The following is a 113147-nucleotide window of genomic DNA, read 5'->3' as shown; positions in this document are numbered from 1 at the left end:
CGGCGGCGCGGACGATGCTGCGCGAGCGGGCGTAGAGCGCCTCAAGCAGGTGGCTGCGCAGCTGCAGCACCTCGGCGTGCTCCTGCGGCGTCCACGGGTGCGAGCGGTCGCGGACGGTCTCCCGCCAGCGGTCGAAGCTCTTGCGCGGGCTGAGCCGGACGTCGTCGCCCTCCCGCTCGGCGATCGCCTTGTTGTGCGGGTCGCCGCCCCAGTCGACGTGCCGCACCGCCTCGCGGCGGTGCCACAGCACGTACTGGCCCTCGGGCAGCGGCAGCACGAGCACGCCGCAGGCGACCTCGACCGGGACGCCCAGCTGCGGTGCCTCGCGCTGCAGGGCGTCGGTGGCCACCACGTCCTCGCCGCGGGCGGCCGCCCAGGCCACGACCCGCTCGAGGACGTCGGCCGGCAGCTCCGCGCCCTTGGTGCCGCTGCTGCCCTGCAGGCAGACGGCCACGCCGTCGGCGGGCAGGACGTCGAGCAGGCTGGTGGTGCCGAGCAGCGTGTCGGCCAGCGCGCGGTCCTCGTCGAGGGTGGACGCGGTCAGCCAGGCCAGCGTGGAGCGGACCTGCAGCGCCCGGTGCACCTCGTCCTGGGCGGTGCGGTCGACCAGCCGCAGCGACAGCGTCGAGCCGAGGAACTCGGCCGCGGCGCGGGTGGCGTAGGGCGGCTGGTGCGGGCCGGAGTAGTGGTGGCAGGCGACGAGGCCCCAGAGCCGGTCGTCCTGCAGCAGCGAGATCGACATCGAGGCGCGCACGCCCATGTTCTGCAGGTACTCGACGTGGATCGGCGAGACGCTGCGCAGCGTCGAGTAGGTGAGGTCCAGCGGCCGGCCGGTGGCCGGGTGCGCGGCCGGCTGGATGCGGCTGGGGACGTAGCCGACGTCGCTGATCAGCCGGATCCAGTTCTTCTCGTACAGCGCCCGCGCCTGGGCCGGGATGTCCGAGGCCGGGTAGTGCAGGCCCAGGAAGGAGTTGAGGTCGGCGGCCTTCGCCTCGGCCACGACCTCGCCGTTGTAGTCGGCGTCGTAGCGGTAGACCATCACCCGGTCGAAGCCGGTGAGGGCGCGGATCGCCCGCGCGGTGATGTCGAACAGCTCCTGCAGGGTGGAGGCCCGGTTGAGCTCGGCGACGGTCCCGCGCACCGCCTGGTAGGTGTTCGGGAAGGAGAACGGCCGCGGCCCGCGCGCCGGCTCCAGCTCCACGACGAGGTTGGTCTGCGGCGGGTCGCCGTCCTCGGGCTGCCCGTGCCCGTCCCGGGCACCGCCCAGCACCGCCCGGTGCAGGATCGCGTCCACCGGCACGGGGTCGCCGTCGACGTCGAGGGTGACCTCCACCGGGTTGCGCTCGCGCAGGTCGCCGAACGCGCTGGCCGAGCGGACGACGGCCTCGGTCTGCGCCACCCCGAGGACGTCGGCGAGCGGGCGGCCGAGCGCGTCGGACCAGCCCACGCCGGTCAGCCCGGCCAGGTTCTCCGACGCCTGGACGACGACCAGGTCCGGCTCGCTGACCGCCAGCAGCACGCCGCGCGGCTGGATGCTGCCGGGGACGTGGATCGGCTCGCGGGCGCAGTTGTCCAGGTCGACCGGCTCATCCGGCGACAGCCACGCGACGTCCGTCCCCGCGGTGTCGGAGCCCGAGGTGGCCTCGACGTCGGTCACGCGTTCGCCCCCTGCGCCGCCGGGGCGCACCAGTCGGCGAGGACGGCGAAGGTCTGCCGGGCCGCGGCGACCACCCGCCCGGCGTCCCCGGTGCCTGCGACGTGCGCCCGGGTGACCCGGCGGAACGCGGCCCACATCGCGCCGGTGTCCTCGCCGTAGGGGCTGAAGCAGCGCAGCCGGGGCAGTCCCGGAAGGCCCGCCAGGTGGCGGTCGATGACGGTGCCGCCGAGGGTCGAGCCCTCCATGACGTACAGCCGGCCCAGCGCCTCGTCGGTGCCGGCGACGGCGGACAGGTCCGGCCGGCCGGCGTCGGCGGCGCCGCCCAGCCCGGCCAGGTCGGCGGCGTAGAGGCCGGTGCGGCGGCGGCGGTCCCAGTCGAGGGCGGCGGCGTCGCCGGGGTGCCGGGCGGCCCAGTCGTCCAGCCCCGCCTCGGCCGCGGCCCAGAAGGAGTGCAGCCGCGCCAGCACGGTGACCAGGCGGCCGCGGTCCAGTGCTTGGTCCATCAGGTCGAGGGTGGCCTCGACCTGTCCGTGCTCCACGGCGGTGGCCGTGCGGAGGTCCCGGAGGACGTCGCCGGCGCCGCCCGCGTCTCGAGGCAACGCCTCTCCTCCCGCAGCCATCAGCCCCTCGAGGGTAGGTCACGCCCCCGACACCGTCGCGGGGGAGAAGGTGCAGTGCGCAACAGTTCTGTCCCGGGGTCAGAGCATCCGCGGTGCGCGGTCCAGCAGGAGGTCGGCGGCGCGGGCGAGGACCTGCGCCCGGGTGCGCCCCCCGTGGCCGGTGGCGAGGAAGTGCTCGCCGATCGCCAGGCAGAAGGCGATCAGGGCGCGCGCCTCCACCTCCTCGGGGTCGGTGCAGAACGTGCCGATCAGCTCGCGCAGCAGCCCCATGCGCCGCTCGTCGACCCGGCGCAGGCGCGCGGCGACCGCCTCGTCCCGGCGGGCCCAGTCGCGGACGGCCAGGTCGATCGGGAGCAGGCGGTCGCTGGAGAAGGTGAGGACGCCGGCCCGCTCGATGCGGGTCCGCGGGTCCCCACCCTCGCGCTCGACGCGCTCGAGCACCTCGTCGGTGCTCTCCCGCTCCCAGGTGTCGAGCATCGCCTCGAGCAGGGCGACCCGGTCGGCGAAGTGGCCGTAGAAGCCGCCCTTGGTGACGCCGAGGTCCTTGGCCAGCGCCTCGACGCGGACGGCGTCCGGGCCACCCGCCGCCAGTGCCGCCAGCCCCTGCTCGACCCACCGCTCGCGCGGGGTGCGCACGACCGCCACGCCCACCTCCTGTACGCCACCGTACACATCCGTTACCGTCGTCTGTACGGCACCGTATATGAGAGGGAGGCCGCCGTGACCCTGCTCGACAGCACCGGGGTGGTCCGGGGGATCACCGGCTCCGCGCGGGAGGTCTGCTCGCTGCCCGGGATCGACTACGCCGACCGGTGCACGCTGGTCACCGACGTGACCGCGACGCCGGAGCGGTGGGCCCGGGCGGTGTTCGGCGACGTGCCGAGCTCGGCGGAGCGGTTCGTCTGGCAGGCGCTGCTCGCCTTCCGGCTGGACCCGCGGTGCTCCCCGGACACGGTCGGCGGCTGGCGGGTCGGCGGGCGCGGCGCGGACTGGATCCGGCTGGAGACCGCGTCCCGGTCGCTGCGCGCGAACATGGTCGTGCAGGCCACCGCGCGCCGGGTCACCTGGACGACGTGCCTGTCCTACGAGCGCCCGTGGGGCCGGCTGCTGTGGCCGCCGCTGTCGGCCGTGCACCGCCGGCTGGTGCCGCGGGTGCTCGCCGCCGCCGAGCAGCGGCTGCGCTGACGGGCGGTCAGGGCAGCCGGGCGCGGCGCAGCGAGGCGTGCACCAGCAGCCGGGTGCCGCCGTCGGCCAGGTCCAGGCCGGTCAGCGCGGTGATCCGGCCCAGCCGGTAGTACAGCGTCTGCCGGTGGATCGACAGCGCCGCCGAGGTCCGGGCGACGCTGCCGGCCGCGTCGAGGTAGGCCTCGGCCGTGGCGGCCAGCACCGGGTCGGCGAGCAGCGGCGCGACGGCCGGGTCGGGCGCGGGCAGTGCCGCGGCGACCCGCCAGCCGCCGAGCTCCGACCAGCGGGCCACCGGCGCGAGCCCCGGCACCGCGGCCGCGACCCGGGCCGCGGTGCGGGCCTGCGCCCAGCACGCGGGCAGTCCCGCGGGACCCGCGGCGGGGTCGGACACCCCCGCGGCCGCGCCGCCGGACAGCCGGGCGAGGGCCGCGGACGCGGTGGTCACCGCCGGGCGCAGGTCGCCGGGGCGGGCCAGCCGGACGAGGACGGCGGCCTCGCGGCGGTCCTCGCCGAGCACCGCCGCGGCCGGCGGGAGCCGCCGGCCCTCGGGGAGCGGGCCCCGCAGCGCGACCAGCGCCAGCGGTGCGTCCTCGCCGAGCCGGGCGGCCAGGGTGCGCGCCGCCCGCTCGCGCGCCGGCGCGGTGCCGGCGAGCACGGCGGCCAGGGCCTCGCCGAGGTCGCCGTCGTCGTCCCGGCCGGCCAGCAGCCGCCCCGCGCGGGCGGCGAGGTCGACCGCCGCGGCGAGGGCCGGGTCGGCGTCGTCGTCGGGGTCGGTGCGGCCGCCGTCGAGCAGCCAGAGGTAGCCGAGGGTGCGGCCGCCGTGCCGGACCGGCAGGAGCAGGCGGGTGAGGATGCCCGCGGTCGGGTCGGCGGGGGTGCGCACCGGCCGCTGCGCGGTGGCGATGCCGAGGTCCTCGAACCAGCGGCGGGTGTCCGGGGTGGAGCCGCGGCCGAGGATGGAGCGGGTGCGGACGGCGTCCATCGCGGTGTCGCCCCCGTCGAGGGGGTGGGCGGCGAAGGCGAGCAGCGTGAAGTCGACGTCCTCCAGCGTGGCCGGGGCGCGCAGCAGCCGGGCGACCTCGTCCACCACGTCCTGCAGGTCGTCGCGCACCGTACGACTGTATGAAACCGGACGTCCGGAGTCCGTACGTCCGTCCCTGGCGGACCCGATCGGGCGCTCCTAGCGTTCGAGGTCACACTCGACGACGGAGGTGGCCGGTGCTGTCCACGAAGACCCTGCTGCTGGGGGCCTCCCGCCGCCCGGCGCTGCGCCGCGCGCTCGTGGGCACCCCGGTGACCCGGCGCGTGGTCGAGCGGTTCGTGGCCGGCGAGACGCTGCCCGACGCGCTGGCCGTCGTCGGCCGGCTCACCGGCGAGGGCATCGAGGTGACCCTCGACCACCTCGGCGAGGACGTCACCGACCCGGCCGCGGCGCGCGCCTCCCGCGACGCCTACCTCGCCCTGCTCGAGGCGCTGGCGCCGCTGGAGCTGGGCCCGCGGGCCGAGGTGTCGGTGAAGCTGTCGGCCTTCGGGCAGGCGCTGCCGGGCGGGGAGGACCTCTCGCTGGAGCTGGTCCGGCCGGTGGTCGAGTGCGCGGCGCGGGCCGGCACCACGGTCACCCTCGACATGGAGGACTCCTCGACCGTCGACGCCACCCTCGCCGTCCTCGCCGAGCTCCGCCGCGACCACCCGCAGACCGGCGCGGTGCTGCAGGCCGCGCTGCACCGCACCGAGGACGACGTGCAGGCGCTGGCCACGCCGGGCTCCCGGGTGCGGCTGGTCAAGGGCGCCTACGACGAGCCGCCGTCGGTCGCCCACGAGGGCCGCCGGGACGTCGACGCCGCCTACGCCCGCTGCCTCGGCGTGCTCATGCGCGGGCCCGGCTACCCGATGGTCGGCAGCCACGACCCGGCGATGATCACGCTGGCCCAGCGGCTGGCGGCCGAGTACGGGCGCGCCGCCGACTCCTGGGAGGTGCAGATGCTGCACGGCATCCGGGTCGACGAGCAGCGCCGGCTGGCCGCGTCCGGCACCCGCGTGCGCGCCTACGTGCCCTACGGCCGCGACTGGTACGGCTACTTCGTCCGCCGGCTGGCCGAGCGCCCGGCGAACCTCCGCTTCTTCCTCCGCGCCCTCGTCTCCCGCTGACCCGCCCCGGCAGAGACGGCCGTCTCTGCCGCACTCGTCTGGAGGTCCCCGATGGACGGCACCACCCGCGTCCCCCCGCCGCGCAACGAGCCGGTGCTCAGCTACGCGCCCGGCTCGCCCGAGCGGGCCGCGCTCGAGACCCGCCTGGCCGAGCTGGCCGCCGAGCCGCTGGAGCTGACGGCGACCATCGGCGACAAGCAGCGCATGGCCGGCGGCGAGCGTTTCGACGTCGTCCAGCCGCACCGGCACGCCGCCGTGCTCGGCACCTCGGCGCATGCCACGCACGCCGACGCCACCGAGGCCGTGGCCGCCGCGAAGGCCGCCGCCCCCGCCTGGCGCGACCTGTCCCTCGACGACCGCGCCGCGGTGTTCCTCAAGGCCGCCGACCTGCTCGCCGGGCCCTGGCGGCAGACGCTGAACGCCGCGACCATGCTCGGCCAGTCCAAGACCGCCCACCAGGCCGAGATCGACAGCGCCTGCGAGCTGGTGGACTTCTGGCGCTGGAACGTGCACTTCGCCCGCGAGGTCGTGTCCGCCCAGCCGGTGTCCTCGCCGGGGGTGTGGAACCGGAGCGACCACCGGCCGCTGGAGGGCTTCGTCTACGCGGTCACGCCGTTCAACTTCACCGCGATCGCCGGCAACCTGCCCACCGCCCCGGCGCTCATGGGCAACACCGTCGTCTGGAAGCCCGCCCCCACCCAGCAGTTCGCCGCGCACTTCGTCATGCGGCTGCTCGAGGCCGCCGGCCTGCCCCCGGGCGTGATCACCATGCTGCCCGGCGACGGCATCCCGGTGTCGGAGGTGGTGCTCGCCGACCGCGACCTCGCCGGCATCCACTTCACCGGCTCGACCCCGGTGTTCCAGCACCTGTGGCGCACCGTGGGCGAGAACATCGCCAACTACCGCGGCTACCCGCGCATCGTCGGCGAGACCGGCGGCAAGGACTTCGTCGTCGCCCACCCCTCGGCCGACGTCGACGTGCTGCGCACCGCGCTGGTCCGGGGTGCGTTCGAGTACCAGGGGCAGAAGTGCTCGGCGGCCTCGCGCGCCTACGTCCCGCGATCGGTGTGGGCCCGGCTGCGCGACGACCTCGTCGACACCACCGAGTCGCTGTCGATGGGCGACGTCACAGACTTCTCGAACTTCATGGGCGCGGTCATCGACCGGAAGTCGTTCTCCAAGCTGTCCGGCGTCATCGACCGGGTCGACGACGACCCCGCGCTGTCGATCGTCGCCGGCGGCCAGAAGGACGACTCCGAGGGCTTCTTCGTCCGGCCGACGGTCATCGAGGGCACCGACCCCGGGCACGAGGTGTTCACCACTGAGTACTTCGGCCCGATCCTCGCGGTGCACGTCTACGACGACGCCGACTACGACACCGTGCTCACGCAGATGGAGTCGGCGGCGCCGTACGCACTGACCGGCGCGGTCATCGCCCAGGACCGGGCGGCCATCGCGCACGCCCAGCGGAAGCTGCGCTTCGCGGCGGGCAACTTCTACGTCAACGACAAGCCGACCGGCGCCGTCGTCGGCCAGCAGCCCTTCGGCGGCGGGCGGGCCTCGGGCACCAACGACAAGGCCGGCGCCGCGCAGAACCTGCAGCGCTGGACGTCGACCCGGTCGATCAAGGAGACGTTCGTCCCGCCGACCGACCACCGCTACCCGCACATGGATTGAGGACCCTCCCGCCCCCCACCGCTCGCACGCTCGCGGCGGGCCCCTGCGGGAGGGCCGTTCCGGCACGTCACCGGGCCGGCCAGCGCACGAGGCCGTCGTGGACGACGGCGCCCTCGGACGGGCGGTGCGGGGTGAGCCGGCCGTCGGGCATGACGTGCGTGACCGGCACGCCGCGGGCGAGGACGGCGACGTCGGCGACCAGTCGCCGGTGGCAGCGCCACCACACGCCCTCGCTGCACATCACGGCGACCGTCGCCGCGGCCGCCTCGGCCAGCACGCCGTCCAGCGCGGCCGCGAACGCCGGCGTCCGGGTGTGCGCGGCGTAGGCGGCGAACTGGGCGACGGTCCACCAGCCGTCGGCCGCCAGCTCGTCCGGCGGCAGCCGGCGCCGGCCGCCGAGCCGCTCCTCCCACCGGTAGCCGATCCCGGCGGCGGGCAGCCACTCCGCGAGGGCCTCCCGCCGGACGTCCGGGTTGCCCCGGCTGCCGGGGAAGCGGCGGACGTCGACCACCGCGTCCACCCCGGCCCCGGACAGCCGGGCGGCGAGGGCCGTCCGGTCGTCCGGTCCGTGGCCCACGGTGAGCAGCACGGACACCCCCTACCCGGGAGCCGCGGTCCCACGGTCATGCTGGACGGCCGGGCGACGACGCCCGCGGAGGGGAGACGCGTGACCAGGGGGACGACGGCGGACCGGGTGTCGCTGTGGCGGCTGCCGGCGATGCGGGCGCTGGTGGGGGCGACGACGCTCGGCTTCGCCAGCTACTGCCTGACCCTCGCCTCGCTGCCGGCGTACGCGGTGGCGGGCGGGGCGTCGGCCGACACCGCCGGCGTGGTGACCGCGGTCTTCCTGGTGGTGACGATCGCGGTCCAGTCGGTCGTCCCGGCGCTGACCGCGCGGTTCGGCCTGGGCCCGGTCCTCGCCGCCGGCCTGCTCGCCCTGGGCGCGCCGTCGCCGCTGTACGTCCTCGGCGACGGCGTCCCGTGGCTGTCGGCGGTCTCGGCGGTGCGCGGCGCGGGCTTCGCGGTGCTCACCGTGCTCGGCGCGACGCTGGCCGCGCAGGTCGCACCGCCCGAGCGCCGCGGCGAGTCGATCGGGCTGTACGGCCTGGCGATCGCGGTGCCCAACCTGGTGGCGGTGCCGGCCGGGGTGGCGCTGGTGCTCGACGGGCACCCCGGCTGGCTGGCGTGGCTGGCCGCCTCGCCGGTGCTCGCGCTGCCGCTGGTGCCCGGCCTGGCCCGCTCGGTGCACTGGGAGGGCGGCGCCGGCACGTCCTCGCGCGCCGCGGCCCGCGCCGCGCTGGCGCCGTCGGGGGTGCTGCTGCTGGTCACCCTCGCCGGCGGCGGGGTGGTCACCTTCCTGCCCATCGAGCGCCCCGACGGCGGCCTCGCGACCGCCGCGCTGCTCGTGTTCGGCATCACCGGCGCGCTCACCCGCTGGCGCGCCGGGCTGCTGGCCGACCGGCTCGGGACCCGCCGGCTCCTGCCCGCCGCCCTGGTCGCCGGCGCGCTCGGCCTGGCCGCCGTCGCGCTGGGCCTGGTCACCGGCGACGCCGTCGTCCTGGCCGGGGCGGCGGTCTTCGGCGCGGGCTACGGCGCAGTGCAGAACCTGACGCTGGTCACCGCCTTCGCCCGCGCGGGGGAGGGCGGCTCGACCGCGGCGAGCGCGCTGTGGAACGCCTCGTTCGACGCGGGGACGGCGGTCGGCGCGCTGGTCCTCGGGCTGGTCGCGGCCGGCGTCGGGCTGCCCTGGACCTACGTCCTCGTCGCCGGCGTCCTGCTCGTCGGGCTGCCGCTGGCCCGGGTGGCGACCCGGACGGCCTGAGCGCTCAGCGCAGCACCGAGGTCAGCAGCAGGCTCGTCTGGCTGTTGATCACCCCGGGCACCGACCGGATCCGGTTGAGCAGCCGGTCGAACTCCACGAGGTCGCTGGTGCGGTGCTCGGCGACGAGGTCCCACGCGCCGTTGGTCGAGTGCATCGACTCGATCTCCGGGAAGCCGCGCAGCCGCCGGATGACGTCGTCGGTGGAGCGGCCCTCCACCTCGACGAGCGACACCGCCCGGACCCCGCCCGCGGCGGCCTCGTCGCGCACCCGGACGGTGAACCCGACGATGACGTCCTCGGCGACGAGCCGGTCGAGGTGGCTGGTCACCGTCGCTCGGGTGACCCCGAGCCGGCGGGCCAGCTCGGCCACCGGCGCGCGGCCGTCCTCGCGCAGCGCGGAGAGCAGGCGGCGGTCGAGGTCGCTGAGGTCTGCCATGCGCAGAACGTACAGCTGATCATGGCCACCTGATCCGTTTCTGCACACAACGCGCGCTTGCTGCTCATTGTGTGTGCAGATCGCCCACTCCTAGCGTTCTCGGTGCCGAGAGGGGGCTGTCGCCATGACACTGTTCGTCGACGTGCGCAACATGGTCCGCTGGACCGCCGGGACGGGGCCGGAGGCGATCATCGCCGGGATGTCCCGCTACATCGAGGACGACTTCCGCCGGTGGGAGTCCTTCGACAAGATCGCCCGTGTCGGCAGCCACACGCCCTGGGGCGTGATCGAGCTGATGCCGACCAGCGACGGCGAGACCTACGCCTTCAAGTACGTCAACGGGCACCCGAGCAACCCGGCCCGCGGCTTCCAGACGGTGAGCGCCTTCGGGGCGCTGGCCGACGTCTCCAACGGCTACCCGGTCTTCCTCGCCGAGATGACGCTGCTGACCGCGCTGCGCACGGCCGCGACCTCGGCGATGGTCGCCCGCCTCCTGGCCCGGCCGGACTCCCGGCGGCTGGCGCTCATCGGCGCCGGCAGCCAGTCGGAGTTCCAGGCGCTGGGCATGCGCGGGGCGCTGGGCATCAACGACGTCACGGTCTGGGACACCGACCCCGCCGCGATGGCCAAGCTGGTCCGCAACCTCGAGCCGCTGGGCTTCGACGTGACGGTCGCGTCCTCCGGGCGGGAGGCGGTGCGCGGCGCGGACGTCGTCACCACCTGCACGGCCGACAAGGCCCGCGCCACCGTGCTGCAGGCCGACTGGATCGAGCCGGGCATGCACCTCAACGCCATCGGCGGCGACTGCCCCGGCAAGACCGAGCTGGACCCCACGATCCTGCTGCGCGAGGACGTCGAGGTCTTCGTCGAGTTCCCGCCGCAGACCCGCGTCGAGGGCGAGATCCAGGCCATGCCGGCCGACTTCCCGGTCACCGAGCTGTGGCAGGTGCTCACCGGCCGGGCGGCCGGGCGCACCTCGGCGGCCCAGGTGACCCTGTTCGACTCCGTCGGCTTCGCGATCGAGGACCTGTCGGCGCTGCGCTACGTCCGCGACGCCGTGGCCGGCACGCCGTGGGTCGACGACATCGACCTGGTGGCCGAGCCGGAGGACCCCAAGGACCTGTTCGGGATGGTCGCGGCGTTCACGCCGATCCCCTCGTGACGGCCGGGGCCGTCGCCCAGGCCCCCCCGGCCGTCGTCCTCATCCGCCCGCACGCCTTCTCGCCCAACCCGCTGACGCTCGGGGACAACGCCTTCCAGGTGCCCGTCGTCCGCGAGGACCCGGGCGTGCTGGCGCGCCGGGCGCACGACGAGGTCGGCGCGCTGGCCGGGGCGCTCACCGCCGCGGGCGTCATGGTGCACCTGTTCGACGACCCGGAGCCGGGCCGGCCCGACAGCGTCTTCCCGAACAACTGGCTGTCCACCCATGCCGACGGCCGGGTCGCGCTGTTCCCGATGTACGCGGCCAACCGGCGGGGGGAGCGGCGCGGCGACGTCGTCGAGTTCCTCAAGGCGGCCTACCGGGTGCACGAGGTGGTCGACCTGTCGGGCCTGGAGCACGACGGCCGCTACCTCGAGGGCACCGGCGCGATGGTGCTCGACCACGTGGCGCGCACGGCCTACGTCGCGCGGTCGCTGCGGGTCGACCCCTGGGCGCTGGACCGCTTCTGCCGCGGCTTCGGCTACGAGCCGGTGGTCTTCGACGCCGTCGACGCGGCCGGCCGGGCGGTCTACCACACCAACGTGATGATGACCGTGGCCGGAGAGTTCGCGCTGGTCGGCCTGGAGCTGCTGCCGTCGGCGGCCGAGCGGGAGGAGCTCGTCGCCCGGCTGGAGGCGACCGGGCGCACCGTCGTGCCGCTCACCGCGCGGCAGGTCGGGGAGTTCGCCGGCAACGCCATCGAGGTGCAGGGCGCCGACGGCCCGGTGCTCGCGCTGTCCGCGCGGGCCGCGGCGAGCCTGGACGCCGGTCAGCGCCGGGTGATCGAGGCGTCGGCCCGGCTGCTGCCGGTCGCCGTCCCGACGGTCGAGCTGGCCGGCGGCTCGGTGCGCTGCATGATCGCCGGTGTGCACCTGGAGCCGCGCACCGCGGCGGTCCCCGCCGCGGTCTGAGCCCGCGGCTCAGGAGACGCGGTCCGCCGCGGCCTGCAGCGAGCGGATGAGCAGCAGCTCCTCCCCGGAGCGGCGCAGCCACTGCCGCAGCGCGGCCGGGTCGGTGCGGGCGGCGTCCCGCACCGCCCCGAGCCGCAGCTGCCGGGTGTTGGCCTGCGCCCGCTGCGCCGGCGGCAGCGCGCGCCCCTCGGCCCGGGCCTGCGCGGTGAGCGCCGCGCCGACGTAGACCAGGTCGCGCACCTCGGCGACGTCCGCCAGCAGCGCGTCGGCGCCGGCGTCGTCGTCGGCCTCGAGGTGGGTCAGCAGCAGGTCGGCGCGCTCGCGGCCCAGGGCGGCGGGATCGGGGGAGGTCACCCCTCCACGGTGCCAGCCCGTCCCCTGCGTCCCGGACGGAGGGGGCGGGCTCGGTTCCCGGGTGGGCCTCAGGCGTCCCGGCGGGTGAAGGCGACCGCGGCGACGGCGAGGACGACGGCGACCTCGGCGGCGAAGACGGCGAACCCGGTCCACGGCTCGAGCAGCAGCGGGTTGAACGACTCCGGCATGGCGATCCGCGAGCCCGCGTTGCCCGGCATGAGCTTGGTCAGCCACTCGCCGAGGGCACCGGGCAGCAGCATCACCAGGTTGCCGACGAGGAACACCAGCGCGAGCACCACCGACACCGCCGCGGCGGTGGAGCGCACCAGCAGCCCGACGGCCATCGCGAACAGCCCGAGCCCGGCCATGTAGAGGCCGCTGCCGAGCAGCGAGCGCAGCACTCCGTCGTCGCCGAGGGACAGGCCGATGCCCTCCGCGGACAGGAACGCGTTGCCGCCGAGCCAGCCGAGGACGGCGGTGACCACGCCGGCGACGAACAGCACCCCGGTGAGCACCAGCGCCTTGGCGGCGAGCACGGTCCCGCGGCGCGGCGTGGCGGCCAGGGTCGCGCGGATCATGCCGGTGCCGTACTCGGCGGTGACGGTGAGCGCGCCGAGGACGACGGCGGTGACCTGGGCGAACAGCAGTCCCCAGGTGATGAACGCGCCGACCGGCTCACCGGTCTCCCCGGCGGCGAGGTCGGGGGCGACGAGCGCGCACACCAGCGTGGTGAGCCCGGCGCCGAGCGCGACCATCGCGGCCACCGACCAGCCGGTGGAGCGCACCGACCACAGCTTGATCCACTCGGCGTGCAGGGCGCGGGGCAGCCCGGCGGTCGCGGCCGGGGCGGGGGAGGACGCGCGGGGCGCGGCCAGGGTGGAGGCGGTCACCGGGTCACCTCGGCGGGGCGGGCGGCGGCGTACTCGACGCTGCCTGCGGTCAGGGTCATGAAGGCGTCCTCGAGGGAGGACCGGACGAGGCCCAGCTCGTGCAGCACCAGGCCGGCTCCGGCGGCGAGCTCGCCGGTGGTGGCGGTGTCGACGCCCTGGACGCGCAGCTCGTCGCCGTCGCGGGTGACGTCGGCGTCCGAGCGCCGCAGCAGCTCGGCCAGCTCGGCCGGGCGGGGGGTGCGGACGCGCACGTAGGAGGCGGCGTGCTCGGCGATGAAGTCCGCCGTCGGGCAGTCGGCGAGCACCCGGCCGCGGCCGATGACGACGAGGTGGTCGGCGGTCAGCGCCATCTCGGCCATGAGGTGGCTGGACACCAGCACCGTGCGGCCCTCGGCGGCGAGGTCGCGGGCCAGGGTGCGCACCCAGCGGATGCCCTCGGGGTCCAGCCCGTTGACCGGCTCGTCGAGGACGACGACCGGCGGGTCGCCGAGCAGCGCGGCCGCGATGCCCAGCCGCTGCCCCATGCCGAGGGAGAACCGGCCGACCCGCTGGCCGGCCACCGCCTCCAGCCCGACCAGGCCGAGCACCTCGTCGACGCGGGCGGCGGGGATGCCGTTGGACGCGGCCATCCAGCGCAGGTGCGCCCAGGCGGTGCGGCCCGGGTGCACTGCGCGGGCCTCCAGCAGCGCGCCGACCGCGCGCAGCGGCGCGGGGCAGTCGAGGTAGCGGATGCCGTCGACGGTCACCGTGCCCTCGGTGGGCCGGTCCAGGCCGATGACCATCCGCATCGTCGTCGACTTGCCGGCGCCGTTGGGCCCGAGGAAGCCGGTCACCCGGCCCGGCCGGACGGTGAAGGAGACGCGGTCGACGGCGACCCGGTCGCCGTAGCGCTTGGTGAGTCCGCTGGCGACGATCACGGGGTCACCGCCGGGGTGGGGGAGGGCTGCGAGGTCATGCCGGGAAGGCTCTCGGCCGCGGGGTGCCCGGCACATCGGGGAGGACCCCCGGCCCGACCCTGGACCGACCCCCATCCGGTGCTGGGGGACGCCCCCGGTCAGGCGGTGCGGGGCAGGTCCGCGGCGAGCAGCCGCCGCAGGGTCACGGCCGCCGTGCGGCCGGCCCGGTTGGCGCCGATCGTGCTCGCGCTCGGCCCGTAGCCGACCAGCTGCAGCCGCGGCTCGTCGACGGCGGAGGTGCCGTCGAGCCGGATGACGCCGTCGCGGGTGCGCAGCCGCAGGGGGGCCAGGTGGCCGACCGCGGCGCGGAAGCCGGTGGCCCACAGGATCACGTCCGCGGCGACGGACCGGCCGTCGTCCCAGGCGACGCCGTCGGGGGTGATCCGGTCGAACACCGGTAGCCGGGTGAGGACGCCGTCGTCCAGGGCGCGGCGCACCCACGGGGTGACCACCAGCCCGGTCGCGCCGACGACGCTGCCGGGCATCCGTCCGGCGCGGACCGCGGCCTCGACGCGGGCCACCGCCTCCCGGCCCTGCTCCTCGCCGAAGGGCCCCTCGCGCCAGACCGGCGGGCGGCGGGTCACCCAGGTCGTGCGGGCGACCGGCGCGATCTCGCCGAGCAGCTGGACCGCCGAGGCGCCGCCCCCGACGACCACGACCGACAGCCCGGCGAGCTGCCCGGCGCCGCGGTAGCCGACGGTGTGCAGCTGCCGGCCGCGGAAGGTCTCCTGGCCCGGGTAGTGCGGCACGAACGGCCGGGTCCAGGTGCCGGTGGCGTTGACCAGGCCCCGCGCCCGCCAGAGACCGCGGTCGGAATCCACGACGAAGCGGCCGTCGTCGCCGCGGCGGACGGCGGACACCCGCACCGGCCGCTGCACCGGCAGGGCGAAGCGCCGCTCGTAGCCGGCGAAGTAGGCCGGCACCGCCTCGGCGGCGGGCAGGTCCTCCGACGCCGGCGCGAACGGCAGGCCCGGCAGCTCGTGCACCCGGTGCGTCGTCGCCAGGGTCAGCGAGGGCCAGCGGTGCTGCCAGGCCCCGCCGGGCGCGGCGTCGGCGTCGAGGACGACGAAGCCGCTGCCGGGCGCGAAGCCCTGGCGGGCCAGGTGGTACGCGGCGGACAGGCCGGCCTGGCCCGCGCCGACGACCACGACGTCGACGTCCCGCGGGCTGCTCATGCCCGCGGAACGCTCCTCGGCCCGCGGCTATGCCGGGGTGAGCCGCGCGAGGTCCGCGCCGGTCAGCGGCACCGGTGCCGGGTCGTACCCGAACCGGACGACGACCGCCCCGGGCCGGGCCTCGACCAGCCACGCGGTGCGCGGCTCGCCGGTCTCCGGCGTCCAGGTCCAGCGGTCGGCGAGCAGCGCCAGGCCGCGCTCGCGCAGGAAGGCGACGGCCTGCTCGCGGGTGGGGAAGTCGCGCAGCGGCATGCCGGGGACGGCGTGCGCGGTCCACCCGTCCCGGCCGGCGGCAGCGGTCAGGTGGCCGACGAGCTCGCCGTCCTCCGGACGGTGCACCGGCTCGAGCACGGGGGGAGTCGCCATGCCCTCCATGCTGGGGACGGGCTCAACCGGTTTCCGGGCGCCAGGCGTCGGCGTGGTCCTCCACGAAGCGGCGCAGGGAGGTCGGCTCCCGGCCCAGCAGGCGGGCGAGGTCGTCGGTGGTGTGCGCCGCCAGACCGAGCCGGGTGGTCGTGAACAGCAGGGTCATGACCAGGACGAGCCCGGGAGGCGTGCCCTCGGCCAGCTGCTCCCGCACGAAGGCGACCGCGCCCGGCCGCGGGTAGACGACCGGACGGCCCAGCACCGCCGAGAGGGTCGCCGCGATCTCGGCGAAGGTCGGCGCCTCCCGGCCGGTCAGCTCGTAGGCCCGACCCTCGTGGCCCGGCTCCGTCAGGGCCGTGGCGGCCACCTCGGCGAGGTCGCGGACGTCGACGTGGGCGGTCCGCCCGTTCCCGGCCGGCACCGAGATCCGCGACCGGTCCCGGATCTCCTCGCGGTGCACGGTGAGCAGGTTCTGGAAGAAGTTGGCCGGCCGCAGGTGGGTCCAGGCCAGGCCGGTGGCCTCCACCCGCTTCTCCAGCGCCCGGTGGGGGAGCAGGGGGTTGCGCCCGGCAGCCTGCACCGACAGCACGACGACCCGCCGCACCCCGGCGGCCACGACCGCGTCGAGGAAGGGCTGCAGGCGCTCGACCCGGGCGACGTCCGGCGGGCGGAGCAGGAACAGCGCCCCGACGCCGTCGAGCGCGGCCGGCCAGGAGGCGGGGTCCTCCAGGTCGAGCCGGACGGCGGGCACGCCGGGCGGGAGCCCCGGAGCAGCCCGCCCCGGGTCGCGCGCGCCGGCCCGGACGTCGGCCCCGCGGCCGGCCAGCCGGCGGACGACCTCGCCGCCGACCGTGCCGGTGGCCCCGGCGACGAGCACGGTCACCGGTCGCCGGCCACGACGAACGGCGCCGCCGAGAGCCGGTCCCGCCCCTCGGCGAGGTCGACCAGTGCGAGGGCCACGTCCGCCTTCGCCACCGGAGCGGCGCGCAGCCCCGGCGCCTCGCTCGTCAGCCGGTACCGGCCGGTGCCCGGCCGGTCGGCCAGCCGTGGCGGGCGCACCTGGGTCCACTGCAGGTCGGAGGCGGCCAGCACCCGGTACTCGCCCTCCCTGTCCTCGACGACGTCGCGCGCCAGCCGGTGGGTCAGCCACGAGACGAAGCGGGCCCCGCGTCCCTTCCGGTCACCGGGCAGGTCCGCCCCCGCGCCCGAGACCCCGACGAAGCGCCGCACCCCGGCTCCTCCCATGGCCGCGACCACCCCCGGCAGCGCGGTCCGGCCGACGTCCCCGCCCGAGGTCCGGGTGACCCCCACGCACCACAGGACGGCGTCGGCCCCGCGCACCGCCGCGGCCACCAGGGCGGCGTCGCGGACGTCCCCGGGGCACTCGACGACGCCGGGCTGCCCCGTCGCCCGGCGGGCCACGGCGACCACCGCGTGCCCGCGCTCGGCCGCCAGTCGCACGGCGTGCCGGCCGACGCCGCCCGCCGCTCCGAACACCACGATGCGCACCCCGGCCTCCTCTGTCAGGTTCCCTGACGACAGGGTGTCAGGTAACCTGACGTCCGTGCAACGGCGGGGCGAGCTGCCGCTGGCCCACCTGCTGCTGCAGGCCGGCCGGTCCTTCGACGCCGTCCTCCGGGAGGAGCTCGCAGCCCGGGGGTGGCCGCGGCTGTCGGCGGCGCAGTCCCTCGTCTTCGCCTTCCTCGACCCGGACGGGACCGCCCCGGCGGAGCTCGCCCGGCGGCTGGGCACCACCCGCCAGGCCCAGCAGGACCTCGTCGCCGGCCTGGTCCGCCTGGGCCTGGTCGAGACGGTCGCCGACCCCGCCCGGTCCCGCGGTCGCCTGGTCCGCCTGACCGCCACCGGCCGGCGGCTCGCCCGCGACGCCGGCACCGTCCTCGCCGGCCTGGAGGAGGACCTCGGCGAGCACGCCGCGGACCTGCGCCGCCTGCTCGGCGACGTCACCCGTGCCACGGAGCGGAGGCGGGCCCGGGGCGCCGTCCGGACACCCGGCGCGACGACCGCCTGAGCGGTCCGCGGCCCCTCGGGGCACCCGGGGCCGTTTCCGGGTCCCGGGCGCCGGGCACGGCTGCGGGAGCGCCGGTGTGCAGGGCCCGGCACGAGGAGAGGGGCGCTGCGTGCGCGCGATGGTCTACCGCGGGCCGTACAAGGTCCGCGTCGAGGACAAGGACGTCCCGGCGATCGAGCACCCGAACGACGCGATCGTCCGGGTCACCCTGGCGGCGATCTGCGGCTCGGACCTGCACCTGTACCACGGGCTGATGCCGGACACCCGGATCGGCCACACGTTCGGCCACGAGTTCATCGGCGTCGTCGAGCAGGTCGGCCCCTCGGTGCGGAACCTGCAGGTCGGCGACCGGGTGATGGTGCCGTTCAACGTCTTCTGCGGGTCGTGCTGGTTCTGCGCGCGCGGCCTGTACTCCAACTGCCACAACGTGAACCCGAACGCGACGGCGGTCGGCGGCATCTACGGCTACTCGCACACCACCGGCGGCTACGACGGCGGCCAGTCGCAGTACGTGCGCGTGCCGTTCGCCGACGTCGGCCCGGTGCGGATCCCCGAGTGGCTGCACGACGAGGACGCCGTCGTCATGACCGACGCCGCCGCGACCGGCTACTTCGGCGCCCAGCTCGGCGAGATCGCCGAGGGGGACACCGTCATCGTCCTCGGTGCAGGGCCGGTCGGGCTGGTCGCCGCCCAGTCGGCCTGGCTGATGGGCGCCGGCCGGGTGATCGTCGTCGACCACCTGCGGGAGCGGCTGGAGAAGGCGCGGACCATGGCCCACGCCGAGACGCTGGACTACGACGAGCACGACGACGTCGTGGTCGAGATGAAGAAGCAGACGGACCACCTCGGCGCCGACGTCGTCATCGAGGCGGTCGGCGCGGAGGCCGACGGCAACCTCCTCCAGCACGTGACCGGGACGAAGCTGAAGCTGCAGGGCGGGTCGCCGGTCGCGCTCAACTGGGCGATCGACGGCGTGCGCAAGGGCGGCACGGTGTCGGTGATCGGCGCCTACGGGCCGATCCCCAACGCGGTCAAGTTCGGCGACGCGCTGAACAAGGGGCTGACGCTGCGGATGAACCAGACGCCGGTGAAGCGGCAGTGGCCGCGGATGTTCGAGCACGTCCGCAACGGCCACCTGACCCCGCGCGAGGTGGTCACCCACCGCTTCCCGCTGGAGCACATCGCGGAGGCCTACCACGTGTTCTCCAGCAAGCTCGACGGCTGCATCAAGCCGGTGATCCTGCCCGACGCGGCCTGAGGGGCGACCATGACCGAGTCCGACATCCCGAGCGCGTACGTCCGCGACAAGCGCACCCCGACGCCGAGCCGCGAGGAGCTGCGGGCCCGCATCCCCGGGTGGGGCGCCGACCTCGACCCGGCCGACCGGCCGTCGTACCCGAAGCTGCAGTACCCGGCCGACACCGGCGCCCACTGGGACTTCCCCGAGCGCCAGCCCGGCGCCGAGGGCCGCGAGCGGTCGGTCGAGCACGCCTTCGTGACGCCGGTGTTCGGCACCGCGCAGCCGCTGCACGGCCTGTCCGGGGCGATCCGCCGCTACGCCTACGCCCGCTTCAGCGAGGGCCGGCTCGCGCACTGGCTGCTGCTGGTGGCCGGCGACCGCGTGGACGCCTGGGAGCACCACCTGCGGTCGTTCGCCTCGGGCCGGCCCGACGTGCCCGCCACCGGCCTGCGGACGGAGTTCACCCGCGGCGGCCTGCGCTCGCGGCGCGGCCGCTCGGACGTCCGGCACCAGCTGCTCGACCCGGTGGTCGTCGCCGGGCCGTGGCTCGCCGGCGCCGGGGCCGCGGCGCTCGGCGTCCGCAGGGTCGTGCGCGCCGTCCGGGGCTGACCCCGGCGCTACGGTGCCGGGCGTGACGCCGCTCGACGAGCTGCCCCGGATCGGTGCCCCGGCCACCCGCGCCCTGCAGCAGGCCGGGTACACCGGGCTCGGTGAGCTGGCCGGGGTCTTTCGCCCCGCACTCGCCGCGCTGCACGGCGTCGGGCCGAGGGCACTGCGCGTCCTCGACGAGGCGCTGGCCGAGCACGGGCTGCGGCTGGGCTGAGCGGAGGGTCCGGGTCGGCGTGTTCGTGCGGATCTGGGAGTACGAGGTCCCGCCCGCGGCCGTCGAGCGGTTCGTCGCGGCCTACGGCGCGGACGGGGACTGGGCGCGGCTGTTCCGGCGGGCCGGTGGGCACGCCGGCACGGAGCTGTTCCGCGGCGCGGAGGACGGCGGCCGCTTCCTCACCGTCGACCGCTGGCGGGACCAGGGCGCCTGGACGGCGTTCCTCGAGCGGGAGCGCCGGGCGTACCGGGCCCTCGACGCGGAGCTCGCCGCGCTCTCGACGCGCCAGCGGCCGCTGCTCGAGGGGACGGTCCCCGACGACGGCCCGTGAGCCGCTCCCGGGCGCCGGCCGCCGTCAGGGACCCGGACCCCGGGCCCGCCAGGAACGAGCCCGGTCACGGCCGTCCTGCTCGCGGTCGGTGCGGGCGGCCGCACGGTCCTGCTCCGCCGCCAGGCGGTCCTGCTCCGCCGCCAGGCGGTCCTGCTCCGCCGCCGCGCGGTCGGCCACGTCGGCCGCCCGGTCGGCCGCGGCCCGCGCCCGGTCGTCCTCGGCCCATCCCCGGTAGCTCGACGCGACCTCGGCGTCGACGGCCCGCTGCTGCTCGGCCGCCCCGTCCGCGGGCCCACCGGCCGGGACGGCCCCGTCCGGACGCCGCGCCTGCTCGGTCCGGCGCTCGTCGGCGGACGTCTCCCGGCGGCGTGCGGCCTCGGCCCGCCGTTCGGCCTGCTGGTCCCGCTGGGTGGCCGCCTCGTCGCGCTGCTGAGCGGCCTCCTCGCGGAGCAGGGCCGCCCTGTCCCGCCGGCGGCCCGCCTGCTCCCGGCGCCGGGCCGCGTCCTCCTGCGCCCGGCCGGCCGCGAGCCGCCGCTGCTCTACCCGCGCCGCGTCCGAGGGACCGGGCGTGGCGCCCGCCGACCAGTGGTCCGCCCGCAGACGCTCGTGCTCGACGGCCTGCAGCGCCGCCGCGGCCTCGCTCAACAGCCCCTGCGCGTCGTCGAGACGGCCCTCCTGCAGCGCTCGTCCGGCCAGGGTGAGGTTCGTGGCGGCGACGCCGCTCTCGGTCGTGGCCACCGCCGCGGCGCTCCGGCTCAGTCGCTCCCGGAGCCGCCGGATGTCCTGCCGGAGGCGCTCAGAGGCCTGCCCGGCGCGACGGAACTGCCGCTCCCGGCGCTCCTGCCGGTCCGGCGCGCACTCGTCGGCGGCCCGCTCCTCGGACCCGTCCATGCCCCGAGGGTTCTCCCGACGGCGGCCGCCGACAAGGGGCGCTGGTGCACCCGTGTCGCGCCCGCGCAGCCCCGGGACGACGAAGCGGCCCCGTCCCGGAGGACGGAGCCGCTGGCCGGACCTGGTGCGCCATCAGGGACTCGAACCCCGAACCCGCTGATTAAGAGTCAGCTGCTCTGCCAATTGAGCTAATGGCGCGTGTCTCCCGGCTGACCGGGCCACGAGGGAGAACGATACCAGCGGTCGACGGCGTCCCGCTCGGGGGTCCCGGGTGGCGGACGCCACGGTTCCGTGGTCCACGTGGACACTGGAGCGGGTACATCCGTACCCGGGTGCGGGGGCGGCTCCGCGGGGACGAGGGGGCAACACGGTGCGACGGACAGCTGCGCTGGTCACGGCGGGGGCGCTGGTCCTGCTCAGCGGGTGCCAGGGTGACGACGGCGGGTCGTCTGCGGCGACGTCCGCGGCGACGTCCGCGGCCCCGACCTCGGCCGACGCGGCCCCCGCGCAGCTGCAGCTCGCCCCGGCCGACGGCGCGGTCGACGTCGCCCCGGCCGACCCCGTGGAGATCTCCGTCACCGACGGCGACCTCGCCGACGTCACCGTGACCGACGGCGCCGGCGCGGCCGTGCCCGGCCGGCTGGCCGACGGCGCCACCGAGGGCACCGAGGTCTGGACGCCGGACGAGGACCTCGCCTACGCCGGCACCTACACGCTCACCGCCACCGCCACGAACGCCGACGGCGAGCGGGCCGAGGCCACGAGCACCTTCACCACCGTGGACCCGCAGACGGTCACCACCCCCTCGGTCGGCCCGCTGGACGGCCAGACGGTCGGCGTCGGCATGCCGATCCGCGTGTACTTCGAGCAGCCGGTCGCCGACAAGGCCGCCGCCGAGAGCCACCTGCTGGTCACCAGCTCGACCCCCACCGACGGCGTCTGGAGCTGGATCAGCGACACCGAGGTGCACTTCCGCCCCTCGCAGTACTGGCCGACGCAGACCGACGTGACCCTCGAGGCCGACCTCTACGGCGTCGACCTCGGCGACGGTGTCTGGGGCGAGAAGGACCGCACGGTCTCCTTCCGCATCGGCGACCGGCACGTGTCGGTCGCCGACGCCGCGACCCACCGCATGCAGGTCTACGACGGTGACACGCTGGTGCAGGACTGGCCGATGAGCGCCGGCAGCCCGGACAACCCGAGCTACAACGGCCCGCACGTGGTCACCGAGCTCAACGCCGACCGGGTCATGGACTCGAGCACCTACGGCGTGCCCGTCGACAGCCCCGAGGGCTACCGCACGCCGGTGAAGTGGGCCGTGCGCATCTCCGACAGCGGCGAGTTCGTCCACGGCGCCCCGTGGTCGGTGGCGCAGCAGGGCCGGGAGAACGTCTCCCACGGCTGCATCAACCTCTCGGACGAGAACGCCCGCTGGTTCTACGAGTTCTCCCAGCCCGGCGACGTCGTCGAGATCGTCAACTCCGACGCCGGCCCGCTCACCTCCCCGATCGCGGACTGGACCATCCCGTGGGACCAGTGGCAGGCGGGTTCCGCGCTGAAGTGATCTCGGTTTCCCGGGCCGCTCACCAGGGCACTCCCGAGTCGATCTCAGGAGGGAGAGCGTCGTGGACACCTGGTTGATCGTGCTCATCGTCGTCGTGGCGGTCGTCGTGCTGGCGCTGATCGGGCTCGCGCTGGCCAAGCGCAGCCGGGTGGCCGGCGCACGGCGCCGCGAGCAGCAGCGCGCCCAGGCGCGCGAGCACCTCGAGGAGGCCCGGCTGCGCGGCGTGCAGGCGGAGAAGGAGCAGGCCCTGGCCGAGGAGCAGGCCGCCCGCGCCCGCCGCGAGCGCGCCGAGGTCGAGGAGCGCACCCGCCTGGCCGAGCAGGAGGCCCGACAGCGGGCCGAGGCGGCCCAGGAGCACGCCTCGGCCGCGGACAAGCTGCGGGCGGAGGCCGAGCGGCTGGCCCCGGGGCTGTCCGACCGGCACGCCGACGGCCACCCCGGCCGGACCGCCGAGGGCTCGGAGGGCTCGACCCGCCTCTGAGCGGGGCGCCTCTGAGCGGGCCCACCGCTCAGTTCCGGCGCCGGCCGCGGTCTGCAGTGCCGGGAGGGGCCCGCCGGGTCCCGCCGACGCCGCGGAGGCACCGTGACCGACCTGCTCGCCATCGGCACGCGCAAGGGACTGTGGCTGGCCCGCAGCGACGACGGCCGCCGTACCTGGACCGTGGACGGTCCGCACCTGCTCGCGCAGGAGGTGGCGGCGGTCGGGATCGACACCCGCGGGCCGGCGCCGCGGGTGCTGGCCGGGGTCCAGTACGGCCACTGGGGCCCGACCGTCACCTGGTCCGACGACCTGGGCCGCACGTGGACCGAGACCGAGCAGGGCGCGATCCGCTTCCCGGCCGACACCGGGGCCGCGCTGGCCCGCGTCTGGCAGCTCCGCCCCGACACCCCGGACCGGCCCGGCGTCGTGTGGGCCGGCTGCGAGCCGCACTCGCTGTGGCGCAGTGACGACGGCGGCCGCACCTTCGCGCTGGTCCGCGGCCTGTGGGACCACCCGCACCGGCCGACCTGGGCGCCGGGCGCCGGCGGCGGCGCGGTGCACACCGTCCTGCCGCACCCCGCGACCGACCGGGTGCTGGTGGCCATGAGCACCGGCGGCGTCTACGCCAGCGACGACGGCGGGGCGACCTGGGCGCCGCGCAACGCGGGCATCACCGCGCCGTTCCTGCCCGACCCGCCACCGGAGTACGGGCAGTGCGTGCACAAGGTCGCCGCCGACGCGGGGGACCCCGACCGCTTCTACGCGCAGAACCACTTCGGCGTCTTCCGCACCGACGACGGCGGCGCGTCCTGGACCTCGATCGCGGCCGGGCTGCCGGTCGACTTCGGCTTCCCGGTGGCCGCCTCGCCGCGCACCCCCGGCACCGCCTGGGTGGTGCCGCTGGTCGCCGACGCCGAGCGGGTGCCGCCGGGCGGGCGGCTGCGGGTGCACCGGACGCGCGACGCCGGGGCCACCTGGACCGAGCTGGGCACGGGGCTGCCGGACGGGTCCTGGACCTCCGTGCTGCGCGACGCCGTCTGCGTCGACGAGGGCGACCCGACCGGCGTCTACGTGGGCACCCGGGACGGCTGCGTCTACGCCAGCGCCGACGAGGGCGACACCTTCACCACGGTCGCCGAGCACCTGCCCGACGTCCTCTGCGTCCGCGCGGCGGTGCTGCCGTGACGGTCGAGGTGCTGCTGCCGGGGGTGCTCGCCGACCTGGCCGGCGGCACCCGGCGGCTGCGGGTGGACCCGGGCGACGCCACGCTGGCCGGCCTGCTCGACGCGCTGGCGGCCACCCACCCGGTGCTGGAGCGGCGGATCCGCGACGAGGCCGGGGAGGTGCGCCGCTTCGTCAACGTGTACGTCGACGGCGACGACGTCCGCTTCTCCGCGGGCCTGGCGACCCCGGTGCCCGCCGGGTCGGTGGTGCAGGTGCTGCCCTCGGTCGCCGGCGGCTGAGGACCCCTCAGAGGCGGGCCAGCTCCGCGCACTCCTGGCAGAGCTGGTGCTCCTCGTACTCCTCCGGCGGCCACTCCGTCTGCTCGTCCACCGCCACGTAGGCGCCGCACAGCGACTTGCGGCTGCGGCCGGTGACCCGGCCGATCGTCGCGTGCGCCGGACCGATCTGCCGGGGCTGCAGGCCCTCGGGGCTGCCGACCGAGCCGACCATCACGACCGCGTGCGCGGTCCCGTAGGAGAAGGCAGTGGTCATGCCGCCAGGGTCCGAGGCGGCGCGGCGGCGGGCCAGCACCGCCCGGTGCGTGTCCGGATCGGGGAGGCGCACCCGTCCCTGCCGTCACAGGCGGCACACCGGGGTCAGGCGCCGGGGGCCTCGTCCGGGTTCGCGGTGATCCGCGCGGCGGCCGCGTCGATCCACGGCTGGCCGGTGTCCAGCCCCTCCGCCGTCGCGACCGCCCGCACCGCCGCCGTCGTCACCTCCAGCGGCTGCCCGGGCACCCGGTCGGAGGCCAGCTCGTACACGAGCAGGGCCTTGAGCCGGCTCTCCAACGGCAAGCCGTCCAGCTGTTCCCGCCAGTCCCCCACGGGGACGTGGTGCCCGGCGGGAGGGCGGTCCATGCGCGGTTCCGGAACGGAGGGGATCGGGAGTCGCTCCGGTCCCCGGGGGACCATGGCCGGGTGACCGCCTCCCCGCGGGCGCTGGCGCCGCTGCGCTCGGCGGCCTACCGCCGGCTGGCGCTCTCGCTGGCGCTGTCGCTCGTGGCCAACGGCGCCTGGGCGGTGACCGCCGTCTGGCAGGTGGTGGCCCTCGGCGGCGGGCCGGCGGAGCTGTCGCTGGTGACCGGCGCCTCCGCGGTCGGGACGCTCGCGATGGCGCTGCCCGGCGGGGTGCTCGCCGACCGGGTGCCGCAGCGCCACCTGCTGCTCGCGGTCACCCTGCTCGCGGCGGTGCCGGTGGGCCTCGCCGGGGCCCTGTCGGTGGCCGGCGCGCTGCCGCTGCCGCTGCTCGCCGTCGCCGGGCTGCTCGGGGGCGCCGGGCTCGGGCTGCACTACCCGGCCTACTCCGCGCTGGTGCCGGCGCTGCTGCCGGAGGACCAGCTGCTGGCCGCCAACGGCCTCGAGGGCGCGATGCGGCCGCTGCTGTACCAGGTGACCGGGCCCGCGCTGGCCGGGCTGCTGGTCGCAGCCGCATCCCCCGGCGCGGCGCTGCTGGCGACGGCGGCCACCTCGCTGGCGGCCACCGTGTGCGTCCTCGGGCTGCCGCTGCTGCCCGTGCACCGCGCCGCGGGCGGTCCGGCGCACCCGGCGCGGGCGCTGCTGGCCGACCTGCGCGAGGGCCTGGCCTTCCTCGTGCGCACCCGCTGGCTGCTGGCCACGCTGCTGTTCGGGGCGCTGATGCTGCTGGCCACCACCGGGCCGCTGCAGGTCCTGACGCCGTTCGCCCTGCGCGAGCACGCCGGCGGCGGCCCCGTCGAGCACTCCCTGGTGCTCGCCGGCTCCGGCGTCGGCGGCGCGCTGAGCTCGCTCGTCGTCGCCTCGCGGCCCCTGCCGCGCCGCTACCTGACGACGACGATGGCGCTGTGGGCCGCCGGCTGCCTGCCGCTGGTCGTCCTCGGCACCGCGACGTCGGTGCCGGTCGTGGTCGCCGCCGCCGTCCTCGTCGGCGCCGGGGTGCACGGCGGGATGACCATCTGGGGCACCCTGCTGCAGCGCCGCGTCCCGCCCGCGCTGCTCGGCCGCGTGTCCAGCCTCGACTTCGTCGTCTCCGGCGCGCTGGTGCCGGTGTCGGTGGCCCTCGCCGGGCCGCTGGGCGAGGGCGCCGGCCTGCGCACGGCGTTCCTGGTGGCCGGCCTGGTGCCGCCGGTGCTGGCCGCCGTCACCCTCCTCGCCGCCCGGCTGCCCGCCGACGAGCGCGCCCACCCGCTCGACCGGCCGTCTCCAGCACCGGACGCCGGACGCTGAGGGAACGGCATCGGCTACGGTCCTCGGGCCACCTGGTGTCCAGCCCCGGCACCCGGTGTCCCGGCTCCTCCGCCCCGCCCGCGACGGGATCACCCGTGGTCGACCACCTCCCTGGGAAGCGACTGCCGACCGGCTCCGACGGCGGTGGGCGCCCCTCCCGCGGCGACACCTCCGCGGCCCTCGCAGCCGCCCGGCAGCGGACCGCCGACCAGGTGGCCCGCATGGAGAAGAACCTGCAGGTCGCCGACGAGCAGCTCACCCACCTGCGCATCGCCGTCGAGACCAACCGGCGCATCGGCATGGCGATCGGCATCCTCATGGCGCTGCGCAAGGTCGACGAGGAGGCCGCGTTCGGCCTGCTCCGGACCGCCAGCAGCCACCGCAACGTCAAGCTGCGCCTGGTGGCCGAGGAGGTCATCCGCACCGGGACGGTGGACTGAGCGCCGCCCCCGGGGCCTCAGTGGTCCTGGGCCCGGTCGATCGCGGACTGCTCCCGGTCAGCCCGGGCGGAGACCCGGTCGCGGGCCGCCGCGTCCCGGTCGGCGGCGGCCGCCTCGCGGTCACGGGCCGCGGCCTTGCGGTCGGACTCCTGGGCGTCGCGGTCGGCACGGGCGGCGTCCTGGTCGGCCGCCGTGTCCCGGTCGGCCGTCACGAGCCGGCGCCCGGCCGCCGCCCTGCGCTCGACGGCGCGGTCGTCGCGGTCCTCCGCGTCCCGGTCACGCTCGCGGGCGTCGGCGTCCCGCTCGGCGGCCGCCTCGTCGCGGTCCCAGCCGGCCGCGAGCGGGTCCCGGGGGCGGGGGCTCCGTCCTCCGGTCCCGGGAGGAGAGGGGTCCGGCACCTTGTCCCTCCTCGCGTCGACGGGGCGCTGGGGTCATCCTGGCCCGTCCGCCGCCCGCTGTGCACCCGCATCGCACGTCGGCGCGCCGGTGTCCTGCGCCGGCGCCGCGCGGCGCCCGGGGGCCGCCGGTCGACGGACCCGGCCGACGCGCGACCAACCCCCGGACCGCGCGGGCGAGGAAGCAGGCCGCGCCGGCGGAGGTCGTCCGGTTCGCGGCTGCCAGGTCGAGCACCGACCCCTGGTGGGGACGACGTGACCGGCCACCGCACCGCCCCGGGGTGCTAGGTCTCGCAGCGGACGGCGAGGACGGCGACGTCGTCGTCGGCTCGACCGGTCAGGATGCGGTCGAGCAGCCGGTCGCAGAGCTGCTCGAGGGGCAGGTCGTGCAACTCCTCGAGGGCGCGGGTGAGGCGGGTGAGGCCCTCGTCGATGCCGGTGTGCCCGTGCTCGACGAGGCCGTCGGTGACGAGCAGCACGGTGGCGCCGGGCTGCAGTGTCACGGTGTGGTCGGTGCGCGGGGCGGGTTCGCCGGTGCCGAGGAGGCGCTCGGGTGGGCAGTGCAGGACCTCCACCGCGCCGTCGGGGTGGGCCAGTAGCGGGGGTGGGTGGCCGGCGGAGGACCAGCGCAGCGTGCGCAGGCCGGCGCGGGCCTGCTCGGGCGGCTGCTCGACCCGGGCGAGCAGCGCGGTGGCCAGGGTGCCGAAGCCCAGGCCGCCGAGCACCCGGTCGACCCGGGTGAGGGTGTGCGCGGGGCTGTCGGGGTGGTCGTAGGCCAGCGTGCGGATCGCGCTGCGCAGCTGGGACATGGCCGCGGTGGCCTCGACGCTGTGCCCGACGACGTCGCCGATCACCAGCACGGTGGCGCCGTCAGGGGGGATGAAGGCGTCGTAGAAGTCGCCGCCGACCAGGGCGTGGCTGCTGGCCGGCCGGTAGCGGACGGCGATCTGCAGGCGGTCCGGCTGCGGCGGCGGGGTGAGCAGGCTGCGCTGCAGGGTCTCGGCGACCCGCTGCTGGCGGCCGTAGAGGCGGGCGTTGTCCAGCGCGAGCGCGCCGCGGCGGGCCACCTCGACGGCGGTGGCGATCTCCAGCTCGGTGTGGGGCGGGCGGTCCCCGGCGTTGAGCAGCGCCAGCGCGCCGAAGGTGTCGCCGCGGGCGCGCAGCGGCACGATCGTGCACGAGGTGACGTCCAGCCGCCGCCAGGCCGCGCGCACCGCCTCCGTCGGCAGTGAGGGGGCGACCTGCTGCTGGTCGATCGTGGTCACCTGCACCGGCTCGCCGGACAGCAGCGCCCGGACCATCGCCTCGTCGTCGCCGGTGCCGCGGATCCGGCCGCGCATGTAGGTGTCCAGGTCCGCGCGCCGGGCCGGGTCCCGGTGGGCCCAGGCCTCCTCGCCCCCGCCGCCGTCCTCGTCGAGCAGCGCGACGACCGTCCAGTCCCCGAGCCGCGGCAGCACCACCTCGGCGAGCTGGGTGGCCGCCTGCCCCATGTCCAGGCTGTTGATCAGCGTCTCGGACACCTCGGCGAGGAACCGCAGCCGCGCCCGGTCGGCGTCGGTGTCGGTGCTGCCGTCGGCGAGCCCCCGGGCGGAGGTCGGTGCCTGCAGGCCGGCGTCCTGCCGGATGGACAGCTGCAGCAGGTCCTCGACCGGCTCGGCGGTGACCGACAGCCACCGGCCCGTCGGCGCGTAGAAGCCGCGCCAGGTGGTGGCGGTGCCGGCGGCGCGGGCGTGCAGCAGGAAGGCGTGCAGCGCGGTGCCGGCGAGCTCGGGGAGGGCGATCCACAGGTTCCGGCCGGTCAGGTCCTCGGCGGGGCGGCCGAGCAGGCCCGCGGCGGCCGGGTTCGCGTAGCGCAGCGTCCAGTCGGCATCGAAGACGGCCGTCCCCCCGGGGAGCCGGTCCAGGACCGTGACCAGCCACGCCGGTGCCGTCGGGCCTGTGGCGGGCTGGCTCACCGTGACCCCCGGTCCATCGGTCGACGCCCCCGGGCACAGGACGGGTCTGAAGCCTAGTCGGCGCGAGCCGCACCGGTGGTCCTCGCGACGCGGGTGCCCACGGTGACCGCGCCGACACGGCCGACACCGTGCGGTCACGCCCCGCCGGGGGGACCCGTCACCGGGAGCCCCCCGGCCGCCGCGGACCTACGCTCGAGATCCGGAACAGCAACGGACACAGCAGGCGGTCGCACGCCGCGGCGGGCACGGGGACCTGCCCGAGCAGAGGGTGGCAGATGGAGCACGAACCCTGGAGCCGGCGACCGCTGCCGCGGATGCCCCGGGTCACCCTCCTGGCCTGGGGGTGGGAGCTGCGCTCGGCGCCCGACCTGACGGCGGGCCGCCGCGACCTGCAGGACGCGGTCCGGCGGGGACGGCGGGGGACCGGGACCCTGGTGGACGTCGACGAGCTGCTCCTGGTCTTCGAGGAGCTGACCTCCAACGGCCTGCGCCACGGGCGGCCGCCGGTGAGCGTGCGCGTCGAGGCCGCCGGTGACAGGTGGCTCGTCGACGTCGTGGACGCCGCGGTCGACCGTCCTCCGGTGCCCCCTCTCGGCCGGGATCCGGCCCTGGGGGGTCTGGGCCTGCATCTGGTGGCCCGGCTGGCCCGGGTGCACGGCTGGAGCGTCGACGACGGGCGCAAGCACGTGTGGGCCTGCATCGCCACGGGCTGAGCGGGGACCGGCCGGGCACCCGCCCCCGAACGAGGGGAGGCCCTGGTCGGCCAACCGACCAGGGCCTCCCCGCGTGGGGTGAGTGACGGGGCTCGAACCCGCGAGTGAGGCCGGTCCCGGGCCTGGTGGCCCGGCGGATGCGCAGGCTACGCGTGCGCTCGGACGTCGTGGAGCGGTCCTGAGCGGCCTGCAGCGGTCCTGAGCGGTCAGTTGCCCCCCGAGCTACCCCCCAGGTCATCGGCGGTCCCCGGTTGCTCCTGGGGCAGCCTGCAGGCGGACCTGGCCCGCTCGCTCCCAGGGCACCCGGGGCGGATCCGCGGCATGCCGACGGTCACGGCCGATCCGCGACGCGTCGAACGCTCTCCGGGTAGGCGCGGCGGCCTGCGGCGAGCACGACGAGCGCGACGAGGGAGACGGCCGGTGCCAGGAGCATCGCGGTGGGCAGGCCCAGGCGGTCGGCGAGCACTCCCACGACCAGCGGCCCGGTGGAGAGACCGAGCAGGTTGTAGGCCAGGGCGAGCACGCCGAGCGCGCTGGCCCGCACCTGCGCGGGGGCCAGGCCGGCCACCAGAGCCCCGGCCGGGCCGGTGGTGCCGGCGGCGAAGAAGGCGCCGGCCCCGATGAGAGCGAGCTGCGCCGGGCCAGGCGGCAGAGCGAAACCGACGCCGAGCAGCAGCAGTGATGCCGCCGCATAGGTCATCGCCGTGGTCCAGGTGCGGATGGGTGCGCCACGGGCGAGGCGGTCGGTGAGCAGCCCGCAGCCGATCATGCCGACGGCCATGCCCAGGAGCAGCAGCGAGGCGAGCCCCGCCGCGGCGCCGAGGGGCAGGTCGTAGGCCCGGTGCAGGTAGCTGGGCAGCCAGGCGAGCAGGGTGCCCGCGACGAACAGTTGCAGCCCGCCGCCGAGGTAGGCCCACAGCAGGGCGGGCGGGGACAGGAGGGGGGTCAGCCGTGGTCGAACGGTCGTGGCGGGGCGGGTGCCGGGCTCGGGGCAGGCGTGCCGGGCGAGCTCTGCGTCGGTGACCATCTGCCGGTAGAGCACGGTCAGGGCGAGCCCGATCACGGCCATCGCGGCGACCGACCAGCGCCAGCCGTAGCGGGCGGCCAGCGCGCCGCCGAGCGCGACGCCGAGCACGGAGCCGAACGAGCCGCCGGCGCTGAACGCCCCGGACAGTGCCGCCCGGCGATGCGCGGGGAAGACCGACAGCACCACGGCCAGGCCGACGCTGCCGTAGGCGGCCTCGCCGACCCCGATGAACACGCGCGCGGTGAGCAGCTGGGCGTAGCCGGCGGCCAGCGCCGAGGCGAGTGTCGCCAGGCTCCACACCACGGCCATGCCCACGATCGCCCGGCGGCGCCCGAAGCGGTCGGCGAGCATCGACAGAGGCACCGTCAGCACGCCCACGGTCAGGGCGACGACGCTCGAGAGCGTGCCGAGCTGGGTGTCCGAGAGCGCCCACTGGACCTTGAGGGACGGGAAGACCGCGACCAGCACCTGCCGGCACATGTAGTCCGACAGCAGCAGCGCGAACGACAGGCCCAGCACCAGCCACGGGAAGAGTCGACGGCCTCCGGCCGGCGGAGCCGGGACGGTGGGAGGCGCTGAGCCGGCCGGCTCTCGCTCACCCACCCCGGCCGACCTCGACCTCCGACCGGTCCTCGACCGCGGGCACGGTGCGGATGCGGGTGCGGGCGCGCCACTCCCTGGCGCTGGTGCCGAAGTGCTGGCGGAACCACGCGGAGAAGGCGCTGGGCGTGGCGAAGCCGAGCAGGCCGGAGATCTCGGTGACCGAGTACCGCTCGTTGGCCAGGTGGTGCGCGGCGAGCCGGACGCGAGTGGTCTGCACTATCGCTGAGAAGCTCCGCCCCTCGGCGATCAGACGCCGGTGCAGGGTGCGTGGCTGCACGCCGAGCTCACGGCTGACGTGGGCCATCGAGCAGCGGCCGAGCGGCAGCAGGAACTCCACGAGCGAGCCGACCTCGTCGGCCGTGGTCGCGGTGCGGGGAGCCGGCAGCGACCGCAACAACTGCCTCGCGTAGGGCCGGAACTCCGGGTCGGCGGTCACCGTCGCGGTGTCCAGGTCGCCGGTGGGGAAGACCACGCCGGTGAACTCGTGGTCGAACCGCAGTGCACCCCCGAACACCTGGTGGAACGCGGTGAGGTCGGCCGGGGCGGGATGGGAGAAGCAGACGACCCGGGGCTCCCAGTCGGCTCGCATGAGCGCGCGGATGGTGGACAGCAGCGTCCCGGTGGTGAGATCCAGGCACTGCCGGAGGGGGACCGGCCGGCCGATCTCCAGCCACACCTGCACCGTGGCGAGGTCATCGGCCTCCACCAGCCGCAGGTCGATGACGCCGTTGTAGGCGTACTGGTAGCGGATCAGGAGATCCAGTGCGCTGCGCAGGTCGGGCTCCTCCCGGAGCACCAGGCCGATCGGACCGAGACCGGAGAACCGGCGCCACCTGTTCAGCCGGACGGCGAAGTCCTCGCAGCCCGACTCGGCCGCCGCCCGCTCCAGCACCAGGGCGACCGGAGCGGCGGGGATCCACCTGTCCTGGTCGGCGAGTTCCCCGATGCGCAGGCCCACCTCCGCGAGCAGCCGTTCCGCGTCCAGGCCGAGGGACCGAGCCAGTTCCGGGAAGCCGATCAGCGCCGCACAGCGCACGAACCGGTCCATCGACGTCTCCCAGCGGTGTCCGCAGACCGCAAGTGAATCGTCCGAAACCGAAAAGCGGGGACTCCCTTCCGGACCTACTGTCGTGACACCCCGGCGCGCCACGACGAAGGGTCCCACCCGTCTGGCGGGGCGTGACCGATCCGCCGAATCGAGGCGGCGGCGCCGGATCCTCGACGGGCCCCGAGGAGGGGGCGACATGCCCAGACCGCCACCGCCGGCGACGACGACCGGTGCTCCCACCTCGGTGTCGCTGACCGGGCGCGACCTCGAGCTGCTGCACCACCTCGCCTCCGGTCGGTCCACCGCAACCATCGCCGCGGCCATGTCCATCTCGACCAACACGGTCCGCACCCGCATCCACCGCCTGCAGAACATGCTCGGCGCGCCTGCCCGGGCCGACGTGGTTCCTCGGGCCCGCTCGCTCGGGCTGCTTCACGGGCGGGAGGACCCCGCGGGATGCGGCGGCGCGATCCCTCGGCAGCGTGGAGGGGAGCACGCCTCCTGATCCCCCGCTCCACGTCTCAGCTCGGTTCCTCACTCGTCCCCCGACACCAGCACCACGAAGAGGTCACCCTCAGAGCCCGCGCCGCCGGCTGCGGGCGAGGAAGGAAGGGCCCCATGTCCGAGCTGCTCACCGCGCCCGGCGAGCAGGGCAGGGCCGCAGCGGCAGGTGCTCCCACCCGCTTCCACGCCGTCGTGCTGGAGACGAAGCTGGCCCCGCCGCCGCTGGGATTCCCCCCGGTGCCCCGGCCGCGGCTGCTGACCCTGCTCTCCCGTGGCGTGGCCACCACACCGGTGACGCTGCTCAGCGGGCCGGCCGGCGCGGGGAAGACGGTGCTCGCCGCGTCCTGGCTACGCGCGCAGGACGGTCGGCAACGCCAGGACGATCGGCAACGCGTCGCCTGGCTGTCCCTGGAGGAGGCCGACGACGTCCCGGCCGCCTTCTGGGCCCAGGTCACCGCGGCGCTGCGCCGGACCGGGGTCGAGCTGCCCGAGCCGGCCGGACCGGGGCAGGCGGCCCCCACCCGCCTGGCCGCGGCCCTGCTCGCGCTGCCCGCGCCGGTCGTGCTGGTCCTCGACAACGCCGACTGCCTGAGCCGCCGGGACCTCCTCGACGCGCTCGACCGGCTCATCCGCTACGCCGGGACGCGGCTGCGGCTGGTGCTGTGCGCCCGCTCCGACCCGCTGCTGCCGCTGCACCGGTACCGCCTCACCGACGCGCTGACCGAGATCCGCGCCGACCGGTTGGCGTTCACCGCCGAGGAGGCCGGCGCCCTGTTCGCCGCGCTCGGTGCCCCCGTCTCCGCGGACGTCGCCGCCGCACTGTGCGCCGCCACGGAGGGCTGGGCGGTCGCGCTGCGGCTGGCCGCGGCACCGCTCACCCAGGGCACCCCGCCGGAGGAGCTGCTCACCGCCCTCGCCGCCGACGACGGCAGCGTCGCCCAGTACCTGTCCGCGGAGGTGCTGGGGCGCCAGTCCGCGGCGGTGCGCCGGTTCCTGCTGCGGATCAGCGTCACCGACCAGCTGTGGCCCGACCTGCTGGAGCGGCTGACCGGCCGGCCCGACGGCCGCCGGGTGCTGGCGTCGCTGACCGCCGCGAACGCCTTCGTCGAGCGTGCCGCCGGCGCGGCCGGTGGCTACCGGATCCACGCCCTCTTCCGCGAGATCCTGCAGGCCCAGCTGGCCTACGACCACCCCGGCGACGTCGCCGCCCTGCACCGGACCTGCGCCGCCTGGTATGCCGCCGCCGGGGACCTGCCGCGGGCGATCGCGCACGCGGACACCGCGGGCGACCAGCAGCTCAACGCCCGCCTGCTGATCGACGACCTGGCCGTCGCCGGGTTGCTGGCGGACGGGACCGCCGCCGGTCCCGTGCCGGCCGGGGCGGACGGGGTGGACGGGGCGGTGCTGCGCGCCGCGGCGACGCTCGGCTCCGGAGCCGCGGCAAGCCCGGCCGACCTGACTCTGACCGCAGCCGCCGCCGCCGACGCCGGGAACCGCCCAGCACTGCGCGTCGCCGCCGCAGCCACCTGTGCCGCCGCCGCGGCCGCCGGCCCGACCGGCGAGGACGTGCGGGCCGCTGCTGCCGACGCGGAGCCCCTCCTGGCCGACCTGCGAGGGGCCCCGGAGCCGCGGCGGGCTGTGCTGGCTGCCGTCCTCGCCGCCGCCGGAGCGGCCGCGCTGCTGCACACCGACGCCTCTGACGACACGCTGCTCGACGCCGTCCGGGGCGCGCTGACCACCGCCACCGCCACGGACGCCGCCCCTCGGCTGCGCGCCCACTGCCTGGCCGACCTCGCACTGCTGGAAGCGCTGGCCGGACGGCTGCGGCACGCCGCGGACCTGGTGGAGGACCACGAGGAGCTCGCCGAGCAACTCCGGCTGCCTCAGAACCGGCGGGCGGCTGCCGCGGCGACCGCCGCCGCCTGGACGTGCCTCGAACGCCACGAGCCCGGCGAGGCCTGCCGCTGGCTCACCCGCGCCGAGGAACGGCAGCAGGACGCCGCCGTCACCGGCCCGCTCCAGGCCGTGCTGCACAGCCGGCTGCGGCGAGCACGCGGGAAACCCGACGCCGCCGACCAGGCGCTGCGACCCGTCCTCGACATCGTCGCCCTGCCGCGCTGGGTGCGGGAGCAGGTCGTCGCCGAGGCCGCGCGCATCCGTCTCGCCCGCCGCGACGGGCCCGGCTACCGGCGACTGCTCGACCGGCTGCCCGCCGCCTCACCCCGGTCCGCGCTGCTGCGTGCCACCGCCGGTGCCCTCGGCCTCGACGAGGACCCGCCCGAGTCGGTCGCCACCACGAGCGGCCCGCTGCTGCCGGTGCTCGCCATCGAGGACGCCGTCGTCCGGGCCTGCCTGCGCGCCCGGGTCGCGGACACCTCCGGCGCCGTCACCGTCCTCGAGCGGGCGCTGCGCCTGGCCGCCCCCGAGCGGCTGCGTCGCCCCTTCCTCGACGCGCCACCGCAGTTGCGTCCGCTGCTGCGCACCGACCCGGTACTGGCCGCCGCCGGTGCCTGGCTGAGCCCGACCGCGCCGCCGGTGCCTCCCGTGCCGGCACCACGGCGGTCCGTTGCGGCGCCCGATGCCCCATCGGCGGGCACTCCCGCCCCGGTGGTCATCGGCGCGCTCAGCCCTCGGGAGAGGGAGGTCCTGCGGCACCTCACGGAGATGCTCTCCACGACCGAGATCGCCGCGGCGATGTTCGTCTCCATCAACACCGTGAGGACTCACGTCCGGAGCATCCTCCGCAAGCTCGGGGCCACCCGACGCAACGAGGCGGTTCGCCGGGCCCGCGAGCTCGGGATCCTCTGATGGCCGCGGCGATGACGCCGGTTCTCGCGGCGCCCCGAGTGTCCCGCTGGCAGGACCTCGTCACCGGCAGCAGGCGGGCTCCGGCTCGCGGGCAGGCGCGGTGGTCCTCCGGTGCGGTGCGGACGGCGATCGCCTCGCCGGACCGGGAGTCTCGCGGGGGTCCGCTGCAGCCGTCGCCCGACGAGCCCACGCGCCGGCCGTTCCCGGGCGCAGGACCGGAGTGGGACCACCGGAAACCGGGCGACCCATGACGCAGGGCGCCTGGGCGCGCCGCTCCTGGCCGGTGCCCGGCTCTGATACACACCTGGTCGGCCGATGGGAACCGGCCACCCCTGCTGAGCTGACCGTGCACCGGCAGGAACTAGCCGCCGCTCTGCACGACGGTGGCCGCCCGTCTGACGCCGACGAGGGAACCGTCGAGCGGCTGGTGCTGGTCTTCGAGGAACTGGTGAGCAACGCACTGCGCCACGGCAGTCTGCCGGTCTGCGTGGAGATCACCGCCTTCGGCCACTTCTGGCTGCTCGACGTCAGTGACGCCGCCGTCGCCCGGCCACCGGCAGTCGCCGTCGGCCGCGACGCCGCACACGGTGGCCTGGGTCTCCACCTGGTCGCGAGCCTGTGCGGAGCTCATGGCTGGACAGTCGCCCACAACCGCAAGCACGTCTGGGCGCGGATCGACTACACCCACCCGGAAGCACGCGAGGCGGATCCCCGAGTCCGACACGGCTGAACGGTTCTCCCCCCGATGGAGGGGTGGTCACCACTCGGTGCATCCCTCATCAGCGCGGTGGCCACCCAGACGGCGCACTCCCACCCGGGGCGCTCGGTCGTCAGGTGGGAGGCCCTGGTCGTCGTGGTGCTACTGACGTGGTGGCCGTCGGGAGCTGTCTGGGGTGCGCAGTCGCCCCGCCACTGCCCCCCGGTCCTGCCCCGATCGAGGGGCAAGCGGATGCCGATTGCCGTCGCGAACGGCGCCCGAACGGATGGAGGCCCTGGTCAGTCGCCTGGCCAGGGCCTCCACCGCGTGGGGTGAGTGACGGGGCTCGAACCCGCGACACCCAGGATCACAACCTGGTGCTCTACCAGCTGAGCTACACCCACCGCGTGCGCCCCGGCGGCGTGCTCGCGCCGGAGGCAGGGACGAGGATACCGGAGCCGGTCAGCTCCCCGACGCAGCCGGGGGTGTGCCGTCCTCCACGGGCGCCACGGGCGGGGTGGCGTCGGCCGCGGAGAGCACGTCGGCGAAGCCGGCGACGACCTCCCCGGCGGCCCGCTGCGCCTGCGACGTCGACGGGCCGGGGGTGTCGACGAACAGGGTCCGGCGGTAGTAGGCCAGCTCGCGGATCGACTCGACGATGTCGGCCAGGGCGCGGTGGGCCAGGCCCTTGGGCGGCTGGGCGAAGTAGACCCGCGGGAACCAGCGGCGGGCCAGCTCCTTGATCGAGCTGACGTCGACCATCCGGTAGTGCAGGTGGTCGTCGAGCTCGGGCATGTCGCGGGCGAGGAAGCCGCGGTCGGTGCCGATCGAGTTGCCGCACAGCGGAGCGGTCCGCCGCTCGGGCACCCACCGCTTCACGTAGGCCAGCAGCTGCTGCTCGGCCTCGGCCACGGTGAGCGTCGAGGCGCGCACCGCGTCGGTCAGCCCCGACTTCGCGTGCATCTCGGTGACGACGTCGGCCATGTCCTCCAGGTCGGCGTCGTCGGCGGAGATCACGAGGTCCAGGCCGGGGTCGAGGACCCGCAGCTCCGAGTCGGTCACGACGACGGCGACCTCGATGAGCTTGTCCCGGGTGAGGTCCAGCCCGGTCATCTCGCAGTCGATCCAGACCAGGTGCCCGCCGTTGTCCGCCACGTCGGCCGACCCTACGTCCCGTCCGTCCCGCACGCCTCGCGTGTCGGCCCACTACTCCATGCGCCACACCGGCGCCACTCGAGGGGTCGGCTTCGGCGACCTGCGCCGTTACGGTGGGTCCATCCCGTCAGCGAGACCAGGGAGTCCTCCCGTGCCCCACCCCGCCCCCGCCGCTCCCGCCCGAGCGGTCCCCCCGGCACCGGGCTCGCTGGCGGCCGGGCTGCGGCACCCCGTCGCGCTGCTGCGCTGGCTGTGGCTGGCGTACACGACGCCGGGCCGGCCCGGGCGCCCGACGGGGGAGACCGAGCTGCGCTGGATCTACGGCGCCTGGCTCGGGGCCTTCCTGCTCAAGATGCTCGGCTCGTCCTGGGACGTCTCCTGGCACTTCAAGTGGCTGCGCGACGACCTGGCGCCCCCGCACCTGCTCAACTCGGCCGGCACCGCGGTGGTCATCGCGCTGGTGGTCTTCCACAGCTACAGCGGCTACGGCGTCGACCGCCGGGCGCTGCGCCTCATGCAGTGGGGGATCGGCACCTTCCTCGTCGCCGTCCCGGTCGACATCGTCAACCACCGGATCAACGGGCTGGACATCACCAGCTGGAGCCCGAGCCACGCGCTGCTCTACGTCGGGACGGCGGTCATGCTGGCCGGCGCGATCCGCGGCTGGTGGCTGTACGCCGCGCCCGGCCGGGTCCGCACGCTCGTCTCGCTGGGCCTGTGGCTGTTCTTCGTCGAGAACGTGGTCTTCCCCAACCAGCACCAGGAGTACGGCGTCCTGTCGCTGCGGGCCTACGAGGCCGGGCGGACGACGGCGGAGCCGCAGCTGCTGGACTTCGCCGCCTCGCAGGGGCAGACGCCCACGATGTTCATGCTGCCGGTGCCCTCCTGGGTGCACCCGGCGTGGCTGGTCTGCGCCGGCCTGCTCTCCCTGGTCGTGGCGCGCAAGGTCGTCGGATTCCGCTGGACCGCGACCGTCGTCGCCGGCACCTACCTCGCCTACCGCGCCGTGATGTGGGCGGGGCTGGTGGCGATCGGCTTCCCGCCGTCGGTGCTGCCGCTGGTGCTGCTGGCCGGCGCCGTCTGCGTCGACCTCGCGGTCACCCGCGGGCTGCCCGGCTGGAGCGCCGCGCCCGCCACCGCCGTCGTGGTCTACGCCGCCGGGTGGGTGCAGGACGCCGCGGGGGTCCTGCCGCCGTGGAACTGGTCCTGGTGGTCGATCGTGCTGGTCGTCGCGGCGTTCACCGGCCTGTGGTCGGCGGTCGACCTGGTCGGCCGCAGCGCCCGGTTCGCCGCCTGGCGCCGTCCCGTCGAGCCGGGCCGCCCGGCCGGCGCCGTCCCGGCCGGCGTGGCCGACGGCGGCGCGTCGACCCGCTGAGGAGCGGGACCGGCCCGTCACCTGACGTAACGTCGGACGGGCCGCCCGCCCGGATCGCGCTGCCGGGCCCCCGCGCCCTCGCGCGCGTCCGGCCCACCCCTGACCCCCACCCGCCCCCGGAGGACGACGTGCTGGCCCTGACGCCCGTGCCGCCGCAGACGGCGGGGGAGCGTGCGCTCTTCGCCGAGCTGACCCGCTGGGACCGCGGCGGAGCCGTCCGGGGCGCCGTCGTGGCCTCCCTCCCGGTCGTCGACGGCCCCATGGAGCGGCGCCTGTCCGACGCCGTGGTCTTCGTCCCCGAGGGCCTGGCCGTCGTCCGCGTGGTCGAGGTGGTCCGGCAGACCGGCGTCGTCACCGCGACCCCGGAGGGCTCCTGGACCATCGGCCCGGGCGCCGGTCCCGGCGAGGTGCTGCAGCTGGCCGGCGGCGGCTCGACGCCGCTGGACGGTCTCATGCGGGCCGGCATGGACGCCGCGGTCCGGCTGCGCCGGGCCGGCCTGGAGCCCGGCCGCATCGCCCGGCTCACCGTCCTGGCCGGCGACCTCACCGGCCTGGTCCCGGCCGACGGCGACCTCGGCGACGGCGACCAGGTCGCGCTGTTGGAACCCCGCTCGCTGCTGCTCGGCATCTCGCGGGCAGCCCGCTACGCCGGGGTGGACAACCCGCGGCTGTGGACCACCGCCGACGTCCGCGCCGCGCTGACCGCGCTCGGCCTCGAGGGCCGCGGGCCCGCGGTCGAGGAGCTCAACGGCGAGGGCTTCCCGTACTCGCCCTACGTGCTGCGGAGGCGGGAGCTGCTCGCGCCCGCGGCGATGGCCGCCTCGGCCGCCCCCGCGGCGCCGCCCGCCCCGCCGGTCCCGGCACCGCCCCCCGTGGCCGTCCCGCCGCCCGCCCCGGCCCCGGCCGGCCCGCTGGTCGACCCGGTCGCGGCCGCCGCCGTCGCCGCCGCCGCGATCCGGGCGGACGAGGAGGCCGCGGCGCGTGCCGCGGCCGCCGGCCCGGCCGTCCCCGTCGCGCCCGTCCCCGTCGTCGCGCCCGTCCCCGTCGAACCCGCGTTCGCGGCGCCCGCCCCGGCGCACAGGGCCACCGCGCGTTTCGAGGCGCCCGCCGTCCAGTCCGGGGGCGGTGCCCCGGACGCCCCGGCCGAGGAGACCGGCGGCATCGGCGGGCTGTTCGGCGACGCCGACACCGACGCCGGCACCGACGCCGGGCACGAGCCGCCGCCGGCCGCCCCGCCGGTCGTGCCGCCGGCCGCGGCCCCCGTCCCGCCGGTGCCGTCGATCCCCCTGGTGGGCCCGCGCCGCCGCTCGCCGGCCGCGCGGCGCCGGCTGGCACTGCTGACCGCCGCCGCGCTGGCCGTGGTCGTCGTCGCGGTGGTCGCGCTGGTGAGCCTCACCGGCGGCGGGGGCGACGCCTCCGCGGCCGCGCCGCCGAGCACCAGCGCCCCGGCCTCCGCCCCGGGGGCGCAGGAGGCCGGCCCGCAGCCGGGCGAGCGCACGGTCCTCGACGGCCGGGAGTTCGTCCTGCAGCGGGTGCAGGTCGAGGACACCTGCGTCGGCAACTCCTACGGGGACGTCGCGGACTCCTTCGAGCGGGCCGACTGCACGGGCCTGGCGCGGGCGCTGTGGTCGACCGACGTGGACGGCCGGGCGGTGGTGGTCTCGGTCTCCACCGTGGACATGGGCGACACCACCACGGCCCGCGGCCTGCGCGACCTGGCCGACCGCAACGGCAGCGGCAACGTCAGCGACCTGCTGCGCGAGGGCGTGACCTACCCGGGGGCGCCCGCGGAGCTGTCCGGCGCGGAGTACGCCAGCGCCGTCCGGGGCTCGGTGGTCACCATCGTGGAGACCGCCTGGACCGGTCCCGGCGACGGCGGCACCGCCGACCTCGACCTGGTCGCCGGCACCGGCCTGAGCCTGCCGATGCCGGACCCGTCCGCCGGCTGAGGGCGCCGCGTCAGGCGGTCGCGGCGGCCTCGGCCATCGCGGCCAGCAGCGCGGCCGTCCGCGCGCGCGGAAGCCGGCCGGCGCTGTGCGGCGTGGAGTTGACCAGCCCGAACACGGCGTGGGCGCGGGCCCGGCTGGCGTCGGTGCCCTCCTCGGGCCGCAGCCGGGCCAGCACGTCCACCCACACCTCGACGTAGCGGCGCTGCAGCCGGCGCACCGCGGCCGCGTCGTCCGGCGGCAGGGAGCCGAGGTCGCGGTCCTGCACGGTGATCAGCGCGGGGTTGTCCAGCGCGAAGTCCACCTGGAAGGCGATCAGCGCCCGCAGCTGCGCGGCGGGGTCGGGACCGGCGGCGGCCACCTGCTCGCGCGCGCCGGCCAGCAGCCGCTGGCTGATGCCCTCGAGCATCTCGGCCAGCATCGCGTCCTTGCTGGCGAAGTGCCGGTAGATGGCCGGGCCGGTCACCCCGACCGCGGCGCCGACGTCGTCGACGCCGACCGCCCGCGAGCCGCGCTCGGCGAACAGCTGCGCGGCCGCCCGCAGGATCTGCTCCCGCCGGGAGGGCCGGGCGGCGTCCGCCGTCAGCGCCGAGTCGGGCTGGCTGGCGGTCACGCCGCGGATGCTAGCCGCCGCCGTCTGGACCCTGATGTGAACCGTCGTTAACATCGGGCGGGAGCGGCCGGCCGACCGGTGCGGCCGCAGGCGGGCCCCGGGGAGGACCCCACCGGCGCCCCGGCACCAGGGAGCACACCGTGCTGGACTACCGGCTCGACGACGAGACCGAGGCCCTGCGGAGGACCGTCCGCGAGTTCGCGCTCGAGGTGGTGGCCCCCCAGATCGGCGGCTTCTACGAGCGCGACGAGTTCCCCACCGCGATCGTGCGGCAGATGGGCGACCTCGGGCTGTTCGGCCTGCCCTTCCCCGAGGAGTACGGCGGCTCGGGCGGGACCTACTTCGACCTGTGCGTGGCGATCGAGGAGCTGGCCCGGGTGGACAGCTCGGTGGCCATCACGCTGGAGGCCGGCGTCTCGCTGGGCGCCATGCCGCTCTACCGGTTCGGCAGCGAGGAGCAGAAGAAGCGCTGGCTGCCGCGGCTGTGCACGGGCGAGGCGCTGGCCGCCTTCGGCCTGACCGAGCCCGGCGGCGGCTCCGACGCCGGCGCCACCCGCACCACCGCGCGCCTGGAGGACGGCCACTGGGTGGTCAACGGCTCCAAGGCCTTCATCACCAACTCCGGCACCGACCTCACCGAGCTGGTCACCGTCACCGCCGTCACCGGCACCCGGCCCGACGGCGGCAAGGAGATCTCCGCGATCGCGATCCCGTCGGGGACGCCGGGGTTCGGCGTGGGCCCGCGGTACTCGAAGGTCGGCTGGAACGCCTCGGACACCCGCGAGCTGTCCTTCAGCGACTGCCGGGTGCCGGAGGACTCGCTGGTGGGGGAGCGCGGCCGCGGCTACGCGCAGTTCCTGTCGATCCTCGACGAGGGGCGGGTCGCCATCTCCGCGCTGGCCACCGGCCTCGCGCAGGGCTGCGTGGACGAGTCGGTGCGCTACGCCGGCACGCGCGAGGCGTTCGGCCGGCCGATCGGCCGCAACCAGGCGGTCCAGTTCATGATCGCCGACATGGAGGTGCGGGCCTCCACCGCGCGACTGGCCTACTACCGCGCCGCCGAGAAGATGCTGCGCGGCGAGCCGTTCCGCCGCGAGGCCTCGATCGCCAAGCTCTACAGCTCCGAGGTCGCGATGGACAACGCCCGCGCGGCCACCCAGGTGCACGGCGGGTACGGCTTCATGAACGAGACGCCGGTCGGGCGCTTCTACCGCGACGCGAAGATCCTCGAGATCGGCGAGGGCACCAGCGAGGTGCAGCGGATGCTCATCGCCAAGGACCTCGGCGTCGGCTAGGCCGTCACGTCGACCAGCACCTTGCCGACGGCGCCGTCCTGCACGGCCCGGTGCGCCTGCGCCGTCTCCGCCAGCGGGAAGACGTGCAGCGGCAGGCCGGCGTCCTCGCCCACGCACAGCGCGCCGTCGAGCAGGGCGGCGTCGACGTCCTCGACGCCGAGGACCTTGGCCCGCTCGGGCTGGGTGTAGACGAGCACGAAGTTCCAGCGGGCGTTGGGGCTCATCTGCGCGCGCACCGGGATGGTGACCTCGGCGCCGCCGTCGTCGGCGTACACCGCGACCGCGCCGTGCATGCCGACGACCTGCGCGTCGACGGCGGCGTTGCGGGCCGCGGACACCTCCACGACCGTGTCGACGCCCTCCGGCGCGATCTTCCGGACCTCGGCGACGACGTCCTGCTGCCGGTAGTCGACGACGTGCGAGGCGCCCGCCGCCGCGGCCAGCTGCGCCTTGCGCGGGCTGCTCACCGTGGCGATCACCGTGGCGTCGGCCCAGCGCGCCAGCTGGATCGCCGCGTTGCCCACGGCGCCGGCGCCGCCCTGCACGAGCACGGTGCGCCCGGTCAGCGAGCCGGGGCCCATCCGGTCGGGCACGGACTCGCCGAGGGTGAGGCAGCGGTGCGCGGTGAGGAACGGGATGCCCAGCGCCGCGCCGAGCTCGAACGAGGGCTTCGGGCCCATGGGCACCGCCTGGCGCGCGGGCACGACGGTGTACTCCGCCGCCGTCCCCCAGGGACGCTGCCAGGCCGCCTCCCACACCCACACCCGCTCGCCGCGGATCGCGGGGTCCACGCCCTGCCCGACCGCCTCCACCGTGCCGGCGCCGTCCTGGCCGGGCACCTGGCCACCGGGTCCGGGCTGCGCGTTGGTGCGGGACTTCCAGTCGGTCGGGTTGACGCCGGCCAGCGCGAGCCGGACGAGGACCTCGCCGGGGCCGGGGTCGGGGGTGGGCCGGTCGGTCAGCTGCAGGACCTCGGGGCCGCCGGGCCGGGTGTAGGTGATGGCACGCACGCCGCGGCCCTACCCCGTCCGGCGGGCCCGTTGCGCACGGAGCCGTTCCGGTCGGCGCAGGTTCGGCCTCACCCCCCGGGGTGACCGCCGCGGAACGGAACTGATCCGGAACGGATACGCGGCCGAAGAGGGCTCCATGGAGCTCCCCGTCATCGGCAGACTCCGCCGCGCGCTGCCCGAGGGGCGGCCCCTGCCGGACGAGGTGTGGCAGCGGCGGCACGCGCTGCTGCTGCGGCTGGCCGCGGTGCAGGCCGTGGTGATCGCCGTCCTCGCGGTGGCCCGGGGCTGGGCTCCGGCCGCGGCGGGCGGCGCCGCCCTCGCCGTCGTCTACCCGCTGTCGTTCAGCCTGCTGCCGAACGCCGGCCGCACGCTGCGGGCCGCGGGGGTGACCGGGAGCCTGCTGGCCGCCTCGGTGCTGCTCGTGCACGTCTGCGACGGGCTGACCGAGGCGCACTTCCACTTCTTCGTCGTCGTCGGCCTGGTGTCGCTCTACCAGGACTGGGTGCCCTTCGGGCTGGCCCTCGTGGTCGTCATCGGGCACCACGGCGCCGTCGGGACGCTCTTCCCGCACTCGGTGTTCGACCACGAGGCCGCCTACCGCGACCCCTGGCTGTGGGCGCTCGTGCACGGCGGGTTCGTGCTGGCCGCGAGCCTGGCGCACCTGTCCTCCTGGCGGCTCAACGAGCGGCAGGGGCTGCACGACCCGCTCACGGGGCTGGCCAACCGCACCCGCCTGCTGCAGACCACCGCCGCGCTGCTGGCCCGCCGCACCGGCCCGGTCAGCGTGCTGTTCCTGGACCTGGACGACTTCAAGGACGTCAACGACACCCGCGGGCACGCGGCCGGCGACGTCCTGCTCACCACGGTGGGCGACCGGCTGCGGGCCTGCGTCCGGGAGGGCGACGAGGTGGGCCGGCTGGGCGGCGACGAGTTCGCCGTCGTGGTCGACGGCGACGCCGACGAGGCGGCGGCCGTCGGCGAGCGGGTCCTGGCCGCGCTCGCCGAGCCGGTCGACGTCGGCGGGCGTCCGCTGGCCGTGCACGTCAGCATCGGCGTCGCGGACACCGCGACCGCCGGCGACCGGCGGCCCGGGACGCTGCTGCGCAACGCCGACCTGGCCATGTACCGCGCCAAGGCGCTGGGGAAGAACCGGCTGGTCCGCTACGCGCCGGGCATGGCCGAGGCGGCGGAGGACGAGGTCACCCTGCTGCAGGACCTGGCCGCCGCGGTCCGGGCCGGCCAGCTGGAGGTCCACTACCAGCCCACCGTCGACCTGGCCGACGGCCGCACCACCGGCTACGAGGCGCTGCTGCGCTGGCACCACCCGGAGCGCGGGCTGGTGCCGCCGGCGGAGTTCGTGCCCCTGGCGGAGCAGAGCGGCGCGATCCTCGAGATCGGCCGCTGGGTGCTCGAGCAGGCGGTCGGGCAGGCGGCGGCGTGGACGGCGGAGGCCGGCCGGCCGGTCGGCATCGCGGTCAACCTCTCCCCGCGCCAGCTGACCGACGACGACGTCGTCGCCATGGTGTCCGCCGTCCTCGCCGGGACCGGCCTGCCGGCGGCGCAGCTCACGCTGGAGGTCACCGAGGGGGTGCTGCTGCGCGACGTCGACCGGGTGGCCGGCCAGCTGCACGCGCTCCGGGGGCTCGGCGTGCGGATCGCGATCGACGACTTCGGCACCGGTTACGCGACCCTGTCCTACCTGCGCCGGCTGCCCGCGGACGTCCTCAAGATCGACCGCAGCTTCGTGCAGGAGCTCGGCAGCGACGGCCGCTCGACCGCGCTGGTGGCCTCGATGATCGAGCTGGCGCACAACCTGCGGCTGGAGGTCGTCGCGGAGGGCGTGGAGACCAGCGAGCAGCACGCCGTCCTCGACGGCCTGGCCTGCTCGCACGCCCAGGGCTTCCTCTTCGGCCGCCCGCTGCCCGCGCCCGCGCACGACCCCGCGCAGCCGGCGGCCGTGGCCGTCGTCCCCGCGCCGCGGGAGCCGGTCGCCACCGCCTGACCTGCGCGGGCGCCCGGGGTGGGTGCGAGTGGAACGGATCGGTCCCCTAACCTGTGAGCGCTCCGTGACAGCAGTCACACCGTGCGCATCCCCCTCGACGATGAGGACGTCCGTGCAGCCAGCCTCCCTCCCCGCCGCCCGCCGCCGTCTCGGCGCCGCGCTCGCCGTCGCGACCGCCCTGTCCGTCTCCCCCCTCGCGGTGGGCGCGGCCTCCGCCGCCCCGCCGCCCGCCACCGACCCGACCGCGCCGGACCTCGGCGTGAACGTCACCGTCTTCGACCCGTCCATGCCGGTCAGCGAGATCCAGGCCGAACTCGACGCGACCTTCGCCGCCCAGCGCGACGACGAGATGGGCAGCGAGCGGTACGCCTACCTCTTCAGGCCGGGCACCTACGGCACCGACGCGCAGCCGCTGCAGATCAAGGTCGGCTACTACACCGAGGTCACCGGCCTCGGCGACTCGCCGTCCGACGTGGTCATCAACGGCAAGGTCGAGAGCTACAACCGCTGCCTCGGCGACGGCGGCACGAGCAACTGCATCGCGCTGAACAACTTCTGGCGGACCGTCTCCAACCTGACGATCGACGTCAACGCCGCCGGCCAGGACGGCTGCCGGCAGAGCGCCAACTTCTGGGCCGTGTCCCAGGCGGTCTCGCTGCGCCGGGTGGACGTCACCGGCGGCAACCTGTCGCTGATGGACTACTGCACCGCCGGACCGCAGTACGCCAGCGGCGGGTTCATCGCCGACTCCCGGGCGGGCACGGTCGTCAACGGCTCGCAGCAGCAGTGGCTGATCCGCGACAGCACCATCGGCAGCTGGTCCAACGGCGTGTGGAACCAGGTGTTCTCCGGCGTCGAGGGCGCGCCGTCGGAGGGCGGGTTCCCGAACCCGCCCTACACCACGCTGGACACCACCCCGGTCAGCCGGGAGAAGCCGTTCCTGTACCTCGACGACGCCGGCCACTGGACCGTCCGGGTGCCCGCGGCGCAGCAGGACTCCCGCGGGGTCAGCTGGGACGGCGGGCTCACGCCGGGCCGCAGCATCCCGATCAGCGAGTTCCTCGTCGCGACGCCGTCGACGCCGGTGCAGCAGATCAACAACCACCTCGCCCGTGGCGGGCACCTGCTGCTCACGCCGGGGGTGTACGACGTCGCGCGCAGCATCGACGTCAAGCGCGCCGGCACCGTGGTGCTCGGCCTCGGGCACGCCACGCTCACCGCGGTCGGCGGGGCGGTCCCGGTGACCGTCGCCGACGTCCCCGGCGTCGTGGTCGCCGGCGTGACGATCGACGCGGGCACCGTCGAGTCGCCCGCGCTGCTGCAGGTGGGCAAGCCCCACGGCGACGGCGGCCGCTCGGACGCCGCGGACCCGACGACGCTGTCGGACGTCTACTTCCGCGTCGGCGGCCCGCACGTCGGCAAGGTGGACACCGCGCTCGAGGTCAACAGCGACGACGTGCTCGTCGACCACACCTGGGTGTGGCGGGCCGACCACGGCCTCGAGCCCTTCACCGAGGGGTACCTGGGCGACACCGACCGCTGGCGGACCAACACCGGCCGCGTGGGCGCGGAGGTCAACGGCGACCGGGTGACCGCGACCGGCCTGTTCGTCGAGCACTTCCAGACCCACAACACGATCTGGAACGGGGAGCAGGGGACGACGGTGCTCTACCAGAACGAGCTGCCCTACGACCCGCCGTCGCAGGCCGACTGGCAGCAGCCCGACGGCACCCTCGGCTGGGCCGGCTACAAGGTCGCCGACGACGTGCAGCAGCACCGCCTCCACGGCGGCGGCGTGTACGGCTACCAGCGCAACGCCGGCCCGATCGTCACCGAGAGCGGCTTCGAGGTGCCGACGACGCCGGGCGTGCGGCTGCACCACGTGCTGACCGTGCACCTGGACGAGGCCGCCCCGGGGGTCATCGAGCACGTGGTCAACGACGTGGGCGGCCGGTCCGACCCGACCACGGCCGGCACGGCGCAGTACGTCGTCGACTACCCGACGGCCTGACCCAGCGAGCCCGGTGGGCCGTCGCGGGACTCCCGCGGTGGCCCACCGGTACGTCCGGTCGCCGGCGGTGCTGGTTCACCCGAGGCGACAGGGAACGGCGCGACGGTCGACGGGGCGCCGTGGCATCACAGGCAGTAGGGACAGCCCGTGCCGCCGACGGCGACCGTGCGCACGCAGCGGAGCAGCGCGTGGAGACGGGTGCCCTTCGGCACCAGCGCGTGGGCACCGGCGGCCCGGGCCTCGAGTCGTGCCTCGCGGGCTTCCGCGGTCAGCACGACGACCCGGGCCTCGGGTTGAGCGGCACGCAGCGCTGCCGTGGCCGCCAACCCGTCCATCACCGGCATGGACAGGTCCATGCACACGACGTCAGGACGCAGGCGTGCAGCGGCCTCCACCACCTGTGACCCGTCCTCGCACTCGCCGACGACGACGAGGTCACCCTCCTCGGACAGTGCTTCCGACAGGGTCCTGCGCAGGTGCGGGTGGTCGTCGACGAGGAGCACGCGGATCTCGGCGGAGACGTCACCGCCGTGCTTCGCTCCGGTCATCCGTGTACCTCCTGACCGTGCGGCGAGGGCCCTGCGGTGACCTGGTCGCCGTGACACCCCGAACGGTGAGGCGATGATCCTGGGAGACGTCGGCGCTCACGGCAAGACCGACGGGCTCGCCTCCCCGGGCGGCGGCCGGTGCGTCCTCGACGGGCCCGTCCGCCGGCCGTGACCCGGTCAGTCGTCCCGGGCGGCCCGCCGCGCCACCCGGCGGCGGTGCCGGCGCAGCACGCCGAGCCCGAGCCACAGGATCGCTCCCAGGAACGCGTCCACCAGGGTGAACAGCCACAGCGGCCACGTGAAGCTCCAGAAGAGGAACTCCAGCGTGACGTCCTGCCGGTTCTGCAGCATGAACACGAGCAGCAGCCCCCCGCCGGCGAGGGCCGCGACGACCCCGCCGCTGAGACGGGCGCTGCCGGGTGCACCGCCGGTCCCGCCGGTGCTCGCGGGGCCGGGGCTCTGCTGCTGGACCATGACCGCCTCCTCCGCCGCGACCGGACCGTAGGTGCCGTCGGTGCGGACGCGGATCACCCCGCGGGGACGATCCGCCGGCGGGGGCTCAGACGGGGGTGATCGAGAGGGTCAGCGCGCGGCGGCCGGCCTCGGACCGGGCCGTGGCCAGCCGCTCCTCCGAGGGTGTGCCGTAGTCGGTGGTGCGCTGCCGGGCCGGCCGGCCGATCGCCGCGGCCACGGCCTCGAGCTCGGCGATCGTCTTCAGCGAGCCGTTCTCGCTGCCGGCCATCCGGCTGATGGTCTCCTCCATCAGCGTGCCGCCGAGGTCGTTGGCCCCGCCCTGCAGCACCGCCTGGGTGCCGGCGTCGCCGAGCTTCACCCACGAGGTCTGGACGTTCGGGATGCGGCCGTGCAGCAGCAGCCGGGCGACGGCGTGCACCGCCCGGTTCTCCCGCACCGTCGGGCCCGGCCGCGCGACGCCGGCCAGGTAGATCGGCGCGTTGTGGTGGACGAACGGCAGCAGCACGAACTCGGTGAACCCGCCGGTCTCGTCCTGCTGGCGGGTGATCGTGCGCAGGTGCGCCACCCAGTGCGCCGGGGTGTCGACGTGGCCGTACATCATCGTCGACGTCGTCGGGAGGCCCACCCGGTGCGCGGTGCCGATGATCTCCAGCCAGGTCGCCGCGGGCAGCTTGCCCTTGGTCAGCACCCAGCGGACGTCGTCGTCGAGGATCTCCGCCGCCGTGCCGGGGACCGAGTCGAGCCCGGCCTCCTTCGCGGCGGTCAGGAAGTCCGCGAACGACAGCCCGGTCCGCGCGGCGGCGTTGACGATCTCCATGGGGCTGAACGCGTGCAGGTGGATGCCGGGCTGCCGGCGCTTCACCTCACCGATCAGGTCGAGGTAGGCCGAGCCCGGCAGGTCGGGGTGGATGCCGCCCTGCATGCAGATCTCGGTGGCGCCGGCGGCCCACGCGCGGTCGACCCGGTCGCCGACCTCGGTCAGCGACAGCGTGTAGGCGTCGGCGTCGGTGCGCCGCTGGGCGAAGGCGCAGAACCGGCAGCCGGTGTAGCAGACGTTGGTGAAGTTGACGTTCCGGTTGACGACGTAGGTGACGTCGTCGCCGGTGACGTCGCGGCGGACGGCGTCGGCCAGGGCGCACAGCGCCTCGAGGTCGGGGCCGTCGGCGCCGAGCAGCGCCAGGTACTCCGCGTCGGACAGGCCGGCGGGGTCGCGCTCGGCGGCGCGCAGGGCGGCGTGCACCTCGGGGTCGCCCACGGCCAGGGCGGTGGAGGAGCCGTCGCGGGCGGACTCGGTGCGCGCCCGCAGGTCGGCCCAGTCGCCGTAGACGGCGTCGAAGTCGCCGCGCCGGTCGCCGGTGCGCCCGACGGTGTCCACCTCGACGTGCAGGTCGGTGCGGCCGGAGGACACCCACGCCTCGTCGGGCTCCTGCCACGGCAGCCCGGCGGGGACCCGCTCCTCGACGGCGAGGCCGTCGGGCCCGGCCAGCGCGGCCACGTGCGGGCGCACCCGCGGGTCGAGCCACGGCTCGGGCTCGAGCACGTAGCGGGGCTGGGCGGCCAGCCGCTCGCGCAGGGTGAACCCGCCCTCGGCGGTGAGGGCGGCGAGCTTGTCGGTGTTGGGCCAGGGGCGCTCGGGGTTGACGTGGTCGGGCGTCAGCGGGGAGACCCCGCCCCAGTCGTCGACGCCGGCGCGCAGCAGCAGCCCGAGCTCGGTGGAGTCGGACAGGTTCGGCGGCGCCTGCACCCGGGCCCGCGGGCCGAGCAGCAGCCGGGTGACGGCGACGGCGGCCACGTACTCCTGCAGCGCGAGGTCGTCGTGGGCGGCCATCGCGGTGCGCGGCTTGGCGCGGAAGTTCTGGACGATGACCTCCTGCACGTGCCCGTGCCGTTGGTGCGCGGCGCGGATCCGCAGGACGGCGTCGACCCGCTCGGCCGGCGTCTCGCCGATGCCGAGCAGCACGCCGGTGGTGAACGGGACCGCGGAGCGGCCGGCGTCCTCGAGCACCCGCAGCCGCACCGCCGGCTCCTTGTCGGGGGAGCCGTGGTGCGGGCCGCCGCGCTCGGACCACAGCCGGGTCGCCGTCGTCTCGAGCATCATCCCCATCGACGCCGCGACCGGCTTGAGCCGCTGGACCTCCTCCCAGGTCATCACCCCGGGGTTGAGGTGCGGCAGCAGCCCGGTCTCCTCCAGCACCCGGATCGCCATCGCGCGCAGGTAGGCCAGGGTCGAGTCGAAGCCGTGCGCCTCCAGCCACCCCGCGGCGACCGGCCAGCGGTCCTCGGGCCGGTCGCCGAGGGTGAACAGCGCCTCCTTGCAGCCCAGCGCCGCGCCGGCCCGGGCGATCTCGAGCACCTCGTCGGGGGAGAGGAACGGCGCCTTCCCCTGGGCGCGCAGCTGCCCGGGCGTCGTCACGAACGTGCAGTAGTGGCAGCGGTCGCGGCACAGGTGGGTGAGCGGGATGAACACCTTGCGGCTGTAGGTGACCACGCCGGGGCGGCCGGCCGAGGCCAGGCCGGCGTCGCGGACCCGCGCGGCGGCGGTGAGCAGGCGGTCCAGCGGCTCGCCGTCGCCCAGCCCGCGGGCCGACAGCAGGGTCTCGGCCTCGCCGGCGTCGAGGGTCACGCCCCGCTCGGCGCGGGCGAGGGCCCGGCGCAGCGCGGACGGCACGGGGGTCTGCGGCTCGGTCATCACCCCGAACGCTAGACCCGGACCCTGCGCGGGGTGCCGATCCGTCCGTCAGGGGGCGTCGACGTAGCGGCCGCGCAGCCGGAGCAGCGGCGTGGCGCCGTCGCGCAGCACCGGCACGTCCTCGACGGCGAGCAGCGCCAGCACGTGGTCGCCGGCCGGCACCAGCCGGTCGAGCCGGCAGTCCAGCGCGACGACGCCGCCGTCGAGGACGATCGCGCCGCTTCCGGCCGCCCGCGACCACGGCACCGACTCGAGCAGGTGCCGCGCCGAGGGCCGGCCCGCGGAGGAGAACCGGCTGGCGAGGATCGCCTGCCCGGCGGAGAGCACGCTGAGCCCGCAGGTGCCCACGGTCTCCAGCACCTCGGCCGGGTAACCGTCGGCGGTCAGCCCGACGGCGACCAGCGGCGGGTCGGCCGACACGCTCATGACCGAGGTGACCGTCGTCCCGACGTCGTCGATGTCGTCCCGGACGGTCAGCAGCGCCACCCCCGCGGCGTACTGCCGCAGGGCGGCGCTGAACTCGGAGGGTGACACCGGCATGGCGGCCAGTCGACCACACCGCCAGGATGGCCCGGTGAGCAGCGCAGACGAGAAGACCTACGACGTCGTCGTGGTGGGAGCCGGCTCGACCGGGGAGAACGTCGCCGACGTCGTCGTCCGGGGCGGGCTGTCGGCGGCGCTGGTCGAGGAGCACCTCGTCGGCGGGGAGTGCTCGTACTACGCGTGCATGCCGAGCAAGGCGCTGCTGCGCGGCACGGAGGCGATCGGGGAGGCGCGCGCGGTCAGGGGTGCCGCGGCCGCGGTCACCGGCGAGCAGGACGTCGCCGCCACCCTCGAGCGCCGCGACTCCTTCGCGAGCCACTGGGACGACGCGGGCCAGGTGCGCTGGGTCGAGGGCGCCGGCATCGACCTGGTCCGCGGCACCGCCCGGCTCGACGGGGAGCGCACCGTCGTCGTCACCCGGCCCGACGGCGGGGAGACGCGGCTGACCGCGCGGCACGCCGTCGCCGTCTGCACCGGGTCGGAGCCGGCGGTGCCGCCGGTCGAGGGCCTGCCCGACGTCGAGCCGTGGACCCCGCGCGAGGCCACGAGCGCGAAGGAGCCCCCGCGCCGGCTGCTGGTGGTCGGCGGCGGCTACGTCGGCTGCGAGATGTCCTTCGCCTGGAACGCCCTGGGCTCGCAGGTGACGCTCCTCCAGCAGGGCGACCGGCTGCTGCCCGGCGCCGAGCCGCAGGCCGGGGACGCCGTGCTCGCCTCGCTGCGCGACCGCGGCGTCGACGTCCGCCTCGGCGCCGAGGTCCGCACGGCCCGCCGCGAGCACGACGAGGTGGTCCTCACGACCGCCGAGGGCGAGGTCCGCGGCGACGAGGTCCTCGTCGCCGCCGGGCGGCAGGCGCGGACCACGGCCATCGGCGTGGACACCGTCGGCCTCGAGCCGGGGGAGTACCTCGACGTCGACGACACCCTGCAGGTGCGCGGGCTGCCGTGGCTCTACGGCGTCGGCGACGTCAACGGCCGCCGGCAGCTCACCCACATGGGCAAGTACCAGGCCCGCCAGGCCGGGGCGGCGATCGTCGCCCGCGCCCGCGGGGAGGAGGTGCGGGTCGAGGACTGGTCGCCGCACACGGCCACCGCCGACCGCGCCGCCACGCCGTCGGTCGTGTTCACCGACCCGCAGGTGGCCAGCGTCGGGCTGACCGGCGCCCAGGCGGAGGAGCGCGGCCTGCCGCACCGCGTCGTCGAGTACCCGATCGGCTCGGTCGCCGGCGCGAAGCTGTTCGCCGACGGCTACGAGGGGACGGCGGTCGCCGTCGTCGACACCGAGCGCGAGGTGCTGCTCGGGGTGACCTTCGTCGGCCCGGCGGTGGCCGAGCTGCTGCACGCGGCGACGGTCGCCGTCGTCGGGGAGGTGCCGATCGCGCGGCTGTGGCACGCGGTCCCGGCCTACCCGACGGTCAGCGAGGTCTGGCTGCGGCTGCTCGAGACCTGGCGCGGCTGACGCGGGCGGCCCGTGCTGAGGTGGGACCCGTGCCCGCCTCGTCCCGCACCTCCTGGCGCCGCTACGTCGCCCTCGGCGACTCCTTCACCGAGGGGCTCAGCGACCCCGACCCGGCCCGCCCCGGCGAGTACCGCGGCTGGGCCGACCGGCTGGCCGAGCACCTCGCCGCGGCCTCGCCGGGCGCCGACGTCGAGTACGCCAACCTCGCCGTCCGCGGCCGGCTGCTGCCGCAGGTGCTCGCCGAGCAGGTCCCGGTCGCCCGCGCGGCGCGGCCGGACCTGGTGAGCCTGGTGGCCGGCGGCAACGACCTGCTCCGCCCCGGCGCCGACCCCGACGTGCTGGCCGCCGCGCTGGAGGAGGCGGTGGCCGGCTTCCGCGCCGACGGCGCCGACGTGCTGCTCGCCACCGGCGTGGACCCGCGGCTGACGCCGATCATCCGGCGCACCCGCGGCCGGGTCGCGGTGTTCAACGCCTCGCTGTGGTCGATCGCCGCGCGGCACGGCGCCGTCGTCCTCGACCAGTGGGGCGCGGACTGGCTGCTGGACTGGCGGCTGTGGGACAGCGACCGCATCCACCTCACCGCCGAGGGGCACCGGCGGATGGCGCTGGCCGCGGCCGACGCGCTCGGCGTCCCGGTGCCCGGCGACGGCGAGTGGCGCACCCCGCTGCCGCCGGCGCCGCCGCGGGCGCTGCGCGCGGCGCTGGCCGAGGAGGCCGCGTGGGTGCGCGGGTTCGTCGCGCCGTGGATCGCCCGCCGCCTGCGCGGCCGGTCCTCCGGTGACGGCCGGGCCCCGAAGCGGCCGGTGCCGCTGGCGCTGCCCCGCGCCTGAGTCGCCCCTCAGTCCCGGGGGGTGTCCCCGTCGTCCGCCCGCGCGGCGTCGTCCCCGTCCTCGTCGTCGTCGGCGCGGTCCTCGACGACCACGAGGAACGGCCGCGGGGCCGGGGGCTCCTCGGCGTCCTCCAGCGGGAACAGGTCGACGCCGTCGCCGCCGGCCGGGTCCGGCACCGGGGGCAGCTCGCCGGTGACCGCCTCGAGTTCGCCGGTCACCGCCTCGAGGACGGCGGCGGCCTCCTCGGCGGCCTGCTCGACGAGCACCTCGGCCATCAGCGCCTCCGCGCGGCTGGGCAGCGGCGCAGGCCGGCCGAACGCGTACCCCTGCGCCATCGCGCAGCCGTGCCGGCGCAGCCACTCGGCCTGCTCGAGGTCCTCGATGCCCTCGGCGATCACCTGCAGGCCCATGCCCTGCCCGAGCTGCAGCAGGCCCTGGACCAGGGCGGCGGTGGAGGGCCGGGTGACGACGTCGGAGACGAACGACCGGTCGATCTTCACGGTGTGGATCGGCAGCCGGTGCAGCGCGGTGATGGCCGAGTAGCCGGTGCCGAAGTCGTCGAGCGCCAGCGTCACCCCGCGCGCGGTCACCTCCGACACCGCCTGGAGCGTGGCCTCGGCGGCGAACAGCGCCGTCGACTCGGTGATCTCCAGCTCCAGCCGCTCGGGCGGCAGGCCGGACTCCTCCAGCGCGGCGGCGACCAGGTCGCTGAACCCCTCCTCGGCCAGGTGGCGCGCGGAGACGTTGACGTGCACCCGCAGCCCGGCCGGCCACCCGGCGGCGTCGGTGCACGCCTGCCGCAGCACCCAGGCGCCCAGGCGGGACGTGAGCCGGTTGTTCTCCGCGGCGTCGAGGAAGGCGCCCGGCGGCAGCAGCCCGCGGGTGGGGTGCTGCCAGCGGATGAGCGCCTCGTAGCCGAGCAGCGTCTCGTCGGCCAGGGAGACGATCGGCTGGTAGAACAGCCGCAGCTCGTCGCCGTCCAGCGCGCGCCGCAGGTCGGTCTCCAGCTGCAGCAGGTCGACCTCGTCCTCGGTCAGGCCGCCGTCGTGCACCTCGATCCGCGCGCGGCTGCCGTCCCGCTTGGCGCGGGTGAGCGCGCTGTGCGCCTGGCGCAGCAGGTCGTCGGGGGCGACGTCGGAGCCCATGGTCAGCCCGACGCTCGCCGACAGCACGATCTCGCGGTTGCCGAGCTGGAACGGGTCGTCGAGCACCGACAGCAGCCGGTCGGCCAGCGCCCGCAGGCCGTCGAGGTCCTCGACGTCCTCGGCGAGGATGAGGAACTCGTCGGCGCCGAGCCGGACCGCGGTGTCCTCCACGCGGGTGCTCCAGCGCAGCCGGTCGGCGACCTGGCTGAGCAGCTGGTCGCCGGCCTCGGTGCCGAGGGTGTCGTTGACCGCCTGGAACCGGTCGAGGTCCAGGTGCACCAGGCCCACCTGCAGCCCGCGGCGGCGGGACAGCGCGAGGGCGTGCGCGAGCCGGTCGGTCAGCGCGCGGCGGTTGGGCAGCCCGGTGAGCTGGTCGGTGAAGGCCCGGCGGACCAGGTCCTCCTCGGCGCGGCGCCGGTCGGTGACGTCGACCAGCGACAGGACGACGAAGTGCGGCTCGCCGGTGGTCCGGTGGACGACGGTGTGCGACTGCTGCACCCACAGCTCGGTGCCGTCGGCGCGGCGCAGGCGGCGCTCGCCGTCCCGGCGCAGCCACGGGTCCAGGCCGGCCACGTCCTCGGGAGCGACGCCGCCGTCGCCGTCGGGGATCGGGGCCTCGTCGGGGTGGGCGAGCAGGTCGACGTGACGGCCGACCACGTCGTCGATGCCGCGGCCGGACAGCGCGCACAGCGCGTCGTTGACGACGAGCAGGTGGCCGTCGAGTCCGACGAGGGCCTTGGGCACCGGCGAGTTGAGGAACAGGGCGCGGAACACCTGGCCGCGGTCGGCCAGCAGCGTGTCGATGGCCCGCAGCCTCGTCCCCGCCGGTGCGCCGCTCGGCTCGCCGGGCTGGTCGGCCCGGGGCCGGGGCACGTGGGCGGCGCTGAGAGTCACCTGCACAGGGTGGCCGACCGGATGCCCGGAGCCGGGGAACCCGCACACGGAGAGTCGTGGTCGGTCGCTCACCGTGCGTCACGGTTCGAGGCTGCCGTGTCGTCCGGTGCGCGTGGGGCGGTGCCGTGAGCAGCACCTCCGCCCGACGCCACGGCGTCCGGACGTCCGGGCCTCCGCCACGGGCGCCCGGGAGGGGTGCCCGCGCACCCCTCCCGGGAGCAGGGTGGGCACCCCGAGCGGAGGAGCGCGTCATGGACTGGAAGCTCGAGCTGGTCGCCGTGCCGGTGAGCGACGTCGACCGGGCGATCGCCTTCTACACCGAGGGCGCCGGGTTCCACCTCGACCACGACCACCGGGTGAGCGACGAGGTCCGGTTCGTCCAGCTCACCCCGCCGGGCTCGGCGTGCTCGATCGCCATCGGCACCGGCCTGCTCGACGTGCCGCCCGGAGCCGCGCAGGGGCTGCAGCTCGTCGTCGACGACGTCGAGGTCGCGCACAAGGAGCTGACCGAGCGCGGCGTGGAGGTCAGTGAGGTCCAGCACCTGCCCTGGGGGTCGTTCGTGTTCTTCAGCGACCCCGACGGCAACGGCTGGGCGGTCCAGCAGCTGCCACCGCGCTGACCGCCGGGAATCCCGCGCCCCGCCCGTGCGCTGTGCCGGACATGGACGCCGGCAAGCGCATCGGGTTCCTGTCGTTCGGTCACTGGCAGCCTCTGCCCGGCTCGCAGGTGCGCACGGCGCGGGATGCGCTGGTGCAGACCGTCGAGCTCGCCGTCGCCGCCGAGGAGCTCGGCCTGGACGGCGCGTTCGTCCGGGTGCACCACTTCGCGCGGCAGCTCGCCTCGCCGTTCCCGCTGTTGGCCGCCATGGCCGCGCGGACCTCGCGGATCGAGCTCGGCACCGGCGTCATCGACATGCGCTACGAGAACCCGCTGTACATGGCCGAGGAGGCCGCGGCCACCGACCTGCTCGCCGGCGGCCGGCTGCAGCTCGGCGTGAGCCGGGGCTCACCGGAGACGGCGCTGCGCGGCTCGGAGGCGTTCGGGTACGTCCCGCCGGAGGGGTCCTCGGACGCCGACCTGGCGCGGGAGAAGACGGCGCTGTTCCTCGCCGCGGCCCGGGGCGCGACCGTCGTCGACGCCGACCCCGGGATGACCGGCGGCGCGCGCGGCCGGCTCGCCGTGCAGCCGCAGTCGCCGGGGCTGGCCGACCGGATCTGGTGGGGCGCCGGCACCCGGGCGACGGGGGAGTGGGCCGCCCGCCAGGGGCTGAACCTCATGAGCTCGACGCTGCTGTCCGAGGACACCGGGGTGCCGTTCGACGAGCTGCAGGCCGAGCAGATCGCCCGCTACCGCGCCGCCTGGGCCGAGGCCGGGTGGGACCGCGAGCCGCGGGTGTCGGTGAGCCGCAGCGTCATCCCGATCGTGTCCGACCTCGACCGCGCCTACTTCGGCGACGAGCGCCGCTCGTCCGACCAGGTCGCCCTGCTCGAGGGCGTGCGGGCCCGCTTCGGCCGCAGCTACGCCGGCGAGCCCGACCAGGTCGCCGAGGAGCTGGCCAAGGACGCCGCCGTCCGCGAGGCCGACACCCTGCTGCTCACGGTGCCGAACATGCTCGGCGTCGAGTACAACGCCCGGCTGCTGGAGAACGTCGCGCGCCACGTCGCGCCGGCGCTGGGCTGGACGCCCGCCGCCGCACGCTGACGCGCGCACGCGAGAGGCCCGGGACCCAGCGGTCCCGGGCCTCTCGCGTGTGGTGGGGTCAGTTCTCCAGGAAGGTGACGTTGCCCTCGGCGTCGATCTCGGCGACGACCTCGCCGTTCTGGCTCGGGTCGTCGACCAGCGCGACGGTGCAGACCAGCTGCAGGCCGTCCTCGGCGACGAGCACGGAGCGGTCGCCGCCGTCGCAGGTGGCGGTGATGTCGAAACCGCCGTCGAGGGCGAACTGGCTGACCAGCGCCGACTCGACGTCGGCCACGTGCACGTAGACCTGGTCGCTGTCGATGGTCACGTTGCCCTCGTCGTCGGTCTGCTCGACGGTGAAGGTGACCTCCTGGCCCTCCAGCTGCGCGGTGCAGGTGGTGACCGTGCCGGCGGCGAGCTCCACGTCGTCGGGACAGGTCACGTCGGTGACGGTGACGCCGGCCTGCTCCTCGGCGATGGCGGCGATCTGCCGCTCGGCCTCGGCGGTGTCGAGGACCTTGCTGCCGAGGAGGAAGAAGGCGCCGACGCCGAGCCCGGCGACCACGAGCACCGCGAGGATGCTGCCGACGATGGCGCCGGTGCGCTTCTTCGGGGGCTGCTGGCCGTAGGGGGCGCCCGGGGTGGAGCCGGGGCCGTCCCAGCCGGTGGGGGCGGGGAAGGGCGCCGGCGCGTAGGGGCCCTGCGGGGCGTACGGCTGGGCGTTGCGGGGGTCGTGGACCTGGGTCACGGGGCGCTCCTCGGTGCGGTCCCGGGGCCGTCCCCGGGTGCTCGGGAGCACCGTGCCGCCGCCCGCTTGCAGCGCCCTTCCATCGCACTTGCAGCGCGGTGCCAGCGCCGGTGACACGGGCATCGACCCGCGCCGTCGGCGTCTGGCGGGAGACGAGGGTCGGGGCGCAGGCCGTGCGGCGGTGTCACCCGGGACGGGCGCTCGTCGTCGCCGAGGTCATCCGGTCGACCCGGCGCCTCCTCTCCCCGGATGCCAGAATGGCCGTACCGACGTCGGACCAGCCGACAGCCGGACGCGGCCGAGACAGCAGCTGCCTTGCGCCAGCGATCGCACGCCGCACGCTGCACCCCCAGCCTGCCGGCGCGTTCCACGGCGCCTCCGTGATGGGCGACAGGGACTGCCATGACAACCCCACGACAAGAAGCGCCCGCTCTCGACCGTCGGTCGCTGCGCAAGCTCATGGCCGCAGGGCTCATCGGGAGCTCGATCGAGTGGTACGACTTCTTCATCTACGCCACTGCGGCGGCATTGGTGTTCGGTGAGCTGTTCTTCCCCAACGCCTCTCCGCTCGTCGGCACGTTGCTGGCCTTCAGCACCTTCTGGGCCGGCTTCATCGCCCGTCCCATCGGCGGCCTGGTCTTCGGCCACTTCGGGGACAAGGTCGGCCGCAAGCCCGCCCTGGTCACGTGCCTGATCCTGATGGGGTCGGCGACCTTCCTCATCGGCTTGCTGCCGACGGCCGACTCGATCGGCGTGCTCGCCCCGATCGCGCTCGTCGCGCTGCGCTTCCTGCAGGGCATCGCGGTCGGCGGACAGTGGGGCGGGGTCATCCTCCTGCTCACCGAGAACGCCGGGCGGGACCACCAGGGGCGCGCGGGCACCTTCGGGCAGATGGGCGTCCCCATCGGCGTCATCCTGGGCAACGTCGTCTTCCTGGCGGTGAGCGCCGCGGTGAGCCCCGAGGCCTTCGTCTCCTGGGGCTGGCGCATCCCGTTCCTGGCCAGCGCCGTGCTGCTCCCCGTGGTCATGTTCATCCAGTTGCGGGTCGAGGACACCCCGGTCTTCCGTCAGCTCCAGGACCGCCACGACCACGCTGCCGGGGCCCAGGTGGCGCAGGCACCGCTCAAGGAGGTCGTGCGCAAGCACCGCCGGCCGGTGCTGCTCGGCGCGGGGCTGCTGTTCGGCACCAACGCGATCTTCTACATCAGCATCGCCGGAGTCCTGGACTACGCCACCCGCGAGCTCGGCGTCGACCGCGACGACCTGCTCTCCATCACGCTCGCCGCCTCGGCGATCTCCGTGTTCGTCATCTACTTCAGCGGAGCGGCGTCGGACCGGATAGGCCGCCGGCCCCCCATCCTGCTGGGCGCCGCGGTCATCGCCCTGTGGGCGTTCCCGTTCTTCTGGCTCATCGACACCGGGTCGCTGCCACTGATCTTCCTGGCGCTCCTCGGCGGGCTGATCGGGTCCTCCCTCACCTACGGCCCCCTGGCCGCCTTCCTGGCCGAGCTGTTCGAGCCGCGGATCCGCTACTCGGGGGCCTCTCTGGCCTATCAGCTGGCCGCCATCCTGGTGAGCGGAGCCACGCCCTTCCTCATGACCGCGCTCCTGGCCGCCACGGGCACATCCGCCTCGGTGTCGGCCTACATCGCCCTGATGGGCTTGATCACGTTCCTCTCGGCGCTCGCCCTGCGCGAGACGCGCACCAGGAGTGAGATCCGGGGCAGGTCGGGCCCCGGCACCGGGAGGGCGGAGCCGACGACCGGGGTGGCCACGGGCGACCCGCGGCCCAGGACCTGACGGTCAGACGCGCACAGCGCGCCCGGCAGGGATCGAACCTGCGACCAAGTGCTTAGAAGGCACCTGCTCTATCCGCTGAGCTACGGGCGCTCGGCCGCAAGGATGACACCTCCGCGGCGTCGGGCGTGAGCCGGTGACGACCGGACCGGCCACCGTCCACAGGCGCCGGGTACTCCACAGGTCGCTCCCGGCGCCGCCACGGGCTCCTGGGCGGGGCGAGGGTCGGGTCCGCGACCGGCACCGTGCCGGCCTGCCAGACCCGAGGAGCACCGTGAGCGCCACCGAGATCACCGTCATCGGCAACGTCGTCACCTCACCCAGCCGCGTGCGCACCCAGAGCGGCACCGTCACCAACTTCCGCGTCGCCTCCACCGAGCGGCGCTGGGACGGCACCGCGCAGGGCTTCGTCGACGGCGCGTCGTTCTTCGTCGACGTCGAGTGCTGGAACGAGCTGAGCGGCAACGTGTCGCACAGCGTCAGCAAGGGCGACCCGGTCATCGTCCGGGGCACGCTGCGCACCGACGAGTGGGAGAACGACACGGGCCGCCACAGCCGGCCGCGGGTCCGGGCCCGGACCGTGGGCTTCGACCTGAGCAAGGGCACCGCGGAGTTCCGCAAGACCCGGCGGACGACGGCCGCGCCCCCGCCGGCCGAGCCGGTCGACGACGCCGCCGGCGAGCGGGACTATCCGGAGCCTGTCGAGCCGTTGTACGAGCTGGACCCCGACTCGTCCGCGGCCGGCGCGGCGCTCGACGCCCTGCCGGAACCGGCTCTCCGCTAGCCGCCGCGAACTGGGAGGATCGGGGCCGAGAACGCACGGGGGCCGGGCCGGAGCAGACACCGGCCCGCCCCTCCTCGCGCACCGACGGAAGGCTCGAACGCCCAGTGGCTCAGTACATCTACTCCATGGTCCGTGCCCGCAAGGCGCACGGCGACAAGGTGATCCTGGACGACGTCACCCTGTCCTTCCTGCCCGGCGCCAAGATCGGTGTCGTCGGGCCCAACGGCGCCGGGAAGTCCACCGTCCTCAAGATCATGGCCGGGCTCGACCAGCCCTCCAACGGCGACGCGACGCTGGCACCGGAGGCCACGGTCGGCATCCTGCTGCAGGAGCCGCCGCTCAACGAGGAGCTCGACGTGCGCGGCAACGTCGAGGAGGCCGTCAAGCCGATCCGCGACGCGCTGACCCGCTTCGAGGAGGTCAGCGCGGCGATGGGCGAGCCCGACGCCGACTTCGACGCGCTGCTGGCCGAGCAGGGCGAGCTCATGGAGGTCATCGAGAACGCCGACGGGTGGGAGCTCGACGCCCGCATCGAGCAGGCCATGGACGCGCTGCGCTGCCCGCCCGGCGACGCCGACGTCACCGTCCTGTCCGGTGGTGAGCGCCGCCGCGTCGCCCTGTGCCGCCTGCTGCTCGAGGCGCCCGACCTGCTGCTGCTCGACGAGCCCACCAACCACCTCGACGCCGAGAGCGTCGCGTGGCTGGAGCAGCACCTCGAGAAGTACGCCGGCACCGTCGTCGCCGTCACCCACGACCGGTACTTCCTCGACAACGTCGCCCAGTGGATCCTCGAACTCGACCGCGGCCGGGCCTACCCCTACGAGGGCAACTACTCCACCTACCTGGAGACCAAGGCCGCCCGTCTCAAGGTCGAGGGCGCCAAGGACGCCAAGCGGCAGAAGCGGCTGGCCGAGGAGCTGGAGTGGGTCCGCTCCAACACCAAGGCCCGGCAGGCCAAGAGCAAGGCGCGCCTGGCCCGCTACGAGGAGATGGCGGCCGAGGCCGACAAGTTCCGCAAGCTGGACTTCGAGGAGATCCAGATCCCGCCGGGGCCGCGGCTGGGCAACGTGGTCGTCGAGAGCCGCGACCTCACCAAGGGCTTCGGCGACCGCATCCTCATCGACGACCTGTCGTTCACGCTGCCGCGCAACGGCATCGTCGGCGTCGTCGGGCCGAACGGCGCCGGCAAGACCACGCTGTTCAAGATGCTGGTCGGCGAGGAGAAGCCGGACGACGGCGAGATCAAGGTCGGCGAGACCGTGAAGGTCTCCTACGTCGAGCAGACCCGCAGCGGCATCGACCCCAAGAAGACGCTGTGGGAGGTCGTCTCCGACGGGCTGGACCACATCAAGGTCGGCAACGTGGAGATGCCGTCGCGGGCCTACGTCGCGGCGTTCGGCTTCAAGGGCCCGGACCAGCAGAAGCCGGCCGGCGTGCTCTCCGGCGGTGAGCGCAACCGGCTGAACCTCGCGCTCACCCTCAAGCAGGGCGGCAACCTGCTCCTGCTCGACGAGCCGACCAACGACCTCGACGTCGAGACGCTGACCAGCCTGGAGTCGGCGCTGCTGGAGTTCCCCGGCTGCGCCGTGGTGGTCAGCCACGACCGGTGGTTCCTCGACCGCGTGGCCACCCACATCCTCGCCTACGAGGGCGAGTCCAAGTGGTTCTGGTTCGAGGGCAACTTCGCCGACTACGAGAAGAACAAGGTCGAGCGGCTGGGCCCCGAGGCCGCCCGCCCGCACCGCGCGACCTACCGCAAGCTGGCCCGCGACTAGTCCGCGGTCACACCCCGCCGACGGCCGGCCGGAGCACCTGCTCCGGCCGGCCGTCGGCGTCTCGGGTGCGGTGTGCACACGGCGTGGGTGGACGGCGGTCCAGGGCGCGGCACGTGCACACGGCGCGGGCAGCCGCGGTCGACGGGCTCGGCAGGCGTGCGGCAGGGTGTCGGACCGTGCGGTTCACGGTGCAGGTCCCCATGCGCTGGTCGGACATGGACGCCTACGGCCACGTCAACAACGTCGTCTACCTGCAGTACTTCGAGATGGCGCGGGTCGCGCTGTTCTTCGAGCGGGCGTCGCTGGAGGAGCGCACCGGACTGCGCCGCGGCACCGTCGTCGCGGCGCACGAGATCGCCTACAAGCGGCCGGTCGTCTACTCCGCCCGGCCGCTGGACGTGCAGATCTGGGTGTCGGGCGTCCGCGCGGCCGCCTTCACCTGCCACTACGAGGTCTTCGACCACGAGCGGCTCGCCGTCACCGGCAGCACGCTGCTGGTGCCCTTCGACTTCTCCATCGACCGGCCGCGCCGGCTCACGCCGGACGAGAAGGAGTTCCTCGCCCGCTGGGCCGACGAGCCGGAGGGCTGAGCCCCGGCGTCAGCGGCCGGCCGGCGCGGCCTGCACCACGCCGCTGCCGGCGTGCATCCAGTCGCGCGGGGGAGCGGTCTCGACCACCCGCTTGCCCAGCGGGAACAGCCCGACGCCGGCCAGCTTGAACGACGCGATCCCGAACGGGATCCCGATGACCGTCACGCAGAAGGCGATCCCGGCGAGCACGTGGATCAGTGCCAGCCACCACCCGGCGACGAGGAACCACAGCAGGTTCCCGATCGCCGACGCGGCGCCGGCGCCCGGCGCCCGCACCGTCGTGCGGCCGAACGGCCACAGCACGAAGCCGGCGAGCCGGAACGAGGCGATGCCGAACGGGATGGTCACCACCAGGAGGCAGGCCACCACGCCGGCGAAGGCGTAGGCCAGGGCGAGCAGCCAGCCCTGCAGGACCAGCCAGACCAGGTTCAGCAGCGTGCGGAGGGTGTCCACACACAGACGACGGACCGCGGGCGCGCCGGGTTCCGCGCCGGCGGGACGGCTCGGGGGCGGCCGACCGGCCGGGACGAGGTCCTCCGCTCCTGCCGGCTGGTCCGAGCGCTCAGCCGGCCACGATCCGCGGCACCGGCCGGTCCGCCCCGGTCGGCGCCCCGCGGCGGGCGGCCTCCTCCTCCGGCACCGGCCGGAGGACGGCGCCCTCGGCGACCTCCGCCCCCGCGAACACCGCCGCGTTGATCCCGCCGCGGTGCACCATCGCCTTCACCAGCCGGGCGCCGGTGAGCCGCTCGAGGTGCGCGCACGGCGGGCAGCGCTTCACCCCGAACAGCAGCGCGTCCCCGACGGCGAACCAGCGGCCCACCAGCGAGGGCAGGTCGACCCCGGTGGTGACCAGGTTGCGGCGGGTGTCGCCCGGCGTCAGCGGCACACCCACCTCCGCCCCGACCGCCGCGACGTCGTCGGCGTCGATCAGGGTCAGCTGCTTCTCCAGGTCCGGGTAGCGCGCCCAGGTGCCGCCGCCGAGGGCGTAGCGGTCGCCCTCCAGCCCGCGCCCGGCCAGCAGCCGCGCGGAGGGGACCCGCCGCATGGGCGCGGCGGCGGCCGGGGTCGTCCAGATCTCGAGGACGGTCATCGGGAGACCTCCGGGGCGGGGGAGCGCCGGCGGCGGCGCGGGGGCGGGACGTCGTCGGCGCCGCGGGCGTCCAGCGCCTCGCTCACGTCGTGGGCCATCTGCAGGACCTGCACCAGCAGCGGGGCGACCGTCGTCCGCAGCGCGCGCAGGCCGCGGGGGGAGCCGCCGCGGGCCGCCTGCGCCTCGCGGATGCGGTCGGCGCGCTCGACGAGGACCGGGATGAACCGCAGCGCCATGGTGACCACCAGCCCGACCCGCGCCGGCCGCACGCCGACCAGCCGCAGCGGGGTCGCCAGCCGCTCGACCACGGCCACCATCGCGCTCACCCGCGTCGTCGCCGTCACCACGGCCGCGGCCAGCACCAGCGTGAGCAGGCGCAGCGCGACGTGCGCGCCGGTCCGCAGGTCGGTGGTCAGCGCGTGCACGACCAGCAGCGCCAGCACCCACCACGTCATCGCCCGCGCCTGCCGGGCCAGCACGGCCACCGGCAGCCGGGCGACGAGCAGGCCGAGGACCAGCACCCCCGCCAGGGCCGCGCCGGCCGCGGGCAGCGTCGGCAGCCAGAACAGCGCGACGGCGAGGACGGCGAGGGCGAGCAGCTTGACCCCGGCCGGCAGCCGGTGGACGACGCTGGCCCGCGGGACGTACAGCGCGAGGGTCACCGGCCGGCCATCAGCGCGCGGTAGGCGGCCACGGCCGGGCCGGGGGCGGCGTCCTCCACCACCCGGCCGCGGTCGACGACGAGCACCCGGTCGAAGCCGTCGAGCAGCTCCAGGTGGTGGGTGACGACGACGACCTGCTGCTCCAGCCCGGCGACCAGCTCGGCCACCCGCCGGGCGTTGACCAGGTCCAGCAGCGTCGTCGGCTCGTCGAACACGATGCGGGCGGGGCGCATGACCAGCACGCCGGCGATCGCCAGCAGCTGCTTCTGCCCGCCCGAGAGCAGGTGCGCGGGGTGGTCGGCGTGCCCGGCCAGGCCGTAGCGGGCCAGCACCTCGGCGACGCGGGCGGCCCGCTCGTCGGGCGGGACGCCCTGGTTCTCCAGCCCGTAGGCGACGTCCTCGGCCACCGTCGGGTGCACGATCTGCGCGTCGGGGTCCTGGAAGACGAACCCGACGCGGCGCCGCACCGCGCGCACCTGGGTGCGGGTGTCCAGCCCGTCGACCAGCACCCGCCCCTCGGTGGGCACCACCAGGCCGTTGAGCAGCCGGGCGAAGGTGCTCTTGCCCGAGCCGTTGGCGCCGATGACCCCGACCCGCGGCTCGGTCAGCGTGAGGTCGAGGCCCTCGAGCACCACCCGGTCGCCGTACCGGTGCCCGACGCCGCGCAGCTCGATGCCGCGCCCCGGCTCCACGAGCTCGTCCGCGGCGGGCGCCGGACCGGGACGGCGGAGCCTCACCGGGTGCCGGCGGCCCGGCGGGGACGGTCGATGACGGGGTAGCTGCGCCGGACGACGTCGGCGATGGCCGCGGCGACGAAGGCCTTGAACAGGTCGCCCGGGACGAAGATGGCGGCGCCCGTCCAGAACGCCTCGGCCCACGGCAGCCCGGTCACGGCCTTGAGCACCGGGACGCCGACGGCGTAGACCACGACGATGCCGCCGACCACGTTGACCGCCGTGCCGACCAGGACGTTGTAGCGGTCCCAGGTGCCCTCGGTCAGCCAGCCGATCACGAACGCGGCCACCGGCCAGCTGAACAGGTAGCCCGCCGTCGGGCCGGCGAAGGGCGCCAGGCCGCCCGCGCCGCTGGCCAGCAGAGGCAGCCCGATCGCCACCAGCACCAGGAACAGCAGGACCGCGAGGGAGCCGCGGCGGGCGCCCAGCACGCTGCCGGCGAGCATGACGCCGAGGGTCTGCGCGGTGATGGGCACCGGTCCGACGTTGATCGCCGGCAGGGTCCCCAGCACGGCGATGATCGCGGCGAACAGGGCGACGTAGGCGAGGTCCCGGGTCTTCACTGTGTCTCCTCCACAGGCAGCGGGACGGGCCCGCGCGGTCCCCGCGGAAGGTACCCGAGAGCCGGGCGGGAGCCGTCCGGCGGGCGTCCCGGGGTCCTCCCGATCCCGTCGCCGTCGGTGTCCGCGCGCTCACCTGCAGATACGTCCGCCGGTTTGCCCGGGCCGCCCGGCACGTGTTGTCTGGGGTCGCTGAGGCCTTCGGCGGAGGCGGGGACGGGGCGGTATCTGCATGACAACCGGGTGGTGGGCGTCGCTGTGGTCGCGGGGACGTCACGAGCCACGCGGAGCCACCTCGGCTGCCACCCCGGACGCCGGCCCGGAGCCGCGTCGGGACCCGTGGCCCGGGCGCGCCGGGGCCACCCGGCACACCGCGCCGGTGCCCCTGCCGCCGCCCCCACCGCCCGCCGTCGAGGAGCCGGCGCGCCGCCCGGAGTCCCAGCACCCACCGCCCCCGGCCCCGGCCGGTGCGGCGCACGACGTCCCGCCGGCCGTGCCGCCGGAGGACGCCGTGCCTCCCCAGACGCCCGGCCCGTCCGGTCGACCCGGGTCGCCTCCCGGCCCGGTGCGCAGCCCGTCGCTGCGTCCCCCTCTCGAGACGACAGGAGCCCTTTCCGTGGCATCACTCGACAACGTCATCGCCGACCTGCTCGCGATCGAGGGCGCCAACGGCGCAGCGATCGTGGACATCGACAGCGGCATGGCCCTCGCGGCGGGCGGCACGCCCGGCTTCGACCTCAACGTGGCGGCCGCCGGCAACTCCAACGTCGTGCGCGCCAAGCTGCGCACGATCAACGACCTCGAGCTCAAGGACGAGGTCGAGGACATCCTCATCACGCTGCAGAGCCAGTACCACCTGATCAACGTGCTCAAGGGGCAGGGCAACGCCGGCCTGTTCATCTACCTCGTGCTCAACCGCGTGACCGCCAACCTGGCGCTGGCGCGGCACAAGCTGCGCGCGGTCGCGGCGACCGTCAGCGTCTGAGCCGGCGGCGTCGGCACCCGACCCGGACGGGGGCCGGGTCGGGTGCCGGCGCAGCAGCACCCGGCTTCAGGCGGCTGCGGTGGCGGCCTCGACGATGCGGTCGCGCACCGCGTCGACGGCGAGCTCACCGGTGTCGATCCACCGGGCGACGCGGCCGCCGGCGACGATGCCGACCCGGTCGCAGCACTCGGCCAGCTCGTCGGGGTCCACCGACACGACGACGACCGACGTCCCGTGCGCGGTCGCCTCGTCCAGCAGCTGGCGGACCTGCCGCCGGGCCCGCACGTCCAGGCCGCGGGTGGGCTCGTGGAGGACGACGACGTCGCGCGCGCACTCCGACATCCACCGGGCGAGCGCGAGCTTGTGCTGGTCGCCGCCGGACAGCGCGCCGAACACCGTGCGGATGCTCAGCGTCTTCACGTCCATCCGGTGCACGGTCCGGATGACCCCGCGCAGCTGGGCGATCTCCTTGCGCAGGTCCGACAGCGAGCCCCACGCCTCCTGGGTCATCGTCCGGGCGATCGTCTCGCCGGGGTCCACGCCGTAGGCGTCCTCGTCCGGGCGGTACACCGGCAGCTCCAGCCCGGGGCCGTCCCCGGAGGACCCGAGCGAGCGCTGCTCGCCGAACAGCTGCAGCTCGTCGGTGACCGCCGGCAGCTCCCCGGACAGCGCCTCGGCGATCTCGCGGACGCCGGAGGACCGGTGCCCGGTCAGCCCGATCACCTCGCCGCGGCGCAGCAGCAGGTCGACGCCCTCGACCGCGCCGGGCACCCGCAGGTTGCGGACCCGCAGCACCACCTCGTCGGAGGGCACCAGCCGCGGGGACACGCGCACGGGGGCCTCCTCGGCCGGCGCCGGCTCCGGCGCCGAGGCCACCCGGGGCTCCGGCGGCGTCACCGGCTCGCCGACGGTCTCCGCGGCCAGCCGCACCGGGTCCAGCGTCGCGGCCGGCGCGTCGAGGGCGATCCTCCCGTCGCGCAGGACGAGCACCCGGTCGACCACCTCGAGCATCTCGGGCAGCCGGTGGCTGATGTAGAGGACGCCGCGGCCCTGCCGGCCCAGCCGGGCGGCGACGGCGTGCAGGCGGCCGACCTCCGAGGGCAGCAGTGGCGCCGACACCTCGTCGAGCACCACCAGGCGGGTGTCCTCGGCGAGCACGCGCGCGATCTCGACGAGGCCGTGCACGAAGTGCGGCAGGTCCCCGACGGGGGTGTCGGGGTCGACGTCGAGGGCGACCTCGGCGAGCAGCACCTGGGCCTGCCGGCGCAGCTCGCGCGGCGGCAGCCCCGTCTGGGTCGTGCCACGGAAGACCGCCTGGGCGACGGTGAGCCCGGGGTCGATGTGGACCAGCTGCTGGACGACGCCGACGCCGAGGTGGCGGGCGTCGTCGGCCGACAGCGGCGCGTAGGGGTGGCCCTGCAGCGTCATGGAGCCGGCGTCGGCGGGGGTGATGCCGGCGATGACGTCGCCGAGGGTCGACTTGCCCGCCCCGTTGGTGCCGACGAGCCCGACGATCTCGCCCTCGCCGAGGGTGAAGGAGACGTCCCGCAGGACACGGCGGGCCCCGAAGGACTTCACCAGGCCCTGGACCTGCAACAACGTCATCGGTGGGCGCGCCTCCCCCGGCACAGGGCCGCCGACACGGGTCGGTCGACCGCGGCGTCAGCGTCCCCCCGTGACGCTCTGTTCCGATACCGATGCTACCCGCGCGCGGGCGCGGCGCCTCCCGAGACGGGGAGCGCCGCGCCCACGCCGGTCAGGCGTGCAGCCAGACCGCGGCGTCGACCGGCAGGGCGCCGCCGGCGACGTCGGCGCTGGCCAGCAGGACCCGGCCCTCGGGCAGCGGCACCGCCTCCGCGGACAGGTTCACCAGGCACACCAGGCCGCCGGGCCGGCGGAAGGCGAGGCACCCCTCGGGCGCGGGCAGCCACTCCAGCGACTCGCCGGAGAAGGCCGGCGACGACGCCCGCAACGCCAGCGCCGCCCGGTACAGCGACAGCACCGACGACGGGTCCGCGGCCTGCGCCTCGGCGGTCAGCGGCCCCCAGCCCTCGGGCATCGGCAGCCAGGTCTCCCGCTGCGCGGAGAAGCCGTAGGAGGGCTCGGTGCCCGACCACGGCACCGGGACGCGGCAGGCGTCGCGGCCGCGCTCGGTGTGCCCGGACCGCTCCCAGATCGGGTCCTGCAGCACCTCGTCGGGCAGGTCGACGTCGGGCATGCCGAGCTCGTCGCCGTTGTAGACGTAGGCCGCGCCGGGGAGCGCCAGCTGCAGCAGCGCCGCCGCCCGCGCCCGCCGGGTGCCGGTCTCGCCGCCGCCGTAGCGGGTCACGTGCCGGGGCCGGTCGTGGTTGGACAGCACCCAGCAGGCCGGCGCCGGGGTCCCGTCGACGGTGGCCAGCGAGTGGACGACGGCGTCGCGCAGGTCCTCGGGCGTCCAGTCGGCGGTCAGCAGCTTGAAGTTGAACGCCAGTTGCAGCTCGTCGGCGCGCAGGTAGTCGGCCAGCCGGTCGTCGTCGGAGACCCACACCTCGCCGACGGCCATGGTGCAGGGGTACTCGTCGAGGACGGCGCGGATGCGCCGGTGCACCTCGTGCACCCCGTCGTTGTCGAACCGGTGGTCGCCCGGGCCGTGGTCGTCGAGCAGCCCGGTGTCCTCCATGGGCTCCATGTCGGGCAGGCCGGCGGGCTTGGCCATGCCGTGGGCGACGTCGATGCGGAAGCCGTCGACGCCGCGGTCGAGCCAGAACCGCATGGTCTCCTCGAGGTCGGCGAGCACCTCGGGGTTGGTGAAGTCCAGGTCGGGCTGCTCGGGCGCGAAGATGTGCAGGTACCACTGGCCGTCGGGCACCCGCGACCAGGCCGGCCCGCCGAAGACCGACGGCCAGTTGTTCGGCGGCTCGGCGCCGTCGGGCCCGCGGCCGTCCCGGAACAGGTAACGCGCCCGCTCCGGCGAGCCGGGGCCGGCGGCCAGCGCCGCCTGGAACCACTCGTGCTGGTGCGAGCTGTGGTTGGGCACCAGGTCGACGGTCACCCGGATGTCGGCCGCGTGCGCCTCGGCCAGCAGCGCGTCGAACTCGGCGAGGTCACCGAACACCGGCTCCACGTCGCGCGGGTCGGCGACGTCGTAGCCGTGGTCGGCCATCGGCGAGGGGTAGAAGGGCGTGATCCACAGCGCGTCGACGCCGAGGTCGACCAGGTGCGGCAGCCGGGCGCGGATGCCGGCGAGGTCGCCGACGCCGTCGCCGCTGCCGTCGGCGAAGCTGCGGATGTAGACCTGGTAGAAGACCGCGTCCCGCCACCAGTCGGCGTCGGTGCGGCGGAACGGTCGGGCAGGGGTGAGGGAACTCACCGGGCTCCTCGGGGTGTGCGGGCGTGCGCCTCCGCCGACGGCGGGAGGACGGGCTCAGATGGAGAGGGTGCCGGGCGCGTCGTCGGGCCAGCGGTTCTGCATGCTGCGGGCGGCCATCTGCAGGTAGCCCCACAGGGTGGCGTCCTGCTCCTCGGTCAGGTCGAGGGTGTCGACGGCGTCCCGCATGTGCCGCAGCCACGCGTCGCGCTCGGCCGGGCCGATCGCGAACGGGGCGTGCCGCATGCGCAGGCGCGGGTGCCCGCGCTCCTGCGAGTAGGTGGTGGGGCCGCCCCAGTACTGCTCGAGGAAGCGGCGCAGGCGGGTCTCGGCGCCCTCCCAGTCGTCCTGGGGGTAGAGCGGCGCGAGCACCGGGTCGGCCTTGACGCCGGCGTAGAAGCGGGCGACGAGCCGCCGGAAGGTCGGCTCTCCGCCGACCTCCTCGTAGAAGGTCCGCGCCGACGGCAGGGACCGGCTCGCCTCGCTCATGACACCGATGGTCCCGCAGCCGGGCGGTCCTCTGCCACGAGGGCCCGGGTGCGCCCGTAGGCGAGCAGCGGCGGCACGACCGCGACCAGCCCGATCCCGCCGGCCAGCGCGACGACGGCGCTCGGCGGCAGCCCCTCCGCGGCCAGGCCGGCGGCCAGCGCGCCGACGCCCTGGATGCCGTAGAGCCCGCTGACCGCGACCCCGAAGGCGCGGCCCCGGTAGGCCGGCGGCACCGCCTGCACGAAGGCGACGTTGAGCGGGATGGCCCAGGACGCGCCGAGCCCGGCGACGAACACCAGCCCGACGACGACCGCGAACGCGCCCCGCCCCGGGCCCGCGGTCATGGCGACCAGGCCGGCCAGCAGCACCGGGGCCAGCGACAGGCCCACCAGCACCGGCATCAGCCGGTCGCTGCGCGCCGTCCCGAGGAAGCGGGCGACCACCAGGCCGCCGACGGTGACCCCGAGCGGGTTGGCCGCCAGCAGCACGCCCACCTGGACCGCGCCCTCGCCGAGCTCGTCGGTCAGCGGGGCGGCGATGCCCTCGGCGGCGTTGGCGAACAGGGTGCCGACCCACAGCAGCGCGATGATCGCCACCAGCCGCGGGCTGCCGCCGATCAGCCGCAGCCCCTCGCCGGCCTCCCGCCACACCGACGACGGCGCCGCGAGCTCGTCCCCCGGCGCCGGCCGCCGGTGCAGCCCGAGGGTCAGCCACACGGCGGACACGGCGAAGGTGGCGGCGTCCAGCAGCAGCACCACCGAGGGGCTGAGCACGGTGACCAGCCCGCCGGCGGCGAGGAACCCGACCACCTGGGCCACCTGGAGGCTGACGTTGGTCAGCGAGGTGGCGACGGCGTAGCGCTCGCCCTCCAGGACGTCGGCCATCAGCGCCGAGCGCGCCGACTCGAACGGCGGCGCGCACAGCGCGACCAGGAAGAGCAGGACCAGCAGCAGCGGCAGCGGCGTCCCGGGGACCGCCATGCCGGCGACCAGGACCGCGCGGACGACGTCGCTGGCGATGAGCACCCGGTGCCGCGGGAAGCGGTCGGCGATCGTCGCCAGCACCGGGCCGCCGAGCGCCCACGGCAGGAAGCCCAGCGCGAAGGTGAACGCCGACAGCAGCGGCGAGTCGGTGCGCTGGTAGACGAGGACGGTCAGGGCGACCCGCGCGAGCTCGTCGCCGATGGTCGACAGCGTGTAGGTGCCGAACAGCGGCCGGAACTCGCGGACGGCGAAGACCTCACTGAACGTGGCCCGCTGGGTGGCCTCTCCCTCGGAGGTGGCCCGCCGACCGTCCCCGGTGCTCATCGGGCGCCGGCGGCCGCGGCGCTGGAGGACGCGCCGATCAGCGGGGGCGGGGTCTTGATGCCCTCGGCGACGAACCGCTCCTTGAGCCGCATGCGCAGCTCGCGGCCGACCCGCCACTGGTCGGCGTTGGTGGAGCGCACCTGCACCCGCATGAAGACGCCCTCCGAGAGGATCTGCTCGACGCCGAGGGACTCGGGCTCGGCCAGCAGCACCGCGGCCCACTCGTCCTCGGCGTACATCGCGTCGGCGACCTCCTGCATGACGGTGCGGCACCGCTCGAGGTCGGTGTCGTGCGCGACGGGCATGTCGATGACCACCTGCGCGTAGCCCTGGCTCTTGTTGCCCACGCGCAGGATCTCCCCGTTGCGGGCGTACCAGACGACGCCGTTGACGTCGCGCAGCCGGGTGATCCGCAGGCCCACCGCCTCGACCGTCCCGCTGGCCTCGCCGAGGTCGACGACGTCGCCGACGCCGTACTGGTCCTCCAGGATGATCCCGATCCCGGCGATGAAGTCCTTGATCAGGTTCTGCGCGCCGAAGCCGAGCGCGACGCCGACGACACCCGCGCTGGCCACGATCGGTGCCAGGTTGATGCCGAGCTCGCCGAGCACGAGGACGACGGCGATGCCCATGACCACGAACGAGGCGAAGCTGCGCAGCACCGACCCGATCGCCTCGGCGCGCTGGGTGCGCCGGGCGGCCACCTGCTCGAGCGGGTCGCCGCCGCCGGCGGCCGTGCGGTTGCGCAGCGGCCGCAGGATCGTCGGCATCGACCCGGTGGCGGTGCGGTCGGTCAGCCGCCGGATCGCCCGGTGCAGCAGCAGCCGGACGACCGCGGCCATGACCACGACCAGCAGGATCTTCGCCGGCTTCTCGATCAGCGCCTCGGCGTTGTTCGCGAGCCAGTCGACGCCGAACAGCTCGTAGACCTTGGCGCACAGCGTCGTCGGGTCGGAGACGCAGTCGGGCATGGTGCCGGCGAGCCCGCTGTCAGCAGCGGCGGTCACTACGGAGGGTGGAGCAGTCATCACCCTCCATGGTGTCAGGTCGGAGCGACGGATCAGGAGTGATCCGCGCGCCATCCGGACAGGCCGGTCGCGGCGGCGAGGAAGGCCAGCTGGTCCGCGGCCAGGCCGACGGTGCGGCTGACCGCCCGGGCGCCGTGGCCCACCGACGTCTCCCGCCGCAGCAGGACCGGCGCGTCGGCGCTCGTGGCGGCCTGCAGCGCGGCGGCGAGCTTGCGGGCGTGCAGCGGGTCCACGCGGGTGTCGGACTCGAAGGTCGTGAACAGCGTCGCCGGGTAGGCGGCGCCCTCCCGGACGGCGTGGTACGGCGAGTAGCCGAGCAGCCAGCCGAGCTCCTCCGGGTCCTCGGCGGTGCCGTACTCGTCGTTCCATGTGCGGCCCAGGCCGAAGCGCTCGTACCGGACCATGTCCAGCAGCGGGGCGCTGCAGACGACGCCGACGGCGAGGCCGGGCCGCTGGGTGAGGGTGGCGCCGACGAGCAGGCCGCCGTTGGACCCGCCCATCACCGCGAGCTGCCCGTGCGTCGTCCACCCCTGGGCGACCAGGTGCTCACCGGCCGCGGCGAAGTCGTCGAAGACGTTCTGCTTGCGCTCGCGCATGCCGGCGCGGTGCCACTCCTCGCCGTGCTCGGAGCCGCCGCGCAGGTTGGCCACCGCCCACACCCCGCCCGCGGCGACCCAGGCCAGCGCCTGCGCCGAGTAGGACGGGGTGAGCGCGACGTTGAACCCGCCGTAGCCGTAGAGGACGGCCGGCCGCGGGGCGTCGGGCGTGCCGGTGCCGGACAGCACGAACAGGTGCACCGGGGTGCCGTCCGCCGACGTCGCGTGCGTCTCGACGACCGTCACCTCCGGCACCTCGCCGGCCACGGGGGCGCGCTCGTCCTCGACGAGCGCCGTCGGCGCGGCGGCGTCCCAGCGCAGCACCGACGGCGGCGTCGCGTGGTCGGTGTACCCCACCCAGGCCGTCGTCCCGCCCTCCGGCGGGGCGCTGACGCCGGAGACGCTGCCGGCGCCCAGGCCGGTCACCTCGGCCAGCCGGCCGGAGCCGTCACCGGCCCAGACCGAGAGCCGGTCGGTGGCGTCGACCGAGTGGACGGCGAGCACCTGCAGCGAGCCGTCGGCGCCGTCGACGAGCGCGACGTCGGACAGCACGCCGTCCTCGGCCTGCGGGACGACGTCGGCCCACGCCTCCACCGCCCAGGTGGCCGGGTCCTCCGGGTCGGCGACGGCGAGCCGCCAGCGCGGGGTGCCGCGGTCGCTGAGCAGCCACAGCCGCCCGTCGCGGGCCACCCACGCCGCGGTCTGCGCGTCGACGCCGACCTGGAGCTCGCGCAGGGCGCCGTCCCCGGCCAGGTCGGCCAGCCAGACGTCGTCGCGCGGGGCGGTGCCCGCCGACGCGGAGACGACCAGCCAGCGGCCGTCGCGGCTGGTGCGCACGCCGTAGTAGTTGGTGGGGTCGAGACCCTCGCCGTGGACCAGGACGTCGCCGTCGGGGTCGGCGCCGACCCGGTGGCGCCACACCCGGCGGTGGAACGGCTCCTCGCCGGCGGGCACCTGGCCGGGTGCGAGCCGGCGGACGTAGAAGAGCTCCTCGCCGCCGGGCAGCCAGGCGACGGGGGAGTAGCGGCACCGGTCGACCGGCCCGTCCAGCCGCTCGCCGGTGGCGACGTCGAGGACGTACAGCCGCGACTCCTCGTCGCCGCCGGTGGACAGCTGGTAGGCCAGCCGGTCGCCCTCCCACGACGGCGCCCAGGCGTCGAGCGTCGTCGTCCCCGAGGGGTCGACGGCCATCGGGTCGACCAGCACGCGGACGCTGCCGTCGGCCTCGCGCACCCGCAGGACGGCGTGCTCCTGGCCGGGGTCGCGGCGGGTGGAGAAGGCGCGGCCGCCGCGGTGCACCGGAACGCCGACGGCGCCGGCGTGTACCAGCCGCTCGAGCCGGGCGGCGAGGTCGGCCCGCAGGGGGAGCGCGCCGAGGACGTCGGCGGTGAGGGCGTCCTGGGCGGCGGTCCACGCCTGCGTCCGCGGGTCGTCGGGGTCCTCGAGCCAGCGGTAGGGATCGGCCACGCGGTGGCCGTGCAGGTCCTCGACCAGGTCGAGTCTCTCGGCGTCGGGGTAGCGCACCCGCACCACCGTAACGGCGCCCTCACCGGCGCCCCGGCACCCTCCGGAGTCGTTTCCCCGCGCGCCGGAGGCCCAGGTCAGGGCAGGATGGACGCAGCCCTGTGCGGCCGCCCCGGTACGGCGGTCCGGGGCGTCGGAGGTGATCCGTGTCGCGTTCCGCGTCCGGGTCGTCGCCGGCGGGCCACCCAGGTCCGCGGCGCGACCCCGTCCCCGTCCCCCGGCTGCCCGTGCCCTCGTCCGGCACGACGGCGGCCACGCTGCTGCTCAACGCCACCTACGAACCCCTGTGCGTGGTCTCCAGCCGCCGCGCGATCGTCCTGGTCCTGGCCGAGAAGGCGGTCCCGGTGGACGACTCCGCGGAGGTGGTCCACGCCGAGCGGGTGGCCCTCGCCGTCCCGGTGGTCGTGCGGCTCACCCGCTTCGTGCGGGTGCCCTACCCCGCGCAGGTGCCCCTGTCCCGGCGGGCGGTGTTCACCCGCGACGGGCAGACCTGCGTCTACTGCGGCGGGTCGGCCACGAGCATCGACCACGTCGTCCCGCGCAGCCGCGGCGGCACGCACACCTGGGACAACGTCGTGGCCGCCTGCCGCAGGTGCAACCACACCAAGGCCGACCGGTCGCTGGCCGAGATGGGCTGGCAGCTGCCGCACCCGCCGCGGACCCCGAGCGGCGCGGCCTGGCGGCTGCTCGGCGCGCGCACCGTGGACCCCCGCTGGCGGGAGTGGCTGGGGATGCCCGAGAGCGTCTCGGCGTGACGTCGGCGGGGACCGCGCGCCGGCTCTGGGCGCTGGGCGAGCCGTACCAGGCGCTCACCTACTTCGCCGACGAGGCGCGGTCCGCGGGTGAGGAGGCCGGCCTGTCCGGCTTCTGGGCCGTCTACTTCGCGCTGCGCGCCGCGCCGCTCGGGCCGGTCGGCCCCGCGGTCGTCACGGCCACCTTCTACAACTTCGCGCCGGCGTTCGTCGCCCGCCGGGTGCCCGGCGTCTGGGCGGCGGTGACGCCGGCGGACGCGCTGCGGGTCCGGCTGGCCGCCGTCGACGCCGTCACCCTCCGGGTGCTGGGGGAGTGGGCGGGCTCGGCCGAGGCCGCCGAGGCCGCCGAGTTGGCCCGGATCGCCGCCGAGGCGGTCGACCTGCCCGGCCGGCCGCTGGCGGCGGCCAACGCGGCGGTGGCCGAGCCGGACGAGCCGCACCTGGCCCTGTGGCAGGCGCTCACCACGCTGCGCGAGCACCGCGGCGACGGGCACAACGCGGCGCTGCTGGACCGGGAGGTGTCCGGTGCCGGCGCGCACGTGCTGGTGGCCGCGGCCGGCCGGGTCGACCGCGCGTGGCTGCAGAAGGCCCGCGGGTGGGACGACGACGCGTGGGCGGCCGCCGCCGAGGAGCTCGCCCGGCGCGGCTGGCTCGACGGCAGCGGGCCCGACGACGTGGAGCTGTCCGCGGAGGGCCTGGCGATGGTCGCCGCGATCGAGGCCGACACCGACCGCCTCGCGCTCGGCCCGTGGCGGACGCTCGGCGACACCCGCTGCGACCGGCTCGCCGAGCTCCTGGTGCCGCTGCGCCGCGCCGTCGTCACCGCCGGGCTCTTCCCCGACCGCAACCCGATCGGCGTCCCACCCGACCCCGACTGACCACTGGCGGCAGAGACGGCCATCTCTGCCGCACTGCTCAGGTGACGCGGGTGCGCTCCTCGGGGTAGGCGGCCCAGACGCCGTCCTCGAGCAGGGCGCGGAACCGGTCGACGGCGTCCCAGACGTCGACGAACCGCGTGTACAGCGGCGCGATCCCGAGGCGCACGCGGTCGGGCGTGCGGAAGTCCGGCACCACGCCGCGGTCGACCAGCGCCCGGGTCAGCTGCCAGGCGTGCGGGTGGGCGAGCGTGACGTGCGACCCGCGCCGTGCCGGGTCGCGCGGGCTGGCCAGCGCCACGCCGTGCGGCGCCAGGTGCGCGTCGGCGAGGTCGGTCATCAGCCCGGTCAGCGCCCGCCCCTTGGCCGCCAGCCGGCCGATGCCGGCGTCGGCCACCAGCCGCGCGCCCACCTCGACCGCCGCGGCGGCGAGCACCGGCGGCGTCCCGGTGGCGAACCGCCCGACATCGGGCACCGGGTCATAGGCCGGGCCCATCGCGAACTGGTCGCGCTGGCCGAACCAGCCCCAGATCGGCTGGCGCAGGGTCTCCTGCAGCTCCCGCCGCACGAAGAGGAACGCCGGCGCGCCGGGCCCGCCGTTGAGGTACTTGTACGTGCACCCGACGGCGAGGTCGACGCCGCTCGCGGTCAGGTCCAGCTCCACCGCCCCGGCCGCGTGCGAGAGGTCCCAGACGACCAGCGCGCCGGCGTCGCGGGCCGCCGCCGTCACCGCCGCGACGTCGGCCAGCGCGCCCGAGCGGTACGCGACCGCGGACAGCACCACGACGGCGACCCGCCCGTCCAGCGCCGCCGCGAGCACCGCCGGGTCCAGGCCCTCGTCGACGTCGGCGGGCACCTCGCGCACGGTCATCCCGCGCGCGGCGGCGACCCCGGCGACCACGTAGCGGTCGGTGGGGAAGTCGTCGGCGCAGCAGACCAGCACGTCCCGGCCCGGGCGGGCGTCGGCCGCGGCGACGAGGAGCTTGTAGAGGTCGACGGTGGTCGAGTCGCCGAGCAGCACCTCGCCGGGCCGGGCGCCGAGGACACCGGTGCCGATGACGTCGCCGACCCGCGTGCCGACGTCGATCCACGACGCCCACGAGCCGACCAGCCCGCGGCCCCACTCCTGCTCCGCCACCCGCGCCAGCGCCGCCGGGGTGTCCACGGGCATCCGGCCCAGCGAGTTGCCGTCGAGGTAGAGCAGGGCGTCGTCGACGCCGGCGAAGCGGGCGCGGAACCCGGCCAGCGGGTCGGCGTCGTCGAGGGCCTCGGCGTGCGCGCGGGAGAGGTGCACGGCGACCTGTCTACCGGGCGGGGCTAGCGTCGCCGCCCGTGACCGGTACGCAGGTGCACGAGCTCACCGCGCTGGAGCAGGCGGCCGCCGTCCGGGACCGGACGGTCAGTCCCGTCGAGCTGGTGGAGGCCGCCCTCGCCCGCATCGAGGCCCTCGACGCCGGCCTGGGCGCCTTCGTCACCGTCACGCCCGAGCGCGCGCGGGCCGCGGCGGCCCGGGCCGAGGCCCGGGTGCTGCGCGGCGGCGACCTGCCGCCCCTGCTCGGCGTCCCGACGGCGATCAAGGACCTCAACAACACCGCCGGTGTGCGCACCACCTTCGGCTCCGCGGTGTTCGCCGACTTCGTGCCCACGGTGGACGACGCCGTCGTCACCAAGCTCGCCGCCGCCGGGACGATCAGCCTGGGCAAGACCAACACCCCGGAGTTCGGCTACCCCTGCTACACCGACAACGACGTCGCCGGCCCTGCCCGCTGCCCGTGGGACCCCGCCCGGCTGGCCGGGGGGTCCAGCGGCGGCGCGGCGGTGGCGGTCGCCGCCGGGATGGTGCCCTTCGCCCAGGGCAGCGACGGCGGCGGCTCGATCCGCATCCCGGCCAGCATCAACGGGCTGTTCGGCATCAAGCCGACCCGCGGGCGGATCAGCAACGGACCGCTGGGCAGCGACGTCACCGGGCTGGGCACCAACGGGCCGCTGGCCCGCACCGTCCGCGACGCCGCCGCGATGCTCGACGCCATGGCCGGCCCGGTCACCGGTGACTTCGCCTGGGCGCCGCCGCTGCCGCCGGGGGAGACCTTCCTCGCCGCCGCGGACCGGCCGACCGGGCGGCTGCGGATCGGCCGGGCGCTGGAGTCCCCGATGCCCGGCGCGGTGCTGCAGCCGGAGGTGGCCGCGGCCCTCGACGACGCCACCGCGCTGCTCACCGACCTCGGGCACGAGGTGGTCGACGTCCCGCCCGGTCTGCTCGCCCCGGACGTGCTCGGCGCCTTCGAGCGGGTGTGGTCGCTGTCGGGGACGACGCTGCCGGTGCCGCCGGACCGGGTGGGGGAGCTGCGGCCGCTCACCCGGGAGCTGCGCGCCCGCGGGCTGGCCCTGTCGGCGCAGGCGGCGATGGAGGCGCTCAACGCGCTGCGGCTGTTCGCCCGCCGCTACGTCGAGGCCACCGACGGGTTCGACGTCCTCGTCGCCCCGGTGACGACGATGACGCCGCGGCCGCTGGGCTGGTTCGACGCCGACGGCGACGGCGCCGAGGACTTCGAGCGCAACAAGCGCTACGCGGCGTTCACCGCGCTCTACAACGTCACCGGCCAGCCCGCCGTCAGCGTGCCGCTGCACTGGACCGGCGACGGCCTGCCGGTCGGGACGATGCTCGTGGGGCGGCCCGCGGACGAGGCCACCCTGATCGCCCTCGCCGCCCAGCTGGAGCAGGCCCGGCCGTGGGCGCACCGCCACCCGCCGGGCTGGGACACGCGCGCACAGCCGACCACGGACACCGGTAGATTCCGGGCGTGACCGTCGTCGAGACCCTGCTCGTCTTCCTCGTGGCTCCGCTGGCGGTGTTCGTCCTCCTGTGGGCGCTGACCTACCTGCCGGGCGGGCGCAAGCGCCAGGGCGTCCGGTACAAGCCGGGTCAGCCCTGGGAGCACGAGCCGGTCTGGTACGAGCCGCAGCCGGAGGACGCCCCGACGCACGCCGCCGGCCACGGCGACACCCAGGCCGTCGGGTCCTCGCTGTACGGCGAGCCCGCGGCGCTCGAGGGGGGCCACAGCGGGCACGGGACCACCACCGGCTCGCACGTGATCGCCGGCTCGCGCGGCGCGACCGCCGTCTCCGCCGGTGCGCCGGCCCCGTCCGCCGGCGGCCCGCTCGGCGGCGCCCGCGGCACCTGGTGACCGCCCCGTGATCCCCATCCACCTCGCGACCGCCTCAGGAGGCCGGCGATGACCCGCGTCTTGGACGCCGACGCCCACGACACCGGGACGGTCGACACCGCGCCCAACCGGGCCGACGAGGGCTACGACACGATCTTCAGCTACCGCGAGCTGGCGCGGCTCGACGAGGCGCTGACCATGTCCTCGCGCGAGACCGGCCTGCGGTTCACGCTCTGGATCGGCGACCTCGGGCCCAAGACCCGCATCCGGGCCGAGGAGCTGCACGCCCGCGGCGGCGACCCGGCCGAGTCGGTGCTGCTGGCAGTCTCGCCCGGGCAGCGGGTCATCGAGGTCGTCACCGGTGCCTCGGCCGCCCGCCGGCTGCCCGACCGGGCGTGCGCGCTCGCGGTGCTGTCGATGACCAACTCCTTCGCCTCCGGTGACCTCGTCGGCGGGATCGTCAACGGCCTGCGGCAGCTGTCCGACCAGGCCGGCCACCCGCGGGGCGCCCGGCTCCACTAGCCGCGCGGCGCACCGCGCACGGCCGCACGCGAGAGGCCCAGGACCCGCCGGGTCCTGGGCCTCTCGCGTGCAGCGGGTCAGGCGCCGGCGGCGGCGTCCCGCGCCCGGTTGCGCAGCGCGCGGGCGATGCCGTCGCGGCCCTCGGAGACCAGCCGGCGCAGCGGCGCCGGGTGCCCTTCCCGGCCGAGCCACCTGTCGGCGGCCTGCAGCGTCCGCTCCTCGACCACCGGCGGGAACAGGTACTGCACGGCGTTCTTCGCGATCTCGCCGGGACGGCGCTCCCACATCGGGCCGATCTCGGCGAAGTACCGGTCCACGTACTCCGCGGTCAGCTCGCGTTGCGCCGGGTGCCAGAAGCCCGCGACCAGCGCCTCGTGGACGGCGTTGGGCACCGACGCGTCGTGGAACGCCTGCTGCCAGGCGTCCGCCTTGGCCTCCGCGGTCGGGCGCAGCGCCCGCGCGGTCGCCGCACGCCGGACCCCGGTGGCGGTGGCGTCCCGCTCGGCCTCGGCGTCGATCTCGGCGTCGCCGGCCGCGCCGATGGCCACCAGGCCGTGGAGGAAGGCCCAGCGGGCGTCGGCGTCGACGGCCAGCCCCTCGACGGTGCGGGAGCCGTCGAGCAGCCCGCGCAGCACCGCGGCGTGCTCGCCGGTGCGGGCGGCGGCGGCCAGGGTGCGCGACCACTGCAGCTGCTCGTCGCTGCCCGGCTCGGCCGACTCCAGCGCCTGCAGCGCCTTGTCCGCCAGCGCCGCCCAGCCGGTCTCGGCCCACGCCGGGTCGGCGTACGAGGTCAGCGCCGACTGCACCCGCGCCAGCAGCGACTGCACCACGCTGGTCTCGGTCTCGGCGTCGATGCCGGCCAGCACCAGCTCCACCCACTCGCGGGCGGGCAGCTCGGCGTCGCGGGTCATGTCCCAGGCGGCGGCCCAGCACAGCGCGCGGGCGAGGGAGTCGGGGACCGTGCCGATCGCCTCGCGCAGCGTCGCCAGCGAGCGGTCGTCCAGGCGGAGCTTGGCGTAGGTGAGGTCGTCGTCGTTGACCAGCACCAGGTCGGCCGCCGGGTGCCCGGCCAGCTCGGCCACCTCGGTGCGCTCGCCGTCGACGTCGAGCTCCACCCGGGTGGTGCGGGTCAGCCCGTCCGGCCCGCGGTCGTAGAGGCCCACGGCCAGCCGGTGCCGGCGCAGCACGGGGTGCTCGGGGACGGCGGTCTGCTCGATGGCGAACGAGGCGTAGCGGCCGTCCTCGGTGAGCTCGTACACCGGACGCAGGGTGTTGACCTGGCTGGTCTCCAGCCACTGCGCCGACCACTCGGTGAGGTCGCGGCCGGTGGCCTCCGAAAGGGGATCGAGCAGGTCCGCCAGCGTGGTGTTGCCGTACTCGTGGGTGCGGAAGTAGCGGCGGATCCCCGCCAGGAACTCCTCGCGGCCGACGTAGGCCACCAGCTGCTTGAGCACCGAGGCGCCCTTGGCGTAGGTGATCCCGTCGAAGTTCACCTCGACGGCGGCCACGTCGACCATGTCCGCGGCGATCGGGTGGGTCGAGGGCAGCTGGTCCTGCGCGTAGGCCCAGGCCTTCTCGGCGTTGGCGAACGTCGTCCACGCGGTCGTGTACTCGGTGGCCTCGGCCTGGCACAGCGTGGAGATGTAGGTGGCGAAGGACTCGTTGAGCCACAGGTCGTCCCACCAGCGCATGGTCACGAGGTCGCCGAACCACATGTGCGCCAGCTCGTGCAGCACCGTCTCGGCGCGCCGCTCGTAACGCGCCCGGCTGGTCCGGGACCGGAAGACGTAGTCCTCCAGCACGGTGACCGCGCCCGCGTTCTCCATCGCGCCGGCGTTGAACTCCGGCACGAACACCTGGTCGTACTTGTCGAACGGGTACGGGTAGTCGAAGACCCGGTGGTAGAACTCGAAGCCCTGCTTGGTGACCCGGAACAGCTCCTCCGGGTCCAGGTGCTTCGCCAGCGACGCGCGGCAGAACAGGCCCAGCGGGATGTCCTCGTAGCAGTCGGTGACCCGCGCGTAGGGCCCGGCGATCAGCGCGACCAGGTAGGTCGACAGCCGCTTGGTCGGCTCGAAGTGCACCAGCTGCGAGCCCCCCGGCCCGGCCTCGATGGTGCGGCCGCCGCTGTTGGACACGACCTGCCAGTCGAACGGCGCGACGACGTGCACCTCGTAGGTGCCCTTGAGGTCGGGCTGGTCGAAGCAGGCGAACACGCGCTTGGCCTCGGCCGGCTCGAAGTGCGTGTAGAGGTAGACCTGCCCGTCCTCGGGGTCCTCGAAGCGGTGCAGGCCCTCGCCGGTGTTGGAGTACCGGCAGTCGGCGTCGACGACGAGGGTGTTGTCGGCGGCGAGGTCGGGCAGCGGCAGGCCGCCCTCCTCGGTGTAGGTGGAGACGTCGAGCTCGACCCCGTTGAGCGTGGCGGACCGGACGGTCTCGGCGACCAGGTCGACGAACGAGGCGGCGCCGGGCTCGCGGCAGGTGAAGTGCACCGTCGTCGTCGAGCGGAAGGTCCCGCTGCCCGGTCGCCCCTCACCGTCGGTGAGGTCGAACCGGAGGTCGTAGCTGTCGACGTCGAGCAGGCGGGCGCGTGCGGCGGCGTCGTCGCGGGTCAGGTTGGGTACGGCCACGCCCGGCAGCCTGCCACGGACGGCCGACACGCCCGCAGGGCACCGGGAACAACCGGCCGGACGGGGCACTTGGCAGCGGGCAGTGGCGGGGTGCGCCCCCGGCCCCGAGGACGACGGACCTGAGGAGAGCGATCGATGACCGAGGCAGTGCAGAGCGCCCCGACCAAGGCACGGGTGGACTTCTGGTTCGACCCGCTGTGCCCCTGGGCCTGGCTGACCAGCCGCTGGGTCCTGGAGGCGGCGAAGGTGCGCGACATCGACCTGCACTGGCACGTCATGTCGCTGGCGGTGCTCAACCGCGGGCGCGACCTGCCGGAGGAGTACCAGAAGATGATGGAGCAGGCGTGGGGCCCGGTGCGGGTCGCCGTCGCCGCCGCCGAGAAGCACGGCGACGAGGTCCTCGGTGACCTCTACACGGCCATGGGCACGCTGCGGCACCACGAGGGCAAGGAGCTCGACGAGCTGATCGCCCCGGCGCTCGAGCGCGTGGGACTCCCGGCCGAGCTGGCCGAGGCGGCGACCTCCACCGACTACGACGAGGCGCTGGAGAAGAGCCACCACGCGGGCATGGACCCGGTCGGTGACGACGTCGGCACGCCGGTCGTGCACATCGACGGCGTCGCGTTCTTCGGCCCGGTCATCAGCCGGGTGCCCACGGGCGAGGACGCCGGGAAGGCCTTCGACGGGGCCGTCCTGCTGGCCAACCTGCCCGACTTCTGGGAGCTCAAGCGGACCCGCACCTCCGGCCCGGACATGGACTCGGTGCCGGCCGACGCCCTGGAGCTCGAGAACAGCTGAGTCCGCCGCCCCGCCGCCGGTCGCGGGAGCGCGGCCGGCGGCGGGGCGCCCAGGGGCGGGTCAGGTGGCGGGGGTCTCGGTCACCTGCTCGATCCCGGCGGCGGCGCGGGGCTCCGGGACGGCCGCCGCGGCCCCGCCCAGCCCGAGCTGGGACGCGATGTCGAGCCGGTCGAAGTACATGTGGTGCGACGCGGCCACGCCGTCCCTGACCGTGAGCAGGTCGCACTCCCGCAGCCGTACGCTCCTGCCGGTCGGCGGCACGTCGCCGTCCGGCAGGGCCAGTACGCCGGTGTGGGTCCCGACGAGCCAGCCCTCGTCGATCGCGGTGTCGCCGGCCTCGTAGGTGGCCTTCGGCTCCCAGCTCATGTCGGGGCACGCGCGCTGGAACACCGCGAGGTAGTCGGCGATGGCCTCGTTGCCCTCGAGCCGCAGGCCCTCGGGAGTCTCGGCGACTGCGTCGGCCGCGTAGAGCTGCAGCAGGGTCTCCCGGTCACCCGCGACGGCCGCGGCGGTGATCCGGTCCATGATCTCTCGTGCCTGTCCCATGACGACTCCTCCGGTCGTCCGTCGGGTCGCCGGCCGGTCTGGCCGGCTGGTGACGTCGGCCGGCCGATCGGCCCGGGCCCGGCACGAGCGGGGCCGGGCCCGCACCTGCGGCAGGCCGACACCCCGAGACGAGTCCTGCCCGGGCCGGGGTGCCAGAGGCGAAGGCCCCGTCCGTGCACTTCCGCGGCTGGCATGCTCGCGGGCGTGCCGCGACCGACCCGCCAGCGCATCCTGATCACCGGCGCCAGCTCCGGGCTGGGCATGGGCCTGGCCCGCCGCTTCGCCGCACGCGGCCGGGACCTGGCCCTGGTCGCCCGCCGCGAGCACCTGCTGGAGGAGCTGCGCGGCGAGCTGCTCGCCGCCCACCCCGGCATCCGGGTGGTCACCGCGGCGCTCGACGTCGACGACGCCGCGGCGGTGGCCGAGGGCGTCCCGGCGCTGGCCGCCCGGCTCGGCGGCGTCGACCGGTTCGTCGCCAACGCCGGGATCGGCAACGGGTCGGCCATCGGCACCGGGGCGGCCGCGGCCAACCGCGCCATCCTGGTCACCAACGTCCTCGGCACCCACGCGCAGTGCGAGGCCGCCGTCGAGCTGTTCCGCGCGCAGGGCTCGGGCCACCTCGTCGTCATCAGCTCGGTCGCCTCGGTCCGCGGGATGCGCGGCACCCGCACCGCCTACGGCGCCAGCAAGGCCGCGCTCAACGCGCTCGCCGAGGGCATCCGGTCGGACCTGCTCGGCACCGGCGTCCGGGTCACCACGGTGCTGCCCGGCTACATCGAGACCGACATCAACGTCGGCCGCCGCGGCCCGTTCACCGTCGGCCTGGACACCGGCGTCGACGCGCTGGTCGCCGCGATCGAGCGGGAGCCGGTGCGGGCCTACGTGCCCGAGTGGCCGTGGCGGCCGGTGTCGGCGCTGCTGCGGGTGCTGCCGCTGCCGGTGGTCCGCCGCCTCACCTGATCCCGCCTCCCGCACGCGGGAGACGGGATCACCTGAGCCGGGAGGCGGCCACGCGCACGGTCGCCTCGTCGTAGGGGCCGCGGTCCGGCCGGCCGGCCCGGACGGCGGCCAGCACCGCCAGCAGCTCCTCGCGCTGGGCGCCGACGAAGTCCGCGTCCACGACCGCGCCGTGGCCGGGGACGACCGGGCCGCGGGCCAGCGCGTGCAGCCGCCCCAGGGTGGCCGGCCACTCGGCGGGGAAGGCGTCCTCGAACGCCGGCGGGGCGCCCTCCTCGACCAGGTCCCCGGCGAAGACGGTGCCGTCCTCCACCTCGACCACCAGGTCGTGCCCGGTGTGCCCGCGGCCGAGGAACCGCAGCACCACCTCGACGCCGCCCACGTCGAGCACCTCGACGTCGTCGACCAGCGCGTCGGGTGGGTCCAGCGGCGCACGCCGCACCTGCCCGGCGGCCTCGACGTCCCCGGCGGCCAGCAGCTCGGCGATCCGGGCCGCGCGCTGCGCCTCACCGGTGGCCAGCAGGTCCGCGGCGCAGCCGCGCGAGCCCCACACCGTCGCCGGGCGGAACGCGGCGTTGCCGAAGCAGTGGTCGTAGTGCGCGTGGGTGTTGACGACGGTCCACGGGTGCGGGGTCACCCGCCGAACGGCGGCCGCGAGGTCCGCGGCCTCGGCCGGGGAGGACCGGGTGTCCACGACGAGGCAGGCGCCGTCGCCGACGACCAGCCCGCAGTTGAGGTCCAGGGACCGGTGCCGGCGGACGAACACGCCGTCGGCGACCTCGGCGAAGGTCACCAGCAGATCCGCATCGGCCGGCCGCGGGCGTCGAGCGACCCGTCGCCGACGCACTCGCCGGTGCCGTCGGCGACCCGCCGGGCCGACCACGCGGCGGCGCAGGCGTCGAGCGCGTCGACCGCCGGCACCCGCGGCGGCGCCGCGAGCAACGCGGCGTCGACGTCCATGACCGGGCGCAGCGCCGCGAGCCGCTGGGCCAGGCCACGGGCGGTGACCTTCGGGTCGGTCACGCCGCCCAGGCCGCGGCGGAACGCCAGCTCCGGGTGCACCTCGACGACGTGGCCGGGCGGCGGGTCGCCGAGGGCGTCGTCGAGCGCCCGGACGGACCGCACGAGCTGGAAGGCCTGCGCCGACAGCGACGTCCCGCCGGTCGCCGCGGTCGAGAGCCCACGGGCCTCGGCGTAGTCGTCGGTCGCCAGCACCGCGCGGACCGGGGCGGCGAAGACGGAGCTCCCCGCCCTCCCGAGCAGCGCCTTGGCCCGGACGTCGCAGGCCCGGGCACCGTCGTCGGACAGGCCGATGGGCATGTCGATCCCGACCACCTCGACGCCGGGGACCGCGAGGACGGCGGCCACGTCGGGCAGCGCCAGGAGGGTCACCGTGCGGCCGTCGAGCAGCGCGCCGACCCAGGCCCCGCGCCAGCCGTCCACCCCGAGCACCGCCACCACCCGACCCTGACAGACTCGGCGCATGCGCGTCTTCGTCGGCACCGACCACGCCGGGCTGGACTTCAAGGAGCACCTCGAGCGGGCGCTCACCGAGGCCGGGCACGAGCCGGTCGACTGCGGCGCCTTCGAGTACGACCCGCAGGACGACTACCCGCCGTTCTGCTTCGAGGTGGGCGAGCGCGTGGTCACCGAGCCGGGCAGCCTCGGCGTCGTCATCGGCGGCTCGGGCAACGGCGAGCAGATCGCGGCCAACAAGGTGCCCGGCGTGCGCGCGGCGCTGGTGTGGAACACCGAGACCGCCCAGCTCGCCCGCCAGCACAACGACGCCAACGTCGTCTCGATCGGCGCCCGCCAGCACTCGATCGAGGAGGCCACCGCGCTGGTGCTGGAGTTCCTCCGGACGCCGTTCAGCCACGACGAGCGGCACGTCCGCCGGATCGGGCTCATCCACGACTACGAGCAGAACCGGCACCGTCCCGCCGGCGGGCTGCCCACCCGCGACGGCGTGGTCTGACCGTCAGAACTGGTCGGGGCAGTAGGGGCTGACCGGCCAGGAGAACGCCGTCGCGGCCTGGGTGACCGCGCCCGGGCTCACCTCGGTGACCCGCCCGGCCGCCTGCAGCGTGCCCAGCGAGACGCCGCCGAGGTAGGCCGCGGCCAGCGCCTCGACGTCCACGACCAGGTCGGGGTCGCCGTCGGTGGGGGCGCAGAACGCCCCGGCGGGGTGCCCGCGCAGCCACCAGCGCCCGTCGTTCCAGGGGCAGAACCGGTCGCGCACCTCGAGGACCATGTCGATCGGCGCCGGGTAGCGGCGCGCGGCCAGCGCCCGGCCGACGTCGACCAGCCGCAGCCACAGCCCGTCCAGCGGGCGCACCTGGAGCGCGCGCGGGTCGGCCAGCAGGTGGCGCAGCGGGTCGTCGGCGGGGGCGTAGCCGGCCTCCACCGTCCGCACCAGGTCCAGGTCGAGCAGGTACCGCCACAGCGCCGCGTGGGTGGGGGTGCTGCGCGCCCGCACGTCGTCGACGACGACCGTGCCGTCGGGCAGGCCGTCGTCGGTCCAGCGGGCGCGCACGCGGAACGCGGCGAAGCCGGTGACCTCGCCGTCGGCCTCGGTGTGCAGCACGTACCGGCGGGCGCTCGCCCCGCCGCGGCGCTCGGCCGGGTCGCGCAGCGCGCGCTCCCACCAGCGCTCGTCGCGCTCGAACGTGCCGGGCACCCCGCGGCGCAGCGCCTCGTGCACCCGCGCGGCGCCGGCCCGCCACGCCTCGGGCTCGGCCGGGGCCACCGTGCCGGTGCCCAGGTCGACGCCGGGGCGGAAGACCATGTCGCGGGTGGAGCCGCGCAGGTTGCCGCGCTGCGTCGCCGGCGCGTAGCCGAAGCGGCCGTAGATCGAGCCCTCGGAGGCCCACAGCGCGGCCAGCGGCTCGCCCTGCCGCTCGTGCAGCTCCGTCAGCTGGCGCCGCATCATCGCCGTCAGCACGCCCCGGCGGCGGTGGGTGGGGGAGACGGTCACCCAGGTGACGCCTGCGCACGGGACGACGGCGCCGGGCACGGTCACCTGCCGGCTGTAGATGCCCCCGGTGGCGGCGACCCGCCCGTCGCCCGCCCACAGCGACAGCGACCGGTCCAGCTCCGCCGTCGGCGGGACCCGCTCGGTGAAGTCGCCGATCGGCTCGTCGCCGAAGACCTCGAGCATCGCCCGGCTGAAGGCGGGCCACTCCTCGGCGGTGACGGGGCGGAGGTCAGCGGGATCGGTCACCCCTGGTGTCTACCGGGCGGGAACGACGGCCCGCGACCGCGGTCAGCCGCGGAGGTAGGCCAGGGTCGCCATCACCCGGCTGTTGCGGTCCTCGTCGGGCGCGAGGCCGAGCTTGGCGAAGATCCGCTGGGTGTGCTTCTCCACCGCGCCCGGGGTGACCACCAGCTGCCGGGCGATCGCGGTGTTGGAGTGTCCCTCGGCGATCAGGCCGAGCACCTCCCGCTCGCGCGGGGTGAGCCGGCGGACCGGGTCGTCGGCGCGGCGGCGGGCGAACAGCTGGGCGACCACCTGGGGATCGAGCACGGTGCCGCCTGCCACCACCTCGGCGAGGGCGGCGAGCAGCTGGTCGAGGTCGGTCACCCGGTCCTTGAGCAGGTAGCCGACGCCGCCGCGGCCGTCGGCCAGCAGCTCGTCGGCGTAGGCGACCTCGACGTACTGCGACAGCACCAGCACCGCCGTCCCGGGCACCGTCCGCCGCACCTCGACGGCGGCGCGCAGCCCCTCGTCGGTGTGCGTGGGCGGCATCCGCACGTCGACGACGGCCACGTCCGGCCGCTCGGCGGTCACCGCGCGCACCAGCGACGGGCCGTCGCCCACGGCGGCCGCCACGGTGGTGCCCGCCTCCTCGAGCAGCCGGACCAGCCCCTCGCGGAGCAGGACCGAGTCCTCGCCGAGCACCACGCGCAGCGACCGGTCGCCGGGGCTCACGCCCACGGCAGCTCCGCCGTCGTCCGGGTCGGGCCGCCGCGCGGGCTGTCGACCACCAGGACGCCGTCGACGGCGCGCAGCCGGTCGGCGAGCCCGGCCAGGCCGTGCCCGGGCACCAGCAGCGCCCCGCCCTCGCCGTCGTCCTCGACGACGACCCGCAGCACCTCTCCGGCCCGCCGCACCTCGACCCGGCACACGCCGGCCCCGCTGTGCTTGGCCACGTTGGCCAGCGTCTCGCTGACGACGAAGTACGCGGTGTTCTCCGTGACCGGCGCCGGCCGCTCGGCGGGCAGGCCGACGGCGAGCTCCACCGGCACCGGCGAGCGGGCGGCCAGCGCGGCCAGCGCGGCGGGCAGGCCGCGGTCGGCGAGCACCGGCGGGGCGATGCCGCGGGACAGCGCGCGCAGCTCCTCCAGCGCCTCCTTGGCGAGGACGCCGGCCTCGGCCAGCGTCGTGCGGGCGGCGGCGGGGTCGCGCTCGAGCTGGCGCTGGGCGCGGGAGAGGTCCATGCCGAGGCGGACCAGGTGCTGCTGCGGGCCGTCGTGGATGTCGCGCTCCAGCCGGCGCAGCGCCACCGCCTCGGCGGCGACGGCGGCGTCGCGGCCGCGGGAGAGCCGGCCGATCTCGGCCTGGGTGGCGGCGCGGGAGGTCAGCATGACCCGGCCGAGCTGGGCCTGCAGCAGCGCGACCGCCCGGACGGCGAACGGGAGCACGGCCGCGGCGACCAGGCCGATCGCCGTGTAGCCGACGATCCGCAGCGGGGTGCCGCCCTCGAAACCGAGCAGCTCGAACAGGTCCTCGTTGCCCTCCTGCGGCAGGGCCCAGTCCCACAGCCCGTAGGTGATCCCGCCGAGCGCCAGCGCCCAGAACGTCACCGTGACGACGAAGGCCACGATCGCCAGCGGGAACCGGACGACGGCGTGCAGCACGTCGAGCCAGGACTGCGGGTCGCGCAGCGGGGTCAGGAGCCGGCGCACCCGGCCGCCGTCGGGGGTCAGGTAGGCCGGGCGCGGGACGGGGCGGCCGAGCACCGCGGGCAGCTGCGCCCGCTCGAGCGCGGCGAACCCGCGGGCGGCGAGCAGGGTGAGCGCCAGGACGGCCAGGCCCACCCAGATCACCAGGGTGCCGACGCCGACGGCCACGCCGGTCACGGCGACGACGAAGGCGGCGATCCCGACCGGCAGCGACAGCAGCGCGTAGCCGGAGTCGACGAGCAGCCGGCGCAGGAGGCCGGCGTGCGACGGGGCGGTCGCGGAGGAGGGCATCACGAGGGTGTCGGTGGTCATGCAGCGAGCCTGCTGGCGCGGGGGCGGCCGGCCGATCCCGTCAGCCGGTCGATCCGCTGTCGGGCTGGCCCGACACCCGCTGCGCTCCTCATGTCGGGGGGATGGTCCCGGTCACGCCGGGCCGGTGTCCAGCGCCCTGGCTAGTGTCGGATGCGATCCCGGGCACGCCTGACGGTGCCGCGCGCCCGCGCGGCCGCGTGCCCGACTGGACGGAGGTCGCCCGTGCGCCCGAGGTCGGTACCCGTCGCGCTCGGCGCGCTCCTCCTGGCCGCCGGCTGCACGGCGTCGACGGCGGCGGAGGGGGACGGGGGCGGCACCGCCCCGGTCGCGACCTCCGCACCCGACCAGCGGCTGACCGTCGTCGCCGACGCCGAGCCCGCGGCGTCCGCCGTCAGCGCCAGCCGCGCGCTGTTCGACGAGGCCGGCGTGGTCGTCGTCGCTCCCGACGGCGACCGGGCGGCCACCCTGCTCGGCGCCTCGGCCGCGGTGGGCCTGGGCGTGCCGCTGCTGCTGGACCCCGAGGGCGAGGACGCCGACGGCGCCGTCGCCGAGGAGATCGGCCGGCTGGGCGCGCGGACGGTCCTCGCCGTGGGCGCCGACACCGCGCCCGGCGACGCCGCCGTCGTCGCCGCGCCCGCGAGCGCCGAGGCGGTCGCCGCCGCCACCGGCCTCGACCTCGCCGACGCCGACCCGGTGCCCGCCGACGGCGAGGCGGCCGCCGTCGCCGCGCTCGAGGCCGAGGCGCCGGCCGCGCTGCGCCCCGAGGACGACGGCACCGCGGCAGACGGCGAGGCCGACGGCGAGCTGCCCGCGGTCACCCGCGCCGAGCCGCTCGAGGGCACCGTCGTCCTGTCCGACGGCGCGCCGGGGTCGCTGGCCGGCGTCGCCACCGCCCGGGCCGCCGGCGCGCGCGTGCAGGTCACCGGCGGGCAGACGGACCCGCGGGCGTCGGCCGACGCGGTCGAGGCGGTGTCCGGCGCGGAGACCGTCGTCGCCCTGGGCGCGGGCTTCGGCGCGGAGGACGGCCTGGACTGGAAGGTGGAGACCGCGGCCACCGGCACCCAGCTGCCCGGCGGCGGGCAGACGCTGTTCCCGCAGCACTTCATGGTGGCGCTCTACGGCCACCCGGGCACCGGCGCGCTCGGCGTGCTCGGGGAGCAGGACGTCGACGCGGCGGTCCAGCGGGCCCGCGACCACGCCGCGCCCTACGAGTCGCTGGTCACCGACGCCACCGTCGTCCCCGCCTTCGAGATCATCGCCACGGTGGCCTCGGAGTTCCCGACCGACGGCAACGACTACTCCTACGAGGCGCCGATCGAGCAGATCCGCCCGTGGGTCGAGGCCGCGGGGGAGGCCGGGCTCTACGTCGTCCTGGACCTGCAGCCCGGGCGCACCGACTTCGTCACCCAGGCCGAGCTCTACCGGCCGCTGCTGGAGCTGCCGCACGTCGGGCTGGCGCTGGACCCGGAGTGGCGGCTCGCGCCGAACCAGGTGCACCTCACGCAGATCGGCTCGGTCGGCGTCGACGAGGTGAACCGGGTGGTGACGTGGCTGGCCGACCTCACCCGCGAGAACCGGCTGCCGCAGAAGCTGCTGGTGCTGCACCAGTTCCGGGTGGACATGATCCCCGGCCGCGAGCGGGTCGACCTGTCCCGCGACGAGGTCGCCGTCATGGTCCACGCCGACGGGCAGGGACCGCAGGGCAGCAAGCAGGACACCTGGCGGGTGCTGCACGGCATCGGCCCCGAGGGGCTGGCCTGGGGCTGGAAGAACTTCTACGACGAGGACTCCCCGATGCTCACGCCCGAGGAGACGATCGCGCAGGTCTCCCCGAGACCTCAGCTGGTCACCTACCAGTAGTTCCCCCTGTGTGACGGAGGCGTCACCCTCGGGAGTTAGCGTCGCCCCCGCGCCCGGGACGCACGGGCGGCACACCGAGGGGATCACGCACACATGCAGCGACGCAGGTACTGGGCCGCGGCCGCGGCCGTCGCGGCGGTGACCGCCGGGGCGGCGACGCCCGCGGCGGCCGCTCCGGCGGCAGCGGCCACCGACGAGCTCGACATCACCCTGCTGGCCACCACCGACCTGCACGGCCGGGTGCAGGACTGGGACTACTTCAAGGACGCGCCGTACACCGAGTCGGCGCGCTTCGCCACGGGCCTGGCCCGGGTCGGCTCGGTCGTCGACAGCGTGCGCGACGCGCGCGGCGAGGAGAGCGTGCTGGTCGTCGACAACGGCGACTTCCTGCAGGGCACGCCGCTGAGCTACTACCACGCGCGGCAGGAGCCGGTCACCGAGACCGGCGCCGAGCACCCGGTGGCCGCCGCCTACGACGCCATCGGCTACGACGCCCAGGTGGTCGGCAACCACGAGTTCAACTACGGCCTGGACCTGCTGCAGGCCTACGCCGACGACGTCGACCACCCGGTGCTCGGCGCCAACGTCCTCGACGCCGTGACCGGTGAGCCGTACCTGCCGCCGTACACCCTGCAGGAGATGGAGGTGCCCGGCCACAAGCCGGTCACCGTGGGCGTCCTCGGCCTGACCACGCCGGGCTCGGCGATCTGGGACCGCGGCAACGTCGAGGGCCGGGTCGAGTTCCAGGACATGGTCGAGGCGGCGGAGCACTGGGTGCCGATCGTCGACGCGCAGGCCGACGTCGTCGTGGTGCTCTCGCACGCCGGCGTGGGCGGCGGTTCGTCCTACGACGGGTCGCAGGCCCCGACGGAGAACCCGACCGACGTCATCGCCCGGACGGTGCCCGGCATCGACGCGATGGTGGTCGGCCACACCCACCGCAACGTGCCGAGCCAGCGGGTCCGCAACGAGGTGACCGGCGACGACGTGCTGCTGACCCAGCCCTACCGCTGGGGCGCCACGGTGTCCCAGGTCGACATCGGGCTGGAGAAGGTCCGTGGCCGGTGGGACGTCGTCAGCACCGCGGCCACGGCGCTGCGCACCGACGCGTACCCCCAGGACCCGGAGGTCCTCGCCGCGACCGACGAGGCGCACCGGACGACGGTCGACTACGTCAACCAGGTGGTCGCCACCTCCACCGAGCAGCTGACCACGGAGACCAGTCGCTACGAGGACACGCCGATCCTCGACTTCATCCAGCAGGTGCAGACCGAGACCGTCGAGGCGGCGCTGGAGGGCACGTCGCGGGCCGACCTGCCGGTGCTGTCCATCGCGGCGCCCTTCAGCCGTGAGGCGGTCTTCCCGCAGGGCGACGTCACGGTCCGCGACATCGCCGGGCTCTACGTCTACGACAACACGCTGGAGGCGGTCGAGCTCACCGGCGCCCAGGTGCGGGCCCACCTGGAGAAGTCGGCGGGCTACTTCGCCCAGGTGCCGGCGACCGGGGACGTGGACCTGGAGACCGTCACCAACGCGGGCGGCCTGCCGGACTACAACTACGACGTCCTCTCCGGGGTCGACTACGACCTCGACGTGTCCCGGCCCGCAGGCCAGCGGGTCACCCGGCTGGAGTTCGACGGCCGGCCGGTGGCCGACGGCGACCGGTTCGTCGTCGCGGTGAACAACTACCGGCGTTCCGGCGGCGGCGGCTTCCCGGGCATCTCGACCGCGCCGGTCGTCTACGACGAGCAGCGGGAGATCCGCCAGTTGCTCATCGACTGGGCCCAGGACCGCCAGGTGATCGACCCGGCGGACTTCCACGACCTGAACTGGCAGCTGGTCCGCGCCGGCGAGCCGCTGGTGCCCTGACGCACCCGTCCCATCCCACACCCGACCGCCCCGCCGGAGCCCTCCGGCGGGGCGGTCGGCGTCCGGGGTGAACAGCCCGCCGGGGACTCCCGTTCCGTCGGTCCTCCGTGGTGGACTACCGCCCGTCGACGGGGATGGCGACCGAGGAGAGGTGGTCCGCGTGACCAGCGTGCTGAGCGGGGTGTCCGACGAGCTCGACCCGCGCTTGCTCGAGCACCGGCGGGAGCTGACCGGCTACTGCTACCGGATGCTGGGGTCGTCCTTCGACGCCGACGACGCGGTGCAGGAGACGCTGGTCCGGGCGTGGAAGAGCTTCGGCTCCTTCGAGGGCCGCTCCTCGCTGCGGTCCTGGCTGTACCGGATCGCCACCAACGTCTGCCTCGACCAGCTCTCCGGGCGCCAGCGCCGGGCCCTGCCGATGGACCTCTCCGGCTCGCCGTGGTCGCCGGTGGAGGCGTCCCTGGCCGCCAAGCGGCCGGCGGAGGCCTGGGTCGAGCCGGTCCTCGACCGCGCGGTCCTGCCCGAGGACGGCGACCCGGCCGAGCGCGCGGTGGCCCGCGAGTCGGTGCGGCTGGCCTTCGTGGCCGCGCTGCAGCACCTGCCGCCACGGCAGCGGGCCGTCCTCCTGCTGCGCGACGTGCTGCGCTGGCACGCCGACGAGGTCGCCGCCCTGCTCGAGACCACCGTCGCCTCGGTCAACAGCGCGCTGCAGCGGGCCCGCGCCACGCTGGCGGCGATGGGCGGCACCCCGGAGGAGCGGCCGCTGGACGCCGACCACCGCGAGCTGCTGGACCGCTACCTCGACGCCTTCGAGCGCTACGACATCGACGCCTTCGTCACCCTGCTGCACGAGGACGCCACCCAGCACATGCCGCCGTTCGAGATGTGGCTGGGCAGCGCCGCCGACATCGGCACCTGGATGCTCGGCCCGGGCAGCGGCTGCCGGAACTCCCGGCTGCTGCTGACCGAGGCCAACGGCAGCCCGGCGGTCGCGCAGTGGCGTCCCACGGACGACGGCGGCCACGCGCCGTGGGCGCTGCACGTGCTGGAGGTCGAGGACGGCCGGATCCGGCACATCACGAGCTTCCTCGACCTGGACAACGACCTGTTCGCCCGGCTCGGCCTGCCGCCGACCCCGGACGCGGCTCCCGCCGCCGGCTGACCTCCCGCCCTCCTCCGCCGCCTCCCACCCCGACCGGGGTCGGGAGGCGGCGGCGCATCAAGGGGTTGTGCTAAATACCCCCTGGGGGTATACAGGCGGCATCGGAGGAGGAGGGGACATGCACACGGACCACACCCGGCAGGCACCCACGACGGACCGGCACGCGGACCACGGCAGGGGCGCCGTTCCCTGGGCCGCGGCGGTGCAGGCCACGCTGCACTGCCTCACCGGCTGTGCCGTCGGGGAGGTGCTCGGGATGGTCATCGGGACCACCCTGGGGCTGTCCACCTGGGCCACGGTCGCGCTGGCCGTCGCGCTGGCGTTCGTCTTCGGCTACGCGCTCACGATGCGCGGCGTGCTGCGCGCGGGCCTCACGTTCCGCCGGGCGCTGCGGGTGGCGCTGGCGGCCGACACCGTCTCCATCGCGGTCATGGAGCTGGTCGACAACGCCGTCCTGGTCGGCGTCCCGGGCGCGATGGAGGCCGGCCTGGGCTCGGCGTTCTTCTGGCTGTCGCTGGCCGCCGCCCTCGCGGTGGCGTTCGTCGTCACCCTGCCGGTCAACCGCTGGCTGATGGGGCGCGGCCTCGGCCACGCCGTCGTCCACGCCCACCACTGACCGCCGCGGTCAGCGACCGCCTCCTCCGTCGGCGGTCGCCGGGTCGGTCGCCAGGTGCAGCCTGCCCCGGAGCCGGCGGGCCCACGGCTCCGGGGCACGGTCGAACTCGGCACCGGCGATCGTCGTCACCACGGCGATGACCGCGATGCAGAGCAGCCAGCCCACCAGCGCGAGCGTCACGCCGAAGAGGCCGTACCGGCGGCTGTAGGACTCCATGAGCAGCGGCATGTAGACCGCGGTGGCCACGGCGTAGAGCGCGGAGCAGACGGCCGCCAGCACGCCCGTGGGCAGCAGCCGCCGCCAGGGGAGGCGGCCCCCGAGCAGCAGCCAGGGGATCGAGGTCCACAGCAGGCAGCTCGCCAGCACGTGGCCCGTCCAGCCCAGCACCCGTGGGACGGAGCCGGGCGCCACCAGCCCGTGCAGGAACGACAGCAGCACGATCATGAGCAGCAGGGCGGCGATGCCCAGCAGCGCGTCGACCGAGCCGCGGAGGCCGGTGCGCGGCGGGAGCCCCCAGGCCTGCTGGTACATCCGCTGCAGCCGGCGGGCCAGCGAGACGGCGGAGAACACGAGCAGGACGACGCTCAGCACGCCGATGCCGGCGTCCCCGGCCGACGCGAACAGCTTCTGCACGTCCGCGGCGGCCGCGCCGGTCAACCGGAACCGGTCGATCACGATGTCGGCGACCAGGGGCCCGTCGCCGCCCGGGGCCAGCAGGGACACGAGCAGGAGCAGCGGGATCAGCGCGGTGAACGCCTGCGCGGAGACGGCCATGGCCCGGTCGATGCCGCGCTGCTCCAGGAAGGCGGCGACGCACCGGCCCGGGAACGTCGTCGCCAGCCGCCCGGTGACCGCCCCGAGCCCGCGGACGACCATGCCGGTCTCACCTCCGCACGGCGGCCGGCGCCACCTCCGCCGGCGTGGGCGACGGTGCGAGGCGCGTGGCGGGGAGGGAGCGGGTCAGGAACAGGCTCAGCAGGGCGACGGCGGCCGCCGCGAGGAGCGCCGTCCTCAGGCCGAGCAGCTGCGCGTCGGCGTAGGTCGCCACCAGGGCGTCGACCTCAGCGGCGGAGATCCCCGCCTGGTCGAGGGCGGCCCGCGCCTGGTCGACCGGGACGAAGCTGGCGCCGCCGCCGATCGCCACCCCCACCTGGTCGGCGACGGCGTCGCTGACCTGCGGGTCGCTGGAGATCCCGCGCAGGGCGGCGGCGGTCAGCGTGCCGATGAGGACCGAGCCGACGAACGCCGTCCCGAGCGACGACCCGAGGTTCTGCGCCGTGTACTGCAGGCCACCGACCTCGCTGCGGTCGGCCTCCCCGGCGCTGGACTGGGCGACGTTGCCGAGCTGGGCGGCCAGCAGGCCCATCCCGATCCCCAGCAGCGCCATCGCCATCCCGAAGGAGAGGTCGTCGAGCTCCGGCCGGACCGTCGCGAGCAGCCACAGGGACGCCGCGACCAGGACCGCGAAGCCGACCCGCACCACCGCGCGCGGGCTGGCGACCCGGTTCAGCAGCGGTGCGCTCATCGCCGTGACCAGCATGAGCACCGAGACCGGGAGCAGCCGCAGGCCGGTCTGGAACGCGTCGAGCCCCAGCACGACCTGCAGGTACAGCGGCACGGTGAAGAAGACGCCGAGCAGGACGAGGTTCTGCGCGACGAGCGTCTGCACGGCCGCGCGCAGCGGTGGGACGGAGAACAGCCGCCAGTGCAGCAGCGGCTCCTCGCCGCGGGCCTCCCGGTGGCGCAGCCACGACCGCAGCAGGCCCAGCAGCGCCAGGCCGGCGCCGATGACGAACGGCGTCAGCGCGAAGCCGAGGACGGTGACCGGCGAGTTGCGCGGCTGCAGCCAGCCCCACGTGGTGCTCTGCAGCACCCCGAGGACGACGAGCGCCAACCCGAGCGCGGAGAGCGCCGCCCCGACGGCGTCGATGCGGGGACGCGGGCCCGGCGTCGGCGCGTCCTCGACCCAGCGGAGCCCCGCGAGGACGGCCACCACCACGACGACCTCGCCGGCGAAGACCAGCCGCCAGCTGAGGTAGGTCGTCACCCAGCCGCCGAGCAACGGGCCGACGGCGATCCCCGCCCCGGCCAGCCCGCCGATGACCCCGTACGCCATGGCCCGGTCCCGGCCCCGGTAGTTGCCGCCCACCAGGGCGGCGAGCGCGGGCAGGACGAGAGCCGCGCCCAGTCCCTCGATGACCGACCAGCCCAGGGCGAGGACCAGCACGGTGGGGGCCAGGGCGGTGATCAGGGACCCCACCGCGTAGACGACGAGCCCCACGGCGAAGGCGCGCCGCCGGCCGATCCGGTCACCGATCTTCCCTCCGGTGACCATGAACGCGGCCATGACGAGCGTGTACACGGTGATGACCGCCTGGATGGTGGTGACGGTCGTGTCGAAGTCCTCGACCAGCTGGCTGATGGACACGTTCATCACCGCGGTGTCGAGGACGGCGAGGAACTGCGCGGCCCCCAGGACCGCGAGCGGCTTCCAGCGCGTCACCGTTCGACGCTGACCGCTGCAGCGACGGCGGCGCATCGTCCCGGTCGCATGATCGCGGTGGTCCGGAGCGCCGGTGGCACCTCACCCGCAGGCGACCGGGGACGACCGCCGAGGATGGGGCGCGTGAAGGTCTACGTGTCGTCGGACATGGAGGGCACCGCAGGTGTCGTCGACTGGGCGCAGTGCCGCGGCCCGGGCGGGGAGTACGAGCACTACCGGCGGCTGCTGCAGGACGAGGTGAACGCCGCGATCGCGGGGGCGGTGGACGCCGGCGCCACCGCGTTCCTCGTCAACGACTCGCACTCGACGATGCAGAACCTGCGCCCCGGCGAGCTGCTCGGCAACGCCCGCTACCTCGCCGGCCGGCACAAGCCGATGTACATGATGGAGGGGCTGGACGGCTCCTTCGACGCCGTCTTCCTCGTCAGCTACCACGGCTCGGCGTCCGGGCCGTCGTCCGTGCTGTCGCACACCTACAACCCGGCGGCGATCGCCCGGGTGCGGCTGAACGGCGTCGAGGTGGGGGAGTCGGGCATCAACGCGCTGGTCGCCCTCGGCCACGGCGTGCCGGTCGTGCTGGTCACCGGCGACGGGACGACGGCCGAGGAGGCGCGCGCGGTGTGCCCGGGGATCGAGGCCGCCGTCGTCAAGCGGTCGGTGACGCGGTTCGCGGCCGAGAGCCTGCACCCGGACGAGGCGTGCGCGCTGATCCGCGAGAAGGCGGCCGCCGCCGTGCGGGGCCTGTCCGCCGCCCGGCTGCCGGCGATCGCGCTGCCGGCGACGCTGGAGGTCACCTTCCGCAACGCGGACCTGGCCGAGCTGGCCACGCGGATCGTCGGGGTCGAGCGCGCCGGGACCCTCGACGTCCGGATCCCCGACCACGACCCGGTCGCCCTCTACCGGACGTTCGTCACCGTCGTGCTGCTCACCCGCGGGTTCACCGACTGAGGCCGGCCCGGCGGGGCTAGATGCGGGTCAGCCAGACCACCGGCGGCCGGGCGCGCCGGGCGGCGAACGCCTCCAACTGCGTCTCGCTCGGGCGGCAGCCGCCCGGGCAGTCGAACTCCACGGCCCGCCCGTCGACCCACCCGACGGCCGCCGGCCGCCGGCAGTTCGGGCAGTCCTCCCACGTGACCCGCTCGCTGGCTTCCATCGTCTCGCCTCCCCGGTCCCGGGAGACTGCCCGGGAACGGGAGAGGACCTGGGCGCGCTGTTCGATCCAGGGACCCCTCGTCGGGAGAACGGTAGCCCCGTGTCCCGCGCACAAACCCGGGGCGAACGGACGGCCTGTTCCGGTTCGCCGGGGTGCCGATCGGGGCGAGCGGGTGACGGGAACCGGACCCGCACGGCCGGCTGGGAGGCTGACTTCCCGGCGTCCCCACCCGCTGGTCAGCGGGCTGTCCGCTGTGCACCGTGCCGTCAGCGGGCCTCTGCCGACCGGCAGGTGACCGACCCACGGCCGGGAGCCCGGGACCGCCGGGAGCGGCGGCCGCTCAGCGCCCCGGGCCCGCGGGCGTCCCGTCGGCGCTGGCCGGCCCGCTGCACGGCGGGCCGGGGTGCGCGATGAGGGGCCAGGCTCGGGATGCCCAGCTCCCACAGGGCCTCGTTGAGCACCTGGGCGAGGACGTCGTGCTCGGTGTCCGGCCAGGCGGCACTGCCGTCGAGGTAGGCGGCCAGCGCGGCCTGGGGGTGGTCCCCGCCGACGGTGAGGTAGCGCCACCACAGGTCGCTCAGCGTCGAGCCACCCAGTCGCCAGGCGACGACGGTCAGCGGGCAGACGGGTGCGGAGCAGGGGGACACCGGGTTCCTTCGCGCCGGACACCGGCCGGCCGTGGGGACCGAACGGCGGATGGCGGCGGCTGAGAGGGCGATCCGCGGCCGGTTGCTCGACGCGACTGCTCCATCATGCCCCGGTGTCCGTCCCGGTCAGCCGCCACGCGTGCCCGTCGGTGCCGGCGTGGCCTCGGCCGGCGCCGCGACACCTGCGCTGCCGGCAGGTCCGTGCCGGCCCGGATCGGGACGGCGGCCGGCACGGTCAGGTGGCCGTCGGTGCCCCCGGTCAGGTGCCGGGGGCTGCGGCGGCGCTCCGGTACGCGGCCTGCACGATGCCGTAGCAGTCGCAGGACGCCTCGTGCAGGGCGTCGGGGTCCAGGACGGTGATCCGGCCGCGGGTGTAGCGGATGACGCCCGCCTGCTGCAGCACGCCGGCAGTGAGCGACACGGTGCCCCGGCGCACACCGAGCATCTGGGCGAGGAACTCCTGGGTGAGGGTGAACTCGTCGGCGCCGACGCGGTCGCGGGTCTGCAGCAGCCAGCGGGCGCACCGCTCCTCGGTGGTGTGCAGCCGGTTGCAGGCCACGTTCTGCGACAGCTGGACCATCGTGGCCTGGGTGTAGCGGTGCAGCAGGGTGTGCAGCGCGCCGTCGGTCGACAGGAACCGGCGCAGCTCACCGACCGGCAGGCGCAGCGCCGTGCCGGCGATCTGGCAGACGGTGTCGTGCGGGCTCTCGCTCGTGCCGAGGAAGGCCGGCAGGCCCGCCATGCCCTCGAAGCCGATGGTGGCGACCTCGACCGCCGCCTCCCCCTCGACGGTGGCGAGCACCGACAGCACGGAGTCGACGGGGAACCAGACCTGGTCGATGTTCTTGCCGGGCTCGTAGAGCTGCTCGCGGACGTCGAGCTGCACCGGCTCGAGAGCAGGCCGCAGCCGGTCGAACTCCTCGTCGGGGAGGTGGTCGAGCAGCAGGTTGCGGCGCGGGTCCGGCTGTGTGCGGGTGGGCGTGGACACGTGCCGCTCCTCCCGGGACGGGACCCCTCTGTGCTCCGGGCCCGGGAGGGTTACCCGCGGGCGCCGGGCCTCATGCCGGCACGGTCGGACGCGCACCCAGCCGCGCCCACGGCGCCACGGGCACGGCGAACAGGTCCGCGGCGCCCGGTGCCATCACGTAGGCCACCAGCGCCGGCGCCACCAGGGGCAGCGGCAGGACGTGCTCGACGCAGCCGGTGGCCAGAGCCGCGCTGGGCATGCCCGGCGCCTCCGCGTCGTCCGGGTCCTGGACCAGCACCCGCCCGCCGGCCCGCCGGACCGCGCGCACCCCGGCGGCCCCGTCGGACAGCCGACCGGTCAGCACGACGGCCAGCACCCCCCGACCGAAGGCAGCGGCGGCGCCGGTGAGCAGCTCGTCCGCCGTGCGGGCCGTCGCGCAGGGGCGCAGCGACAGGCGACCGTGCGGCTGCAGGTCCGCCGTCATCCCGGCCGGCAGCACGGTCACCCCGCGCGGCAGGGCACCGGGCGTGGCGGTGTGCACCGGGAGGTCCCCGCGGGCCCGCAGCAGATCGGCGAGCACGTCCGGCGTGCCGGACCCGCGGTGCTGCACCACCAGGACCGGCACCGGGAAGTCCGCCGGCAGCCCGGACACGACGGTGCCCAGGGCGCGCACCCCGCCGGCGCTGGCGGCCAGCACGACGACCGAGAAACCGGGGCGCCGGCCGGGAAGGGATGCCGTCGCCACCCGATCGACGGTACTCCTGTGTCGGGTACCTGACACAGTGCGCGCGGCGTGTCCCGCCTCGACCCGCCCGGCTCCGGCGACCCGGTGGAGCCGCCCGGCGGTCGCTACCGTCCGCGCGCGGTGGGCTGGAGTTCGCCGGTGTGGGCGACGTCGTCGGCCACCACCGCCAGCTCACGTCGTGGCGGCTGCTGCACTGCCGCAGCAGGTCGAAGGCCTGGTCCTCGGTCACCCCGTGACGGGCCACGAGGATGCCGATGGCCTGGCCGATGCGCCGGTTGCTCGCCGGCGCGACCTCGAGGTCCGCGGCATGGCGCTCGGCTGCGGCCAGTCGGCGGCGCAGCCCGGCGGGGCCGGTGACCGTGGCCCGCCGCGCGTGGACGGCGACCTGGAGAGTCACGCTGCGGGCGCGCATCTCGGCTGCCTCCCGGCGGACCGTCTGTGCCAGCGCGCGCTGCGCCTGGGCCCGGGCCCGCACGGTCGTGCCGCCGTCCGGCGGCGCACTCGCCCCGTGGGCTCCGCGTCCTGCACGGTCGTGGTGCCCTCGTCCGCCTGCTCGCGGTCGATCCGGTGGCACGTGGTCGGACCACCCGGTGCCCCGATTCCCCAGGGAGTGGCGCCCAGCGTGCCACCGGCCGATCCGGGCGCGCAAAGGCGTCCCGACGGCACCCGTGTCGCGGCCGCCGGCTGTGGTGAGCACGTGTGCTGCAGTCGGGCCGGGAGCCGACGTCGAGTTCCGCTCGCCGGCGCTGAGGCGTGCCGGCCGCGGAGGGGTACGGCCCGATGACCGGCACGGTTTCGGCCGTCGGGCGGCCGGGGTAGCGGAGGCGGGCGCCGGCCGGGTCCCCGCACCGGGCCGTGAGCGTCCAGCGGGTCGGGATCCCGCAGGAGGATGCCGGTGGCCTCGCGCTCGCGGACGACGTCACCGACGCTGGAGCGGCCGATCGGCCCTCCCGCACACGCACAGACGGGACACGGCGGTCACCAGGGCCGCGCCCGGCAGGGCGACGTGCACCGAACCGAGGAGTCAGGATGCCGCGGATCGACCGGATCGCCGAGCCGTGGGGGACCCGTACGCCGTACGGCCCGGGCGAGACGTGGCCGGCGCGGGTCGACCAGCACCTCGCCGAGGGCGTCTCCGAGGGCACCGTGGACCGCTGGGTGCAGGCGGCGTCGATCCTGCACTCCAACGGCGACGCGATGGACCTCGCGGTGAAGGACGGCCGGGTGGTCGGCGTCCGGGGACGGGCGGGGGACCGGGTCAACCGCGGCCGGCTGGACCCCAAGGACCTCTACGGCTGGCAGGCGAACGGCTCCCGGCAACGGCTGACCCGCCCGCTGGTCCGCCGGGACGGCCGGCTGGTCGAGACCGACTGGGACACCGCCATGGACCTGGTCGTGCAGCGGACGAGGGAGCTGCTGGAGGAGCAGGGACCCAGCGCCATCGGCTTCTACAACACCGGCCAGCTGTTCCTCGAGGACTACTACACGCTCGGGCTCATCGCGCACGGCGGCATCGGGACGATCCACGTCGACGGCAACACCCGGCTGTGCACCGCGACGGCGGCCGCAGCGCTCAAGGAGTCCTTCGGCACCGACGGGCAGCCCGGCTCCTACGCCGACGTCGACTCCGCCGACGTCATCTGCCTCTACGGGCACAACATGGCCGAGACCCAGGTGGTGACCTGGAGCCGTGTCCTCGACCGGCTCGCCGGCCCGCACCCGCCGAAGATCGTCTGCGTCGACCCGCGGATGACCCCGGTGGCGCGCGCGGCCACCGTCCACCTCGCGCCGAAGCCGGGGACCAACGTGGCGCTGATGAACGGCCTGCTGCACGAGATCCTCGGCAACGGGTGGATCGACCGGGACTACCTCGACGCCCACGTCGTCGGCTTCGAGGAGCTGGCCGAGCGGGTCGCCGAGTACCCGCCCGACGAGGTCGCCCGGATCTGCGACGTCCCGGCCGCGCAGATCCGCGAGGCCGCCCGGGTCATCGGCACCGCCGAGCGGCTGCTGTCCACGGTGCTGCAGGGCTTCTACCAGTCCCACCAGGCCACCGCGGCCGCCGTCCAGGTCAACAACGTGCACCTGGTCCGCGGCATGCTCGGGCGCCCCGGCTGCGGGATCCTGCAGATGAACGGCCAGCCGACCGCGGAGAACACCCGCGAGGCCGGTGCCGACGGCGACCTGCCGGCCTTCCGGAACTGGTCGAACGAGGCGCACGTCGAGGACCTGGCCCGGATCTGGAACGTCGAGCCGGAGCACATCCCGCACTACGCGCCGCCGACGCACGTCATGCAGCAGCTCCGGTACCTCGAAGAGGGCTCGCTCCGGATGTTCTGGGTCATCTGCACCAACCCGGCGGTGTCCCTGCCCGAGCTGGCCCGGATCCGGTCGATCCTGACCCAGCAGCGGCTCTTCCTCGTCGTGCAGGACATCTTCCTCACCGAGACCGCACAGCTGGCCGACGTCGTCCTGCCCGCGGCCACCTGGGGCGAGAAGACCGGCACCTTCACCAACGCCGACCGCACCGTGCACCTGTCGGAGAAGGCGGTGGACCCGCCGGGGGAGGCCCGGCCGGACATGGACATCCTCGTCGACTTCGCGCACCGGCTCGGGCTGCAGGACAAGGACGGCGCCCCGCTGGTGAAGTGGTCGGATCCGGAGGGCGCGTTCGAGGCGTGGAAGGAGTGCAGCCGCGGCCGGCCGTGCGACTACACCGGCCTCACCTACGAGAAGCTGCGCGGCGGCAGCGGCATCCAGTGGCCGTGCACCGACGAGGCACCCGAGGGCACCGAGCGGCTCTATGCCGACGGCCGGTTCTCCAGCGACCCGCAGTACTGCGAGAGCTACGGCCGCGACCTGCTCACCGGGGCACCGCTCGAGCCCGACGAGTACAGGAGCCTCAACCCGTCCGGCAAGGCCGTGATCAAGGCGGCGGAGTACGTCCCGCCGCACGAGGAACCCTCGCCGGACTTCCCGTTCTCCCTCATCACCGGTCGCACCCTGTACCAGTTCCACACCCGCACCAAGACCGGCCGGGCCCCGCAGCTGCAGGCCGCCGCCCGCGACGTCTGGGTGGAGATGTCGGTCGGTGACGCCCAGCGGCTGAGGGTCCGGGAGGGCGACCTGCTGGAGGTCTCGACGCCGCGCGGGCGGGTGCGGGCCCGGCTGCGGATCAGCGGCATCCGCGACGGCGTCCTCTTCCTGCCCTTCCACTACGGCTACTGGGACGACGGGGGGCGGAGGGGACACCGGCGGGCGGCCAACGAGCTCACCCTCACCGACTGGGACGCCGCCTCCAAGCAGCCGATCTTCAAGACCGCGGCCGCCCGGGTGCGCAAGGTCCGCTGGTCGCGGCGCGGCAGGTCTCCGGCACCGACCACCACCGGCTCCGCCCCGGCCCTCGGCACCCTCCCGCCGACCCGAGGCGGCACGGCGGCCCTCGTCGAGGAGACGATGCCGGCCGGGGGAGGACGAGCGTGAAGATCGGGCTGGCGCTCGAGGAGCTGCACCGCTCGGAGAACTCCCTGGCGCACCGACTGCTGGCCGTGGCCGAGCGGCACAAGGTCGAGCACGAGGTCTTCCACGTGGGCCGCGACCTCGCCCGCTGGTCGCAGGACCACGTGCGCCGGCTGGCCGCGTTCGGGGACCGGTACGGCGTCGAGCTGGACCCGGAGCCCGCCGGTGAGCCGCGCTTGCGCGCGCGACTGACCGAGGCGGTGAGCGACCGGCTCGGCCGGCGGTCGGCCCCGGCGTTGCTGCTGCTGCGTGACCTGCGCAGCATCCACATCCACGCGGTCGGGGTCTCGGTCGACTGGGAGATGGTCGCCCAGGTGGCGCAGGGCGTCGAGGACACCGAGCTGCTCGCTCTCGCCCGGCGTTGCCATCCCCAGAACCTGCGTCAGGCCCGCTGGGCCAACAGCAGGATCAAGGAGTCCGCGACCCAGATCCTGGTGAGCTGATGAGCACCCACGGCGCCGCGCCCGGACCGGCCACCCGGCTCGTGCTGCGGCCGATCGCCACGCCGCTGCCGCTGGGGTTCCTCGCCCTCGCGCTGGCGACCACCGTCTTCAGCGCCGTCCAGCTGGCGTGGATCCCGCCGACGGAGGGCCGGGTCGCGGCCCTGACCGCCCTGGCCGCGACCGTCCTGCTGCAGACGATCGCGTCCGTCGTGGGGTTCCTCGCGCGCGATCCGGTGGCGGCCACGGGCATGGGTGTGCTCGCCGGGACCTGGGGCACGGTGGGCCTGACCACGCTCACCTCGCCGCCCGGCACGGCCAGCAAGGGCCTGGGCGTCCTGCTGCTGACCGCGGGCGTGGCGATGTCCGTGCCGGCGGTCGCCGGCGCGGCCAAGCTCGTCCCGGCGAGCGTCATGGGGCTGGCCGGCGTCCGGTTCGTCGTCACCGGCGCCTACGAGCTGACCGGGTCCACCACATGGATGACCGTGGCCGGATGGGTCGGCCTCGCGCTCGCCGTCCTGGCCCTCTACGCCGCCATGGCGCTCGAACTGGAGAGCGTCGAGGCGCGGACCGTGCTCCCAGCCGGGCGGCGGGGCCCGGCCGAGGCCGCCGTCCGCGGTCAGGGCTCCCTCGACGTGGACGACCTCGCCCGGGAGCCGGGGATCCGGCCGCAGCTCTGACCACGCCGCGGCCCGTCAGGGCGCCCTCGCGGTCGGGCTCTCCAGGCGGAAGGAGGTGCCCTGGTCCCCGTCCCTGCGCTCCGGGTGGACGACGTTCGGCTTGTCGGCGCCGAAGGTCTCGACCCCGTACGGCGTGACCATCGCCGTGGTGGCGGTGGCCATCGGGGGCCGGTGCGTGGCTCTGGCGGGTGCGCGGCCGCCACGGGAGCTCGTCGCGCTGGGACAGACGGCTGGGACAGGGGCAGCCGGGGAGCGGCCCTGAGCACGGCGATGCCGGTGAGCGCCCGGATCCTGATCTCCTGCACGGCGCCACGACGGATGGCTTCGGTGACGGACTCGGACGCCGGCGTCGTACAGCCGACGGTCGACGGCCGGAAGCGCTCGGCTGTGTCGGCGGACCGGGACCCCGTTGGGTCGTGCCTCCACCCTCTCTCGAGCACCGGTCGGATCGGGTGGTCAGCGGCCAACAGGGGGCGGCACGACCGAGGCACGAGGGCAACACCGACGCCCTGGTGAGCCGGACGACGCGCACACGCCCTGGTCAGTACGTGGAGCGGGTGACGGAACCGAACCCGCGTGGCCAGCTTGGAAGGCGGGGTCTCGTAACCGTATCTGCGCTGGTCAGTGGCTCATTCCAACCGCCGGGCGAGGGCTCATGACCACATGTGACCCAGCGGTCCGGCGTGATCCACGCGTGACCCACCGTCCCTTGGGCGTATTAGCCGTCCCGGTCCGGATCGTCGTCCGATGGCGGGCATCTCCCGTCACCGCGCCTCTGAGCCACTCCGGTCGTGGAGGCTCAGGGTCAAGGGATCAGGGCAAACGATCTTGAGCAAGCGCCAGCGTCCCCGTAGGGGTGGTCAAGATGGTTTGCGCCCCTCGACGCTGAGGGCGGCCGGATCAACCTCAGGGCGGCAGGACGAGACAGTCTCCGCGAAGCGGAGGCGTACAAGGCTCCCAGCCCGCGCCGGCTGTGAGGCGCAAACGAAGCACCTACGCCAGGCAAGCCCACAGACGTGGCAGGCCATCGGAGGCGCTCATATGGCGCAGTCGCTAGGCATCCCCCACCGCGACAATGCCGTAGGCGCGGTACTCGTGGAACACATCGCCCAGCGAGCTGTGAAGGATGCTCGTGCGCCAGTCCCAATTGTACCCAGTCCAGAAGTGCCAGTCATAAGTCGCCCCAGTGGTCGGAGCCGGGAACATCACCTCTAGAGCATTACCCCACGTTGTACTGCCGGGTGCTCGGTACTGGCTGAACAGCCACGGCCCGAGTGTGTCGCCCGGGAGGTCCTGATAGGCATGATAACCCTTACCGCAGACCACAATCCGGCAGAAGAATCGGTCGATATTGTGCGCTTCGGTAGAGACTCGCTTCCATCCTGGGTGGGATGCGGGCCATCCACCACCATTCCATTCCCAGTCCCAGGGGTTATGGCGAGGACCGATATGCAGTTCGATCACCTCCCCGGCCTGACCTGTAGTGCTTTGAGCCCAGAAGAATGAAGGAAGAGTAGCAATGAATCCCGGGCGGCTACAAATCCCCAGGCTGCTTTGTGGTTCCCCCGCTAGGTGACGAGCCCACCCTCGCGGTCGATCTTGGCTCTGTTCATGACTTCTGAGCTCCTCGGGGACAGCGAGCTCGTGATCGGCGAAGGCTTCGAAGATGTCCCGTGCCGTCATCTGAGCGACGCTCAACGCGTCCAGTGGGCTGACATTGGGCGGAGTACGTATTTGCACTCCTAGATTTGAAGCCTCCAAGGCATCGTCGCTGGGAAGAGCAACGAACGTCACTTGCCGTCCATCGGAAACGGTGAAATCCGCGATGGGGGGTGGCGGCTCGGGGCCTAGATCCCGCCTAGTGTCGGCCGGAAGAGAACTGAGTACCTGCTCCCTAGTGATGGATGACATCTGCCTTCCTTCCGCATCGATTATCGAGAAGACTGCGGAGTGGCGTTGCCCCCGAGGGCAGTAACGACGGTATCCCCAGGGTGAAGGACTCGGAAGAGGGTCCCTGAGCGGCACATCTCGGCCGCGAAAGCTCAGGGCGAAAAATTAGGGCAAACGACTCTAGGCAAGCGTCAGCATTCCTGGAGAGGTGGTCAAGATCGTCTGCACCTCCTGCCGCTCAGGGCAGACGGAAGCGGCGCAGGTTGAGGTCGCGTTAAGACCTGGGCTTGGTTGGACCGCCGACTTGGAGGTCCACGACGATCCGGGGTCCCGGGGACGGATGGACGTTCGGTTCGCCGTTCACCACGTCCGGGAGCCCCAGGCCTGACATGCCCCTCGACGAGCTGCCTGTCGACGAGTTGGCCGAGCTGCTCGGAGAGTGGTGGGCGGCTGACGGCGGGACCTCCGACAAGTGGGGACGGCTGTGGCGGTACGCACCCACGTCGCGTTGGTCCGACTTCTATTACGGGGACCTCGACGACCATCGGGCCCTATCGAGCTGGTTCCACTGGTGTGGCTTCACCGATGTGCAACCGCAGAAGGCCGGCAGGGGCGTTCAGCGCAGCGGCAAGCACCTGCTGGTCCATCTGCATTCTGCTTCTTCCGGCGCGGGGCTCTCCGGTGTCCAGCGTGTGCAGGGACAGGCGAGTGTGATTGCCAGCCGCGCTGCGGTGATCTCCCCAGCGGGCTTCACCCGCCAGGCGCGCCGCTGGGCCGACGACGCCGGTGTCGCTCTGTTCGGACTCGCCGGCGGCTCCGTCCCCCGTCCGGTCAACGAGGCGGCCGCACATCTCATGCCGGAGCCGGGAGAGCTGCTAGCGGACTGCACGGACTCCAGCTGCAGGCACTTGGGTTGCGTGCTGGACAGTTCTGTGGGCTGCCCCCCCGGGCATCGGCAGAGAATGGTCCGCCCCCCACTCCTACCCGTGGCGGCAGTCGGCACCCCCAAGCGACTAGGAACGGCGCAGGGGACTGCCCCGGTTCAGTGACCTGGACCCGCGCCGAGCAAGACGGACTGGACGGCGCTCAAGCGGCTGGCGCCGTCCTCCGGGTAGTCCCTGTGCAGGTCATGGCGGGTCATCGTGTCGTTGACAGTCGGCCCGGAAGTGGGCTCTCCACGAGATGCCTATCCAGCTGTGTCGACTGGATCGTGCCTCAACCGTGCCTTAAGCACCGGCCAAACCCGGTGGTCAGCGGTCAGCAGGGGGCAGCACCCTCAAGGCAAGGAAGGAGCGGCGCTGCCCGGCTGACATGCGCAGACAGGCAACCGCCCCGGTTAGGACGTGGAGCGGGTGACCGGGATCGAACCGGCATGGCCAGCTTGGAAGGCTGGGGCTCTGCCATTGAGCTACACCCGCGAGGTGCCCGCCCAGCGTAGCGGGCCCGGCCGATAGCGTCCGGGCGTGACCGAGCCCACACAGTTGGACGCCACCGCGCAAGCCGACCGGGTGCGCCGGGGGGAGGTGAGCCCCGCCGAGCTCGTCGACGCCGCGATCGCCCGGATCGAGGCGACGAACCCGCAGCTCAACGCCGTCATCCGGGACCGGTTCGACGCCGCCCGCGCCGAGGCCGCCGGCAGGCTGCCCGACGGGCCCTTCCGCGGCGTGCCGCTGCTGCTCAAGGACATGGGCGCGCACATGGCGGGGGAGGAGACCTGCTACGGCCTCGCCCCGCTGCGCGACGCAGGGGTCCGCTGGCGGCGTGACAGCCACCTGGCCGAGGCCTTCCGTGCTGCTGGGTTCGTCGTCCTCGGCCGGACCAACGTCCCCGAGCTCGGGACGACGGTCACCACCGAGCCCGCCGCCAACGCCGCGGCCCGAAACCCGTGGGACCCCACCCGCTCCACCGGCGGCTCCAGCGGCGGGTCGGCCGCGGCCGTGGCGGCCGGGTACGTCCCGATCGCGCACGCCAGCGACGGCGGCGGGTCGATCCGCGTCCCCGCCAGCGAGTGCGGACTGGTCGGGCTCAAGCCCAGCCGGGCCCGGGTCAGCCAGGGCCCCGACGTCGGCGAGGGCTGGGCAGGCGCCACCATCGACGGCGTCGTCACCCGCACCGTCCGCGACACCGCCGCCGTCCTCGACGCCATCGGCGGCCCGATGCCCGGCGACCCCTACGCCGCCCCGCCGCTGCCGCGCCCGCTGGTCGAGGAGGTCGGCGCCCCGGTCGGCCGGCTGCGGGTCGGCCTGCTCGACGCCCCGCCGCACGAGCGCTGGCTCGACAGCCCCGAGTGCCGGGCCGCCGTCGCCCACGCCGGCCGGCTGCTCGAGGACCTCGGCTGCGACGTCGAGCCCGCCGCGCCCGCCGCCTTCTTCGACGACGGCTTCTCCCGGCACTTCAACGCCACCATCGCCGCCGACACCGCCCGCATGCTCGCCGACCTCGAGCGGGTCCTCGGCCGGGAGATCGCCGACGACGAGCTCGAGCCGCGCAACGCCCACTACCGGGCGGCCGGTCACCGGACGACCGCGGCCGAGTACCTCGGCGCTCGGGCCTGGCTGGGCTCCTGGTGCCGTCGGATGGCCCGCTTCTGGACCCCGGCCGCGGACGGCGGGCAGGGCTTCGACCTGTTGGTCACCCCGACCGTGGGCGCGCCGCCGCCGGAGCTCGGCTGGTTCACCGCCGCGGGCCCGCGCGAGGAGGGGCGGCGGATCGGGGCGTTCATCCCGTACACGGCCCAGGCCAACGTCACCGGCCAGCCGGCGGTCAGCCTGCCGCTGCACACCACCGACGCCGGCCTGCCGGTCGGCGTCCAGGTGATCGCGGGCGCCGGCCGGGAGGACCTGCTCGTGCGGGTCGCCGCCGCACTGGAGGAGGCGGCCCCGTGGGCCGGCCGCCGTCCGGCCGTCTGACCCGAGCGCCGGCATGCAGACGGCGAGGTGAGCGGCGCACCGGAGGAGCCCGGGGACCGGCCTCCGCCGATACCGTGAGGGGGCATGGGAACGAGGACGGCACGACGCGCCGGGCTGGTCGCCGGTGTCCTCTCCGGGACCCTCCTGCTGCTGCCACTGGCCGGCTGCGGGGACGGCTCGGACACCGCCGACACCGGGACGGCCGCGACCGAGACCACCGAGGACACCGGCGGTGCCACGGAGACCAGCGCCGGCGGCAGCGCCACCGCGAGCGGGACGGGCGGGGCCGACGCCGACCTGAGCTGCTCGGGCACCACGTGCAGGTTGCAGCTGTCGGGACCGGGCCGGCAGGCCGAGGTGCTCGGGGTGACGGTCGAGCTCGGCGCCGTCGAGGGCGGTCAGGCCATGCTGCGGGTGGGGGACCGGGAGCTGTCCTGCGCCCAGGGCGACAGCGTCTCGGCGGGCCCCCTGCAGCTGACCTGCGAGACGGTCGCGGAGGACTCGGTCACCCTCACCGCCTCCCTGGGCTGAACCACGGGGCCCGCGCCGCCGCGGGCGGTGACGCGCGGTCGGGCGTCTCCGGCTGCACCTAGACTCGCAGCCGCCACGGGGTGTGGCGCAGCTTGGTAGCGCACCCGCTTTGGGAGCGGGGGGCCGTGGGTTCGAATCCCGCCA

At 75.5% G+C, this 113147-nt stretch carries 108 protein-coding genes, 5 tRNA genes and 1 pseudogene (2 of these 114 cut by a window edge); 54 read left to right on the top strand and 60 right to left on the bottom strand.

The annotated features are described in order from the left end of the window. The 3 genes from ACI796_RS08765 to ACI796_RS08755 all read right to left on the bottom strand — a co-directional run. A protein-coding gene (locus ACI796_RS08765) for a SpoIIE family protein phosphatase (protein ID WP_456940839.1) crosses the window boundary here: on the bottom strand, positions 1 to 1657 show its 5' portion. The gene continues 725 nt to the left of window position 1, outside the view; 1657 of the gene's 2382 nt are visible here — the first part of the coding sequence; its start codon is at positions 1655 to 1657; the stop codon falls past the left edge of the window. After that, on the bottom strand, positions 1654 to 2256 hold the full coding sequence (locus ACI796_RS08760) for a biliverdin-producing heme oxygenase (protein WP_456940838.1): 603 nt from the start codon (positions 2254 to 2256) through the stop codon (positions 1654 to 1656). The genes ACI796_RS08765 and ACI796_RS08760 overlap by 4 nt, the downstream gene beginning before the upstream one ends. A gap of 99 nt (positions 2257 to 2355) precedes the next feature. Continuing rightward, a complete protein-coding gene (locus tag ACI796_RS08755) occupies positions 2356 to 2922 on the bottom strand; it encodes a TetR/AcrR family transcriptional regulator (protein ID WP_456940837.1) in 567 nt (188 codons plus the stop codon). Positions 2923 to 2997: 75 nt separating this feature from the next. On the opposite strand from ACI796_RS08755, the gene ACI796_RS08750 reads away from it, so the two are divergent. After that, positions 2998 to 3462 carry a hypothetical protein gene (locus ACI796_RS08750; RefSeq protein WP_456940836.1) on the top strand — a complete coding sequence of 155 codons (465 nt, stop codon included), beginning with the start codon at positions 2998 to 3000 and terminating at the stop codon, positions 3460 to 3462. A gap of 7 nt (positions 3463 to 3469) precedes the next feature. On the opposite strand, the gene ACI796_RS08745 is transcribed toward ACI796_RS08750, so the two are convergent. Next, entirely contained in the window at positions 3470 to 4573 is a 1104-nt protein-coding gene (locus tag ACI796_RS08745; RefSeq protein WP_456940835.1) for a PucR family transcriptional regulator, read from the bottom strand. Between the two features lie 107 nt (positions 4574 to 4680). Between ACI796_RS08745 and ACI796_RS08740 the strand changes: the two genes are divergently transcribed. Beyond that, positions 4681 to 5610, top strand: coding sequence for a proline dehydrogenase family protein (locus tag ACI796_RS08740; RefSeq protein WP_456940834.1), 930 nt, complete (start codon positions 4681 to 4683; stop codon positions 5608 to 5610). A 51-nt stretch (positions 5611 to 5661) separates the two neighbouring features. Then, the gene (pruA, locus tag ACI796_RS08735) at positions 5662 to 7287 is read left to right on the top strand and encodes an L-glutamate gamma-semialdehyde dehydrogenase (RefSeq protein WP_456940833.1); all 1626 of its coding nucleotides are present in this window, start codon (positions 5662 to 5664) and stop codon (positions 7285 to 7287) included. 67 nt (positions 7288 to 7354) lie between these two features. Here the strand turns inward: pruA and ACI796_RS08730 are convergent, their stop codons facing one another. Then, on the bottom strand, positions 7355 to 7876 hold the full coding sequence (locus ACI796_RS08730) for a DUF488 domain-containing protein (RefSeq protein WP_456940832.1): 522 nt from the start codon (positions 7874 to 7876) through the stop codon (positions 7355 to 7357). Positions 7877 to 7954: 78 nt separating this feature from the next. On the opposite strand from ACI796_RS08730, the gene ACI796_RS08725 reads away from it, so the two are divergent. After that, positions 7955 to 9109 (top strand): MFS transporter, encoded by a 1155-nt coding sequence (locus ACI796_RS08725; protein ID WP_456940831.1) that lies wholly within the window; start codon positions 7955 to 7957, stop codon positions 9107 to 9109. Between the two features lie 4 nt (positions 9110 to 9113). Here the strand turns inward: ACI796_RS08725 and ACI796_RS08720 are convergent, their stop codons facing one another. Further along, positions 9114 to 9545, bottom strand: coding sequence for an Lrp/AsnC family transcriptional regulator (locus tag ACI796_RS08720; RefSeq protein WP_456940830.1), 432 nt, complete (start codon positions 9543 to 9545; stop codon positions 9114 to 9116). Positions 9546 to 9669: 124 nt separating this feature from the next. Between ACI796_RS08720 and ACI796_RS08715 the strand changes: the two genes are divergently transcribed. Both ACI796_RS08715 and ctlX read left to right on the top strand, forming a co-directional pair. After that, complete coding sequence (locus ACI796_RS08715; RefSeq protein ID WP_456940829.1) at positions 9670 to 10707, top strand: ornithine cyclodeaminase; 1038 nt, start codon at positions 9670 to 9672, stop codon at positions 10705 to 10707. Then, entirely contained in the window at positions 10704 to 11657 is a 954-nt protein-coding gene (ctlX, locus tag ACI796_RS08710; RefSeq protein WP_456940828.1) for a citrulline utilization hydrolase CtlX, read from the top strand. Before ACI796_RS08715 ends, ctlX begins: the two co-directional genes overlap by 4 nt. Before the next feature lie 9 nt (positions 11658 to 11666). On the opposite strand, the gene ACI796_RS08705 is transcribed toward ctlX, so the two are convergent. The 7 genes from ACI796_RS08705 to ACI796_RS08675 all read right to left on the bottom strand — a co-directional run bounded on the left by ACI796_RS08705 (position 11667) and on the right by ACI796_RS08675 (position 16907). Beyond that, entirely contained in the window at positions 11667 to 12011 is a 345-nt protein-coding gene (locus ACI796_RS08705; RefSeq protein ID WP_456940827.1) for a hypothetical protein, read from the bottom strand. A gap of 68 nt (positions 12012 to 12079) precedes the next feature. After that, positions 12080 to 12901 carry an ABC transporter permease subunit gene (locus tag ACI796_RS08700; RefSeq protein ID WP_456940826.1) on the bottom strand — a complete coding sequence of 274 codons (822 nt, stop codon included), beginning with the start codon at positions 12899 to 12901 and terminating at the stop codon, positions 12080 to 12082. Further along, entirely contained in the window at positions 12898 to 13818 is a 921-nt protein-coding gene (locus ACI796_RS08695; RefSeq protein ID WP_456940825.1) for an ABC transporter ATP-binding protein, read from the bottom strand. The genes ACI796_RS08700 and ACI796_RS08695 overlap by 4 nt, the downstream gene beginning before the upstream one ends. 137 nt (positions 13819 to 13955) lie before the next feature. Next, positions 13956 to 15032, bottom strand: coding sequence for an FAD-dependent oxidoreductase (locus ACI796_RS08690; protein ID WP_456940824.1), 1077 nt, complete (start codon positions 15030 to 15032; stop codon positions 13956 to 13958). A gap of 27 nt (positions 15033 to 15059) precedes the next feature. Beyond that, positions 15060 to 15398, bottom strand: a complete 339-nt coding sequence (locus ACI796_RS08685) for a hypothetical protein (RefSeq protein WP_456940823.1) — start codon at positions 15396 to 15398, stop codon at positions 15060 to 15062. 22 nt (positions 15399 to 15420) lie between these two features. Further along, positions 15421 to 16281 (bottom strand): NAD(P)H-binding protein, encoded by an 861-nt coding sequence (locus ACI796_RS08680; RefSeq protein WP_456940822.1) that lies wholly within the window; start codon positions 16279 to 16281, stop codon positions 15421 to 15423. Continuing rightward, positions 16278 to 16907 carry an NAD(P)-dependent oxidoreductase gene (locus ACI796_RS08675; protein ID WP_456940821.1) on the bottom strand — a complete coding sequence of 210 codons (630 nt, stop codon included), beginning with the start codon at positions 16905 to 16907 and terminating at the stop codon, positions 16278 to 16280. The genes ACI796_RS08680 and ACI796_RS08675 overlap by 4 nt, the downstream gene beginning before the upstream one ends. 55 nt (positions 16908 to 16962) lie before the next feature. On the opposite strand from ACI796_RS08675, the gene ACI796_RS08670 reads away from it, so the two are divergent. The 5 genes from ACI796_RS08670 to ACI796_RS08650 all read left to right on the top strand — a co-directional run bounded on the left by ACI796_RS08670 (position 16963) and on the right by ACI796_RS08650 (position 19821). Continuing rightward, on the top strand, positions 16963 to 17427 hold the full coding sequence (locus tag ACI796_RS08670) for a MarR family winged helix-turn-helix transcriptional regulator (protein WP_456940820.1): 465 nt from the start codon (positions 16963 to 16965) through the stop codon (positions 17425 to 17427). Between the two features lie 118 nt (positions 17428 to 17545). Next, on the top strand, positions 17546 to 18685 hold the full coding sequence (locus ACI796_RS08665) for a zinc-dependent alcohol dehydrogenase (protein ID WP_456940860.1): 1140 nt from the start codon (positions 17546 to 17548) through the stop codon (positions 18683 to 18685). Positions 18686 to 18694: 9 nt separating this feature from the next. Continuing rightward, positions 18695 to 19276, top strand: coding sequence for a hypothetical protein (locus ACI796_RS08660; protein WP_456940819.1), 582 nt, complete (start codon positions 18695 to 18697; stop codon positions 19274 to 19276). Positions 19277 to 19298: 22 nt separating this feature from the next. Beyond that, a complete protein-coding gene (locus tag ACI796_RS08655) occupies positions 19299 to 19490 on the top strand; it encodes a DNA-binding protein (protein WP_456940818.1) in 192 nt (63 codons plus the stop codon). Between the two features lie 19 nt (positions 19491 to 19509). Next, positions 19510 to 19821, top strand: coding sequence for an antibiotic biosynthesis monooxygenase family protein (locus tag ACI796_RS08650; protein WP_456940817.1), 312 nt, complete (start codon positions 19510 to 19512; stop codon positions 19819 to 19821). 24 nt (positions 19822 to 19845) lie between these two features. On the opposite strand, the gene ACI796_RS08645 is transcribed toward ACI796_RS08650, so the two are convergent. Together ACI796_RS08645 and ACI796_RS08640 are read right to left on the bottom strand one after the other, a co-directional pair. Next, a complete protein-coding gene (locus ACI796_RS08645) occupies positions 19846 to 20712 on the bottom strand; it encodes a hypothetical protein (protein WP_456940816.1) in 867 nt (288 codons plus the stop codon). 122 nt (positions 20713 to 20834) lie between these two features. Beyond that, positions 20835 to 20910, bottom strand: a tRNA-Lys gene (locus ACI796_RS08640). A gap of 172 nt (positions 20911 to 21082) precedes the next feature. Here ACI796_RS08640 and ACI796_RS08635 point away from each other — a divergent pair. From ACI796_RS08635 to ACI796_RS08620, 4 genes are all read left to right on the top strand, one after another. Then, positions 21083 to 22276, top strand: a complete 1194-nt coding sequence (locus tag ACI796_RS08635; protein WP_456940815.1) for a L,D-transpeptidase — start codon at positions 21083 to 21085, stop codon at positions 22274 to 22276. A gap of 61 nt (positions 22277 to 22337) precedes the next feature. Beyond that, on the top strand, positions 22338 to 22757 hold the full coding sequence (locus ACI796_RS08630) for a hypothetical protein (RefSeq protein WP_456940814.1): 420 nt from the start codon (positions 22338 to 22340) through the stop codon (positions 22755 to 22757). Positions 22758 to 22859: 102 nt separating this feature from the next. Continuing rightward, entirely contained in the window at positions 22860 to 23942 is a 1083-nt protein-coding gene (locus ACI796_RS08625; RefSeq protein ID WP_456940813.1) for an exo-alpha-sialidase, read from the top strand. Next, a complete protein-coding gene (locus tag ACI796_RS08620) occupies positions 23939 to 24220 on the top strand; it encodes a ubiquitin-like small modifier protein 1 (RefSeq protein ID WP_456940812.1) in 282 nt (93 codons plus the stop codon). Before ACI796_RS08625 ends, ACI796_RS08620 begins: the two co-directional genes overlap by 4 nt. A 7-nt stretch (positions 24221 to 24227) precedes the next feature. Here ACI796_RS08620 and ACI796_RS08615 read toward each other — a convergent pair whose 3' ends face one another. Together ACI796_RS08615 and ACI796_RS08610 are read right to left on the bottom strand one after the other, a co-directional pair. Continuing rightward, positions 24228 to 24473, bottom strand: a complete 246-nt coding sequence (locus ACI796_RS08615) for a hypothetical protein (RefSeq protein WP_456940811.1) — start codon at positions 24471 to 24473, stop codon at positions 24228 to 24230. 104 nt (positions 24474 to 24577) lie between these two features. Then, complete coding sequence (locus ACI796_RS08610) at positions 24578 to 24838, bottom strand: hypothetical protein (RefSeq protein WP_456940810.1); 261 nt, start codon at positions 24836 to 24838, stop codon at positions 24578 to 24580. 60 nt (positions 24839 to 24898) lie between these two features. Between ACI796_RS08610 and ACI796_RS08605 the strand changes: the two genes are divergently transcribed. Together ACI796_RS08605 and ACI796_RS08600 are read left to right on the top strand one after the other, a co-directional pair. Next, positions 24899 to 26182, top strand: coding sequence for an MFS transporter (locus tag ACI796_RS08605; RefSeq protein ID WP_456940809.1), 1284 nt, complete (start codon positions 24899 to 24901; stop codon positions 26180 to 26182). A 95-nt stretch (positions 26183 to 26277) separates the two neighbouring features. After that, positions 26278 to 26622 (top strand): ANTAR domain-containing protein, encoded by a 345-nt coding sequence (locus ACI796_RS08600; protein ID WP_456940808.1) that lies wholly within the window; start codon positions 26278 to 26280, stop codon positions 26620 to 26622. Positions 26623 to 26639: 17 nt separating this feature from the next. Here ACI796_RS08600 and ACI796_RS08595 read toward each other — a convergent pair whose 3' ends face one another. After that, positions 26640 to 27020, bottom strand: a complete 381-nt coding sequence (locus tag ACI796_RS08595) for a hypothetical protein (protein WP_456940807.1) — start codon at positions 27018 to 27020, stop codon at positions 26640 to 26642. 281 nt (positions 27021 to 27301) lie between these two features. Further along, positions 27302 to 28972, bottom strand: a complete 1671-nt coding sequence (locus ACI796_RS08590) for a SpoIIE family protein phosphatase (RefSeq protein WP_456940806.1) — start codon at positions 28970 to 28972, stop codon at positions 27302 to 27304. Positions 28973 to 29247: 275 nt separating this feature from the next. On the opposite strand from ACI796_RS08590, the gene ACI796_RS08585 reads away from it, so the two are divergent. Then, on the top strand, positions 29248 to 29685 hold the full coding sequence (locus ACI796_RS08585) for an ATP-binding protein (protein ID WP_456940805.1): 438 nt from the start codon (positions 29248 to 29250) through the stop codon (positions 29683 to 29685). Between the two features lie 331 nt (positions 29686 to 30016). On the opposite strand, the gene ACI796_RS08580 is transcribed toward ACI796_RS08585, so the two are convergent. Then, positions 30017 to 31231: an MFS transporter gene (locus ACI796_RS08580; protein WP_456940804.1), complete on the bottom strand. Its 1215-nt coding sequence runs from the start codon at positions 31229 to 31231 to the stop codon at positions 30017 to 30019. Between the two features lie 76 nt (positions 31232 to 31307). Beyond that, positions 31308 to 32363: an AraC family transcriptional regulator gene (locus ACI796_RS08575; RefSeq protein WP_456940803.1), complete on the bottom strand. Its 1056-nt coding sequence runs from the start codon at positions 32361 to 32363 to the stop codon at positions 31308 to 31310. A gap of 244 nt (positions 32364 to 32607) precedes the next feature. Here ACI796_RS08575 and ACI796_RS08570 point away from each other — a divergent pair, with 244 nt between their 5' ends. The 3 genes from ACI796_RS08570 to ACI796_RS08560 all read left to right on the top strand — a co-directional run bounded on the left by ACI796_RS08570 (position 32608) and on the right by ACI796_RS08560 (position 36405). After that, positions 32608 to 32868 (top strand): response regulator transcription factor, encoded by a 261-nt coding sequence (locus tag ACI796_RS08570; RefSeq protein WP_456940802.1) that lies wholly within the window; start codon positions 32608 to 32610, stop codon positions 32866 to 32868. Positions 32869 to 32981: 113 nt separating this feature from the next. Then, entirely contained in the window at positions 32982 to 35675 is a 2694-nt protein-coding gene (locus ACI796_RS08565) for a LuxR C-terminal-related transcriptional regulator (RefSeq protein WP_456940801.1), read from the top strand. 247 nt (positions 35676 to 35922) lie between these two features. Next, positions 35923 to 36405 carry an ATP-binding protein gene (locus ACI796_RS08560; RefSeq protein ID WP_456940800.1) on the top strand — a complete coding sequence of 161 codons (483 nt, stop codon included), beginning with the start codon at positions 35923 to 35925 and terminating at the stop codon, positions 36403 to 36405. Positions 36406 to 36700: 295 nt separating this feature from the next. Here the strand turns inward: ACI796_RS08560 and ACI796_RS08555 are convergent. Both ACI796_RS08555 and orn read right to left on the bottom strand, forming a co-directional pair. Then, positions 36701 to 36776, bottom strand: a tRNA-His gene (locus ACI796_RS08555). Positions 36777 to 36834: 58 nt separating this feature from the next. Further along, positions 36835 to 37527, bottom strand: a complete 693-nt coding sequence (orn, locus tag ACI796_RS08550) for an oligoribonuclease (protein WP_456940799.1) — start codon at positions 37525 to 37527, stop codon at positions 36835 to 36837. A gap of 151 nt (positions 37528 to 37678) precedes the next feature. Here orn and ACI796_RS08545 point away from each other — a divergent pair, with 151 nt between their 5' ends. Next, complete coding sequence (locus ACI796_RS08545) at positions 37679 to 38902, top strand: hypothetical protein (RefSeq protein ID WP_456940798.1); 1224 nt, start codon at positions 37679 to 37681, stop codon at positions 38900 to 38902. A gap of 128 nt (positions 38903 to 39030) precedes the next feature. Further along, complete coding sequence (locus ACI796_RS08540; protein WP_456940797.1) at positions 39031 to 40851, top strand: hypothetical protein; 1821 nt, start codon at positions 39031 to 39033, stop codon at positions 40849 to 40851. A 10-nt stretch (positions 40852 to 40861) separates the two neighbouring features. Here the strand turns inward: ACI796_RS08540 and ACI796_RS08535 are convergent, their stop codons facing one another. Beyond that, positions 40862 to 41461, bottom strand: coding sequence for an SACE_7040 family transcriptional regulator (locus ACI796_RS08535; protein WP_456940796.1), 600 nt, complete (start codon positions 41459 to 41461; stop codon positions 40862 to 40864). A gap of 140 nt (positions 41462 to 41601) precedes the next feature. Here ACI796_RS08535 and ACI796_RS08530 point away from each other — a divergent pair, with 140 nt between their 5' ends. Beyond that, on the top strand, positions 41602 to 42756 hold the full coding sequence (locus ACI796_RS08530) for an acyl-CoA dehydrogenase family protein (protein ID WP_456940795.1): 1155 nt from the start codon (positions 41602 to 41604) through the stop codon (positions 42754 to 42756). Here the strand turns inward: ACI796_RS08530 and ACI796_RS08525 are convergent. Further along, positions 42753 to 43766, bottom strand: a complete 1014-nt coding sequence (locus ACI796_RS08525) for an NADPH:quinone reductase (protein WP_456940794.1) — start codon at positions 43764 to 43766, stop codon at positions 42753 to 42755. The two genes, ACI796_RS08530 and ACI796_RS08525, sit on opposite strands and share 4 nt — an antisense overlap. Positions 43767 to 43902: 136 nt before the next feature. On the opposite strand from ACI796_RS08525, the gene ACI796_RS08520 reads away from it, so the two are divergent. Together ACI796_RS08520 and ACI796_RS08515 are read left to right on the top strand one after the other, a co-directional pair. Further along, positions 43903 to 45768, top strand: coding sequence for a putative bifunctional diguanylate cyclase/phosphodiesterase (locus ACI796_RS08520; protein WP_456940793.1), 1866 nt, complete (start codon positions 43903 to 43905; stop codon positions 45766 to 45768). Positions 45769 to 45880: 112 nt separating this feature from the next. Then, positions 45881 to 47779, top strand: a complete 1899-nt coding sequence (locus tag ACI796_RS08515) for a glycosyl hydrolase family 28-related protein (protein WP_456940792.1) — start codon at positions 45881 to 45883, stop codon at positions 47777 to 47779. Between the two features lie 125 nt (positions 47780 to 47904). On the opposite strand, the gene ACI796_RS08510 is transcribed toward ACI796_RS08515, so the two are convergent. The 4 genes from ACI796_RS08510 to ACI796_RS08495 all read right to left on the bottom strand — a co-directional run bounded on the left by ACI796_RS08510 (position 47905) and on the right by ACI796_RS08495 (position 52030). Beyond that, complete coding sequence (locus tag ACI796_RS08510; protein WP_456940791.1) at positions 47905 to 48327, bottom strand: response regulator; 423 nt, start codon at positions 48325 to 48327, stop codon at positions 47905 to 47907. Positions 48328 to 48504: 177 nt separating this feature from the next. Then, positions 48505 to 48801, bottom strand: a complete 297-nt coding sequence (locus ACI796_RS08505) for a lipopolysaccharide assembly protein LapA domain-containing protein (RefSeq protein ID WP_456940790.1) — start codon at positions 48799 to 48801, stop codon at positions 48505 to 48507. A gap of 85 nt (positions 48802 to 48886) precedes the next feature. Beyond that, the gene (locus tag ACI796_RS08500) at positions 48887 to 51490 is read right to left on the bottom strand and encodes a bifunctional FO biosynthesis protein CofGH (RefSeq protein WP_456940789.1); all 2604 of its coding nucleotides are present in this window, start codon (positions 51488 to 51490) and stop codon (positions 48887 to 48889) included. Positions 51491 to 51538: 48 nt separating this feature from the next. Further along, entirely contained in the window at positions 51539 to 52030 is a 492-nt protein-coding gene (locus ACI796_RS08495; protein ID WP_456940788.1) for a flavin reductase family protein, read from the bottom strand. A 34-nt stretch (positions 52031 to 52064) separates the two neighbouring features. Here ACI796_RS08495 and ACI796_RS08490 point away from each other — a divergent pair, with 34 nt between their 5' ends. Both ACI796_RS08490 and ACI796_RS08485 read left to right on the top strand, forming a co-directional pair. Then, entirely contained in the window at positions 52065 to 53489 is a 1425-nt protein-coding gene (locus tag ACI796_RS08490; RefSeq protein ID WP_456940787.1) for a dihydrolipoyl dehydrogenase family protein, read from the top strand. Between the two features lie 29 nt (positions 53490 to 53518). Further along, on the top strand, positions 53519 to 54319 hold the full coding sequence (locus ACI796_RS08485) for an SGNH/GDSL hydrolase family protein (RefSeq protein WP_456940786.1): 801 nt from the start codon (positions 53519 to 53521) through the stop codon (positions 54317 to 54319). Positions 54320 to 54327: 8 nt separating this feature from the next. Here the strand turns inward: ACI796_RS08485 and ACI796_RS08480 are convergent, their stop codons facing one another. After that, the gene (locus ACI796_RS08480) at positions 54328 to 56358 is read right to left on the bottom strand and encodes a putative bifunctional diguanylate cyclase/phosphodiesterase (protein WP_456940785.1); all 2031 of its coding nucleotides are present in this window, start codon (positions 56356 to 56358) and stop codon (positions 54328 to 54330) included. A 251-nt stretch (positions 56359 to 56609) separates the two neighbouring features. On the opposite strand from ACI796_RS08480, the gene ACI796_RS08475 reads away from it, so the two are divergent. Both ACI796_RS08475 and ACI796_RS08470 read left to right on the top strand, forming a co-directional pair. Then, positions 56610 to 56978, top strand: a complete 369-nt coding sequence (locus tag ACI796_RS08475) for a VOC family protein (protein ID WP_456940784.1) — start codon at positions 56610 to 56612, stop codon at positions 56976 to 56978. A gap of 41 nt (positions 56979 to 57019) precedes the next feature. Then, positions 57020 to 58060: an LLM class flavin-dependent oxidoreductase gene (locus ACI796_RS08470; RefSeq protein ID WP_456940783.1), complete on the top strand. Its 1041-nt coding sequence runs from the start codon at positions 57020 to 57022 to the stop codon at positions 58058 to 58060. Between the two features lie 58 nt (positions 58061 to 58118). On the opposite strand, the gene ACI796_RS08465 is transcribed toward ACI796_RS08470, so the two are convergent. Continuing rightward, positions 58119 to 58787 carry a DUF4333 domain-containing protein gene (locus ACI796_RS08465; protein WP_456940782.1) on the bottom strand — a complete coding sequence of 223 codons (669 nt, stop codon included), beginning with the start codon at positions 58785 to 58787 and terminating at the stop codon, positions 58119 to 58121. 402 nt (positions 58788 to 59189) lie between these two features. On the opposite strand from ACI796_RS08465, the gene ACI796_RS08460 reads away from it, so the two are divergent. Beyond that, positions 59190 to 60587 (top strand): MFS transporter, encoded by a 1398-nt coding sequence (locus ACI796_RS08460; RefSeq protein WP_456940781.1) that lies wholly within the window; start codon positions 59190 to 59192, stop codon positions 60585 to 60587. 17 nt (positions 60588 to 60604) lie between these two features. Here ACI796_RS08460 and ACI796_RS08455 read toward each other — a convergent pair. Next, a tRNA-Arg gene (locus ACI796_RS08455) sits at positions 60605 to 60677 on the bottom strand. Positions 60678 to 60858: 181 nt separating this feature from the next. On the opposite strand from ACI796_RS08455, the gene ACI796_RS08450 reads away from it, so the two are divergent. From ACI796_RS08450 to ACI796_RS08440, 3 genes are all read left to right on the top strand, one after another. Further along, positions 60859 to 61368 carry a single-stranded DNA-binding protein gene (locus tag ACI796_RS08450; RefSeq protein ID WP_456940780.1) on the top strand — a complete coding sequence of 170 codons (510 nt, stop codon included), beginning with the start codon at positions 60859 to 60861 and terminating at the stop codon, positions 61366 to 61368. A 104-nt stretch (positions 61369 to 61472) separates the two neighbouring features. After that, on the top strand, positions 61473 to 63143 hold the full coding sequence (gene ettA, locus ACI796_RS08445) for an energy-dependent translational throttle protein EttA (RefSeq protein WP_456940779.1): 1671 nt from the start codon (positions 61473 to 61475) through the stop codon (positions 63141 to 63143). 176 nt (positions 63144 to 63319) lie between these two features. After that, a complete protein-coding gene (locus tag ACI796_RS08440) occupies positions 63320 to 63733 on the top strand; it encodes an acyl-CoA thioesterase (protein WP_456940778.1) in 414 nt (137 codons plus the stop codon). Positions 63734 to 63742: 9 nt separating this feature from the next. On the opposite strand, the gene ACI796_RS08435 is transcribed toward ACI796_RS08440, so the two are convergent. From ACI796_RS08435 to ACI796_RS08415, 5 genes are all read right to left on the bottom strand, one after another. Then, complete coding sequence (locus ACI796_RS08435) at positions 63743 to 64186, bottom strand: YccF domain-containing protein (protein ID WP_456940777.1); 444 nt, start codon at positions 64184 to 64186, stop codon at positions 63743 to 63745. 109 nt (positions 64187 to 64295) lie between these two features. Further along, entirely contained in the window at positions 64296 to 64823 is a 528-nt protein-coding gene (locus ACI796_RS08430; RefSeq protein ID WP_456940776.1) for an MOSC domain-containing protein, read from the bottom strand. Beyond that, positions 64820 to 65485, bottom strand: a complete 666-nt coding sequence (locus ACI796_RS08425; RefSeq protein WP_456940775.1) for an energy-coupling factor transporter transmembrane component T family protein — start codon at positions 65483 to 65485, stop codon at positions 64820 to 64822. The genes ACI796_RS08430 and ACI796_RS08425 overlap by 4 nt, the downstream gene beginning before the upstream one ends. Continuing rightward, complete coding sequence (locus tag ACI796_RS08420) at positions 65482 to 66177, bottom strand: energy-coupling factor ABC transporter ATP-binding protein (protein WP_456940774.1); 696 nt, start codon at positions 66175 to 66177, stop codon at positions 65482 to 65484. Before ACI796_RS08420 ends, ACI796_RS08425 begins: the two co-directional genes overlap by 4 nt. A 41-nt stretch (positions 66178 to 66218) precedes the next feature. Then, entirely contained in the window at positions 66219 to 66782 is a 564-nt protein-coding gene (locus ACI796_RS08415) for a biotin transporter BioY (RefSeq protein WP_456940773.1), read from the bottom strand. A gap of 613 nt (positions 66783 to 67395) precedes the next feature. Between ACI796_RS08415 and ACI796_RS08410 the strand changes: the two genes are divergently transcribed. Beyond that, positions 67396 to 67764 carry a hypothetical protein gene (locus ACI796_RS08410; protein ID WP_456940772.1) on the top strand — a complete coding sequence of 123 codons (369 nt, stop codon included), beginning with the start codon at positions 67396 to 67398 and terminating at the stop codon, positions 67762 to 67764. A 66-nt stretch (positions 67765 to 67830) separates the two neighbouring features. Here the strand turns inward: ACI796_RS08410 and ACI796_RS08405 are convergent, their stop codons facing one another. The 6 genes from ACI796_RS08405 to ACI796_RS08380 form a co-directional block, all read right to left on the bottom strand. Then, positions 67831 to 69369 (bottom strand): ATP-binding cassette domain-containing protein, encoded by a 1539-nt coding sequence (locus tag ACI796_RS08405; protein WP_456940771.1) that lies wholly within the window; start codon positions 69367 to 69369, stop codon positions 67831 to 67833. Between the two features lie 151 nt (positions 69370 to 69520). Then, positions 69521 to 71113 (bottom strand): glycoside hydrolase family 13 protein, encoded by a 1593-nt coding sequence (locus ACI796_RS08400; protein WP_456940770.1) that lies wholly within the window; start codon positions 71111 to 71113, stop codon positions 69521 to 69523. A gap of 54 nt (positions 71114 to 71167) precedes the next feature. Next, a complete protein-coding gene (locus ACI796_RS08395; RefSeq protein ID WP_456940769.1) occupies positions 71168 to 71599 on the bottom strand; it encodes a globin in 432 nt (143 codons plus the stop codon). Beyond that, positions 71596 to 72906: an MFS transporter gene (locus tag ACI796_RS08390; protein WP_456940768.1), complete on the bottom strand. Its 1311-nt coding sequence runs from the start codon at positions 72904 to 72906 to the stop codon at positions 71596 to 71598. The genes ACI796_RS08395 and ACI796_RS08390 overlap by 4 nt, the downstream gene beginning before the upstream one ends. Then, the gene (locus tag ACI796_RS08385; RefSeq protein ID WP_456940767.1) at positions 72903 to 73913 is read right to left on the bottom strand and encodes a mechanosensitive ion channel family protein; all 1011 of its coding nucleotides are present in this window, start codon (positions 73911 to 73913) and stop codon (positions 72903 to 72905) included. Before ACI796_RS08385 ends, ACI796_RS08390 begins: the two co-directional genes overlap by 4 nt. Positions 73914 to 73966: 53 nt before the next feature. Further along, positions 73967 to 76054 carry a prolyl oligopeptidase family serine peptidase gene (locus ACI796_RS08380; protein ID WP_456940766.1) on the bottom strand — a complete coding sequence of 696 codons (2088 nt, stop codon included), beginning with the start codon at positions 76052 to 76054 and terminating at the stop codon, positions 73967 to 73969. Positions 76055 to 76281: 227 nt separating this feature from the next. Here ACI796_RS08380 and ACI796_RS08375 point away from each other — a divergent pair, with 227 nt between their 5' ends. Beyond that, positions 76282 to 76809, top strand: coding sequence for an HNH endonuclease (locus ACI796_RS08375; RefSeq protein ID WP_456940765.1), 528 nt, complete (start codon positions 76282 to 76284; stop codon positions 76807 to 76809). Then, the gene (locus ACI796_RS08370) at positions 76806 to 77684 is read left to right on the top strand and encodes an SCO6745 family protein (RefSeq protein ID WP_456940764.1); all 879 of its coding nucleotides are present in this window, start codon (positions 76806 to 76808) and stop codon (positions 77682 to 77684) included. The genes ACI796_RS08375 and ACI796_RS08370 overlap by 4 nt, the downstream gene beginning before the upstream one ends. A 37-nt stretch (positions 77685 to 77721) precedes the next feature. Here ACI796_RS08370 and kynU read toward each other — a convergent pair whose 3' ends face one another. Next, positions 77722 to 78975: a kynureninase gene (gene kynU, locus ACI796_RS08365; protein ID WP_456940763.1), complete on the bottom strand. Its 1254-nt coding sequence runs from the start codon at positions 78973 to 78975 to the stop codon at positions 77722 to 77724. A 38-nt stretch (positions 78976 to 79013) separates the two neighbouring features. On the opposite strand from kynU, the gene ACI796_RS08360 reads away from it, so the two are divergent. The 3 genes from ACI796_RS08360 to ACI796_RS08350 are packed head-to-tail and all read left to right on the top strand — an operon-like array spanning position 79014 to position 81367. Next, positions 79014 to 80486 carry an amidase gene (locus ACI796_RS08360; RefSeq protein ID WP_456940762.1) on the top strand — a complete coding sequence of 491 codons (1473 nt, stop codon included), beginning with the start codon at positions 79014 to 79016 and terminating at the stop codon, positions 80484 to 80486. Further along, a complete protein-coding gene (gene ctaJ, locus ACI796_RS08355; RefSeq protein WP_456940761.1) occupies positions 80483 to 80866 on the top strand; it encodes an aa3-type cytochrome oxidase subunit CtaJ in 384 nt (127 codons plus the stop codon). The genes ACI796_RS08360 and ctaJ overlap by 4 nt, the downstream gene beginning before the upstream one ends. 48 nt (positions 80867 to 80914) lie before the next feature. Further along, positions 80915 to 81367 (top strand): DUF5130 family protein, encoded by a 453-nt coding sequence (locus tag ACI796_RS08350; protein WP_456940760.1) that lies wholly within the window; start codon positions 80915 to 80917, stop codon positions 81365 to 81367. A gap of 77 nt (positions 81368 to 81444) precedes the next feature. Here the strand turns inward: ACI796_RS08350 and pepN are convergent, their stop codons facing one another. Next, positions 81445 to 83997, bottom strand: coding sequence for an aminopeptidase N (gene pepN, locus ACI796_RS08345; RefSeq protein ID WP_456940759.1), 2553 nt, complete (start codon positions 83995 to 83997; stop codon positions 81445 to 81447). 135 nt (positions 83998 to 84132) lie between these two features. Here pepN and ACI796_RS08340 point away from each other — a divergent pair, with 135 nt between their 5' ends. After that, the gene (locus ACI796_RS08340) at positions 84133 to 84795 is read left to right on the top strand and encodes a mycothiol-dependent nitroreductase Rv2466c family protein (protein WP_456940758.1); all 663 of its coding nucleotides are present in this window, start codon (positions 84133 to 84135) and stop codon (positions 84793 to 84795) included. Between the two features lie 60 nt (positions 84796 to 84855). Here the strand turns inward: ACI796_RS08340 and ACI796_RS08335 are convergent, their stop codons facing one another. Beyond that, a complete protein-coding gene (locus tag ACI796_RS08335) occupies positions 84856 to 85341 on the bottom strand; it encodes an ester cyclase (protein ID WP_456940757.1) in 486 nt (161 codons plus the stop codon). 204 nt (positions 85342 to 85545) lie between these two features. Here ACI796_RS08335 and ACI796_RS08330 point away from each other — a divergent pair, with 204 nt between their 5' ends. Next, positions 85546 to 86301: an SDR family oxidoreductase gene (locus ACI796_RS08330; protein ID WP_456940756.1), complete on the top strand. Its 756-nt coding sequence runs from the start codon at positions 85546 to 85548 to the stop codon at positions 86299 to 86301. A 28-nt stretch (positions 86302 to 86329) separates the two neighbouring features. Here the strand turns inward: ACI796_RS08330 and ACI796_RS08325 are convergent, their stop codons facing one another. Beyond that, positions 86330 to 87091: an MBL fold metallo-hydrolase gene (locus ACI796_RS08325; protein WP_456940755.1), complete on the bottom strand. Its 762-nt coding sequence runs from the start codon at positions 87089 to 87091 to the stop codon at positions 86330 to 86332. After that, the gene (locus tag ACI796_RS08320) at positions 87088 to 87756 is read right to left on the bottom strand and encodes a DUF429 domain-containing protein (protein ID WP_456940754.1); all 669 of its coding nucleotides are present in this window, start codon (positions 87754 to 87756) and stop codon (positions 87088 to 87090) included. Before ACI796_RS08320 ends, ACI796_RS08325 begins: the two co-directional genes overlap by 4 nt. A gap of 25 nt (positions 87757 to 87781) precedes the next feature. On the opposite strand from ACI796_RS08320, the gene ACI796_RS08315 reads away from it, so the two are divergent. Beyond that, positions 87782 to 88273: a ribose-5-phosphate isomerase gene (locus ACI796_RS08315; RefSeq protein ID WP_456940753.1), complete on the top strand. Its 492-nt coding sequence runs from the start codon at positions 87782 to 87784 to the stop codon at positions 88271 to 88273. A 3-nt stretch (positions 88274 to 88276) separates the two neighbouring features. On the opposite strand, the gene ACI796_RS08310 is transcribed toward ACI796_RS08315, so the two are convergent. Genes ACI796_RS08310 through ACI796_RS08300 form a run of 3 tightly spaced genes read right to left on the bottom strand, consistent with a single transcriptional unit; the run spans position 88277 to position 91512 of the window. Next, positions 88277 to 89518 (bottom strand): GNAT family N-acetyltransferase, encoded by a 1242-nt coding sequence (locus ACI796_RS08310; RefSeq protein ID WP_456940752.1) that lies wholly within the window; start codon positions 89516 to 89518, stop codon positions 88277 to 88279. Positions 89519 to 89560: 42 nt separating this feature from the next. Then, positions 89561 to 90232, bottom strand: coding sequence for a response regulator (locus ACI796_RS08305; protein WP_456940751.1), 672 nt, complete (start codon positions 90230 to 90232; stop codon positions 89561 to 89563). Beyond that, a complete protein-coding gene (locus ACI796_RS08300; protein WP_456940750.1) occupies positions 90223 to 91512 on the bottom strand; it encodes a sensor histidine kinase in 1290 nt (429 codons plus the stop codon). The genes ACI796_RS08305 and ACI796_RS08300 overlap by 10 nt, the downstream gene beginning before the upstream one ends. Positions 91513 to 91734: 222 nt before the next feature. Between ACI796_RS08300 and ACI796_RS08295 the strand changes: the two genes are divergently transcribed. The 4 genes from ACI796_RS08295 to ACI796_RS08280 all read left to right on the top strand — a co-directional run bounded on the left by ACI796_RS08295 (position 91735) and on the right by ACI796_RS08280 (position 97019). Continuing rightward, on the top strand, positions 91735 to 93372 hold the full coding sequence (locus ACI796_RS08295; protein WP_456940749.1) for a hypothetical protein: 1638 nt from the start codon (positions 91735 to 91737) through the stop codon (positions 93370 to 93372). 93 nt (positions 93373 to 93465) lie between these two features. After that, positions 93466 to 95241 carry a bifunctional metallophosphatase/5'-nucleotidase gene (locus tag ACI796_RS08290; RefSeq protein WP_456940748.1) on the top strand — a complete coding sequence of 592 codons (1776 nt, stop codon included), beginning with the start codon at positions 93466 to 93468 and terminating at the stop codon, positions 95239 to 95241. Positions 95242 to 95401: 160 nt separating this feature from the next. Then, positions 95402 to 96403 (top strand): sigma-70 family RNA polymerase sigma factor, encoded by a 1002-nt coding sequence (locus tag ACI796_RS08285; RefSeq protein ID WP_456940747.1) that lies wholly within the window; start codon positions 95402 to 95404, stop codon positions 96401 to 96403. 118 nt (positions 96404 to 96521) lie between these two features. Then, positions 96522 to 97019 (top strand): DUF4396 domain-containing protein, encoded by a 498-nt coding sequence (locus ACI796_RS08280; protein ID WP_456940746.1) that lies wholly within the window; start codon positions 96522 to 96524, stop codon positions 97017 to 97019. A 9-nt stretch (positions 97020 to 97028) separates the two neighbouring features. Here the strand turns inward: ACI796_RS08280 and ACI796_RS08275 are convergent, their stop codons facing one another. Beyond that, positions 97029 to 97895 carry a YhjD/YihY/BrkB family envelope integrity protein gene (locus ACI796_RS08275; protein ID WP_456940745.1) on the bottom strand — a complete coding sequence of 289 codons (867 nt, stop codon included), beginning with the start codon at positions 97893 to 97895 and terminating at the stop codon, positions 97029 to 97031. A gap of 7 nt (positions 97896 to 97902) precedes the next feature. Further along, on the bottom strand, positions 97903 to 99558 hold the full coding sequence (locus ACI796_RS08270) for an MFS transporter (protein ID WP_456940744.1): 1656 nt from the start codon (positions 99556 to 99558) through the stop codon (positions 97903 to 97905). Positions 99559 to 99645: 87 nt separating this feature from the next. Here ACI796_RS08270 and ACI796_RS08265 point away from each other — a divergent pair, with 87 nt between their 5' ends. Then, on the top strand, positions 99646 to 100470 hold the full coding sequence (locus ACI796_RS08265) for a M55 family metallopeptidase (protein WP_456940743.1): 825 nt from the start codon (positions 99646 to 99648) through the stop codon (positions 100468 to 100470). Positions 100471 to 100486: 16 nt separating this feature from the next. Here ACI796_RS08265 and ACI796_RS08260 read toward each other — a convergent pair whose 3' ends face one another. The 5 genes and pseudogenes from ACI796_RS08260 to ACI796_RS08240 all read right to left on the bottom strand — a co-directional run. Beyond that, positions 100487 to 100675, bottom strand: a complete 189-nt coding sequence (locus ACI796_RS08260) for a hypothetical protein (RefSeq protein WP_456940742.1) — start codon at positions 100673 to 100675, stop codon at positions 100487 to 100489. Between the two features lie 266 nt (positions 100676 to 100941). Further along, positions 100942 to 101322: a hypothetical protein gene (locus ACI796_RS08255; protein ID WP_456940741.1), complete on the bottom strand. Its 381-nt coding sequence runs from the start codon at positions 101320 to 101322 to the stop codon at positions 100942 to 100944. Between the two features lie 259 nt (positions 101323 to 101581). Then, positions 101582 to 102310, bottom strand: coding sequence for a Crp/Fnr family transcriptional regulator (locus ACI796_RS08250; RefSeq protein ID WP_456940740.1), 729 nt, complete (start codon positions 102308 to 102310; stop codon positions 101582 to 101584). 70 nt (positions 102311 to 102380) lie between these two features. Beyond that, positions 102381 to 103034, bottom strand: coding sequence for a chemotaxis protein CheB (locus ACI796_RS08245; protein ID WP_456940739.1), 654 nt, complete (start codon positions 103032 to 103034; stop codon positions 102381 to 102383). A gap of 229 nt (positions 103035 to 103263) precedes the next feature. Beyond that, a pseudogene (locus ACI796_RS08240) lies at positions 103264 to 103446 on the bottom strand (hypothetical protein); the annotation flags it as partial. Between the two features lie 617 nt (positions 103447 to 104063). Here ACI796_RS08240 and ACI796_RS08235 point away from each other — a divergent pair. The 3 genes from ACI796_RS08235 to ACI796_RS08225 are packed head-to-tail and all read left to right on the top strand — an operon-like array spanning position 104064 to position 107673. Next, entirely contained in the window at positions 104064 to 106517 is a 2454-nt protein-coding gene (locus tag ACI796_RS08235) for a molybdopterin oxidoreductase family protein (RefSeq protein WP_456940738.1), read from the top strand. Beyond that, the gene (locus tag ACI796_RS08230) at positions 106514 to 106996 is read left to right on the top strand and encodes a hypothetical protein (RefSeq protein ID WP_456940737.1); all 483 of its coding nucleotides are present in this window, start codon (positions 106514 to 106516) and stop codon (positions 106994 to 106996) included. Before ACI796_RS08235 ends, ACI796_RS08230 begins: the two co-directional genes overlap by 4 nt. Next, the gene (locus ACI796_RS08225; RefSeq protein WP_456940736.1) at positions 106996 to 107673 is read left to right on the top strand and encodes a hypothetical protein; all 678 of its coding nucleotides are present in this window, start codon (positions 106996 to 106998) and stop codon (positions 107671 to 107673) included. Before ACI796_RS08230 ends, ACI796_RS08225 begins: the two co-directional genes overlap by 1 nt. Positions 107674 to 107688: 15 nt before the next feature. Here ACI796_RS08225 and ACI796_RS08220 read toward each other — a convergent pair whose 3' ends face one another. After that, positions 107689 to 107835 (bottom strand): hypothetical protein, encoded by a 147-nt coding sequence (locus ACI796_RS08220; RefSeq protein ID WP_456940735.1) that lies wholly within the window; start codon positions 107833 to 107835, stop codon positions 107689 to 107691. 3072 nt (positions 107836 to 110907) lie between these two features. Continuing rightward, positions 110908 to 110981 (bottom strand) — tRNA-Gly (locus ACI796_RS08215). Between the two features lie 45 nt (positions 110982 to 111026). Between ACI796_RS08215 and ACI796_RS08210 the strand changes: the two genes are divergently transcribed. The 3 genes from ACI796_RS08210 to ACI796_RS08200 all read left to right on the top strand — a co-directional run. After that, the gene (locus tag ACI796_RS08210) at positions 111027 to 112472 is read left to right on the top strand and encodes an amidase (RefSeq protein ID WP_456940734.1); all 1446 of its coding nucleotides are present in this window, start codon (positions 111027 to 111029) and stop codon (positions 112470 to 112472) included. 84 nt (positions 112473 to 112556) lie between these two features. Next, complete coding sequence (locus tag ACI796_RS08205) at positions 112557 to 113003, top strand: hypothetical protein (RefSeq protein ID WP_456940733.1); 447 nt, start codon at positions 112557 to 112559, stop codon at positions 113001 to 113003. 76 nt (positions 113004 to 113079) lie between these two features. Then, positions 113080 to 113147: transfer RNA gene (locus ACI796_RS08200), tRNA-Pro, on the top strand (it continues 6 nt past the right edge of the window).

The sequence above is a fragment of the Geodermatophilus sp. SYSU D00525 genome (assembly GCF_054050475.1).
This window is presented reverse-complemented; position numbering and strand designations above follow the sequence as displayed.

Bases quoted from the DNA above. Each gene is read 5' to 3' on its own strand.
- ACI796_RS08665 (WP_456940860.1), top strand. From the start codon at position 17,546: ATGGTCTACCGCGGGCCGTACAAGGTCCGCGTCGAGGACAAGGACGTC.
- ACI796_RS08495 (WP_456940788.1), bottom strand. From the start codon at position 52,030: ATGCCGGTGTCACCCTCCGAGTTCAGCGCCGCCCTGCGGCAGTACGCC.
- ACI796_RS08300 (WP_456940750.1), bottom strand. From the start codon at position 91,512: ATGACCACCGACACCCTCGTGATGCCCTCCTCCGCGACCGCCCCGTCG.
- ACI796_RS08430 (WP_456940776.1), bottom strand. From the start codon at position 64,823: ATGACCGTCCTCGAGATCTGGACGACCCCGGCCGCCGCCGCGCCCATG.
- ACI796_RS08350 (WP_456940760.1), top strand. From the start codon at position 80,915: ATGACCCGCGTCTTGGACGCCGACGCCCACGACACCGGGACGGTCGAC.
- ACI796_RS08470 (WP_456940783.1), top strand. From the start codon at position 57,020: ATGGACGCCGGCAAGCGCATCGGGTTCCTGTCGTTCGGTCACTGGCAG.
- ACI796_RS08220 (WP_456940735.1), bottom strand. From the start codon at position 107,835: ATGGCCACCGCCACCACGGCGATGGTCACGCCGTACGGGGTCGAGACC.
- pruA (WP_456940833.1), top strand. From the start codon at position 5,662: ATGGACGGCACCACCCGCGTCCCCCCGCCGCGCAACGAGCCGGTGCTC.
- ACI796_RS08280 (WP_456940746.1), top strand. From the start codon at position 96,522: ATGCACACGGACCACACCCGGCAGGCACCCACGACGGACCGGCACGCG.
- ACI796_RS08235 (WP_456940738.1), top strand. From the start codon at position 104,064: ATGCCGCGGATCGACCGGATCGCCGAGCCGTGGGGGACCCGTACGCCG.
- ACI796_RS08340 (WP_456940758.1), top strand. From the start codon at position 84,133: ATGACCGAGGCAGTGCAGAGCGCCCCGACCAAGGCACGGGTGGACTTC.
- ACI796_RS08510 (WP_456940791.1), bottom strand. From the start codon at position 48,327: ATGACCGGAGCGAAGCACGGCGGTGACGTCTCCGCCGAGATCCGCGTG.
- ACI796_RS08290 (WP_456940748.1), top strand. From the start codon at position 93,466: ATGCAGCGACGCAGGTACTGGGCCGCGGCCGCGGCCGTCGCGGCGGTG.
- ACI796_RS08685 (WP_456940823.1), bottom strand. From the start codon at position 15,398: ATGGCGACTCCCCCCGTGCTCGAGCCGGTGCACCGTCCGGAGGACGGC.
- ACI796_RS08390 (WP_456940768.1), bottom strand. From the start codon at position 72,906: ATGAGCACCGGGGACGGTCGGCGGGCCACCTCCGAGGGAGAGGCCACC.
- ACI796_RS08575 (WP_456940803.1), bottom strand. From the start codon at position 32,363: ATGGACCGGTTCGTGCGCTGTGCGGCGCTGATCGGCTTCCCGGAACTG.
- ACI796_RS08690 (WP_456940824.1), bottom strand. From the start codon at position 15,032: ATGAGCAGCCCGCGGGACGTCGACGTCGTGGTCGTCGGCGCGGGCCAG.
- ACI796_RS08610 (WP_456940810.1), bottom strand. From the start codon at position 24,838: ATGGACCGCCCTCCCGCCGGGCACCACGTCCCCGTGGGGGACTGGCGG.
- ACI796_RS08715 (WP_456940829.1), top strand. From the start codon at position 9,670: ATGACACTGTTCGTCGACGTGCGCAACATGGTCCGCTGGACCGCCGGG.
- ACI796_RS08660 (WP_456940819.1), top strand. From the start codon at position 18,695: ATGACCGAGTCCGACATCCCGAGCGCGTACGTCCGCGACAAGCGCACC.
- ACI796_RS08335 (WP_456940757.1), bottom strand. From the start codon at position 85,341: ATGGGACAGGCACGAGAGATCATGGACCGGATCACCGCCGCGGCCGTC.
- ACI796_RS08205 (WP_456940733.1), top strand. From the start codon at position 112,557: ATGGGAACGAGGACGGCACGACGCGCCGGGCTGGTCGCCGGTGTCCTC.
- ACI796_RS08520 (WP_456940793.1), top strand. From the start codon at position 43,903: ATGGAGCTCCCCGTCATCGGCAGACTCCGCCGCGCGCTGCCCGAGGGG.
- ACI796_RS08225 (WP_456940736.1), top strand. From the start codon at position 106,996: ATGAGCACCCACGGCGCCGCGCCCGGACCGGCCACCCGGCTCGTGCTG.
- ACI796_RS08270 (WP_456940744.1), bottom strand. From the start codon at position 99,558: ATGCGCCGCCGTCGCTGCAGCGGTCAGCGTCGAACGGTGACGCGCTGG.
- ACI796_RS08615 (WP_456940811.1), bottom strand. From the start codon at position 24,473: ATGACCACTGCCTTCTCCTACGGGACCGCGCACGCGGTCGTGATGGTC.
- ACI796_RS08585 (WP_456940805.1), top strand. From the start codon at position 29,248: ATGGAGCACGAACCCTGGAGCCGGCGACCGCTGCCGCGGATGCCCCGG.
- ACI796_RS08505 (WP_456940790.1), bottom strand. From the start codon at position 48,801: ATGGTCCAGCAGCAGAGCCCCGGCCCCGCGAGCACCGGCGGGACCGGC.
- ACI796_RS08560 (WP_456940800.1), top strand. From the start codon at position 35,923: ATGACGCAGGGCGCCTGGGCGCGCCGCTCCTGGCCGGTGCCCGGCTCT.
- ACI796_RS08565 (WP_456940801.1), top strand. From the start codon at position 32,982: ATGTCCGAGCTGCTCACCGCGCCCGGCGAGCAGGGCAGGGCCGCAGCG.
- ACI796_RS08500 (WP_456940789.1), bottom strand. From the start codon at position 51,490: ATGACCGAGCCGCAGACCCCCGTGCCGTCCGCGCTGCGCCGGGCCCTC.
- ACI796_RS08460 (WP_456940781.1), top strand. From the start codon at position 59,190: ATGACAACCCCACGACAAGAAGCGCCCGCTCTCGACCGTCGGTCGCTG.
- ACI796_RS08395 (WP_456940769.1), bottom strand. From the start codon at position 71,599: ATGAGCGAGGCGAGCCGGTCCCTGCCGTCGGCGCGGACCTTCTACGAG.
- ACI796_RS08315 (WP_456940753.1), top strand. From the start codon at position 87,782: ATGCGCGTCTTCGTCGGCACCGACCACGCCGGGCTGGACTTCAAGGAG.
- ACI796_RS08405 (WP_456940771.1), bottom strand. From the start codon at position 69,369: ATGACGTTGTTGCAGGTCCAGGGCCTGGTGAAGTCCTTCGGGGCCCGC.
- ACI796_RS08475 (WP_456940784.1), top strand. From the start codon at position 56,610: ATGGACTGGAAGCTCGAGCTGGTCGCCGTGCCGGTGAGCGACGTCGAC.
- ACI796_RS08645 (WP_456940816.1), bottom strand. From the start codon at position 20,712: ATGGACGGGTCCGAGGAGCGGGCCGCCGACGAGTGCGCGCCGGACCGG.
- ACI796_RS08720 (WP_456940830.1), bottom strand. From the start codon at position 9,545: ATGGCAGACCTCAGCGACCTCGACCGCCGCCTGCTCTCCGCGCTGCGC.
- ACI796_RS08260 (WP_456940742.1), bottom strand. From the start codon at position 100,675: ATGGAAGCCAGCGAGCGGGTCACGTGGGAGGACTGCCCGAACTGCCGG.
- ACI796_RS08275 (WP_456940745.1), bottom strand. From the start codon at position 97,895: ATGGTCGTCCGCGGGCTCGGGGCGGTCACCGGGCGGCTGGCGACGACG.